The sequence below is a fragment of the Modestobacter italicus genome (genome assembly GCF_000306785.1).
Lineage (GTDB): Bacteria > Actinomycetota > Actinomycetes > Mycobacteriales > Geodermatophilaceae > Modestobacter > Modestobacter italicus.
In genome coordinates this window covers 4,892,848-5,005,366 of record NC_017955.1, presented here as the reverse complement: position 1 = coordinate 5,005,366, position 112,519 = coordinate 4,892,848, and the positions used below count along the sequence as shown (strand labels likewise).

Annotated in this window: 119 protein-coding genes and 4 tRNA genes (2 of these 123 running past the window's edge); 102 read left to right on the top strand and 21 right to left on the bottom strand. The window is 73.5% G+C overall.

Annotated features, from left to right (window positions below):
- Nucleotides 1-170, top strand: the 3' end of a protein-coding gene (locus MODMU_RS23755; RefSeq protein ID WP_041797561.1) for a helix-turn-helix domain-containing protein. Its footprint begins 904 nt before the window's first position; the window shows 170 of its 1,074 coding nt (coding positions 905-1,074); the start codon falls outside the window, past its left edge; its stop codon occupies nt 168-170.
- Here MODMU_RS23755 and MODMU_RS23750 read toward each other — a convergent pair.
- Nucleotides 66-905 (bottom strand): DUF3109 family protein, encoded by an 840-nt coding sequence (locus MODMU_RS23750; protein ID WP_041795580.1) that lies wholly within the window; start codon nt 903-905, stop codon nt 66-68. The two genes, MODMU_RS23755 and MODMU_RS23750, sit on opposite strands and share 105 nt — an antisense overlap.
- An 88-nt stretch (nt 906-993) precedes the next feature.
- Between MODMU_RS23750 and MODMU_RS23745 the strand changes: the two genes are divergently transcribed.
- The 7 genes from MODMU_RS23745 to MODMU_RS23720 all read left to right on the top strand — a co-directional run bounded on the left by MODMU_RS23745 (nt 994) and on the right by MODMU_RS23720 (nt 6,840).
- Nucleotides 994-1,938, top strand: coding sequence for a Ppx/GppA phosphatase family protein (locus MODMU_RS23745; RefSeq protein ID WP_014742943.1), 945 nt, complete (start codon nt 994-996; stop codon nt 1,936-1,938).
- Entirely contained in the window at nt 1,938-2,912 is a 975-nt protein-coding gene (locus MODMU_RS23740) for a hypothetical protein (protein ID WP_014742942.1), read from the top strand. Before MODMU_RS23745 ends, MODMU_RS23740 begins: the two co-directional genes overlap by 1 nt.
- A 53-nt stretch (nt 2,913-2,965) precedes the next feature.
- Entirely contained in the window at nt 2,966-3,787 is an 822-nt protein-coding gene (gene proC / locus MODMU_RS23735; RefSeq protein ID WP_014742941.1) for a pyrroline-5-carboxylate reductase, read from the top strand.
- Nucleotides 3,788-4,118: 331 nt separating this feature from the next.
- A complete protein-coding gene (locus MODMU_RS23730; RefSeq protein ID WP_231851911.1) occupies nt 4,119-4,457 on the top strand; it encodes a helix-turn-helix domain-containing protein in 339 nt (112 codons plus the stop codon).
- 242 nt (nt 4,458-4,699) lie between these two features.
- On the top strand, nt 4,700-4,798 hold the full coding sequence (locus tag MODMU_RS27970) for a 30S ribosomal protein bS22 (RefSeq protein ID WP_012854759.1): 99 nt from the start codon (nt 4,700-4,702) through the stop codon (nt 4,796-4,798).
- A gap of 10 nt (nt 4,799-4,808) precedes the next feature.
- A complete protein-coding gene (locus MODMU_RS23725; RefSeq protein ID WP_014742939.1) occupies nt 4,809-5,939 on the top strand; it encodes an NAD-dependent epimerase/dehydratase family protein in 1,131 nt (376 codons plus the stop codon).
- A gap of 7 nt (nt 5,940-5,946) precedes the next feature.
- Entirely contained in the window at nt 5,947-6,840 is an 894-nt protein-coding gene (locus tag MODMU_RS23720; RefSeq protein ID WP_014742938.1) for a lysophospholipid acyltransferase family protein, read from the top strand.
- 158 nt (nt 6,841-6,998) lie between these two features.
- On the opposite strand, the gene MODMU_RS23715 is transcribed toward MODMU_RS23720, so the two are convergent.
- The 3 genes from MODMU_RS23715 to MODMU_RS23705 all read right to left on the bottom strand — a co-directional run bounded on the left by MODMU_RS23715 (nt 6,999) and on the right by MODMU_RS23705 (nt 9,916).
- Entirely contained in the window at nt 6,999-7,913 is a 915-nt protein-coding gene (locus MODMU_RS23715; RefSeq protein ID WP_014742937.1) for an HAD family hydrolase, read from the bottom strand.
- A 73-nt stretch (nt 7,914-7,986) separates the two neighbouring features.
- Nucleotides 7,987-9,177 (bottom strand): hypothetical protein, encoded by a 1,191-nt coding sequence (locus tag MODMU_RS23710; protein WP_014742936.1) that lies wholly within the window; start codon nt 9,175-9,177, stop codon nt 7,987-7,989.
- A gap of 127 nt (nt 9,178-9,304) precedes the next feature.
- Nucleotides 9,305-9,916 (bottom strand): sigma-70 family RNA polymerase sigma factor, encoded by a 612-nt coding sequence (locus MODMU_RS23705; protein ID WP_231851713.1) that lies wholly within the window; start codon nt 9,914-9,916, stop codon nt 9,305-9,307.
- Between the two features lie 157 nt (nt 9,917-10,073).
- Between MODMU_RS23705 and MODMU_RS23700 the strand changes: the two genes are divergently transcribed.
- The 14 genes from MODMU_RS23700 to MODMU_RS30175 all read left to right on the top strand — a co-directional run bounded on the left by MODMU_RS23700 (nt 10,074) and on the right by MODMU_RS30175 (nt 24,081).
- Nucleotides 10,074-11,711 (top strand): AMP-binding protein, encoded by a 1,638-nt coding sequence (locus MODMU_RS23700; protein ID WP_014742934.1) that lies wholly within the window; start codon nt 10,074-10,076, stop codon nt 11,709-11,711.
- On the top strand, nt 11,704-11,949 hold the full coding sequence (locus MODMU_RS23695; protein WP_014742933.1) for a glutaredoxin family protein: 246 nt from the start codon (nt 11,704-11,706) through the stop codon (nt 11,947-11,949). Before MODMU_RS23700 ends, MODMU_RS23695 begins: the two co-directional genes overlap by 8 nt.
- Before the next feature lie 221 nt (nt 11,950-12,170).
- Nucleotides 12,171-12,863 (top strand): redox-sensing transcriptional repressor Rex, encoded by a 693-nt coding sequence (locus MODMU_RS23690; protein WP_014742932.1) that lies wholly within the window; start codon nt 12,171-12,173, stop codon nt 12,861-12,863.
- Entirely contained in the window at nt 12,860-14,248 is a 1,389-nt protein-coding gene (locus MODMU_RS23685) for a glutamyl-tRNA reductase (protein ID WP_014742931.1), read from the top strand. The genes MODMU_RS23690 and MODMU_RS23685 overlap by 4 nt, the downstream gene beginning before the upstream one ends.
- Entirely contained in the window at nt 14,245-15,186 is a 942-nt protein-coding gene (gene hemC, locus MODMU_RS23680; protein ID WP_014742930.1) for a hydroxymethylbilane synthase, read from the top strand. The genes MODMU_RS23685 and hemC overlap by 4 nt, the downstream gene beginning before the upstream one ends.
- A gap of 106 nt (nt 15,187-15,292) precedes the next feature.
- Entirely contained in the window at nt 15,293-16,846 is a 1,554-nt protein-coding gene (locus tag MODMU_RS23675) for a bifunctional uroporphyrinogen-III C-methyltransferase/uroporphyrinogen-III synthase (RefSeq protein ID WP_014742929.1), read from the top strand.
- A complete protein-coding gene (hemB, locus tag MODMU_RS23670; RefSeq protein WP_014742928.1) occupies nt 16,843-17,838 on the top strand; it encodes a porphobilinogen synthase in 996 nt (331 codons plus the stop codon). The genes MODMU_RS23675 and hemB overlap by 4 nt, the downstream gene beginning before the upstream one ends.
- Before the next feature lie 109 nt (nt 17,839-17,947).
- Entirely contained in the window at nt 17,948-19,315 is a 1,368-nt protein-coding gene (hemL, locus tag MODMU_RS23665) for a glutamate-1-semialdehyde 2,1-aminomutase (RefSeq protein ID WP_014742927.1), read from the top strand.
- On the top strand, nt 19,312-19,944 hold the full coding sequence (locus MODMU_RS23660) for a histidine phosphatase family protein (RefSeq protein WP_014742926.1): 633 nt from the start codon (nt 19,312-19,314) through the stop codon (nt 19,942-19,944). Before hemL ends, MODMU_RS23660 begins: the two co-directional genes overlap by 4 nt.
- Nucleotides 19,937-20,509 (top strand): TlpA family protein disulfide reductase, encoded by a 573-nt coding sequence (locus MODMU_RS23655; RefSeq protein ID WP_014742925.1) that lies wholly within the window; start codon nt 19,937-19,939, stop codon nt 20,507-20,509. Before MODMU_RS23660 ends, MODMU_RS23655 begins: the two co-directional genes overlap by 8 nt.
- A gap of 1 nt (nt 20,510) precedes the next feature.
- A complete protein-coding gene (locus MODMU_RS23650; protein ID WP_014742924.1) occupies nt 20,511-21,335 on the top strand; it encodes a cytochrome c biogenesis CcdA family protein in 825 nt (274 codons plus the stop codon).
- 29 nt (nt 21,336-21,364) lie between these two features.
- A complete protein-coding gene (gene resB, locus MODMU_RS23645) occupies nt 21,365-22,963 on the top strand; it encodes a cytochrome c biogenesis protein ResB (RefSeq protein ID WP_041795575.1) in 1,599 nt (532 codons plus the stop codon).
- Nucleotides 22,960-23,907, top strand: a complete 948-nt coding sequence (gene ccsB, locus MODMU_RS23640) for a c-type cytochrome biogenesis protein CcsB (RefSeq protein ID WP_014742922.1) — start codon at nt 22,960-22,962, stop codon at nt 23,905-23,907. Before resB ends, ccsB begins: the two co-directional genes overlap by 4 nt.
- A 51-nt stretch (nt 23,908-23,958) precedes the next feature.
- The gene (locus MODMU_RS30175; protein WP_269454050.1) at nt 23,959-24,081 is read left to right on the top strand and encodes a hypothetical protein; all 123 of its coding nucleotides are present in this window, start codon (nt 23,959-23,961) and stop codon (nt 24,079-24,081) included.
- Nucleotides 24,082-24,098: 17 nt separating this feature from the next.
- Here MODMU_RS30175 and MODMU_RS23635 read toward each other — a convergent pair whose 3' ends face one another.
- Nucleotides 24,099-24,323, bottom strand: a complete 225-nt coding sequence (locus MODMU_RS23635; RefSeq protein WP_014742921.1) for a hypothetical protein — start codon at nt 24,321-24,323, stop codon at nt 24,099-24,101.
- Nucleotides 24,324-24,461: 138 nt separating this feature from the next.
- Between MODMU_RS23635 and MODMU_RS23630 the strand changes: the two genes are divergently transcribed.
- Together MODMU_RS23630 and MODMU_RS23625 are read left to right on the top strand one after the other, a co-directional pair.
- Nucleotides 24,462-24,890 carry an Lrp/AsnC family transcriptional regulator gene (locus MODMU_RS23630; protein ID WP_014742920.1) on the top strand — a complete coding sequence of 143 codons (429 nt, stop codon included), beginning with the start codon at nt 24,462-24,464 and terminating at the stop codon, nt 24,888-24,890.
- Nucleotides 24,883-25,203, top strand: a complete 321-nt coding sequence (locus MODMU_RS23625; protein ID WP_014742919.1) for a DUF4229 domain-containing protein — start codon at nt 24,883-24,885, stop codon at nt 25,201-25,203. The genes MODMU_RS23630 and MODMU_RS23625 overlap by 8 nt, the downstream gene beginning before the upstream one ends.
- Here the strand turns inward: MODMU_RS23625 and MODMU_RS23620 are convergent.
- From MODMU_RS23620 to MODMU_RS23605, 4 genes are read right to left on the bottom strand one after another with little or no spacing between them, the layout of a single operon-like run.
- Complete coding sequence (locus MODMU_RS23620) at nt 25,200-26,069, bottom strand: 1,4-dihydroxy-2-naphthoate polyprenyltransferase (RefSeq protein ID WP_014742918.1); 870 nt, start codon at nt 26,067-26,069, stop codon at nt 25,200-25,202. The two genes, MODMU_RS23625 and MODMU_RS23620, sit on opposite strands and share 4 nt — an antisense overlap.
- Nucleotides 26,069-27,214: an o-succinylbenzoate--CoA ligase gene (gene menE / locus MODMU_RS23615; RefSeq protein ID WP_231851712.1), complete on the bottom strand. Its 1,146-nt coding sequence runs from the start codon at nt 27,212-27,214 to the stop codon at nt 26,069-26,071. The genes MODMU_RS23620 and menE overlap by 1 nt, the downstream gene beginning before the upstream one ends.
- A gap of 38 nt (nt 27,215-27,252) precedes the next feature.
- A complete protein-coding gene (locus MODMU_RS23610; protein WP_014742916.1) occupies nt 27,253-27,813 on the bottom strand; it encodes a hypothetical protein in 561 nt (186 codons plus the stop codon).
- 5 nt (nt 27,814-27,818) lie between these two features.
- A complete protein-coding gene (locus tag MODMU_RS23605) occupies nt 27,819-28,559 on the bottom strand; it encodes a CDP-alcohol phosphatidyltransferase family protein (RefSeq protein WP_014742915.1) in 741 nt (246 codons plus the stop codon).
- A 50-nt stretch (nt 28,560-28,609) separates the two neighbouring features.
- On the opposite strand from MODMU_RS23605, the gene MODMU_RS23600 reads away from it, so the two are divergent.
- Both MODMU_RS23600 and menD read left to right on the top strand, forming a co-directional pair.
- Nucleotides 28,610-29,584: an o-succinylbenzoate synthase gene (locus MODMU_RS23600; protein ID WP_014742914.1), complete on the top strand. Its 975-nt coding sequence runs from the start codon at nt 28,610-28,612 to the stop codon at nt 29,582-29,584.
- Nucleotides 29,581-31,332, top strand: a complete 1,752-nt coding sequence (gene menD / locus MODMU_RS23595) for a 2-succinyl-5-enolpyruvyl-6-hydroxy-3-cyclohexene-1-carboxylic-acid synthase (RefSeq protein WP_014742913.1) — start codon at nt 29,581-29,583, stop codon at nt 31,330-31,332. The genes MODMU_RS23600 and menD overlap by 4 nt, the downstream gene beginning before the upstream one ends.
- Here the strand turns inward: menD and MODMU_RS23590 are convergent.
- Nucleotides 31,323-33,998 (bottom strand): putative bifunctional diguanylate cyclase/phosphodiesterase, encoded by a 2,676-nt coding sequence (locus tag MODMU_RS23590; RefSeq protein ID WP_014742912.1) that lies wholly within the window; start codon nt 33,996-33,998, stop codon nt 31,323-31,325. The two genes, menD and MODMU_RS23590, sit on opposite strands and share 10 nt — an antisense overlap.
- Before the next feature lie 68 nt (nt 33,999-34,066).
- The gene (locus MODMU_RS23585) at nt 34,067-35,326 is read right to left on the bottom strand and encodes an isochorismate synthase (RefSeq protein ID WP_051144266.1); all 1,260 of its coding nucleotides are present in this window, start codon (nt 35,324-35,326) and stop codon (nt 34,067-34,069) included.
- Between the two features lie 44 nt (nt 35,327-35,370).
- On the opposite strand from MODMU_RS23585, the gene MODMU_RS23580 reads away from it, so the two are divergent.
- From MODMU_RS23580 to MODMU_RS23485, 21 genes are all read left to right on the top strand, one after another.
- Nucleotides 35,371-36,087 (top strand): demethylmenaquinone methyltransferase, encoded by a 717-nt coding sequence (locus MODMU_RS23580; RefSeq protein WP_014742910.1) that lies wholly within the window; start codon nt 35,371-35,373, stop codon nt 36,085-36,087.
- A complete protein-coding gene (locus MODMU_RS23575; RefSeq protein WP_014742909.1) occupies nt 36,080-36,532 on the top strand; it encodes a hypothetical protein in 453 nt (150 codons plus the stop codon). Before MODMU_RS23580 ends, MODMU_RS23575 begins: the two co-directional genes overlap by 8 nt.
- Nucleotides 36,533-36,816: 284 nt before the next feature.
- Nucleotides 36,817-38,334 carry an HNH endonuclease signature motif containing protein gene (locus MODMU_RS23570; RefSeq protein ID WP_051144068.1) on the top strand — a complete coding sequence of 506 codons (1,518 nt, stop codon included), beginning with the start codon at nt 36,817-36,819 and terminating at the stop codon, nt 38,332-38,334.
- Nucleotides 38,335-38,494: 160 nt separating this feature from the next.
- Nucleotides 38,495-38,650, top strand: a complete 156-nt coding sequence (locus MODMU_RS28790; RefSeq protein ID WP_166503592.1) for a hypothetical protein — start codon at nt 38,495-38,497, stop codon at nt 38,648-38,650.
- A 253-nt stretch (nt 38,651-38,903) separates the two neighbouring features.
- Entirely contained in the window at nt 38,904-39,956 is a 1,053-nt protein-coding gene (locus tag MODMU_RS23565) for an IS110 family RNA-guided transposase (protein ID WP_014738456.1), read from the top strand.
- A gap of 261 nt (nt 39,957-40,217) precedes the next feature.
- Entirely contained in the window at nt 40,218-40,580 is a 363-nt protein-coding gene (locus MODMU_RS23560; protein ID WP_014742907.1) for an NADH-quinone oxidoreductase subunit A, read from the top strand.
- 9 nt (nt 40,581-40,589) lie between these two features.
- Nucleotides 40,590-41,264: a NuoB/complex I 20 kDa subunit family protein gene (locus tag MODMU_RS23555; RefSeq protein ID WP_014742906.1), complete on the top strand. Its 675-nt coding sequence runs from the start codon at nt 40,590-40,592 to the stop codon at nt 41,262-41,264.
- Nucleotides 41,261-41,959 (top strand): NADH-quinone oxidoreductase subunit C, encoded by a 699-nt coding sequence (locus MODMU_RS23550; RefSeq protein ID WP_014742905.1) that lies wholly within the window; start codon nt 41,261-41,263, stop codon nt 41,957-41,959. Before MODMU_RS23555 ends, MODMU_RS23550 begins: the two co-directional genes overlap by 4 nt.
- A 76-nt stretch (nt 41,960-42,035) precedes the next feature.
- Nucleotides 42,036-43,358 (top strand): NADH-quinone oxidoreductase subunit D, encoded by a 1,323-nt coding sequence (locus MODMU_RS23545; protein ID WP_014742904.1) that lies wholly within the window; start codon nt 42,036-42,038, stop codon nt 43,356-43,358.
- Nucleotides 43,355-44,359, top strand: a complete 1,005-nt coding sequence (gene nuoE, locus MODMU_RS23540; RefSeq protein ID WP_014742903.1) for an NADH-quinone oxidoreductase subunit NuoE — start codon at nt 43,355-43,357, stop codon at nt 44,357-44,359. The genes MODMU_RS23545 and nuoE overlap by 4 nt, the downstream gene beginning before the upstream one ends.
- A gap of 2 nt (nt 44,360-44,361) precedes the next feature.
- Complete coding sequence (gene nuoF / locus MODMU_RS23535) at nt 44,362-45,693, top strand: NADH-quinone oxidoreductase subunit NuoF (RefSeq protein ID WP_014742902.1); 1,332 nt, start codon at nt 44,362-44,364, stop codon at nt 45,691-45,693.
- Nucleotides 45,690-48,215, top strand: a complete 2,526-nt coding sequence (locus tag MODMU_RS23530; protein ID WP_014742901.1) for an NADH-quinone oxidoreductase subunit G — start codon at nt 45,690-45,692, stop codon at nt 48,213-48,215. Before nuoF ends, MODMU_RS23530 begins: the two co-directional genes overlap by 4 nt.
- A complete protein-coding gene (gene nuoH, locus MODMU_RS23525; protein WP_014742900.1) occupies nt 48,212-49,666 on the top strand; it encodes an NADH-quinone oxidoreductase subunit NuoH in 1,455 nt (484 codons plus the stop codon). The genes MODMU_RS23530 and nuoH overlap by 4 nt, the downstream gene beginning before the upstream one ends.
- Nucleotides 49,659-50,312, top strand: coding sequence for an NADH-quinone oxidoreductase subunit NuoI (gene nuoI, locus MODMU_RS23520; RefSeq protein WP_014742899.1), 654 nt, complete (start codon nt 49,659-49,661; stop codon nt 50,310-50,312). Before nuoH ends, nuoI begins: the two co-directional genes overlap by 8 nt.
- Entirely contained in the window at nt 50,309-51,169 is an 861-nt protein-coding gene (locus MODMU_RS23515; protein WP_014742898.1) for an NADH-quinone oxidoreductase subunit J, read from the top strand. The genes nuoI and MODMU_RS23515 overlap by 4 nt, the downstream gene beginning before the upstream one ends.
- Nucleotides 51,166-51,465, top strand: coding sequence for an NADH-quinone oxidoreductase subunit NuoK (nuoK, locus tag MODMU_RS23510; protein WP_014742897.1), 300 nt, complete (start codon nt 51,166-51,168; stop codon nt 51,463-51,465). Before MODMU_RS23515 ends, nuoK begins: the two co-directional genes overlap by 4 nt.
- Nucleotides 51,466-51,478: 13 nt before the next feature.
- On the top strand, nt 51,479-53,383 hold the full coding sequence (gene nuoL, locus MODMU_RS23505; protein ID WP_014742896.1) for an NADH-quinone oxidoreductase subunit L: 1,905 nt from the start codon (nt 51,479-51,481) through the stop codon (nt 53,381-53,383).
- 28 nt (nt 53,384-53,411) lie between these two features.
- A complete protein-coding gene (locus MODMU_RS23500; RefSeq protein ID WP_014742895.1) occupies nt 53,412-55,061 on the top strand; it encodes an NADH-quinone oxidoreductase subunit M in 1,650 nt (549 codons plus the stop codon).
- Nucleotides 55,061-56,605, top strand: coding sequence for an NADH-quinone oxidoreductase subunit NuoN (gene nuoN, locus MODMU_RS23495; RefSeq protein WP_014742894.1), 1,545 nt, complete (start codon nt 55,061-55,063; stop codon nt 56,603-56,605). The genes MODMU_RS23500 and nuoN overlap by 1 nt, the downstream gene beginning before the upstream one ends.
- Before the next feature lie 157 nt (nt 56,606-56,762).
- A complete protein-coding gene (locus MODMU_RS23490) occupies nt 56,763-57,743 on the top strand; it encodes a polyprenyl synthetase family protein (RefSeq protein WP_014742893.1) in 981 nt (326 codons plus the stop codon).
- A 58-nt stretch (nt 57,744-57,801) separates the two neighbouring features.
- Entirely contained in the window at nt 57,802-59,025 is a 1,224-nt protein-coding gene (locus tag MODMU_RS23485; protein WP_014742892.1) for a PQQ-dependent sugar dehydrogenase, read from the top strand.
- A 61-nt stretch (nt 59,026-59,086) separates the two neighbouring features.
- Here MODMU_RS23485 and MODMU_RS23480 read toward each other — a convergent pair whose 3' ends face one another.
- The 3 genes from MODMU_RS23480 to MODMU_RS23470 form a co-directional block, all read right to left on the bottom strand.
- Nucleotides 59,087-60,406, bottom strand: coding sequence for a cytochrome P450 (locus MODMU_RS23480; protein ID WP_014742891.1), 1,320 nt, complete (start codon nt 60,404-60,406; stop codon nt 59,087-59,089).
- 72 nt (nt 60,407-60,478) lie between these two features.
- On the bottom strand, nt 60,479-61,591 hold the full coding sequence (locus MODMU_RS23475) for a 2-oxoacid:ferredoxin oxidoreductase subunit beta (RefSeq protein ID WP_014742890.1): 1,113 nt from the start codon (nt 61,589-61,591) through the stop codon (nt 60,479-60,481).
- Nucleotides 61,588-63,591, bottom strand: a complete 2,004-nt coding sequence (locus MODMU_RS23470) for a 2-oxoacid:acceptor oxidoreductase subunit alpha (protein ID WP_014742889.1) — start codon at nt 63,589-63,591, stop codon at nt 61,588-61,590. Before MODMU_RS23470 ends, MODMU_RS23475 begins: the two co-directional genes overlap by 4 nt.
- Nucleotides 63,592-63,748: 157 nt before the next feature.
- On the opposite strand from MODMU_RS23470, the gene htpX reads away from it, so the two are divergent.
- A complete protein-coding gene (htpX, locus tag MODMU_RS23465; RefSeq protein WP_041795572.1) occupies nt 63,749-64,627 on the top strand; it encodes a zinc metalloprotease HtpX in 879 nt (292 codons plus the stop codon).
- A gap of 9 nt (nt 64,628-64,636) precedes the next feature.
- Nucleotides 64,637-65,419, top strand: coding sequence for an SGNH/GDSL hydrolase family protein (locus tag MODMU_RS23460; RefSeq protein WP_014742887.1), 783 nt, complete (start codon nt 64,637-64,639; stop codon nt 65,417-65,419).
- A 13-nt stretch (nt 65,420-65,432) separates the two neighbouring features.
- Here the strand turns inward: MODMU_RS23460 and MODMU_RS23455 are convergent, their stop codons facing one another.
- The gene (locus MODMU_RS23455; RefSeq protein WP_014742886.1) at nt 65,433-65,864 is read right to left on the bottom strand and encodes a VOC family protein; all 432 of its coding nucleotides are present in this window, start codon (nt 65,862-65,864) and stop codon (nt 65,433-65,435) included.
- 143 nt (nt 65,865-66,007) lie between these two features.
- Nucleotides 66,008-66,499: a YajQ family cyclic di-GMP-binding protein gene (locus MODMU_RS23450; protein ID WP_014742885.1), complete on the bottom strand. Its 492-nt coding sequence runs from the start codon at nt 66,497-66,499 to the stop codon at nt 66,008-66,010.
- Between the two features lie 95 nt (nt 66,500-66,594).
- Here MODMU_RS23450 and MODMU_RS23445 point away from each other — a divergent pair.
- Nucleotides 66,595-66,676: transfer RNA gene (locus MODMU_RS23445), tRNA-Tyr, on the top strand.
- A gap of 55 nt (nt 66,677-66,731) precedes the next feature.
- Here MODMU_RS23445 and MODMU_RS23440 read toward each other — a convergent pair.
- Nucleotides 66,732-67,172 carry a pilus assembly protein TadG-related protein gene (locus MODMU_RS23440; RefSeq protein ID WP_014742884.1) on the bottom strand — a complete coding sequence of 147 codons (441 nt, stop codon included), beginning with the start codon at nt 67,170-67,172 and terminating at the stop codon, nt 66,732-66,734.
- Between the two features lie 163 nt (nt 67,173-67,335).
- Between MODMU_RS23440 and MODMU_RS23435 the strand changes: the two genes are divergently transcribed.
- From MODMU_RS23435 to MODMU_RS23395, 9 genes are all read left to right on the top strand, one after another.
- Nucleotides 67,336-67,617, top strand: a complete 282-nt coding sequence (locus MODMU_RS23435) for a type VII secretion target (protein ID WP_014742883.1) — start codon at nt 67,336-67,338, stop codon at nt 67,615-67,617.
- Nucleotides 67,614-69,632 (top strand): hypothetical protein, encoded by a 2,019-nt coding sequence (locus tag MODMU_RS23430; protein ID WP_014742882.1) that lies wholly within the window; start codon nt 67,614-67,616, stop codon nt 69,630-69,632. Before MODMU_RS23435 ends, MODMU_RS23430 begins: the two co-directional genes overlap by 4 nt.
- A gap of 463 nt (nt 69,633-70,095) precedes the next feature.
- Complete coding sequence (locus MODMU_RS23425; protein WP_014742880.1) at nt 70,096-72,636, top strand: putative bifunctional diguanylate cyclase/phosphodiesterase; 2,541 nt, start codon at nt 70,096-70,098, stop codon at nt 72,634-72,636.
- Between the two features lie 179 nt (nt 72,637-72,815).
- Nucleotides 72,816-72,888 (top strand) — tRNA-Thr (locus MODMU_RS23420).
- Nucleotides 72,889-72,938: 50 nt separating this feature from the next.
- Nucleotides 72,939-73,012: transfer RNA gene (locus MODMU_RS23415), tRNA-Met, on the top strand.
- 94 nt (nt 73,013-73,106) lie between these two features.
- The gene (rpmG, locus tag MODMU_RS23410; RefSeq protein WP_014742879.1) at nt 73,107-73,271 is read left to right on the top strand and encodes a 50S ribosomal protein L33; all 165 of its coding nucleotides are present in this window, start codon (nt 73,107-73,109) and stop codon (nt 73,269-73,271) included.
- Between the two features lie 33 nt (nt 73,272-73,304).
- Entirely contained in the window at nt 73,305-73,751 is a 447-nt protein-coding gene (locus MODMU_RS23405) for a MaoC family dehydratase N-terminal domain-containing protein (RefSeq protein WP_014742878.1), read from the top strand.
- The gene (locus tag MODMU_RS23400; RefSeq protein ID WP_014742877.1) at nt 73,748-74,170 is read left to right on the top strand and encodes a MaoC family dehydratase; all 423 of its coding nucleotides are present in this window, start codon (nt 73,748-73,750) and stop codon (nt 74,168-74,170) included. Before MODMU_RS23405 ends, MODMU_RS23400 begins: the two co-directional genes overlap by 4 nt.
- A gap of 2 nt (nt 74,171-74,172) precedes the next feature.
- Nucleotides 74,173-75,582, top strand: coding sequence for a gluzincin family metallopeptidase (locus MODMU_RS23395; RefSeq protein WP_014742876.1), 1,410 nt, complete (start codon nt 74,173-74,175; stop codon nt 75,580-75,582).
- Between the two features lie 10 nt (nt 75,583-75,592).
- Here MODMU_RS23395 and MODMU_RS23390 read toward each other — a convergent pair whose 3' ends face one another.
- The gene (locus MODMU_RS23390) at nt 75,593-76,852 is read right to left on the bottom strand and encodes a pyridoxal phosphate-dependent aminotransferase (RefSeq protein WP_014742875.1); all 1,260 of its coding nucleotides are present in this window, start codon (nt 76,850-76,852) and stop codon (nt 75,593-75,595) included.
- 201 nt (nt 76,853-77,053) lie between these two features.
- Here MODMU_RS23390 and MODMU_RS23385 point away from each other — a divergent pair.
- The 9 genes from MODMU_RS23385 (at nt 77,054) to MODMU_RS23345 (ending at nt 89,367) form a co-directional block, all read left to right on the top strand.
- Nucleotides 77,054-77,129 (top strand) — tRNA-Trp (locus MODMU_RS23385).
- 32 nt (nt 77,130-77,161) lie between these two features.
- The gene (gene secE / locus MODMU_RS23380) at nt 77,162-77,647 is read left to right on the top strand and encodes a preprotein translocase subunit SecE (RefSeq protein WP_014742874.1); all 486 of its coding nucleotides are present in this window, start codon (nt 77,162-77,164) and stop codon (nt 77,645-77,647) included.
- Nucleotides 77,648-77,692: 45 nt separating this feature from the next.
- Nucleotides 77,693-78,601, top strand: coding sequence for a transcription termination/antitermination protein NusG (gene nusG / locus MODMU_RS30255; RefSeq protein WP_014742873.1), 909 nt, complete (start codon nt 77,693-77,695; stop codon nt 78,599-78,601).
- Nucleotides 78,602-78,647: 46 nt separating this feature from the next.
- On the top strand, nt 78,648-79,076 hold the full coding sequence (rplK, locus tag MODMU_RS23370; protein WP_014742872.1) for a 50S ribosomal protein L11: 429 nt from the start codon (nt 78,648-78,650) through the stop codon (nt 79,074-79,076).
- Nucleotides 79,077-79,203: 127 nt separating this feature from the next.
- A complete protein-coding gene (gene rplA, locus MODMU_RS23365; RefSeq protein ID WP_014742871.1) occupies nt 79,204-79,923 on the top strand; it encodes a 50S ribosomal protein L1 in 720 nt (239 codons plus the stop codon).
- Nucleotides 79,924-80,319: 396 nt separating this feature from the next.
- Nucleotides 80,320-80,934, top strand: a complete 615-nt coding sequence (rplJ, locus tag MODMU_RS23360; RefSeq protein ID WP_014742870.1) for a 50S ribosomal protein L10 — start codon at nt 80,320-80,322, stop codon at nt 80,932-80,934.
- A gap of 19 nt (nt 80,935-80,953) precedes the next feature.
- Nucleotides 80,954-81,343 (top strand): 50S ribosomal protein L7/L12, encoded by a 390-nt coding sequence (gene rplL, locus MODMU_RS23355; RefSeq protein ID WP_014742869.1) that lies wholly within the window; start codon nt 80,954-80,956, stop codon nt 81,341-81,343.
- A 536-nt stretch (nt 81,344-81,879) separates the two neighbouring features.
- Nucleotides 81,880-85,374, top strand: a complete 3,495-nt coding sequence (gene rpoB, locus MODMU_RS23350; protein ID WP_014742867.1) for a DNA-directed RNA polymerase subunit beta — start codon at nt 81,880-81,882, stop codon at nt 85,372-85,374.
- 93 nt (nt 85,375-85,467) lie between these two features.
- Complete coding sequence (locus MODMU_RS23345; protein WP_014742866.1) at nt 85,468-89,367, top strand: DNA-directed RNA polymerase subunit beta'; 3,900 nt, start codon at nt 85,468-85,470, stop codon at nt 89,365-89,367.
- A gap of 112 nt (nt 89,368-89,479) precedes the next feature.
- On the opposite strand, the gene MODMU_RS23340 is transcribed toward MODMU_RS23345, so the two are convergent.
- From MODMU_RS23340 to MODMU_RS23330, 3 genes are read right to left on the bottom strand one after another with little or no spacing between them, the layout of a single operon-like run.
- Entirely contained in the window at nt 89,480-90,520 is a 1,041-nt protein-coding gene (locus MODMU_RS23340; RefSeq protein ID WP_014742865.1) for an LLM class F420-dependent oxidoreductase, read from the bottom strand.
- 38 nt (nt 90,521-90,558) lie between these two features.
- Nucleotides 90,559-90,774 (bottom strand): hypothetical protein, encoded by a 216-nt coding sequence (locus MODMU_RS23335; RefSeq protein WP_014742864.1) that lies wholly within the window; start codon nt 90,772-90,774, stop codon nt 90,559-90,561.
- Between the two features lie 18 nt (nt 90,775-90,792).
- Nucleotides 90,793-91,782: a chymotrypsin family serine protease gene (locus MODMU_RS23330; protein ID WP_014742863.1), complete on the bottom strand. Its 990-nt coding sequence runs from the start codon at nt 91,780-91,782 to the stop codon at nt 90,793-90,795.
- A gap of 641 nt (nt 91,783-92,423) precedes the next feature.
- Between MODMU_RS23330 and rpsL the strand changes: the two genes are divergently transcribed.
- The 34 genes from rpsL to MODMU_RS23160 form a co-directional block, all read left to right on the top strand.
- Nucleotides 92,424-92,798, top strand: coding sequence for a 30S ribosomal protein S12 (rpsL, locus tag MODMU_RS23325; protein WP_012950487.1), 375 nt, complete (start codon nt 92,424-92,426; stop codon nt 92,796-92,798).
- A gap of 1 nt (nt 92,799) precedes the next feature.
- The gene (gene rpsG, locus MODMU_RS23320) at nt 92,800-93,270 is read left to right on the top strand and encodes a 30S ribosomal protein S7 (RefSeq protein WP_026844857.1); all 471 of its coding nucleotides are present in this window, start codon (nt 92,800-92,802) and stop codon (nt 93,268-93,270) included.
- A gap of 87 nt (nt 93,271-93,357) precedes the next feature.
- Nucleotides 93,358-95,457, top strand: coding sequence for an elongation factor G (gene fusA / locus MODMU_RS23315; RefSeq protein WP_014742861.1), 2,100 nt, complete (start codon nt 93,358-93,360; stop codon nt 95,455-95,457).
- A gap of 96 nt (nt 95,458-95,553) precedes the next feature.
- On the top strand, nt 95,554-96,747 hold the full coding sequence (tuf, locus tag MODMU_RS23310; RefSeq protein ID WP_014742860.1) for an elongation factor Tu: 1,194 nt from the start codon (nt 95,554-95,556) through the stop codon (nt 96,745-96,747).
- 122 nt (nt 96,748-96,869) lie between these two features.
- A complete protein-coding gene (gene rpsJ, locus MODMU_RS23305) occupies nt 96,870-97,175 on the top strand; it encodes a 30S ribosomal protein S10 (RefSeq protein WP_014742859.1) in 306 nt (101 codons plus the stop codon).
- 14 nt (nt 97,176-97,189) lie between these two features.
- Entirely contained in the window at nt 97,190-97,855 is a 666-nt protein-coding gene (gene rplC, locus MODMU_RS23300) for a 50S ribosomal protein L3 (RefSeq protein ID WP_026844855.1), read from the top strand.
- Nucleotides 97,852-98,652: a 50S ribosomal protein L4 gene (rplD, locus tag MODMU_RS23295; RefSeq protein ID WP_014742857.1), complete on the top strand. Its 801-nt coding sequence runs from the start codon at nt 97,852-97,854 to the stop codon at nt 98,650-98,652. Before rplC ends, rplD begins: the two co-directional genes overlap by 4 nt.
- On the top strand, nt 98,649-98,951 hold the full coding sequence (gene rplW, locus MODMU_RS23290; protein WP_014742856.1) for a 50S ribosomal protein L23: 303 nt from the start codon (nt 98,649-98,651) through the stop codon (nt 98,949-98,951). The genes rplD and rplW overlap by 4 nt, the downstream gene beginning before the upstream one ends.
- A gap of 44 nt (nt 98,952-98,995) precedes the next feature.
- Complete coding sequence (gene rplB, locus MODMU_RS23285) at nt 98,996-99,829, top strand: 50S ribosomal protein L2 (RefSeq protein ID WP_014742855.1); 834 nt, start codon at nt 98,996-98,998, stop codon at nt 99,827-99,829.
- A gap of 23 nt (nt 99,830-99,852) precedes the next feature.
- The gene (gene rpsS / locus MODMU_RS23280) at nt 99,853-100,134 is read left to right on the top strand and encodes a 30S ribosomal protein S19 (RefSeq protein WP_014742854.1); all 282 of its coding nucleotides are present in this window, start codon (nt 99,853-99,855) and stop codon (nt 100,132-100,134) included.
- 23 nt (nt 100,135-100,157) lie between these two features.
- The gene (rplV, locus tag MODMU_RS23275; RefSeq protein WP_014742853.1) at nt 100,158-100,622 is read left to right on the top strand and encodes a 50S ribosomal protein L22; all 465 of its coding nucleotides are present in this window, start codon (nt 100,158-100,160) and stop codon (nt 100,620-100,622) included.
- Nucleotides 100,622-101,536, top strand: coding sequence for a 30S ribosomal protein S3 (gene rpsC / locus MODMU_RS23270; RefSeq protein WP_014742852.1), 915 nt, complete (start codon nt 100,622-100,624; stop codon nt 101,534-101,536). The genes rplV and rpsC overlap by 1 nt, the downstream gene beginning before the upstream one ends.
- Before the next feature lie 4 nt (nt 101,537-101,540).
- Nucleotides 101,541-101,957, top strand: a complete 417-nt coding sequence (gene rplP / locus MODMU_RS23265) for a 50S ribosomal protein L16 (RefSeq protein WP_014742851.1) — start codon at nt 101,541-101,543, stop codon at nt 101,955-101,957.
- Nucleotides 101,957-102,190, top strand: coding sequence for a 50S ribosomal protein L29 (gene rpmC, locus MODMU_RS23260; RefSeq protein WP_014742850.1), 234 nt, complete (start codon nt 101,957-101,959; stop codon nt 102,188-102,190). The genes rplP and rpmC overlap by 1 nt, the downstream gene beginning before the upstream one ends.
- Entirely contained in the window at nt 102,187-102,486 is a 300-nt protein-coding gene (gene rpsQ / locus MODMU_RS23255; RefSeq protein WP_014742849.1) for a 30S ribosomal protein S17, read from the top strand. The genes rpmC and rpsQ overlap by 4 nt, the downstream gene beginning before the upstream one ends.
- Nucleotides 102,487-102,685: 199 nt before the next feature.
- Nucleotides 102,686-103,054, top strand: coding sequence for a 50S ribosomal protein L14 (rplN, locus tag MODMU_RS23250; protein ID WP_026844850.1), 369 nt, complete (start codon nt 102,686-102,688; stop codon nt 103,052-103,054).
- 2 nt (nt 103,055-103,056) lie between these two features.
- A complete protein-coding gene (rplX, locus tag MODMU_RS23245) occupies nt 103,057-103,404 on the top strand; it encodes a 50S ribosomal protein L24 (RefSeq protein ID WP_014742847.1) in 348 nt (115 codons plus the stop codon).
- Nucleotides 103,405-103,409: 5 nt separating this feature from the next.
- A complete protein-coding gene (gene rplE / locus MODMU_RS23240) occupies nt 103,410-103,994 on the top strand; it encodes a 50S ribosomal protein L5 (protein ID WP_014742846.1) in 585 nt (194 codons plus the stop codon).
- Nucleotides 103,995-104,028: 34 nt separating this feature from the next.
- Complete coding sequence (locus MODMU_RS23235) at nt 104,029-104,214, top strand: type Z 30S ribosomal protein S14 (protein ID WP_014742845.1); 186 nt, start codon at nt 104,029-104,031, stop codon at nt 104,212-104,214.
- A 168-nt stretch (nt 104,215-104,382) separates the two neighbouring features.
- The gene (gene rpsH, locus MODMU_RS23230; protein ID WP_014742844.1) at nt 104,383-104,793 is read left to right on the top strand and encodes a 30S ribosomal protein S8; all 411 of its coding nucleotides are present in this window, start codon (nt 104,383-104,385) and stop codon (nt 104,791-104,793) included.
- Nucleotides 104,794-104,808: 15 nt separating this feature from the next.
- Nucleotides 104,809-105,348: a 50S ribosomal protein L6 gene (gene rplF / locus MODMU_RS23225; protein WP_041795568.1), complete on the top strand. Its 540-nt coding sequence runs from the start codon at nt 104,809-104,811 to the stop codon at nt 105,346-105,348.
- Entirely contained in the window at nt 105,348-105,764 is a 417-nt protein-coding gene (rplR, locus tag MODMU_RS23220) for a 50S ribosomal protein L18 (RefSeq protein WP_014742842.1), read from the top strand. Before rplF ends, rplR begins: the two co-directional genes overlap by 1 nt.
- Before the next feature lie 37 nt (nt 105,765-105,801).
- Complete coding sequence (gene rpsE / locus MODMU_RS23215) at nt 105,802-106,440, top strand: 30S ribosomal protein S5 (protein ID WP_014742841.1); 639 nt, start codon at nt 105,802-105,804, stop codon at nt 106,438-106,440.
- A 1-nt stretch (nt 106,441) separates the two neighbouring features.
- A complete protein-coding gene (gene rpmD, locus MODMU_RS23210) occupies nt 106,442-106,624 on the top strand; it encodes a 50S ribosomal protein L30 (RefSeq protein WP_014742840.1) in 183 nt (60 codons plus the stop codon).
- Nucleotides 106,625-106,640: 16 nt separating this feature from the next.
- A complete protein-coding gene (gene rplO, locus MODMU_RS23205; protein WP_041795566.1) occupies nt 106,641-107,084 on the top strand; it encodes a 50S ribosomal protein L15 in 444 nt (147 codons plus the stop codon).
- A gap of 121 nt (nt 107,085-107,205) precedes the next feature.
- Nucleotides 107,206-108,516 (top strand): preprotein translocase subunit SecY, encoded by a 1,311-nt coding sequence (gene secY / locus MODMU_RS23200; RefSeq protein ID WP_014742838.1) that lies wholly within the window; start codon nt 107,206-107,208, stop codon nt 108,514-108,516.
- Nucleotides 108,516-109,139, top strand: coding sequence for an adenylate kinase (locus MODMU_RS23195; RefSeq protein WP_014742837.1), 624 nt, complete (start codon nt 108,516-108,518; stop codon nt 109,137-109,139). Before secY ends, MODMU_RS23195 begins: the two co-directional genes overlap by 1 nt.
- An 83-nt stretch (nt 109,140-109,222) precedes the next feature.
- Nucleotides 109,223-110,026, top strand: coding sequence for a type I methionyl aminopeptidase (gene map, locus MODMU_RS23190; protein ID WP_014742836.1), 804 nt, complete (start codon nt 109,223-109,225; stop codon nt 110,024-110,026).
- 241 nt (nt 110,027-110,267) lie between these two features.
- Nucleotides 110,268-110,489 carry a translation initiation factor IF-1 gene (gene infA, locus MODMU_RS23185; RefSeq protein ID WP_012950459.1) on the top strand — a complete coding sequence of 74 codons (222 nt, stop codon included), beginning with the start codon at nt 110,268-110,270 and terminating at the stop codon, nt 110,487-110,489.
- A gap of 67 nt (nt 110,490-110,556) precedes the next feature.
- The gene (gene rpmJ / locus MODMU_RS23180) at nt 110,557-110,670 is read left to right on the top strand and encodes a 50S ribosomal protein L36 (protein WP_014742835.1); all 114 of its coding nucleotides are present in this window, start codon (nt 110,557-110,559) and stop codon (nt 110,668-110,670) included.
- Nucleotides 110,671-110,684: 14 nt separating this feature from the next.
- Entirely contained in the window at nt 110,685-111,059 is a 375-nt protein-coding gene (gene rpsM, locus MODMU_RS23175; protein ID WP_026844841.1) for a 30S ribosomal protein S13, read from the top strand.
- A gap of 125 nt (nt 111,060-111,184) precedes the next feature.
- On the top strand, nt 111,185-111,592 hold the full coding sequence (gene rpsK / locus MODMU_RS23170; RefSeq protein ID WP_026844840.1) for a 30S ribosomal protein S11: 408 nt from the start codon (nt 111,185-111,187) through the stop codon (nt 111,590-111,592).
- A 35-nt stretch (nt 111,593-111,627) separates the two neighbouring features.
- The gene (rpsD, locus tag MODMU_RS23165; RefSeq protein ID WP_014742832.1) at nt 111,628-112,254 is read left to right on the top strand and encodes a 30S ribosomal protein S4; all 627 of its coding nucleotides are present in this window, start codon (nt 111,628-111,630) and stop codon (nt 112,252-112,254) included.
- Between the two features lie 100 nt (nt 112,255-112,354).
- On the top strand, nt 112,355-112,519 hold the 5' end (the start) of the coding sequence (locus MODMU_RS23160; RefSeq protein ID WP_014742831.1) for a DNA-directed RNA polymerase subunit alpha. The gene runs 903 nt beyond the window's last position; 165 of the gene's 1,068 nt are visible here — the first part of the coding sequence; the start codon lies at nt 112,355-112,357; its stop codon lies beyond the right edge, outside the window.

The following is a 112,519-nucleotide window of genomic DNA, read 5'->3' as shown; positions in this document are numbered from 1 at the left end:
AGCAGTTCGCCCGGCGCCGCGGGGTCTCCCCGCGCGCCTACCGGCAGACCTTCCGGGCGGCCGCCTCAGCCGGGACGGCGCCGGTGCAGCTCCACCGGCACTGGCCGGGGGCTGGCGGGGTGCGGGGCGACGAGGCCGGCGTCGAGGCGGGCCTCGGTCAGCCGGCGTAGCTCGGCGTAGGCCGCCGTGCCCAGCAGGGCGGTCAGCTCCGGGCCGTAGGTGACCACGAGGGGCTCGCTGGCGACGTGCGCGGCCGGCGAGCCGGTGCACCACCAGTGCAGGTCGTGCCCGCCCGGGCCCCAGCCGCGGCGGTCGAACTCGCCGATGCTGGAGACCAGCACCCGGGTGTCGTCGGGTCGGTCGACCCACTCCTGCTCGCGGCGCACCGGGAGCTGCCAGCAGACGTCGGGCTTGGTCTCCAGCGGGTGCCGGCCCTGCCGCAGCGCCATCGCGTGCAGCGCGCAGCCGGCGCCGCCGGGGTGTTCGGGCCGGTTGAGGAACAGGCACGCCCCGTCGACCACCCGGGTGCGCAGCGCCTCCTCGGCGACCTCGCCGTCGGCCGGTTCGGCCAGGGTGTCGGCCTCGGTCCAGTCGGCGCGGCGGACCGCGGTGCCGGGGTGCCGCTGCCAGTCCAGCGGGGTCAGCTCGGCGACGGCCGCCTCGACCCGGTCGAGGTCGTCGGTGTCGGTGAAGAAGGCGCCGTGGTTGCAGCAGCCGTCCTCGGCCCGCCCCTCGACGACGCCGGCGCAGCCCCGGCCGAAGACGCACGTCCACGCGCTCGTCAGCCAGGTGAGGTCGGCCCGCACCCGGTGGTCGGGGTCGGCCGGGTCGGTGAACTCGATCCACTCGCGCGCGAAGTCCAGCGCGACCTCGGGCAGGGGGCCGACTGGGGTGCTCGGTTCCACCCGGGGAGAGTAGGCGCAGCGCCGGCGCAGCACGGACCCAGCGTGGGGGTTGCGACACGCTGCGCCGTCAGACGGCAGACTCTCCGTCATGCGACTCGGGGTGCTGGACGTCGGCTCGAACACGGTGCACCTGGTGGTGGTCGACGCGCACCGCGGCGCGCACCCGACCCCGATGCACGACGACCGCTGGGTGCTGAAGCTCGCCGAGCACGTCGGCAAGGACGGCAAGCTGTCGAAGGCGGGGGAGAAGGCGCTGCTCAACGCGGTGCAGCAGGCCAAGCGGCAGGCCGCCGACCGGCGGTGCGACGAGCTGCTGGCCTTCGTCACCTCGGCCATCCGCGAGGCCGACAACGGGGCGGCGGTGCTCCGCCGGGTCCGCGAGCAGACCGGGGTCGAGCTGCAGGTGGTCACCGGCGAGGACGAGGCGCGGCTGACCTTCCTGGCGGTGCGCCGCTGGTTCGGCTGGAGCGCCGGGCGGGTGCTGGTCATGGACATCGGCGGCGGCTCGCTGGAGCTGGCCGCGGGGGTCGACGAGGACCCCGAGGTGGCGCTGTCGGTGCCGCTGGGGGCCGGGCGGATGACCCGGCAGTTCCTCCCGGCAGCCGAGACCGGGGGCCGGCCGGACCTCAGGGCGCTGGCCCGGCTGGACGAGTACGCCGAAGAGGTGCTCGCACCCGCCGGCAAGGAGCTCCTCGGCGCGGGTGAACCGGAGTTCGCGGTCGCGACGTCGAAGACCTTCCGGACGCTCGCCCGGCTGGCCGGCGCCGCGCCCTACGCCGCCGGGCTGACCGTCCCGCGGGAGCTGACCGCCACCGGGCTGACCCAGGTGATCGGCTTCGTCTCCCGGATCGAGTCCGCGGCGCTGGCCGAGCTGGAGGGCGTGTCGGCGCAACGCGCGCACCAGGTCCCGGCCGGCGCCGTCGTGGCGCGGGCCGCGATGCGTGCCGTGGACGTACCGTTCGTCCGGATCTGCCCCTGGGCGCTGCGGGAGGGGATCATCCTGCGCCGCCTGGACCAGCTGGAGGGAGCGTGATGTCGGAGCCGCCGAACTCGGGGGAGTACAGCGTCCGCTCGCTCGCCGAGATCCTGCGCGAGCACGGGCTGGAGACCGAGCTGGGCACCCGCCCGGGCCGTCGACGCCGCACCTCCGACGACCCGGAGGTCACCGGCCGCGCGCCGCGCGTCGAGCCGGCCCCCCGCCCCCAGGCCCCCGGCCGCCCGGCCGCCGCGGCCCGCGCCACGACCCCGCCGCGCACGCCCGGTCCGGCCCCCGCCGCCGTCCGCTCCCCGGCGGGGGCGTCGTCCACCGGTCGCGCCCCGGCGGGGGCGTCGTCCGCCGGTCGCACCCCGGCGACGACGTGGCCCGACCAGTCCGGCACCGCCGGTCCCCGCCCGGCGGCCGGCCTGGCCGGCCCGGTGGCCGCCCGCGAGGCCGCGCCGGTCCGCACCGCCTCGCCGGCCGACCGGGCGGTGACGACCGGGCCCGGGACCGGCCGCAGCGCCGGGACCCCGGGCGTGCAGACCGGCCGCCGGAAGAGCGATGCGGTGGCCGGCCCGGCGACCTCGGCGTCCACCGGCCTGTTCGGCACCGGGCCGTCGACGTCGGCCATCCCGGCCACCGGCACGACGACCCACCGGCGGGCGGAGGCCCACCCGGTCACCGGCCCGATCCCGGTGCAGCGCTCGGCGGGCGAGCCCGCCGTGGTCGAGGAGGAGCCGCTCACCGCCAAGGAGAGCGCCCTCGCCTGGCTCCGCTTCGCCGGGGAGCTCGTCGTCGCCCTCGCCGTCGGCATCGGCCTGTACTTCGCCTTCACCGTCCTGTGGGAGCTGATGCCCTACGTGGCGCTCGCCGCGGCCCCGCTCACGGTGACCGCGCTGGTCGCCGGGGTGGCCGCCTGGCGCCAGAAGCGGGGTCAGGGAGCGCTGGGGGTGCGGTTGCTGGCCGTGCTGCTGCTCGCCGGCACCGTGCTCGTCATCGCCCCCGCCGCCGGCCTGCTCGCCGGCTGAGCGCGGTCCGGCCGGCGCACCGCCGCACCGGCCGGGGCACTACCGTCGCGGGCATGATCACCGCGGGGCGGACGGGCCTGGCCATCATCGGCGGCGGCAAGATCGGCGAGGCGCTGCTCGCCGGCCTGGTCCGCCAGGCGGGCAGCGGGGACGGCGTCGTCGTCGTCGAGCGCAGCCCGCAGCGGGCGGCGGAGCTGGCCGCCCGGCACGGCACCGCCGCGGTGGACCTGGCCGAGGCGGCCGCGCGGTCCCGGGTGCTGCTGCTGGCGGTCAAGCCGCAGGACATCGACGGCCTGCTCGCCCTGCTGGCCCCGCACGTGACCGCCGAGCACCTGGTGGTGTCGGTGGCCGCCGGCGTGCCCACCAGCCGGATCGAGGCGGCCCTGCCGGCCGGGACGCCGGTGGTGCGGGTCATGCCCAACACCCCCGCGCTGGTCGACGCCGGGATGAGCGTGATCTCGGCCGGCGCGCACGCCCGCGAGGAGCACCTGGACGAGGCCGAGGCGCTGCTGTCACCCGTGGGGCAGGTGCGCCGCGTCCCGGAGGGGCAGCAGGACGCGGTCACGGCGCTGTCGGGCAGCGGTCCGGCCTACTTCTTCTTCCTCGTCGAGGCGATGATCGACGCCGGCATCCTGCTCGGCCTGCCGCGTGCGGTGGCCGCCGACCTGATCGTGCAGACCGCCTACGGGTCCGCGGTGATGCTCCGGGAGTCCGGGGAGCACCCGGTGCAGCTGCGCGAGGCCGTCACCAGCCCCGGCGGGACGACGATCGCCGCGATCCGCGAGCTCGAGCGGCACGGCGTGCGCGCGGCGCTGATCGCGGCGATCGAGGCAGCGCACGACCGGTCGGTCGCCCTGGGACGTGCCGCGGACTGACCGGGTGCCCGCACGTCGGGCACGGGGCACGCGCGCACCGTGTGTCCCAGGTCGCACCAGGCGAATCACACGTGTGTAGTTGTCCACAGATTTCTGTGGACAGCGACCCGTCGGGACGAGTCGACTTGGGGACAACACGCCGTGACTGGAGTGTCACGCGTTGTCTCTGTCCACTTGTGCCCAGGACGGACCGGTCCGCCTGTCCGTTTCACCCATCGCTTCCGTCACTCCGGTCCCCATATGGTCTCTTCCAGCACGAACGTGACACGCCCGCCGGTGGGGAAGCCGGTGGCCGCGGGTTGTGCTGAGACCGGAGATGAACGACGTGACCATGCCCCAGCGCGCCACCATCCAGACCACCCGCCCGGGTGTCCCCGCTCCGCGCCAGATGGGCCGGCCCATCTCGGCCGCCTCGCTGTCGCGTCCGGTGCCCGCCGCCCACCCGGCCTCCGTGCCCGTCGGCCGCCCGGCCCAGGTGCCCGCGCCCCGCGCCGCCGTCGCCTTCCTGACCGTCGCCGAGGTCGCCGCGATCATGCGGGTCTCGAAGATGACCGTCTACCGCCTCGTCCACGGCGGCGAGCTCTCCGCCGTCCGCGTCGGCCGCTCGTTCCGCGTGCCGGAGCGCGCCGTGCACGACTACCTGCGTGAGGCCTACACCGACATCGCCTGAGGAAGGACCACCCTGCCCCCCACCCTTCGCAGGCTCAGGGTGGGACCCTGCAGGGCGGCCGTTCCAGCAGGTGGCGAGGGGGCCGTCCCCACACCTCGTCTCCCAGGTAGTCTCAGGCGCTGAGCGGTGCCGCCTCCTCGTGGGGCGGGCCGCGCACGAGCTGATCACCCGCACGGTGCCGGCGTGACCGATCCGGTCGCAGCCCCCGGCGCCGCGCGGACAACGACGTCGGGAGCAGGACAATGGGTTCGGTCATCAAGAAGCGCCGCAAGCGGATGGCGAAGAAGAAGCACCGCAAGCTCCTCAAGAAGACCCGCGTCCAGCGGCGCAACAAGAAGTGAGCTGACGCTCGTGCCGCCCGCGGTCGTCCTCGTCACCGGTGTGAGCCGGTGGCTGGGCGGCGCGTTGGCGGCCGAGCTCGCCGCTGACCCGTCGATCGACCGGGTCATCGGGGTGGACACCGTCCCCCCGGCCCCCGAGGTGCTCCGGCGCCTGGGGCGCACCGAGTTCGTCCGCGCCGACATCCGCAGCCCGCTGATCGCCAAGGTCATCGAGTCGGCGTCGGTGGACACCGTGGTGCACATGAACATCAGCACGACGCCGGCAGCGGCCGGCGGCAGGGCGTCGATGAAGGAGCTCAACGTCATCGGCACCATGCAGCTGCTCGCCGCGTGTCAGCGCGCCCCCGCCGTCCGCCGGCTGGTGCTCAAGTCGACCAGCGCGGTCTACGGCGCAAGCCCCCGCGACCCCGCCGTCTTCACCGAGGCCATGCAGGCTCGCCGGGTGCCGGCGGGCGGGTTCGCCAAGGACAGCCTCGACATCGAGGGCTACGTCCGCTCGTTCGCGCGCCGCCGCCCCGACGTGGGCGTCGCGGTGCTGCGCTTCACCAACCTGATCGGCCCCCGGATCGACTCGCTGCTGTCGGGGTTCCTCCGGATGCCGGTGGTGCCGACCGCGCTCGGTTACGACGCCCGGGTGCAGCTGCTGCACGAGGACGACGCCGTCGCGGTGCTCCGCCAGGCGACCGTGGGCGACTTCGTCGGCACGGTCAACGTCGGCGCGTCCGGCACGGTGCTGCTGTCCCAGGCGATCCGCCGGCTGGGCCGTGTCGCGCTGCCGGTGCCGCAGTCCGCGATGGGCACCGTCCGGAAGCTGGCCCGGCGGGCGCGGCTGGTCGACGGGGCGGCCGAGTGGTCCCCGGAGCAGATGCGGCTGCTCAACTTCGGCCGGGTGGTCGACACCCGCGTGCTCCGCGAGGAGTTCGGCTACACCCCCCGCTACACCACCGCCGAGGCCCTCGCCGACTACGCCGACACGGTGGCCCCCGTCGTCCGGCCCGAGCTCGTCGGCGACGTGACTGGAGCGGCCCGCTCGGTGGTCGGCGCGGTGGCGGGCGGGGTGAGCGCCGTGCACGCCGTGGTCGGGGGCAGGCGCCGCCCCGCACCCCCGGTGCCCGGACTGCGGGCGGTGCGCGATGCCTGAGGCACGGGTGATCCCCCTGCGTCCGGACGACGACCCGCCGCCGCAGCCGCCGCCGGCCGCCCCGTCCTGGGAGGACCAGCTGGCCGGTGGGCTGGAGTTCCTCCGCCGCCGGGTCACCGGGGAGTACGACACCGACGAGTTCGGCTTCGACCCCGACCTGACCGACCACGTGCTGCTGCCGATGCTGCGGCCGTGGTTCGAGCGCTGGTTCCGGGTGGAGACCCAGGGGCTGGAGAACGTGCCGGACACCGGCGGTGCGCTGGTCGTGGCCAACCACTCCGGCACGATCCCGGTCGACGCGCTGATGGCCACCGTCGCGCTGCACGACGACCACCCGGCGTCGCGCCGGCTGCGGCTGCTCGGTGCCGACCTGGTCTTCCAGGTGCCCTTCGTCGGGGCGCTGGCGCGCAAGCTGGGCACCACGCTGGCCTGCAACGAGGACGCCGAGCGGCTGCTGTCCGAGGGTGAGCTGGTCGGGGTGTTCCCCGAGGGCTTCAAGGGCGTGGGCAAGCCGTTCAGCGAGCGGTACACGCTGCAGCGCTTCGGCCGCGGCGGCTTCGTGAGCGCGGCGCTGCGCACCGGGGCGCCGATCGTGCCGTGCGCGATCGTGGGCGCCGAGGAGATCTACCCGATGATCGGCAACGCCCGCACCGCCGCGCGGCTGCTGGGCCTGCCGTACTTCCCGATCACGCCGACGTTCCCGCTCCTCGGGCCGGCCGGGCTGGTGCCGTTGCCCTCGAAGTGGTTCATCGCCTTCGGCGAACCGATCGAGACCGCGTCCTACGGACCGGCCGCCGCCGACGACCCGATGGTCGTGTTCAACCTGACCGACCAGGTCCGCGAGACCATCCAGCACTCGCTCTACCGCCTCCTCCTGCAGCGCCGGTCAGTCTTCAGCTGAGCGCAGGCGACGCACGCACAGCGAGCTGGGTGAGCTGGTGGACCCGCCACAGTGACTCGTGACGACGGGAGGCCGGAGGCCTCCCCGAGGAACGAGCTCAACGGCTCAGCGCAGCAGGGGCACGGCTCCTGGCCTCGGTGTGGCCCGAAGGGTCACGATCAGAAGGGCCAGCGGTTGCGGCGGCGGAGGGCCACCAGGCCGCCGACGACGCCGCCGGACAGGGCGGCTGCGCCCACCGTCGGGACGCCGATCTTGGCGGCCTTGCGGCCGGTGCGGAAGTCCTTGACCGCCCAGCCGCGGGAGCGGGCCACCGCCTTGAGCTCCGAGTCGGGGTTCACCGCGACCGCCGTGCCGACCAGGCTGAGCATCGGCATGTCGTTGGTGGAGTCGCTGTAGGCGGTGCACCGCGACAGGTCCAGGCCCTCGCGCTCGGCCAGCGCCCGCACCGCCTGGGCCTTCGCCTCGCCGTGCATCATCTCGCCGACCAGTCGCCCGGTGAACTTCCCGTCGACGACCTCGGCGACCGTGCCCAGCGCGCCGGTGAGCCCCAGCCGGTGGGCGATGATCGAGGCCAGCTCCACGGGAGTGGCGGTGACCAGCCAGACCCGCTGGCCCGCGTCGAGGTGCTGCTGGGCCAGCAGCCGGGTGCCCGACCAGATCCGGTCGGCCATCAGCTCGCCGTAGATCTCCTCGCTGGCCTGCACGATCTCCTCGACCGGGCGGCCGGCGACGAAGGCGAGCGCGTTGTCCCGCACCGTGTGCATGTCGACCGCGCCCTCGGTGCCGGCGACCCGGAACTTGAACTGCTGCCAGACGAACGAGGCGACGTCGCGACCGGTGAAGTACTTGCGGGCGGCCAGGCCACGGGCGAACCAGAAGATCGAGGCGCCCATCATCATCGTGTTGTCGACGTCGAAGAACGCGGCGGCGGTGCGGTCGGGCGCGGGGGCCTCGGGGACGTCGGTCTCGGCTGCGGCGGCGGACGCCTCACCCGCGACGAGCGCGCGGGTCTCGTGGTCGTCGACCTCCGCCGGCATGCGCGCGGCACGGCCGCGGAAGGGCACTCGGACCACGCGCACCACCTCCCGGCGTCGACCCACCGTCGACCGCGACCCTAGCGTCGTGGGCTGACCGCTCCGGAGCCGGTCAGCAGCCCACGGTGATCAGCGGGGGCAGGCAGACCGACACCCCCGGCACCACCGGCGGCACGGAGACCACCGGGCCGGGCGGCGCGGACGGTGCCGGTCCGCCGGGCAGCGACGGCAGCGGGAGGCTGGGCACGGGCAGGGTGGGCACCGGGAGGCTCGGCGCGGGGAGGCTCGGCGCGGGCCGGCTGGGCACTGGGAGGCTCGGCAGCGGCTGGCCCGTGCGCGAGGTCGGCGCGGGCGCGGCGGACGTCGGCACCGCGGGAACCGCGCTCGTCGGCGCGCTGCTCGGCGTCGCGGGCACGGCGGCCGTGGTGCTCGGTGCCGTCGTGCCGGCAGCCGTCGGGGGAGCAGCCGGCGGCGCGGGCTCCGCGGGGCAGGGGGCGGGGCGGGGACCGAGCTCGTCGGTGCCCCCGGTCGACGGGCCGACGGGGCAGCCCAGCGCCCGGCCCAGGTCGGCGCCGCGGGCGGCGACCCGGACGGCGAGGTCGCGGGCGGCGGTCAGGGTGGCCTCGGCGCCGGGAGGAACGGCCCGGGCCAGCCGGTCGATGCCGGCCTGCTGGGCGTCGGCCCAGCCGGTGAGCACGGTGAGGGCGCCGGTGTCGGCGTGCGTCACGGCCGTCGTCGTCAGCGCGGCGGTGCCCTCCGCGGTCTGCGCGTCCATCGTCTGCAGGGTGTCCACCACCAGGTCGAGGTCCGGGCCGGCGGCCAGCACCGGGCTCCCGGCGGGGACGACGCCGGCGACGGGCGCGGCGTGCGGCTGCACCCCGACGAGCTGGCCGAGCTCGTCGAGCCGGGTGGTCGCGAAGCCGAGCAGGGTCAGGCCGCGGTCGTCGCCGGCCAGTGCGAGCCGGGTCTGCTCGCCGCCGCGCTTCACGCCGTACAGCAGGTCGCCCGGCCGGGCGCCCTGGGCGGAGGCGAGCAGCCCGCCGAGCGCGGCGAGGGTCAGCGCCGCAGCGACCAGGCCCGCCGTCAGCCGGGTCCGCCGGCGGGGAGCGCGCGCTGCGGCGGGGGAGCGGACGGCGGCCATCGCCACCAGCCGGGCCCGGGTGGCCGTGCGGAAGTCCTCGTCCGGGGTGGCGGCGTGCTCGGCCGCCAGCGCCTGCAGCCGCCCGAGCAGCGCCTCCTCCGACCGGGCGGGCCCGACGCCACGGCGGGCAGCACCCGGCGCGCCGTCGTCGTGCCCCGTCACCGTGTCCCTCCGCGTCCCGCTCGCCCCGGGCGCCGCCGCACCGGGCACCCCTGTCCGGTCAACGACCCCGTCGCACCGGCCGTTACGGGGTGCCGGCCGGTCATCGGTGCCGGACCGGCCCCACCGGTCACCGCAGCCCCTCCGGTACCAGGCTGGCCAGCCGGCGCACCGCCCGGTGCTGCAGCGCCTTCACGGCGCCCTCCCGCTTGCCCATCGCGGCCGCCGTCTCCGCGACCGACAGCCCCTGCACGAAGCGCAGCTGCAGACACTCGCGCTGCTCGGCGGACAGCCGCGCGACCGCGGCCATCAGCTCGGCGTCGGCCAGCCGCTGCAGCACCGCCTCCTCGGGGCCCGCGGTGGCCCGGTCGGCGTCGCGCATGTCCGCGGTCGGCACCTCCAGCCGGTACCGGCTGCTCTTCACGTGGTCCAGCAGCAGGTTGCGGGCGATGGTGACCAGCCAGGCGCCGACGTCCCGGCCCTGGTAGCTCAGCGAGTCGATCCGGCGCAGCGCGCGGACGAAGGTCTCGCTGGTGAGGTCCTCGGCCGTCGCCCGGTCGCCGGCCTTGTGGAACAGGTAGCGGAAGACGACGTCGACGTAGCGGTCGTAGAGCTCCCCGAAGCCCTCGGCGTCGCCGTCCTGGGCCCGGCGGACGAGCTCCCAGACGGCGCGCTGGTCGTCCGGCGGTGGCGCAGGGGCGGCGACCGGCGGAGGGGCCGGGGTGGGACGGGCGCGGGTCATGCCGGTCCCGCGCCTCCTCACGCCCCCACCCGAGGGGGAACCTGGCCGAGCACGCGCGGGGACGCTGCGGCCCGCGCCCCATGGTGACAACATCGGAGCCCTGCGTCCACGCGACCCGGCCGCCCGGCCGGTCGCCCTGACCCTGCGGAGGTCCGTCGTGCCGGTCGACGAGGTGCCGGCTGCCGACGTGGCCGCGGCGCGACCCGGTGAGGTGCGGTCCTTCTCCGCGCTGGTCCGCCGGGCGGCCGACGCGGCCGGCGCCGCGCCGGCCCTGGTCGCCGGCGACGTGCGGCTGAGCTGGGCGGAGCTCGACGCCCGGGTCGACCGGGCCGCGGCCGGGTACCGGGCCCGCGGGCTCGACCCCGGTGAGCGGGTCGCGGTGCAGCTGCGCAACGGCGTCGACTGGGTGGTCGCGGTGATGGGCGCGCTGCGGGCCGGGCTGGTGGTGGTGCCGGTGAACACGGCCTTCACCGACCCGGAGACCGAGCACCTGCTCGGCGACTCCGGTGCCCGGCTGCTCGTCGTCGGCACCCCGCGGGAGGAGCTCGCCGGGGTGCCGGTCAGCGTCGGGCCGCCGGCGTCGGACGACCCGGCCCCCGCCGACCCCGAGGACCCGGACGCGCTCGCCCTGCTGGCGTACACCAGCGGCACCACCGGCCGCCCGCGCGGCGCGATGCTCACCCACGCGGCCCTGCTGGCCAACCAGCAGCAGCTGCTGGGGCTGGACCCGGCGCCGGTGCGCACCGGCGACCGCGTGCTGCTGGTCCTCCCGCTCTTCCACGTCTACGGCCTCAACGCCGGCTGGGGCCTGGTCGCCGAGACCGCCGCCTGCGCCGTGCTGGTCGAGGAGTTCGACCCGGCGGCCACGCTCCGGCTGATGGCCGAGGAGGAGGTCACCGCCGTCCCCGGCGCGCCGCCGATGTACGCCGCCTGGCTCGCCGTCGCCGACGCGGCCGGCAGCGACGCCGCGCTGCGCCGCGGGTTCGCCGCGGTGCGCACCGCCAGCTGCGGCGCCGCCCCCATGCCCGGCGCGCTGTTCGAGGCGATGCGCACCCGGGCCGCGGTCACCGTCTGGGAGGGCTACGGGCTCACCGAGGCCGGGCCGGTGCTCACCAGCACGCTGGCCACCGGGCGGGCGAAGCCCGAGTGCATCGGCGGTCCGCTGCCCGGCGTGGAGCTCGTCCTGCGCGACACCGCCGGCGGCCCGACCGCCGGCCCCGACCCGGGCAGCCGGGTCCGCCAGGACGTCTTCGGCGACCCGTTCGCCGAGGAGGACGGTGAGTCCGACGCGGACGAGGCCGGCGAGATCTGCGCCCGCGGGCCCAACCTGTTCAGCGGGTTCTGGCCCGACGGTGCCGACGGCCCGGACGCCGCGGGCTGGCTGCCCACCGGCGACATCGCCTACCGGGACGCCGACGGCGACCTCCGGCTGGTCGACCGGCGCCGCGACCTGGTGCTGGTCAGCGGCTTCAACGTCTACCCCGGCGAGGTGGAGCGCGTCCTCGACGAGCACCCGGACGTGGCCGAGAGCGCGGTCATCGGCGTGCCCGACCCGCGGACCGGGGAGGCCGTGCACGCCGTCGTCGTCCGCACCCCGGACGGCGAGGTCACCGAGGAGCAACTGCGCGAGCACGCCGCCCGGTCGCTGGCCCGGTTCAAGGTGCCGGTCGGCGTGCACTTCGTCGCCGAGCTGCCGCACTCGCTGGCCGGCAAGGTCAGCCGGGCGCGGCTGCGGGAGCTGGGGCTGGAGCGGGCCGCCGCGGCCGCCGCCGCCGCGGAGGAGACCGATGGCTGAGCGCGTGCAGCTGCTCACCCGCCAGGGCTGCCACCTCTGCGTGGTCGCCGCGGAGACGCTGACCAGGATCGCCGGTGAGGAGGCCGGCCTGCCCGTGGAGCTGGTCGACGTCGACGCCGACCCCGAGCTGCGGGCCGAGTACGGCGACCTGGTGCCGGTGGTGCTGCTGGACGGCCGGGAGCACAGCTGCTTCACCGTCGACGTCGTCCGGTTGCGCCGGGACCTCGGCCTCGGCTGACCCACCGGCGCCCCGGACGGGTGGTCCGGGGCGTGGTCCTCGACACAGCGGGGGCCCGCGACCTGCGCAGACGCTCCCGGCGACTTTGTTCAGGCCTTCACAAGCGGTTACCGTGGCAGACGTCGGACGCCCCGCGCCCGCTGGTGAGTGTCTCAGTCCGAAGTCCCCCCGATCGACCCCGGGTCCTCCCGGTCGCGATCGGATCGCTGTGGAGTCTGCCCGTGTCGGAGTCGCGGCCCCGGATCGTCCCGGAGGCCACCGTCGCTCGTCTGGCCGTGTACCTGCGGGTGCTGGCCGGCCTCGCCGACGGCGGCCGCAGCTCGGTCTCCTCCGGTGAGCTGGCCTCCGCGGCCGGGGTGAACCCGGCCGGGCTGCGCAAGGACCTCTCCTACCTCGGCCCGTGCGGCGTCCGCGGCGTCGGCTACTCCGTGGCCGGCCTGCGGGAGCGGCTCACCGAGGTGCTCGGCGGGGAGCGGTCGCGCCCGTGCGTGCTGGTCGGCATCGGCCGGCTCGGCTCGGCGCTGGCCGACTACGCCGGGTTCGCCAGCCGGGGCTTCCAGTTCGTCGGGCTGCTCGACAGCGACCCGCGCACCGTCGGCACCGAGGTCGGGGGGCTCCCGGTCCACCCGGCCGAGGAGCTCGAGGTCGTCGTCGCCCGCACCGGGGCGACCATCGGGGTCATCACGACACCGGCCGAGGTGGCGCAGGCGGTCTGCGACCGGCTCGTCGCGGCCGGGGTGAGGAGCATCTTGAACTTCGCGCCGGTGGCGTTGACGGTCCCTGCGGGCGTCGACGTCCGAAAGGTCGACCTCTCGGTGGAGCTGCAGGTGCTGGCCTTCCTCGACCAGCAGCGCGACGGCTCCGCGCCCGTGGTCACCGCGCTCCGCGCCGACGCGCGGGAGTCGGTCCGATGAGCCTGCTCGCCGTCGGCATCAGCCACCAGACCGCGCCGGTCTCCCTGCTCGAGCAGGTCGCCATGAGCGGCGACGACACCGTCAAGACGCTGCACGAGCTGCTCGACGCCCAGCACGTCAGCGAGGCGCTCGTGCTCGCCACCTGCAACCGGATCGAGGTCTTCGCCGAGGTCGACCGGTTCCACGGCGGGATCACCGACGTCAGCCACGTGCTCGCCCGGCACGCCGGCGCGACGGTGGAGGAGCTCGCCCCGTACGTGACGGTCCACTACGAGGACCAGGCGATCGCGCACCTGTGCACCGTCGCCGCCGGCCTGGACTCCATGGTGGTCGGCGAGACCCAGGTCCTCGGCCAGCTCCGGGCGGCGTACGCGCTGGCCCAGGAGGAGGGCACGATCGGCCGGGAGCTGCACCCGATCGCCCAGCGCGCGCTGCGCGTGGGCAAGCGGGTGCACGCCGAGACCGGCATCGACAAGGCCGGCGCCTCGCTGGTCTCGGTCGCCCTCGACCGGGTCACCGACGTCCTCGGTGAGCTGGCCGGCCGGCCGGTCCTGGTGGTCGGCGCCGGCTCGATGGGTGCGCTCGCGGCCACCACGCTGGCCCGCCGCGGCGCCCAGGTCACCGTCAGCAGCCGGACGCCGGCCAGCGCCGCCCGGCTCGCCGAGTCCGTCGGCGGCCGGCAGGCCGACCTCGAGCAGCTGCCCGAGGAGCTCACCGCCGCCGACGTCCTGGTCACCTGCACGGGGGCCACCGGCACGGTCATCGGCACCGACGTGGTCTCCACCGCGCTCGCCGGCCGCGGCGGGCGCCCGCTGGTGGTCGTCGACCTGGCGCTGCCCCGCGACGTCGACACCGCCGTCGCCGGGATGCCCGGCGTGCACGTCGTCGACCTGGCGATGCTGCAGGGCGAGCGGGCCGCGCACCCCGGCCGCCCGGTGGCCGGGTCGGTCGCCGCCGACGACATCGCCGCCGCGCACGCCCTGGTCGAGCTGGAGACCTCGCTGCTGCGCGCCGAGCGGCAGGCCGCGGCGGTGGCCCCGACCGTCTCCGCGCTGCGCAGCCAGGCCGCCGAGGTGGTCGACGCGGAGCTGCTCCGGCTGTCCACCCGGCTGCCCGACCTGGACGCGAAGGCGCGCAGCGAGATCGCGCGCACCGTCCGCCGGGTCGTGGACAAGCTGCTGCACGAGCCGACCGTGCGGGTCAAGGAGCTGGCCAGCACGCCGAACGGCACCGACTACGCCGACGCGCTGCGGGCGCTGTTCGGACTCGGCCTCGACGGCGACACCGCCAGCCTCTCCCGCGCGGTCACCGTCGACCCCCAGCTCCCGGCCGGGACGCGGCTGTCCTCCCTGGACGTCCTCTCCGTCGAGGGGGCCCCCGAGTGACCGACCTGCGGACCGCGACCCTCCGGCTGGGCACCCGGGCCAGCCAGCTGGCGCTGACCCAGTCCCAGCTGGTCGCCGACGCGCTGAGCAGCTCCAGCGGCGTGCCGGTCGAGCTGGTGCACGTGAGCACCTACGGCGACCGGTCGACCGAGGCGATCGCCCAGCTCGGCGGCACCGGCGTGTTCGTCAGCGCGCTGCGCGACGCCCTGCACGCCGGCACCGTCGACCTCGCCGTGCACAGCTTCAAGGACCTGCCGACCGCGCCCACCCCCGGGCTCACCGTCGCCGCCGTGCCGGCCCGCGAGGACCCGCGCGACGTGCTCGTCGCCCGCGACGGGCTGACGCTCGGCGAGCTGCCCCCGGGTGCCCGGATCGGCACCGGCGCGCCGCGGCGGATGGCCCAGCTGCGCGCGCTCGGGCTCGGCCTGGAGATCGTGCCGATCCGCGGCAACGTCGACACCCGGATGGGCAAGGTCGCCTCCGGTGAGCTGGACGCCGTCGTCCTGGCCCGCGCCGGGCTGGCCCGGATCGGCCGGCTGTCGGCGGTCACCGAGACCCTCGACCCGATCCAGGTCCTGCCCGCCCCGGCGCAGGGCGCCCTGGCCGTGGAGTGCCGCAGCGACGACACCCGGGTCCGGGAGCTGCTCGCCGCGCTCGACGACCCGGCCGCCCGGGCCTGCGTCGCCGCCGAGCGGGCCGTGCTCGCCGCGCTCGAGGCAGGCTGCAGCGCACCGGTGGCCGCGCACGCCGAGCTCACCGAGGCCGAGGACGGCTCCGCCGAGCTGTGGCTGCGCGCCTCGGTCACCGCGATCGACGGCAGCGACTCCGTCCGCGACTCGGTCTCCGGACCGGCCGCCGAGGCCGAGTCCCTGGGCCGGCGGCTCGCCGCCGAGCTGCTCGACCGGGACGCCGCCGCGCTGATGGCGGCCAGCCGATGACCCCTCCCCCCGCGGTGCACCTCGTCTCCGACCCACCCCGCCACCCACCCACCCGTCCCGCACCACCCGCAGCGACCCCCTCCAGGGGCAGGAACAGGAGCACGCGATGACGCGCTCACGCAAGCAGAACGGCAACGGCAAGGGCACGGTGGTCTTCGTCGGCGCCGGCCCCGGCGACCCGGAGCTCCTCACCGTCCGGGCCGGCGCCGCGATCGCCGGTGCCGACACCGTGCTGGCCGACCCGGACGTGTCCGCTGCCGTCCTCGAGGCGGTGCGCACGGCGCACCCGGACCTCGAGCTCACCACGGTCAGCGGTGAGCCGGCCGAGGTCGCCAAGGGCGCCGTCGCCGCCGCCAAGAACGGCGGCGTCGTCGTCCGGCTGGTCGCCGGCGACCCGTTCACCAGCGACGCCGTGGTCAAGGAGGCGCTGGCGGTCACCCGCACCAGCGTCGCCTTCGACGTCGTCCCCGGTGTCGCCGTCGGCACCGCGGTGCCCGCCTACGCCGGCGTCCCGCTGGGCGCCAGCTCCGTGCAGGCCGACCTGCGCGCGGTCGACGCCCCCGTCGACCTGGCCGCGCTGGCCGCCGCCGCCACCGGCACCGGCAGCCCGCTGGTGCTGCAGGCCACCGCCGAGCAGCTGCCCACCACCGCCGCCGCGCTGGTCGACGGCGGCATGCCGGGCAGCACCCCGGTGGTCGTCACCACCGAGGGCACCGGCACCGCGCAGAAGAGCGTGGCCAGCAAGCTGTCCGCGGTCGCGGAGAAGTCCGCGGGGCTGGACAGCCTCACCGGGGGCGTCGTGGTCACCGTCGGTGCCGCGGTCGACAAGCGCGCCAAGCTGTCCTGGTGGGAGAGCCGCCCGCTGTTCGGCTGGCGGGTCCTGGTGCCCCGCACCAAGGAGCAGGCCGGCGACATGAGCGAGCGGCTGCGCGCCTACGGCGCCGTCCCGGTCGAGGTGCCGACCATCGCCGTCGAGCCGCCGCGCAGCCCCGCGCAGATGGACCGCGCGGTCAAGGGCCTGGTCACCGGCCGCTACGGCTGGATCGTGTTCACCTCGACCAACGCCGTGCGCGCGGTCCGGGAGAAGTTCACCGAGCTGGGCCTGGACGCCCGCGCGTTCGCCGGGGTCAAGGTCGCCTGCGTCGGCCAGCAGACCGCCGACGCCGTCCGGGAGTTCGGCATCGTGCCGGAGCTGGTGCCCACCGGTGACCAGTCCAGCGAGGGCCTGCTCGCCGACTTCCCGCCCTACGACGACGTCTTCGACCCGATCGACCGGGTGCTGCTGCCGCGCGCCGACATCGCCACCGAGACCCTCGCCGCCGGGCTCAAGGAGCGCGGCTGGGAGATCGACGACGTGACCGCGTACCGCACGGTGCGCGCCGCGCCGCCGGCCGCCGCGGTCCGCGAGGCGATCAAGGGCGGTGGCTTCGACGCGGTCTGCTTCACCTCCTCCTCGACCGTGCGCAACCTCGTCGGCATCGCCGGCAAGCCGCACGCCCGCACCGTCGTCTCGGTGATCGGGCCGGCCACCGCGGCCAGCGCCACCGAGTTCGGCCTGCGGGTCGACGTCCAGCCCGAGGTTGCCGCCGTCGGCCCGCTGGTCGACGCGCTGGCCGAGTTCGCCCAGGCCCGCCGGGCCGAGGCGGAGGCGGAGAAGTGACCTCCGGGGGCGGCGCGAACCCGGGGTTCGCGCGGGGCCGCCGGCTCCGCTCGACCCCGGCCATGCGGCGCTGGACGGCGCAGACCCGGCTGGCCCCCGCCGACTTCGTGCTGCCCGTCTTCGTCAAGGAGGGGCTGACCGACCCGCAGCCGATCTCCTCGATGCCCGGCGTCGTGCAGCACTCGCTGGACTCGCTGCGCAAGGCCGCGCACGAGGCCGCGGAGGCCGGCATCAGCGGGCTGATGCTGTTCGGCATCCCGGCGGAGAAGGACGCGGTCGGCTCGCAGGCCGACGCCGCCGACGGGATCGTCAACGTCGCCCTGCAGCAGCTGCGGGCCGACCTCGGCGACGAGCTGGTGCTGATGGCCGACCTCTGCCTGTGCGAGTACACCGACCACGGGCACTGCGGCGTCATCACCCCGGCCGGCGTCGTCGACAACGACCCGACGCTGGACCGCTACGCCGCGGTCGCCATCGCGCAGGCCCGGGCCGGCGCCCACGTCATCGCCCCCAGCGGGATGATGGACGGGCAGGTCGCCGCGATCCGGGCCGGGCTGGACTCCAGCGCCTACACCGAGACCCCGGTGCTGGCCTACGCCGCCAAGTACGCGTCGGGCTTCTACGGGCCGTTCCGGGAGGCCGCCGAGGGGGCGCCGCAGTTCGGCGACCGCTCGACCTACCAGATGGACCCGCCCAACGCCGACGAGGCGCTGCGCGAGGTGGCGCAGGACCTCGCCGAGGGCGCGGACGCCGTCATGGTCAAGCCGGCGCTGCCGTACCTGGACATCGTCTCGAAGGTCGCCGACGCCGTCGACGTCCCGGTCAGCGCCTACCAGGTCAGCGGCGAGTACGCGATGATCGAGGCCGCCGCCGCGCACGGCTGGATCGACCGCCGCCGGGCCGTGCTGGAGACCCTCACCGCGATCCGCCGGGCCGGGGCCGGGTCGGTGCTGACCTACTGGGCGGTCGAGGCCGCCCGCTGGCTCCGCTGAGGAAGGACCCCCTCTCCCCCCACGCCTCGCAACCTCGGCGCGGGGCCCTGAGAGGGGGCCGTCCAGTGTGCGGGACCGGCCGCACAGCTGACCCTGGGAGAGTGGAGCCGTGACCGAGCCGTACCCGTACGAGGCGCCCGTGTCGGCGCAGTTGTTCGACCGGGCGGGGCAGGTGACGCCGGGCGGGGTCAACTCCCCGGTGCGCGCCTTCCGCGCCGTCGGGGGCACCCCCCGGTTCATGGCCTCCGGGTCCGGGGCCTGGCTGACCGACGTCGACGGCCGCCGCTACGTCGACCTCGTCGCCTCGTGGGGCCCGATGATCCTGGGCCACGCGCACCCCGAGGTGGTCGACGCGGTCACCGCCGCCGCGCGCCGCGGGTTCACCTTCGGCACCCCCACCTCCGGGGAGGTCGACCTGGCCGAGGAGATCGTCGGCCGGGTCGCGCCGGTCGAGCGGGTCCGGCTGGTCAACTCCGGCACCGAGGCGGTGCTCTCCGCCGTCCGGCTGGCCCGGGGGTACACCGGCCGGCCGCTGGTGGTGAAGTTCGCCGGCTGCTACCACGGGCACGTCGACGCGCTGCTGGCCTCCGCCGGCTCCGGCGTCGCGACCCTGGGCCTGCCCGACACCCCCGGCGTCACCACCGGGGCGGCCGCCGACACGATCGTCGTCCCCTACAACGACGTCGCCGCGGTCGAGCAGGTGTTCGCCGAGCGGGGTGACCAGATCGCCTGCCTGATCACCGAGGCGTCGCCGGGCAACATGGGCGTCGTCCCGCCGCTGGACGGCTTCAACGGCCACCTGCGCCGGATCACCGCGGCGCACGGCGCGCTGCTGGTCGTCGACGAGGTGATGACCGGTTTCCGGGTCTCCCGGTCCGGTTGGTACGGGCTCGACCCGGTCGACGCCGACCTGTTCACCTTCGGCAAGGTGATGGGCGGCGGTATGCCGGCCGCCGCGTTCGGCGGCCGGGCCGACGTCATGGACCAGCTGGCGCCCTCCGGCCCGGTCTACCAGGCCGGCACGCTGGCCGGGAACCCGGTCGCCGTCGCCGCCGGGCTCACCACGCTGCGGCTGTGCACCGACGAGGTCTACGCCCGCTGCGACGAGGTCGCGGCCACCCTGCGCGGGGCGGCCAGCGCGGCGCTGTTCGGGGCCGGCGTCCCGCACCGGGTGCAGCAGGCCGGGTCGATGTTCTCGGTCTTCTTCGTGCCCGACGAGCGCCAGGTGCGCGACTACGACGACGCCCGCAGCCAGGACGTCGCCGCGCACAGCGCCTTCTTCCACGCGATGCTCGCCCGCGGGGTCTACCTGCCGCCGTCGGCGTTCGAGGCCTGGTTCGTCAGCGCCGCGCTGGACGACGACGCCGTCGACCACGTGCTGGCGGCGCTGCCGGCCGCTGCGGAGGCCGCCGCGGCCGCGCTCGGCGGCCGGGCGCCGTCTCCGCAGTCCTACGACGCCCAGGAGCTCCAGCCGTGACGCTGACGACCGTCCACCTCATGCGGCACGGCGAGGTGTTCAACCCCGGCGGCGTGCTCTACGGCCGGCTCCCCGGCTTCCGGCTCTCCGACGCCGGTGAGGCCATGGCGAAGACGGCCGCCGGCTGGTTCGCCGAGCGCGACGTCACCCACCTGGTCGCCAGCCCGCTGGAGCGGGCCCAGCAGACCGCCCGGCCCATCGCCGAGAGCCTCGGCCTGGAGATCGCCACCGACGAGCGGCTGATCGAGGCCGGGAACGACTTCGAGGGCAAGACCTTCGGCGTCGGCGACGGGTCGATGAAGCACCCGGAGAACTGGTGGCGGCTGCGGAACCCGTGGAAGCCGTCGTGGGGCGAGCCGTACCGCGAGATCGCCGCCCGGATGCTCGGCGCGGTCGCCACCGCCCGGGAGGCGGCGCGCGGGCACGAGGCCGTCTGCGTCAGCCACCAGCTGCCCATCTGGACGGTGCGGCTGCACCTCGAGGGCCGCAGCTACCTGCACGACCCCCGCAAGCGCGAGTGCGGGCTGGCCAGCGTCACCTCGCTGGTCTACGACGACGACCGGCTGGTGCGGCTGGAGTACGCCGAGCCGGCCGGCGCCACCGACCAGGACGCGGTGCCCGGTGCGTAGCAGCCTGGTCCTGCTGCTCGCCGCCGTGGCGCTGACCGGCTGCACCAGCGGCGAGGGCACCGCCGTCGACGTCAACAACGGCGGGGAGTTCCGCTTCGTCGCCGGCACGGCGGCCGGCGAGGTGATCCCGGTGGCCGAGCGCGCCAGCGCGCCGGAGTTCGCCGGCACGCTGCTGGACGGCGCCGAGTTCTCCTCGACCGACCTGGCCGGGGACGTCGCGGTGCTCAACTTCTGGGGTTCCTGGTGCGCGCCGTGCCGGGTGGAGACCCCGGAGTTCCAGGAGGTCTACACCGAGGTCGCCGACTCCGGCGTGCAGTTCCTCGGGCTCAACGTGAAGGACCAGGAGCAGTTCGCCGAGGCGTTCGTCGACAGCAAGGGGATCACCTTCCCGTCGCTGTTCGACCCCAAGGGCGAGGTCGCCCTGGCGTTCCGGGACTACCCGGCCAGCGCCATCCCCTCCACCATCGTGCTGGACCGGGAGAGCCGGGTGGCCGCGGTGTACACCGGTGAGGTGCGGCAGGACGACCTGCGCACCGTGCTGGCCGAGCTGACCGGGGAGGCGTGAGATGGCCGAGGGCGTGACCGACCTCGTCACCGACGGGCCGCTGCTGGTGGCCGCCGTCGTCGCCGCGCTGGCCGGCCTGATCAGCTTCGCCTCGCCCTGCGTGCTGCCGCTGGTGCCCGGCTACCTCTCCTACGTGACCGGGCTGGTCGGCACCGGCACCGGCGCCCGCGCCGCGACCCCGGCACCGGCCGGCGCCGGCGCGGTCGCCACCGCGGTGCGCACCGACGAGCGGCCCGGCCGCGGCCGGATGGTCGCCGGCGCGCTGCTGTTCGTGCTCGGGTTCACCCTGGTCTTCGTCACCATCAGCACCGCCGTGGGCGGGCTGGGCCGGCTGCTGCTGCAGCACAACGACGCGATCACCCGCGTGCTGGGCGTGGTCACCATCGTCGTCGGGCTCGGCTTCCTGGGCTGGCTGCCGCTGCTGCAGCGCACCGCCCGGCTCAGCGCCCGCCCGGCGGTCGGGCTGGCCGGCGCTCCGCTGCTGGGCATCGTCTTCGGCCTGGGCTGGACCCCGTGCCTGGGGCCTACGCTGTCGGCGGTCAACTCGCTGGCCTTCACCGAGGCCAACCCCGGCCGGGGGGCGTTCCTCGGCGTCGCCTACTGCCTCGGCCTCGGCGTGCCCTTCGTGTTGGTCGCGCTGGGCGCCCGCTGGGCCGTGGGGGCGACGTCGTTCCTGCGCACCCACGCGCGCACCGTCACCCGGGTCGGTGGCGTCGTCCTGATAGGAGTGGGGCTGATGCTGGTGACCGGCGCGTGGACCGAGCTGATGCAGTGGCTGCGGGGCTGGCTGGCCGCCACCGGCCTGGGTCAGGGGGCTCCGCTGTGACGACGACCGCTCCTCCACGGCCGGCCGCGGTGCCGACGCCACCGTCCCGGCCGTCGGCCGGCCGGCGGGTGCTCAACCGGCTGCTGCGCTGGTGGCGGCAGCTGACCGCGATGCGGACCGCGCTGGTGCTGCTGTTCCTGCTCGCCGTGGCGGCGATCCCGGGGTCGCTGCTGCCGCAGCGGTCGCTGTCGCAGAGCAACGTCAGCCAGTACTTCGTCGACCACCCGACGCTCGCCCCCTGGCTGGACCGGCTGTACCTGTTCGACGTCTTCAGCTCGCCGTGGTTCGCCGCGATCTACCTGCTGCTGTTCATCTCGCTCATCGGCTGCGTCGTGCCGCGGGCCGTCGAGCACGCCCGGTCGTTGTTCGCCCCGCCGCCGACCGCCCCCCGGCACCTGCTGCGGCTGCCGGAGAACACCGAGCTGCAGGCGCCGCTGGCCGGCCCGGCGGCGCTCGACGTCGTCGAGGAGGAGCTGCGGGTCCGCCGCTTCCGGGTGGTCCGCCGCGAGGGCCGGTCGGGTCCGGAGCTGTCCGCGGAGAAGGGCTACCTGCGGGAGACCGGCAACGTGCTCTTCCACTTCTCGCTGCTGGCGCTGCTGCTCGGGCTGGCCGCCGGGAAGATGTGGGGTTACGAGGGCAGCATCCTGGTCACCGAGGGCCAGGGCTTCTGCAACTCCTTCCAGCAGTACGACACCTACCGTTCGGGTCCGCTGGTCGACAGCGGTGACCTGGCGCCGTTGTGCGTGGACCTGACCGACTTCCAGGCGCAGTACGAGGACGACCTCACCGCTGCGTCCTACACCGCCGACATCGACTACCAGCTCGACGGCTCCGCTGAACCCCCCGTGACGATCGGGGTCAACGACCCGCTGCGCATCGACGGTGCCCGGGTGTACGTCACCGGCCACGGCTACAGCCCCGAGTTCAGCATCACGCTGCCCGACGGGACGACGTTCACCGACCTCTCCGCGCCGTTCATCCCAGCCGATCAGGGCACCATGGCCAGCCAGGGCGTGCTCAAGGTCCCCGACCTGGGGGCCGGTGCCACCGACCAGCTGGCGATCGAGGGGTTCTTCGCGCCGACCGGCGCGCTGCAGGGCGGCGTGCTCACCTCGGTCGACCCTCGGCCGCTGGACCCGCAGGTGGCGGTCGTGGTCTACACCGGCTACCTGGGCCTGGACTCCGGGCTCCCGCAGTCGGTGTTCTCCCTCGACCAGAACCAGATCGACCGCGGCCTGCTCACCGAGCAGGGCCGGGCGAACCTCGCGGCGGGGGAGTCGATGACGCTGCCTGACGGGACGGTGGTCACCTTCAGCGGCGTCAAGGAGTTCGCCGCGCTGCAGGTGTCCCACGACCCGGGCCAGATCTGGGTGCTCGGGGCGGCGGTGGCGGTCCTCGCCGGGCTGCTCGGCATGCTGCTGGTCCGCCGCGAGCGGGTGTTCGCCCGTGTCGCACCGGCCGCCGACGGCGGGGGTACCGTGCTGTCGATCGGCTCGTTGACCCGCGGCAGCGCCGACACCGGGCCCCGGTTCACGGCGCTCACCGACGCCGTCCAGGCGGCGCTCACCGCGCGCAGCACGGCGGCCCCGGCCGCTCAGCAACTCTCCGAGGAGGCACCGCCGTCGTGATCGACGAGTCGCTCGCCAGGTTGTCCGACACGTTCTTCACGATCACGGTCGTGGTGTACTCGCTGGCCGTCGTGGCCTTCTGCGCCGAGCTGGCCTTCGGCCGGCCGGCGGCGCGCACCCGGCAGCTGGTCGCCGCCGGCGACGTCCCGGCCGAGCAGCCGGACGTCGAGCCCGTCCGCGCCCGCCGGCTGGGTGCGGTGGCGATGGCCCTCACCGGCCTGGGGCTGCTCACCCACGCCGCCGTCGTGGTGACCCGCGGCCTGGCCGCCGACCGGTTGCCCTGGGGCAACATGTACGAGTTCACCACCGTCGTCGTGCTCGTCGCGGTGGTCTCCTACACGCTGCTGGCGGTGCGCGCCCCGGAGCTGCGGCACATCGGGCTCTTCGTCATGGGCCCGGTCGTGGTGGCCATGGCCCTCATCCGGCTGGTCCTCTACGTGCAGGCCGGCCCGCTCGTGGCCGCCCTGCGGTCGTGGTGGCTCGCGGTGCACGTGACGACGGCGACGCTCGGCTTCGGCATCTTCTTCGTCAGCGGCATCGTCAGCGTGCTGTACCTGGTCAAGAGCCGCCGCGAGGAGCGGGTCGCCGCCGGCGCGGTGCCGGCCCCCTCGCTGCTGGACCGGCTGCCCTCGGCGGCCGCCCTGGACCGCACGGCCCACCGCACCGTCGTGTTCGGCTTCCCGATCTGGACCTTCGCGGTCATCGCCGGGGCCATCTGGGCGGAGAGCGCCTGGGGCCGGTTCTGGGGCTGGGACCCCAAGGAGACGTGGGCCTTCATCGCCTGGGTCGTCTACGCCGCCTACCTGCACGCCCGGACGACGTCCGGCTGGCGGGGCCGCCCGTCCGCGTGGATCAACGTCGTCGGGCTCGCGGTGATGGTCTTCAACCTGCTGTACGTCAACTTCGTCTCCACCGGGCTGCACAGCTACGCCGGGGTCAGCTGACCCTCGGCGGTGGCGGGCCGGTCACCCCCGGCCCCGTGCGATCCTGGGTGCATGACCGATCCCGGTGACCCGGTGGATGGCAGTTCGACCGACGACGGCGCGCTGGGCTGGCCCGGCGACCCTCGGGAGGGCAGCGGCCTCGGCTGGCCGGGCGGGAGCAGACCCGCCGCCTGAGGTGCCGTGCGTGGCCGTCAGGCGGGGGAGCCGTCGTCGCGGCGGGTGCGCCGCTCGAGCTCGCGGATGAACTCGGGGTCGTCGTCCGGGGCCACGAAGCGCGTCTCCCGCTGGGCGCGCGGCCGCTTCGGCGGGCGGGCCGGTCGGGTGGTGCCCCCCGGGCCGCCGGACTGGGCCGACGCCGCACGCATGACCAGCACGACCACGGCCACCGCGATCACCAACATCACCAGGAAGACCATCAGGCCACCCCCCTTGTCTCCCTCCAATGTACGACCGCGGAGATACTCGGACGCGGTGGTGCCGCACCACACGCGCAGCAGCCCGCGCCGGACCGGGTCCGGGGCGCAGACGAGGACCGGAGGTCAGTCATCGACGCGGTGGACGAGCAGCTGATCAGCCTGCTCCGGGCCAACGGGCGGGCGAGCTACGCCGAGCTGGCCCGGCAGGTCGGGTTGTCGGCACCCTCGGTGCACGAGCGGGTCGGCAAGCTGGAGGCCGCCGGGGTCATCACCGGCTACCGGGCCGTCGTCGACCCCGCCGCGGTGGGCCTGGGGGTCACCGCCCTGGTGGGCGTCATCGAGAGCGACCAGGTCGACGACACCGGGCTGGAGGAGGCGCTGGCCGCGCTGCCCCCGGTGGAGGACTGCTGGCGGGTGGCCGGCAGTGAGGGCTACGTGCTCAAGGTCCGGGTCCCCGACATCCGGGCACTCGAGGACACCATCAGCGCGTTGAACAGGATCCGGGGCGTCGCCCGCACCCGGACGACCGTTGTCTTGTCGACCAAGTGGGAGGGCCGTCGTGGCTGACCAGACCGGAACTCCCGAGCACGCAGGGGCGTCCGCCGCCGGCGGCGCGCCGCCCGCCCCACCGCTGGTGCCGTGGTTCCTGCTCTACACCTTCGGGCGGCTGGCCATCGCCGCCGCGCTGATCGCGCTGCTGTGGGCGCTCGGCCTGCCCGGCACCCCGGGCTTCCTGTTCGGCGTGCTGCTGGCGATGCCCGTCTCGTTCCTGGTGCTCAGCCCGGTGCGCCAGCGGCTCACCAGCGCTCTGGTGGCCCGCAGCGAGCGCAAGGAGGCGCTGCGCGCCGAGCTCCGCGGGACCGACGCGGACGACGCTTAGCTCAGCGCGAGACCGAGGCCGAGCAGTACGCCCACGGCCAGGGTCAACTGGCCGGTGCCCTTCAGCGCGCCGATCAGCACCGGGCCCCGGCCCTCGCCGAGCACCGTGCGCACCGGCGGCACGGCCAGCGGCGCCGCCAGCAGCCCGAGCAGGGCCCACGGCCGGACGACGCCGATCGCAACGACGACGACGAACGCGACCACGAGCAGGCCGGTGTAGGCGACCCGGGTGCGGCTCTCCCCGAGCAGCACCGCCAGGGTCCGCTTGCCGACGGCGGCGTCGCCGTGCACGTCCCGCAGGTTGTTGACCACCAGCAGCGCCGTCGAGCAGAGCCCGATCGGGACGGCGGCGGCGAACGCCAGCCCGTCCAGCGACGAGGTCTGCCCGAACGTCGTCCCGACGACGGCGACCAGGCCGAAGAAGACGAACACGAAGACCTCGCCGAGCGCCCGGTACCCGTAGGGGATCGGGCCGCCGGTGTAGGTCCAGGCCGCGACGATGCTCACCGCGCCGACGGCGACCAGCCACCAGCTGGACACCGCGGCCAGCGCGAGGCCGGCGACCGCGGCGACGGCGAAGGCCACCCCGGCGGCGACCAGCACCTGCTTCGGGGTGGCCGCGCCGGAGCCGACCAGCCGCATCGGCCCGACCCGGTCGGCGTCGGTGCCGCGCTTCCCGTCGGAGTAGTCGTTGGCGTAGTTCACCGCCACCTGCAGGGCGAGGGCGACCAGCAGCGCGAGCAGCGCGGGGCCGAGCCGGAAGCCGTCGAGCGCGGCGGCGACGCCGGTGCCGACGAGGACCGGCGCGAGCGCGGCCGGCAGGGTCCGGGGGCGGGCGCCCTCCAGCCACTGGGCAGGGGTGGCCACTACTGATCTCCTCCGTGGAGTCGCGCGACGGCCCGGCGGTCGGGCTTGCCGGTGTGCAGGGTCGGGACGCTGTCGAGCAGGTGCAGCTCCCGCGGGGCGGCGGCGGCACCGAGCCGGGCGGCGACCCACGGGCGCAGCTCGGCCAGCTCCGGGACGGCGCCGGGGGCGGGGACGACCCCGGCCACCACCCGCTGGCCCCACTCCGGGTCGGGCCGGCCGGTGACGACGGCGTCGGCGACCGACGGGTGCTCGCGCAGCGCGGCCTCCACGGCCTGCGGGGCGACGTTGACCCCACCGCTGATCACCACGTCGTCCAGCCGGCCGTGCACCGTGAGGGTGCCGTCGGCGGCCAGCGAGCCGGCGTCGCGGGTGCGGAACCAGCCGTCGGCGAACGCCTCCCCGGTGGCGGCCGGGTCCAGCCGGTAGCCGTGCGCGAGCACCGGGCCGGTGAGCTCGACGCCCTCGGCCACCCGCACGCCGACGCCGTCGAGCGGGACGCCGTCGTAGACGCAGCCACCGGCGGTCTCGCTCATCCCGTACGAGGTGTGCAGCCGCACGCCGGCGGCGCGGGCGCGGGCGAGCAGCGCCGGGTCCGTGGCCGCCCCGCCGACCACGATGCCGTCGAAGGAGGCGAGCGCGTCGGGCTCGTCGGCCAGGTACCGGCGCAGCTGGGTGGGCACCAGCGCGGTGTACCGGCGGTCGCCGGCGGGGAGCCGGGCCAGCGCCGCGGCCAGCGGCTCCCCGCGGTCCAGGACGGCGGGCTCGCGGTCGGCCAGCGCGCTGCGCACCAGCACCTGCAGCCCGCCGACCGCCGAGGTGGGCAGCGCCAGCAGCCAGCTGCCCGGGCCGCCGAGCCGGCCGAGCGTGGCGGCCGCCGAGGCGCGCAGCGCGGCCGCGGACAGCAGCACGCCCTTCCCGCCGCCCGTGGAGCCGGAGGTGACCACCACCAGGTCGGTCCCCGGCTCCAGCGGCCGGTCGGGACGCAGCACCGCACGCGCCGCGTCGGCCGGGCCGGCACCGGCCGGCAGCACGGCGAGCGGGGCGTCGCCGGCCAGGGCGCGGCGCAGCGCGGGCCAGACGGTGCCCAGCGCCGCCGCGGCGGCCTCGGGAGGCGGCGCGGGCACGAGGGTCAACGGCCGGGCCACGGGGAGCCAGGCTACGGCGCGGCCCGCGGGGGCACCGCTCACGGGAGCAGGTCGGGCACCAGCGCCAGGACGACGAACCGGATCGCGCGGCCCAGCAGGCAGGTGACGACGAACGCGCGGAGGGTCATCTTCGACGTCCCGGCGTAGAAGGCGATCGCCAGCAGCGGCGGGATGCCCACCGCTCCGCTCAGCAGCACCACGCCGGGTCCCCAGCGGCCGGACAGCAGCGCGATGCAGGCGGCGTTGACCCGCTTGACCCAGCGGCCCACCGGCCGGAGCGCGCGCCGGACCGGGCCGCCCGGCGGCTCCTCGCCGGCCTCCTCGGCGGCGGTGATCTCCGCGGCCTCCTTGGCGCCCCGCTCCCGTAGCCGCTCCAGCCACTTCGAGCTCGCCGCGCCCCGGGCGGTGGTGAACAGCAGCACCTTGCCCACGGTCTGCCCGACCGCGGCGGCGACCGCGCCGGCCACCGCGACCCCGGCCGGGTGGGTGACCGCCAGCCCGATGACGTAGGCCTCGACCGGCAGGAACGGGGTGACCGCGGAGACCGCGCCGACCACCAGGCCCAGCGCGACCAGGCCGACGGTCGCGAGGTCAGGCACGGGGGTCAGGCACGGGCGGGCATGCCCTGGGGCACGTGCGGGGTGCCCGTCGGCGTCGTCAGCCGGAGCACCCGCGCCAGCGACCAGATCTTCACCAGCAGCACGGTGGTGGCGGCGACCAGGGCGACCCACTGCTGGTCGGGGAGGAGGACCAGCAGGGTGATCAGCAGCGTGGTGTTGGTGACCTTGGCGACCACATGCCAGTTCAGCGTGTAGGCCAGCCGGTCGATCAGGTAGAAGTAGTTGGGCGAGAGCACCGGCCAGCGCATCGGCAGCAGGGTGAGCGGCAGGTCGACGACCACGAACTGGAACAGGAACACCGCGATCGGCCACGGGGCGTCGACGAACTGCAGGAAGACCAGGGCGCAGCTGACGCAGTTGATCCGGTCGCACACGACGTCGAAGACCGCTCCGAACCGGGTCTCCTGGTGCTGCCAGCGGGCGATGTTGCCGTCGGCGGAGTCGCCGATCCAGTAGGTGAGGTAGGCGGCCAGCAGCCACGGCCAGGAGTGCTGGACCGCCGCGGTCGTCACCAGCGCCAGCGAGGCCACCGTGCGGAGGACGGTCACCAGGTTCGCGGCGTTGCGGAGCTGACGCGGGTCCTCGCAGCCGCAGCCGCGCACGCCGCAGCGCGCCGGCAGCCCGGGGCGGCGCGGGCTCAGGTCGGCGGCGGGCCGGGGTGCCGTCGAGTGGGCCACGCTGACCTCCGGGGGTTCGTCGTTCGTCGGGACGGCGCCGCGCTGCACGTCCCGATCGTGCCCGAGTCCTGCGCAGCGGCGCGCCTAGGCTGTCACCCATGCCTGCTGCTCCCGCCGCCGACGCTCCGGGCGGGGTCCCGGCGGCGCTGGAGGCGCACGTGTGGTCGGTGCCGATGCGCACCCGGTTCCGCGGCATCGAGGTCCGCGACGGCGTGCTGGTGCACGGGCCGGCCGGCTGGGGCGAGTTCTCCCCGTTCTGGGACTACGACGTCGCGGAGAGCCGCCGCTGGTGGGCGTCCGCGCACGAGGCCGCCGTGCTGGGCTGGCCGGACCCGGTCCGCAGTTCCGTCCCGGTGAACGTGACCGTGCCCGCGGTCGGGCCCGAGCAGGCGCACGCGATCGTGCGGGCCTCCGGCTGCCGGACGGCGAAGGTCAAGGTCGCCGAGCCGGGGCAGTCCCCGGCCGAGGACGTCGCCCGGGTCGAGGCCGTCCGGGACGCGCTGGGGCCCACCGGCGCCGTCCGGGTCGACGCCAACGCGGCCTGGGACGTCGACACCGCGGTGGTCCGGCTCCGCGAGCTGGACCGGTTCGGCCTGGAGTACGCCGAGCAGCCGTGCCCGACGATCGAGGACCTGGCCGCGCTGCGCCGCCGGGTCGACGTCCGGATCGCCGCCGACGAGGTGGTGCGCCGGGCGGTCGACCCGCGCCGGGTCGCGCTGGCCGAGGCCGCCGACGTCGTCGTCCTCAAGGTGCAGCCGCTCGGCGGCGTGCGGGCCGCGCTGGAGGTGGCGGAGGCGCACGGGCTGCCCTGCGTCGTCTCCTCCGCGCTGGAGAGCTCGGTGGGCATCGCCGCCGGCGTCGCGCTGGCGGCGGCGCTGCCCGAGCTGCCGTTCGCGTGCGGGCTGGGCACGGTCGCGCTGTTCACCGGCGACGTCACCAGCGAGCCGCTGCTCCCGCTCGACGGCGCGCTGCCGGTGGTGCGGCCGGTGCCGGACCGGCTGGCCGAGTGCGTCGCCGACGCGGCCACCGAGCGGCGCTGGCGGGAGCGGCTGGCCGCGGTGCTGGGCTCGTGAACCCCTCGACCGCCTTCGCCCGGGTGCTCGTCGACGAGCTGCTGCGCGGCGGTGTCAGCGACGCCGTGGTCGCCCCCGGCTCCCGGTCGGCGCCGGTCGCGCTGGCGCTGGCCGACGCCGAGGCGGCCGGGCTGCTCCGGCTGCACGTGCGGATCGACGAGCGGACCGCCGCCTTCCTGGCGCTCGGGCTGGCCCGCTCCTCCGGCCGGCCGGTGCCGGTGCTCACCACCTCCGGGACGGCGACCGCGCACCTGCACGCCGCGGTGCTGGAGGCCGACTCCAGCGGGGTGCCGCTGCTGGCGCTGACCGCCGACCGGCCGCCGGAGCTCCGCGGCACCGGGGCGAACCAGACGATCGACCAGCCGGGGCTCTACGGCCGCGCGGTGCGCTGGGCCGCCGACGTCGGGGTGCCCGAGCCCGGCCGCGAGGCGGCGCAGAACCGGTACTGGCGCTCGCTGGTCGCCAAGGCGCTGCTGGTGGCCCGCGGCGAGCTGTCCGGCGACCCGGGGCCGGTGCACCTGAACCTGGCGCTGCGCGAGCCGCTGATGCCCGACGACGCCGCTCCCGGCACCCGGCCGGCCCCGCCGTCCGGGGACCTGGCCGGACGCCCCGACGGCGCCCCGTGGACCGCTGCGGCGGCTGCGGGCGAGCCGCGGTACGCCGCGCCGCTGACCGCCGACGGCCCGCCGCGCACGCTGCTGGTCGCCGGCGACGCGCCACCGGCGGTCGGCCGGTCCGCCGCCGTGGTCGCCGACCAGCGCGGCTGGCCGGTGCTGGCCGAGCCGAGCAGCGGCGCGTGGGGCGCGTCCGGCGCGGTGCGCGGTCCGGCGCTGCTGCTCGGCGCGCAGGAGTGGCTGGCCGGGCAGCGGCCCGACCGGGTGGTCGTGGTCGGCCGGCCGATGCTGTCCCGGCCGGTGTCGGCGCTGCTCGCCGACCCGGCCGTGCCGGTGGAGACCTACGGCGCGACGCCGCGCTGGGCCGACCCGGGGCGCGGCAGCGCGCTGGTGGGCAGCGCGCACCTGGACCCCGGGCTGGCGGTGCGGGAGGGCGCGGCCCGCCCGGACCGGACCTGGGCGCAGCTGTGGACCGGGGCGGCGGCCCGGGTGGGGCGGGCGGTCGACGCCGAGCTCGACGACCTGCCCGGCCGGCTGACCGCCCCCCGGCTGGCCCGCGACCTGGTGGCCCTGCTGCCGGCCGGGGCGCTGCTGGTGCTGGGCTCCTCCACCCCGGTGCGCGACGTCGACCGGTACGCCGTGCCCCGGCCCGGGCTCACCGTGCTCGCCAACCGCGGCGTCGCTGGCATCGACGGCACCATCTCGACCGCCGTGGGCGCGGCGCTGGCGCACCAGGGCGCCGGCGGCGGGCCGGCGTTCGCGCTGATGGGCGACCTGACGTTCCTGCACGACCTCACCGGACTGCTCACCGGCGAGGGCGAGGCGGTGCCCGACCTGACCGTCGTCGTCCCGGACAACGACGGCGGCGGCATCTTCGCCCAGCTCGAGCCGGGGCAGCCGCAGTACGCGGCCGGGTTCCGGCGGGTGTTCGGCACCCCGCACGGCCGGGACCTGGTGGCGGTGGCCCGGTCGCTGGGCTGGGCGGCCACGGCGGTCACCGACCCCGGCCAGCTGGTCGACGCGCTGGGTGCCGGCGGGCCGCGGGTGGTCGTCGTCCGCACCGACGCGGCCGCCGAGGCCGCCCTCGGGGTGCGGCTGCGCGCGGCCGCCGCCGCGGCGCTGCGTCAGCTCTGAGCGAGCGTCCGGGGGGTCGCCGGCGGCGCGGACCGGCCGAGCAGCAGCAGCTCGGCCTCGTCGGCCTCCAGCGGCTTGGCGAACAGCCAGCCCTGGGCCAGGTCGCAGTGCTCGGCGCGCAGCAGGTCGCGCTGGGCCTCGGTCTCCACGCCCTCGGCGACGACCTCCAGCCGCAGCGTGCGGCCGAGCTGGACCAGCCCGTGCACGATGGCGCCGTCCTCGGGTGAGCCGTCGAGCAGGCTCACGAACGAGCGGTCGATCTTGAGGACGTCGACGTCGAACTGGCGCAGGTAGCTCAGCGACGAGTAGCCGGTGCCGAAGTCGTCCAGCGCCAGCCGGACCCCCAGCGCGCGCAGCTCGGCGAGCCGCTCGGCGACCGCGTTCGGGTCGGTGACCAGCGCGGTCTCGGTCACCTCCAGGACCAGCGAGGACGGCGCCAGCCCGCTGACCGACAGCGCCGCGGCGACGTCGCGGAGCAGGTCCACGCCGACCAGCTGCCGGGCGGAGACGTTGACCGCCATCGTCAGCGGGGCGCCGGGGTGGGCGCGCTGCCACCGGGCCGCGGTGCGGGTCGCCTCGCCCAGCACCCAGCGGCCGATCGGCACGATCTCGCCGGTGTCCTCGGCGATCGGCACGAACTTGTCCGGGCCGACGGCACCCAGGGTCGGGTGCTGCCAGCGCAGCAGGGCCTCGAAGCCGGTGACCTCCTCGGTCCGCAGGTCGACCACGGGCTGGTAGACCAGCCGCAGCTGCCCGGCCGGGAGCGCGGCGGCCAGCTCGCGCTCGAGCTCGATGCGCTCGAGCGCGGCGGTGCGCATGCCGGCGTCGAAGACCACCCACCGGGCGCGGCCGGCGGCCTTGGCGCGGTACATCGCGATGTCGGCGTCCCGGAACAGCGACAGCGGGGTGGCGTCGGGCTCGGCGACGACGACGCCGATGCTGGCCGCCACGCTCACCCGGTGCCCGTGCAGGTCGACCGGCTCGGCGATCGCCTCGAGCAGCCGCTGGGCGAGCTCGGTGGCCTCGGGCAGCCCGCCGGCGATGTCGTCGACGAGGACGACGAACTCGTCGCCGCCGAGCCGCGCGACGGTGTCGGTGGCCCGGACGACGCTGCTCAGCCGCGCCGCTACGGTGCACAGCAGCTCGTCGCCGGCCAGGTGGCCGATGCTGTCGTTGACGTCCTTGAACCCGTCGAGGTCCAGGCACAGCACGATCGGAGGGGTGCCGCTGCGGTGGGCGCGGCGCAGCGCCTGCTCGGTGTGGTCGAGGAACAGCGAGCGGTTGGCCAGCCCGGTCAGGCCGTCGTAGAAGGCCTGGTGCGCGAGCTCCAGCTCGGCCAGCTTGCGCGCGGTGACGTCGGTGAGGCTGACCACGGTGCCGGCGACGTCGGGGTCGCCGGCGAGGTTGACCGCCCGGCCGCCCAGCCAGCGGGCCGCCCCGTCGGGCAGCAGCCCCTCCAGCTCGAGCTGGACCGGGACGCCGGGCAGCGACGCGCTGCGGGTCAGCAGCAGCCGCGCGTCCTCCGCGTCCCCGCCCGCCCGGGCCACCAGCTCGGCCAGCTCGGCGCCGGCCGGTGCGGGCACCCCGAGGGAGCGGGCCAGCGACGCCGACTCGGCGGTGAGCCGGCCGGCGGCGTCGACGACGACGACGGCGTCCGAGGAGTTGACCGCCAGCGCCTCCGAGCGCCGCGCCTGGGAGCGGACCAGCGCCCAGGCGCGCTGGCCGTCGAGGGCCACCAGCCGGGTGCGGATGGTGGTGAGCACCAGCAGCACGCCCCACACGACCAGGCCGGGGACCGGGTTGACGTCCACGCCGTCGTCCCAGGCGACGACCTCGAGCACGGCGGGCGCGGCGAAGGGGGCGACGGTCAGCGCCATCCGCCACGGGCCGTGGCCGGGGCCCCGGCCGGCGGTGGGGTCCTCGGTGCGGGACTGCGGCAGCCACGGCACCACGGCGAAGCAGGCGACGCCGAGCAGCCAGCCGGCGTCCAGCCAGCCGGCGACGGTGTCGGGGGAGGCCAGCAGCAGCCACCCCAGGTCGGCGACCAGCCAGCAGGTCGTGCCGGCCAGCAGCAGGGCGACCGCGGGCCGCACCCGCCCGTGCAGCACCAGGCGCCAGGCCATCAGGCCGATGAGGACGGCGTCCAGCACCGGGTAGCCGATGAAGGCCAGCCGGGTCAGCGCCGGGAGCCCGGCGTCGGTGAGCGTGGCCACGACGGGGGTCTGGAACACGACGAGGAGGGAGACGGCGAGGGCGGCGATGCCGTCGAGCGCGGCGTAGGCCCTCGAGCCCCGGCGATGCTGCCCGCCGATGCGGCCGTTCATGGCGGTGCCGACGAGGGTGGCGTAGCCCGCCAGCCAGCCGAGGTCGGCCACCGACACCTCGGGTGCGGAGCCGGTCGTCCAGGTGATCGCCTGCCAGGCCACGTCCCCGGCCGCGTTGCCGGTCAGGGCCAGCGGCACCCAGGGCACCCCGCCGCGCCGGTTCTGCGGACGGCGCCGGTCGGCCAGCCAGGCGGCAGCCGCGCCGCCGACGCTGACGGCCAGGTAGGCCCAGTCGCCGAGGGTGCTGTCCGGGGCCAGGACCACGGTCCCGAGGCAGCACGCCAGGACCCCGGCCAGCACGCACAGACCCGGCGTGGGGCGGCAGGCGCGGAGGACGGTCACAGATACGAGATCGGCCGGTTCTGTTGGTGCTTGAACGCCGGTCCCGGCCCCCGCTCGTCCGGGTGAGGTCAGTCCTCCAGCGCCGCCTGGAAGGCGGCGAGCTTGGTCTGCGTCTCCGCCAGCTCGGCGATCGGGTCGGAACCGGAGACGATCCCGCAGCCGGCGAACAGCCGGGCCTGCCGGCCGCCCTCGGCTCCGGTCAGCTCGGCGCAGCGCAGCGCCAGCCCGAACTCGCCGTCCCCGCGGGCGTCCAGCCAGCCCACCGGCCCGGCGTACCGGCCGCGGTCCATGCCCTCCAGCTCGCCGATCAGCCGGGCGGCCGTGGCGGTGGGGCTGCCGCAGACGGCGGCGGTGGGGTGCACCGCGGCCACCAGCTCCAGCAGGCCGGTGCCGTCGCCGTCGCGCTGGCGGCCGTGCACGTCGCTGGCCAGGTGCCGGACGTTGGGCAGGGTGAGGAGCGAGGGGTGCTCGGGCACGTGCAGCTCGTCGACGAAGGGCCGCAGCGCGTCGGCAAGACTGGTGACGGCGTAGGCGTGCTCGGCGTGGTCCTTCACCGACCCCGCCAGGCCGGCGGCGAGCCGGTCGTCGTCGGCACCGGCGCCGCGCGGCGCGGTGCCGGCGAGCACCCGCGCGTCGAGGTGCCGGCCGGTGCGGCGCAGCAGCAGCTCCGGGGTGGCGCCCAGCAGCCCCTCGACGGCGAAGGTCCAGGTGTCGGGGAAGCGCTCGGCCAGCCGCAGCAGCAGCCGGCGGGGGTCCAGCGGGCGGTCGGCGGTGACCAGCAGGTCGCGGGCCAGCACCACCTTGTCCAGCTCGCCGGCGTCGATCCGCCGCACGGCCGCGCCGACGGCCCCGCACCAGGTCACCGGGTCCAGCGCGCCGTCGGCGTAGGCGAGCCGGCCGATGGAGGTGGCGGCCTCCTGCGGCGAGGTCTCGACCACGGCCCGGTCGTCGTCGGCCTCGCCGGCCACGGTCACCCAGGTCTGCCCGTCGCGCCGGCCGACGACCACCTCGGGGACGACGAAGACCGACGTCCCCGCTGCCGGGTCGAAGGCGATGGAGGCGAAGACGACCGGGCCCGAGCCCGGGACGCCCAGCGGGTCGTGCGCGTCGGTGCGCGCGCACCGGTCGGCCCACCACGCGGCGGCCTCGGCCAGGGCGTGCGGGCCGGTGACCTCGAGGCGGTCCGCCTCGCCCCAGCCGACCAGCCCCTCACCACGGCGGACCCAGGCCAGCGCCCCCTCGGCGGGCAGCAGGGTGAGCAGCGGGGTGCGACGCGGACCGAGCGCGGTCGTGGTGACGCTCGTCGCGTCCGTCGCCTCGGCAGCCATGGTCACCACCCCAGGGTAGGAGGCGCGCAGGTAGCGTCGCCGACGTGGCGACCGGTGGGCGGGCAGGGGCAGCGGGGACGCGGGCGGGGCTGGACAAGCGCCCCGACGAGGTCGCGGCGATGTTCGACCGGGTCGCCGGGCGCTACGACCTGACGAACACGGTCCTCTCCGGTGGCCTGGACGCCGGGTGGCGGCGGGCCACCCGGGAGGCGCTGGGCGCGCGCCGGGGGTCCACCGTGCTCGACGTCGCGGCCGGCACGGCGGTGTCCACCGTGGAGCTCGCCGCCGGCGGGGTGCACGCGATCGCCTGCGACTTCTCCCAGGGGATGCTGGCAGCCGGTGCCGCGCGCCCGGTGCCGAAGGTCGCCGGTGACGCGATGGCGCTGCCGCTGGCCGACCAGAGCGTCGACGGCGTCGTCATCTCCTTCGGGCTGCGCAACGTCGCCGACCCGGTCGCGGCCCTGCGGGAGTTCGCCCGGGTGACCCGGCCGGGGGGCCGGCTGGTGGTCTGCGAGTTCTCCAGCCCGGTGTGGGCGCCGTTCCGCACCGTCTACACGGAGTACCTGATGCGGGCGCTGCCGGTGATCGCCCGGGCGGTGAGCAGCAACCCGGAGGCCTACGTCTACCTGGCCGAGTCGATCCGGGCCTGGCCCGCGCAGCCCGAGCTGGCGCGGTGGCTGCAGTCGGCCGGGTGGGTCGACGTCGCCTGGCGCAACCTGACCGGCGGCGCCGTCGCGCTGCACCGCGGCACCCGTGCCTGACGACTGGTCCGCCTCCGGCGGCCCGGACACGTTCACCCTCCGCGCCTGGCTGGGCGTGGAGCGGGCGGCCGAGGCGCTCGAGGGGCTGGACGACTCGGTGAACTTCATGCAGGACCGGGCGGCGGCGATCTTCGGCCCCGGCGTCTTCTCCCGCTTCCCACACTTCCTCGAGCAGCACGACCTGGGGGAGGACCCGCTCGGCCGGCTGCTCGCCGACGACGCCCTGATGACCGAGCTGCTGGCGTTCCTCCTCGCCGACGACGAGGCGCCGGACGTCGACGACGGCTTCGTCTGGCTCGCCGACCCGCCCGGCTCCCGCGCGGAGCGCTTGCGGCGGGCGGTCCGGCGCCGTCGGGAGACGGCGCTGCGCGCGGCCGTGCTTCCTCGCCCCGGCCGCGTCGCCGGCAGCCGCGCGCGGGACCGCCAGGAGCGGCTCGAGGACTGACGCCGAGCCCCCGCACCATCCCCGGCGGGCGACGGACGGCGGTTGAGGTCGGAGGACGCCGGTCGGCGCCGTGGCACCGCGGTCGTCACCGATCGGCACGGATGTCGAGGAACTCCCAGCTCAGTGACGCGCTGACCCCCGGAACTGTCGTACCCCTCCCATAGCTTGAGGGTGTGTTCGAGGCCGGTGGGTACGGGGTGGCGCTGACGGTGGCGCCTGCCCGGCCGTTGGACCCGGACGCGTGGGGTCCCGCTCCAGAGGGGGTGACCCGTCGTCCGGCGCGCGTGACCGACCTGCTGGACGTGGACGGGTTCGACGACGCCGAGATGGCCCGCGAGCTGGTCGCGGTCGCGGTGGGTCGGGCGAAGCTGGCGGCCTATGAGGCGGCGCTGGTGGCCGGGTTCGCCGCGCGCCGGCCGCAGCAGTCGGACCTGACCGAGGACCAGCCCGGCCACGGCGTGGAGGGCTACCTGCCGGACCGGGCGCCGGCGGGGGTGAGTGAGTTCTTCGCGGACGAGCTGGCGGTGGTGGCCGGGATCTCCCGCGCGGCGGCGACCGCGTTGACCGAGCGGTCACTGGTGCTGCGCCGGGAGCTGCCCGACACCTGGGCGGCGCTGGCCGACGGGTTGATCGACCACCCGCGGGCGAACGCGATCGTCAAGGCCCTCGGTGGGCAGTCGACCGACGCCGGTGGCCGGGTGGACCCGGCCGTGGTCGGTGAGGTGGAGGCGCAGGCGCTGCAGTGGGCGCTGGCCGGGGAGACGCCGGTGCGGTTGGCCGAGCGGACGGCGGCGGCGTTGATCGCGGTGGACGCCGCGGCGGCCGACCGGCGGCGGCGCAAGGCCGAGCAGTGCATGGACGTGCAGGCCAAGGCCACCGCCGACGGGATGGGGCAGCTGGTCGCGGACCTGCCGATGCCGGTGGCGGCGGCGTGCCGGGACGCGGTGGACGGCTACGCCCGGATGGCCAAGGCCGACGGGGACACCCGGCCGATCGGTCAGCTGCGGGCGCAGATCATGGCCGACCTGATCCTCCGCCCCTGGGACACGACCCGGGAGCCGGTGACCGCGCACCTGCAGGTCATCGCCCCGCTGCCGGGGCTGGGCACCCGGTCGGCCGGTGAGGGCACCCGGCCGACCGGCGGCGACCTGCGCCCGTTCACGCCCCCGACCGACTCCGACACCGCGACGGTGGACGGCGCGCCGATCACCGCCGGGCAGCTGCGGGAGCTGCTGGAACAGCTCGACGCCCTCTGCCCGGGCGGGCTGCAGGCACCGACCGGCGGCAGCCTGGGCATCTCACTGACCGACCCCGCCACCGGGGCGCTGCGGGCGACGGTGACCCGGGGTGAGCTGGAGCAGCTGGTCCGCCGCGGTTGCCCGCAGCACGGCGCCGCGAGCGACTGCGGCTGCGCGGTGCTGGACCGGCCGCCGCCGGTGGACCGCTACCGGCCGACCCCGGCGCAGCAGCGGTTCGTCAAGGCCCGGGACCGCACCTGCCGGCACCCCGGCTGCCGGCGACCGGCGCGGTGGACCGAGGCCGACCACGTCCACCCGCACGCCGAGGGCGGGCAGACCGCCTGCGAGAACCTGTGCTCGCTGTGCCGCCGGCACCACCGGCTGAAGACCCACGCACCGGGCTGGCGGTTCACCATGACCGACGACGGGGTCCTGTCGGTGACGACCCCGTCGGGGGTCACCCGCACCACGAGACCACCGGGCCTCCGCCTGCCCGGCGAACTCGTCCTGGTCCCGGTCGGCGGCCCACCACCGGACCCAGCCGACGATCCGCCGCCCTTTTGACAAGCGGGGTGGTGGTGCGAGCCGGTGGCCGTTGGCCGATCGCGATGTGTCGTGCGCTCGACCCCGCCCTCGCCATGGCGGGGCCGCCGTCCGCTGTGCTCTGCGCGAACGCGGTCGCCGAGCCGTTCCGTCGGCGGCCGGGGAGGAGCAGGGTCGGTGCATGACGACACCACCGGTCCCGCAGCCCGACCCGCCCTCGCCCTCACCGTCGCCGATCGACCCGTTGCCCCCGCCGGAGCCGGCGCCCTTCCCGCAGCCCACGCCGACCGACCCGACGGCGCCACCGCCGGCGCCGTCGCCGGGCCCGCTCACCTGACTGTGAGGCTGGCCGGGTCGGTTCATCGGTGATGGGCTGACGGTCGGCAGCAGTGGGCGTGACCCTTCGCCTGACTGGCTTTGTGCCCTTGGCCGGACTTGTCCGCCTGCTGCTGTCGGCACCGGCCCGGCCGGAGACGTTGGCCTGATCAGGAGCTTGACCGCCAGTAGGCGCTGGCGTGTCTCATCACAGTCCTGCCATCTCCGCACCGGACCGGGACCTGCTGCGTCCCCCCGGTCAAGGAGAAGAACGCATGTCCATGCTGGCAGAACTGGTCGAGGTCGTCATCGGCGTCGACACCCACAGCCAGACCCACACCGCCGCCGTCGTCGATGCGCGTACCGGTGGCGTGCTGGCCCGCGCGACGGTCACCGCCGATCCCGACGGCTACGCCGAGTTGGTCGCTCTGGCCGAGCAGCACTCGGGCTTGCGGGCCTGGGCGATGGAGGGCGCCGGTGGCTACGGCGCTGGTCTGGCCCGGCATCTGGCCGCCGGCGAGGAGATGGTCGTCGAGCTGGACCGGCCCAAGCGGCCGGCCCGGCGGGCCGGCGCCAAGTCCGATCCGATCGACGCCGAACGCGCCGCCCGCGATGCGCTGGCCCGCACCCGACTCGCCGAGCCCAAGACCGGCGCCGAGCGGGCCGCGCTGCAGATGCGCCTGACCGCCCGGCGAGCGGCTGTGGAGGCCGCCAGCACCGGTCAGCGGCAGCTGCTGGCGATGGTCATCACCGCCCCGGAGCCGGTGCGCGCCCGGTTCCGCGGGCAGACCACCCGCGCCATGATCAGCACCGCCGCCAGGCTGCGCCCAGGCGCCTGCAGTGGTGACATCGAGACGGTTACCGCGCTGACCGTGCTGCACGAGCTGGCCGGCCGCATCCGCTTCCTCGAGGCCGAAGCCCTCAACCATGAGAAGGCCATCCGCGCCATCGTGCGGACCTGGCGGCCGGACCTGCTCGAGCTGACCGGAGTCGGCCCGATCGTGGCCGCCACCGTGCTGACCGCCTGGTCCCATCCCGGCCGCTGCCGCGACGACGCCGCCTTCGCCATGCTGGCCGGCGCCGCCCCGATCCCGGCGTCTTCGGGCAAGACCGTGCGCTACCGGCTCAACCGCTCCGGGGACCGCCAGCTCAACCGCGCCCTGCACACCGTCGTCCTCAGCCGACTGCAACGCGACGAACGAACCCGCGCCTACGCCGACCGCCGCCGCGCCGAAGGCAAGACCGACCGCGAGATCAAACGCTGCCTCAAGCGCTACATCGCCCGCGAGCTCTACCGCCGCCTCGAATCACCACCGGCCACCGCTTGACGCGTCATAGGAGCGTCCAGCCCGGACAGCCCGCCCAGGACCCCCCGTGTGAACTCGGTCACCGGGGGTCCTGGCTTTCTGACGCCCCGCAGGCATAGGCTTCCACCGCTCGACTTTGTGAAGTAGTTCACAAGCGACACGCCGGGGCTTCCCGGGTGAGGTGGAGGTCGTCTCCGTGGTCTGCACGACGAGGTGCACACCCGTCAGGGGCGGGTGGCCGGCTGGTCCGGTGCCCGGTCCCGGTCAGGTGGGCTGCCGCTGATGCTGTCGAACTACGTGCCCCTCGTCGGGCTCTTCGCGCTCGCCGCCGCCTTCGCCCTCTTCTCGGTGACCGCTGCCCCGTTCATCGGCCCGCGGCGCTACAACCGGGCCAAGCTCGAGGCCTACGAGTGCGGCATCGAGCCGGTCGACCAGCCGCTCACCGGCGGTCGCTTCCCGGTCAAGTACTACCTGACCGCGATGTTGTTCATCGTCTTCGACATCGAGATCGTCTTCCTCTACCCGTGGGCCGTCGCCAACGACGCCCTCGGCGTCTTCGGCCTGGTCGAGATGGCCGTCTTCATCGTCACCGTCTTCATCGCCTACGCCTACGTGTGGCGGCGCGGCGGGCTCGAGTGGGAGTGAGGGCCTGACATGGGTCTCGAGGAGAAGCTGCCCAGCGGCGTGCTGCTGACCAGCGTGGAAAAGCTGGTCAACTGGACCCGCAAGTCCTCGCTGTGGCCGGCCACCTTCGGCCTGGCCTGCTGCGCGATCGAGATGATGGCCTCCGGTGCCGGCCGCTACGACCTGGCCCGCTTCGGCATGGAGGTCTTCCGCGCCTCGCCGCGCCAGGCCGACCTGATGATCGTCGCCGGCCGGGTCAGCCAGAAGATGGCCCCGGTGCTGCGCCAGATCTACGACCAGATGCCCGAGCCGCGCTGGGTGCTCGCGATGGGCGTGTGCGCCAGCTCCGGCGGGATGTTCAACAACTACGCGATCGTCCAGGGCGTCGACCACATCGTCCCGGTGGACATGTACCTGCCGGGCTGCCCGCCGCGGCCGGAGATGCTCACCGACGCCATCCTCAAGCTGCACCACAAGATCCAGCACGAGCCGCTCGGTGCCAAGCGCGCCGCCCAGCAGGCCGCCGCCCGCGCCGACGGCACGGCCCCCGACCTGCACGTCGAGATGCCCTCCAGCGTCCGCGCCGACAAGGACGCGCGCCGCGCCTACGAGCAGGCCGCCGCCGCGGGGCGTACCGGCCAGTTCGCGATCGAGCAGCGTGGAGGCAACGCCGTCGTCCTGCCCGGGGCGGGGGCCCCACGATGACGGAGGTCCCCGAGACCGGTGGCTTCCGCCGCGGCGCCTTCGGCGTCACCGGCAGCGGCGACACCTCCGGCTTCGGCGGCCTGGTCCGGGTCGAGCCCGGCGGTGCGGTGGCGCTGCACTCCTCCGAGCGGCCCTACGGCGGCTGGTTCGACGAGGTCACCGACGCGCTGATCGACGCCGTCGGCCAGGCCACCTACGACGCCGCCGTCCTGCGGGTGCTGGTCGACCGCGGCGAGATCACCTGGTTCGTCGTCCGGGAGCACCTGCTCACGCTGGTGCAGGCGCTCAGGGACGACGACGCGCTCCGCTTCGAGCTGTGCAGCAGCGTCTCCGGGGTCGACTACGCCGACAGCGGCGGCCCGGTCGCGACCCCGGACCGCCCGCGGCTGCACGTGGTCTACCACCTGACCTCGATGACCTACCGCCGCCGGATCCGGCTCGAGGTCGCGGTCACCGCCGAGGACCCGCACGTCCCCTCGGTGACCCGGGTCTACCCGACCGCGGACTGGCACGAGCGGGAGACCTGGGACATGTTCGGCGTCGTCTTCGACGGCCACCCGGCGCTGACCCGGATCCTCATGCCCGACGACTGGGAGGGCCACCCCCAGCGCAAGGACTACCCGCTCGGGGGCGTGCCGGTCGAGTACAAGGGCGCGCAGATCCCGCCCCCCGACGAGCGCCGGAGCTACCGATGACGACGGTTGAGCGAGCATCGCAGGGAGCGCCAGCGACCGAGGAGCGGAACGAGACCGGAGTCGAGGCGAAGACACAGTGACCACCACGCAGGACCCCTACGCCGGCTCGCGAGAGACCACCGAGGGGCGGGTCTACACCGTCACCGGTGGCGACTGGGACCAGACCTTCGGCGCCGACCCGCACGAGGAGGAGCGGCTCGTCGTCAACATGGGGCCGCAGCACCCCTCGACCCACGGGGTGCTCCGGCTGGTGCTCGACCTCGAGGGCGAGACGGTCACCAAGGCCCGCGTCGTCATCGGCTACCTGCACACCGGCATCGAGAAGACGACGGAGTACCGCACCTGGACCCAGGGCACGACCCTGGTCACGCGGATGGACTACCTCGCCCCGCTGTTCAACGAGACCGCCTACTGCCTGGCCGTGGAGAAGCTGCTCGGCATCGAGGCGCCGCCGCGGGCGCAGACCGTCCGGGTCCTGGTCATGGAGCTGAACCGGATCGCCTCGCACCTGGTCGGGCTGGCCACCTTCGGCATGGAGATGGGCGCCCTCACCGGGATGACGAACGGATTCCGGGAGCGCGAGCTGGTCCTCGACCTGCTCGAGGAGATCACCGGGCTGCGGATGAACCACGCCTACGTGCGCCCCGGCGGCCTCGCGCAGGACCTGCCCGAGGGCGTGGAGGGCCGGATCCGGGAGTTCCTGGAGGTCATGCCGGAGCGGATCACCGCCATGCACCGGCTGCTCACCGGCCAGCCGATCTGGCAGCGGCGGCTCAAGGACGTCGGCTTCCTCGACGTCACCGGCTGCCTGGCCCTGGGCGTCACCGGCCCGGTCCTCCGCTCCGCCGGCCTGCCGTGGGACCTGCGCAAGGTCGAGCCCTACTGCGGCTACGAGACCTACGACTTCGAGGTCCCGACCGCCGACACAGCCGATGCCTGGGGCCGCTACCTGGTCCGGGTCGCCGAGATCGGCGAGTCGCTGAAGATCGTCGAGCAGGCGCTGGACCGGCTGCGGCCGGGGCCGGTGATGGTCGAGGACAAGAAGATCGCCTGGCCCGCGCAGCTGTCCCTCGGCGCCGACGGGCTGGGCAACTCCCTCGACCACGTCCGGCACATCATGGGCCAGTCGATGGAGGCCCTGATCCACCACTTCAAGCTGGTCACCGAGGGCTTCCGGGTGCCGGCCGGCCAGGTCTACAGCGCCATCGAGTCCCCGCGCGGCGAGCTCGGCTACCACGTGGTCAGCGACGGCGGCACCCGCCCGTTCCGCGTCCACGTGCGCGACCCCAGCTTCACCAACCTGCAGGCGACCGCCGCGATGAGCGAGGGCGGCATGATCGCCGACGTCATCGCCGCGATCGCCTCCATCGACCCGGTCATGGGGGGCGTCGACAGATGAGTGCTCTGCCTGGTTCCTTCGAGGGGACGGCGGTCACCGGGCTGGACTCCAGCCCGGTGGAGCCCGCCGCGCCCGACTTGCCGCGGCTGACCGCGCAGCACGAGGCCGAGGCGCGTGAGCTGATGGCCCGCTACCCGCAGGCCCGGTCCGCGCTGCTGCCGATGCTGCACCTGGTCCAGTCGGTGCAGGGCTACGTCTCGCCCGAGGGCGTGGGCTTCTGCGCCCGGCTGCTCGGCCTGACCAAGGCCGAGGTCGGCGCGGTGGCGACCTTCTACACGATGTACAAGCGCCACCCGACCGGTCGGCACCTGGTCAGCGTCTGCACCAACACGCTGTGCGCCGTCCTCGGCGGGCAGCGCATCTACGACGCCGTCTCCGCTGACCTCGGTGTCGGCCACGACCAGACCGCCGCCGACGGCTCGGTCACCCTCGAGCACGCCGAGTGCCTGGCCGCCTGCGACTACGCGCCGGTGGTCACCGTCGACTACGAGTTCTACGACCAGCAGGACGTCGACAGCGCCCGGGAGCTGGTGGCCGCGCTGCGCCGCGGCGAGAAGCCGGCGCCCACCCGCGGCGCGGCGCTGACCGATTTTCGCGGCGTCTCCCGCCAGCTCGCCGGGCTCTCCCAGCACGCCGACCCCGCCGCGGCGCAGGCCGCCGTCGACGGGCCCTCGACCGGGGAGCCGACGCTGCGCGGGGTGCGGCTGGCCGCCGAGCGCGGCGAGACCGCGCCGCCGATGTCGGGCGCGCAGCCCGACGACGCGCCCGAGCCCGACGTCACCCCGGCCGGGACGACCGGGGAGACCCCCGCCCAGCAGGCGGCCGACACCGCGGTCGCCTCGGCGGACACCCCGGCCGAGCGCGCCGGCGCCGCCCAGCACCACCCCGACACCCCCGAGCCCGCCGGCCGGCAGCCGGCCGAGCGCGGTGCCGAGGGCACCGACCGGCCCGCCACCCAGGGCCAGGCCGGCTCGGGCACCTCCGTCGAGCGAGAGGTCTGACCATGCCGCTCACCCCCGTGCTCACCGCACGCTTCGCCGAGCCGCGCTCCTGGACGCTGGAGACCTACGAACGGCTCGACGGCTACCGCGCGCTGCGCCAGGCCCTGACGATGGCGCCGGACGAGGTGGTCGCCCTGGTCAAGGACTCCGGGCTGCGCGGCCGCGGCGGCGCCGGCTTCCCGACCGGCATGAAGTGGAGCTTCATCCCGCAGCCCAAGCCGGGGGAGACCCCGACCGGCCCGGCGGCGATGCCCAAGTACCTGGTGGTCAACGCCGACGAGGGCGAGCCGGGCACCTGCAAGGACGTGCCGCTGATGATGGCCGACCCGCACTCCCTGGTGGAGGGCGTGATCATCTCCGCCTACGCGGTGCGCTGCTCCTTCGCCGTCATCTACGTCCGGGGCGAGGCCGTGCACGCCCACCGCCGGGTGGTGGCCGCGGTCCAGGAGGCCTACGCCGCCGGCTACCTCGGCACCGACGTCCTGGGTTCGGGCTACGACCTGGAGCTGGTCGTGCACGCCGGCGCCGGCGCCTACATCTGCGGGGAGGAGACGGCGCTGCTGGACTCCCTCGAGGGCTACCGCGGCCAGCCCCGGCTCAAGCCGCCGTTCCCCGCCGTCGCCGGCCTCTACGGCGGCCCGACGGTGATCAACAACGTGGAGACGCTGGCCACCGTGCCCTACGTGATCCGCGGCGGCGCCGACTGGTTCAAGACGATGGGCCCGGAGAAGTCGCCCGGCCCGAAGATCTACTCGCTGTCCGGCCGCGTCGTCCGCCCCGGCCAGTACGAGGCCCCGATGGGGACGACGATGCGCGAGCTGCTGGAGATGGCCGGTGGCGTCCGGCCGGGCCACGAGCTCAAGTTCTGGACCCCGGGCGGCTCGTCGACGCCCTACTTCACCGCTGAGCACCTCGACGTCCCGCTCGACTTCGACTCGGTCGCCGCGGCCGGCTCGATGCTCGGCACCACCGCGCTGATGGTCTTCGACGAGACCGACTCGATCGTCGAGGCGACGCTGCGGTTCACCGAGTTCTACGCGCACGAGAGCTGCGGCAAGTGCACCCCGTGCAGGGAGGGCACCTACTGGCTGGTGCAGATCCTGGAGCGGCTGGTGCACGGGAACGGCCGCGCCGCCGACCTCGACCTGCTCACCGACACCTGCGACAACATCCTCGGCCGGTCGTTCTGCGCGCTCGGCGACGGCGCCACCAGCTGCATCGCCAGCTCGCTGAAGTACTTCAAGGACGACTACGTCGCCCTGCTGCCGCCCGAGGAGCAGGCCCGGCTCGGCCGGTCGCTCCGCCTCGAGCCCGTGGGAGCTGCCGCCTCATGACCATCACCCCCGCCGCCCCGCAGCCGGCGCCGGCCGCCCCGCCGGCCGTCCCCGGGCCGCACACCCCGCCGGACGCCGTGCACTGCACCATCGACGGCTTCCCGGTCGCGGTGCCCAAGGGCACGCTGATCATCCGGGCCGCCGAGCAGATCGGCGTGCAGATCCCCCGGTTCTGCGACCACCCGCTGCTCGACCCGATCGGCGCCTGCCGGCAGTGCCTGGTGGAGGTGGAGGGCCAGCGCAAGCCGGTCGCCTCCTGCACCACCCCGGTGACCCCGGACATGGTGGTGCACACCCAGCTGACCAGCGAGGTCGCCGACAAGGCGCAGCAGGGCACCATGGAGCTGCTGCTGGTCAACCACCCGCTGGACTGCCCGGTCTGCGACAAGGGCGGCGAGTGCCCGCTGCAGAACCAGGCGATGAGCAACGGGCGCTCCGAGACCCGGTTCGTGGAGACCAAGCGCACCTACCCCAAGCCGCTGCCGATCAGCTCGCAGGTGCTGCTGGACCGCGAGCGCTGCGTGCTCTGCGCCCGGTGCACCCGGTTCAGCCAGCAGGTGGCCGGCGACCCGTTCATCGAGCTGTTCGAGCGCGGTGCGCTGGAGCAGGTGGCGATCTACGAGGACGAGCCGTTCGAGTCCTACTTCTCCGGCAACACCACCCAGATCTGCCCGGTGGGCGCGCTCACCAGCGCCACCTACCGGTTCCGGTCCCGCCCGTTCGACCTGCGCAGCGAGCCCAGCGTCTGCGAGCACTGCGCCAGCGGCTGCGCCCAGCGCACCGACTACCGGCGCGGCTCGGTGATGCGCCGGCTCGCCGGCGAGGACCCGGCGGTCAACCAGGAGTGGAACTGCGACAAGGGCCGCTACGCCTTCCGCTACGCCACCAGCAACGAGCGGCTCACCACGCCGCTGGTGCGCGGGGCGGACGGCGAGCTGCACGAGGCCTCCTGGCCCGAGGCCTGGAGTGCGGCGGCCGCGGGCCTGGCGGCGGCCCGGTCGGCCGGCGGCGTCGGGGTGCTGCCCGGCGGCCGGCTCACCGTCGAGGACGCCTACGCCTACGCCAAGTTCGCCCGGGTCGCGCTCGGCACCAACGACGTCGACGCCCGGGCCCGCGCGCACTCCGCCGAGGAGCTCGCCTTCCTCGCCGCGCACGTCGCCGGCACCGCCCCGGGCGCCGGCGCGGTCACCTACGACGAGCTGACCGCCGCGCCCACCGTCCTGCTGGTCGGCTTCGAGCCCGAGGAGGAGTCGCCGATCGTCTTCCTGCGGCTGCGCCGGGCGGTCCGGACGGCGGGCATGCAGGTCCTCGACCTCGCCCCGTTCGCCACCCGCGCCGCGGAGAAGCTGCACGCCACGGTCGTGCCCACGGCGCCGGGGGAGGAGGCCCGGGTGCTCCGCGCGCTGGCCGCCAACCCGGTCGAGGGCCTGCTCGCCGACGCCGCGGTCGCGCTGTTCCGGCCCGGCGCGGTCGTCCTGGTCGGCGAGCGGCTCGCCGAGGTCCCCGGCGGCTTCTCCGCCGTGGCCGAGCTCGCCGCCGAGACCGGCGCCCGGGTGGCCTGGGTGCCGCGCCGGGCCGGGGAGCGCGGCGCGGTCGAGGTCGGCGCGCTGCCGGGCCTGCTGCCCGGCGGCCGGCTCGTCGGCAGCCCCGCGGACCGCGCCGCGGTCACCCAGCGGTGGGGCGTGGACCTCCCGGCCACGCCCGGCCGGGACACCACCGGCATCCTCGCCGCCGCCCGCGACGGCGCCCTGGGCGGGCTGCTCGTCGGCGGCGTCGACCCGGCCGACCTGCCCGACCCGGTGCTCGCCGAGCAGGCGCTGGCCGCCGCCGGGTTCGTGGTCAGCCTCGAGCTGTTCCCGAGCGCGGTCACCGCGCACGCCGACGTCGTCCTCCCGGTCGCCGCGGCGCCGGAGAAGGCGGGCAGCTACCTGGACTGGGAGGGGCGGGTGCGGCCCTTCGACGCCACCCTGCACGGCACCGGCCAGCTGACCGACGGCCGGGTGCTGGAGGGGATCGCCGAGCACCTCGGCGTGCCGCTGGGGCTCGCCACCGTGACCGACGCCCGCGCCGAGCTGATCGCCCTGGGCGCCGCCCCGCAGGCGCCCACCCCCACCGGCCTCGACGTGGCCCCGGTGCCGGCACCGGCGACCACCGGCGACGAGGCGGTGCTCGCCTCCTGGCGGCAGCTCCTCGACGTCGGCACCCTGCAGCGCGAGGAGCCGGCGATGGCCGGCACCGCCCGCCCGCCGGTGGCCCGGCTGGGCCGGGACGCCGCCGGCCGGCTCGGCCTGGCCGACGGCGACCTGCTCACCGTCACCGGTCCGGCCGGTGCGGTCACCCTGCCGGTCGCCGTGGTCGACATGCCGGACCGGGTCGTCTGGCTGCCGATGCGGTCGCCGGGCTGCGCCGTCCGGACCGACCTGTGCAGCGGCCCGGGCGCCGTCGTCCGGCTGTCCGCCGGGTCGCCGCCGCCGGCCGGTGCCACCGCCGTGTCCGGCCTGCGCGCGGGAGGTGCGGCGTGATCGACGTCCTCGCCGCCCGCGACCAGCCGACGCTCGAGGACTTCGGGCACGACGTCTGGTGGATCGTGCTGATCAAGATCCTCGGCGTCTTCGCCGTGCTCGTGGCCATGACGCTGTTCGCCATCGTCTTCGAGCGCAAGGTCGTCGCCCGGATGCAGCAGCGGATCGGCCCGAACCGGGTCGGCCCGCGCGGCTACCTGCAGAGCCTCGCCGACGGGCTGAAGCTGGCGTTCAAGGAGGACATCATGCCGGCGCTGGCCGACCGGCCGGTGTACTTCCTGGCCCCGGTCATCGCCACGATCCCGGCGTTCCTGGCCTTCTCGGTCATCCCGCTCGGCCCGACGGTCAGCATCTTCGGGGAGCGCACGCCGCTGCAGCTCACCGACGCCCCGATCGGCGTCCTGGTGGTGCTGGCCTGCTCGGCGATGGGCGTCTACGGCATCGTGCTGGCCGGCTGGGCGTCCGGCTCGACGTACCCGCTGCTCGGCGGGCTGCGCAGCGCCGCGCAGATGGTCAGCTACGAGATCGCGATGGGGTTGTCGATCGTCGCGGTGTTCCTCTACGCCGGGTCGATGTCCACCTCGGAGATCGTCGCGGCGCAGGCGGACGGCACGTCGCTGAGCGTCTTCGGGTTCGACCTCACCGGCCCGAGCTGGTTCGCCGTCCTGCTGCCGGTCTCGTTCGTCATCTACGTCGTCGCGGTCGTCGGGGAGACCAACCGGGCGCCCTTCGACCTGCCGGAGGCCGAGAGCGAGCTGGTCGGCGGGTTCCACACCGAGTACTCGTCGCTGAAGTTCGCGCTCTTCTTCCTGGCCGAGTACGTCAACATGGTCACCGTCTCCGCACTGGCCGCGACCCTGTTCCTGGGCGGCTGGCGGGCGCCCTGGCCGATCTCGATCTGGGACGGCGCGAACACCGGCTGGTGGCCGCTGCTGTGGTTCCTCGCCAAGGTCGTCGTCGCGCTCTTCGTCTTCATCTGGCTGCGCGGCACGCTGCCCCGGCTGCGGTACGACCAGTTCATGCGCTTCGGCTGGAAGGTGCTGGTGCCGACCGCGCTGGTCTGGATCCTCGTGGTCGCGACGATGCGCACGGTCAGCCGCGAGGCCGACCTCGACGGCGGGGAGGTCGCCGTCTTCGTCGGGGTGCCGATCGCGCTGGTCGTGCTGGCCGCGCTGCTCATCGCCTCGCGGGTCAGCAACCGCGACACCCGGGTCGCCGCCCGGGCCGCCGCGGCCGGGTCGGTGAACCCGACCGAACCCGAGGTCCTGCCCCCGAGCCGCAGCCGGGACCGCACCGCCGGCGGGTTCCCGGTGCCCCCGATGGACCTGCGGGTGCCCCCGTCGCCGCGGCTGCGCAGCCGCGAGGCGGTCGGCGCCGGCACGGTCGTCGGCACCGGACGGCGCAGCACCCTCACCGACCCCGCACCGACCGAGGAGGACGGCGATGTCTGAGCACACCCCCGCGCGGCGCGAGGGCGGTGCGAGCGCGTCCGGGGAGGTCGTCCGGCAGACCGGCGCACCGCCGACCCCGGCGGGCAAGCGCAGCAGCCGGCTCCCCGGGCCGGCGCAGGGCTTCGGCGTCACCTTCGCGACGATGTTCAAGAAGGTGACCACGGAGGAGTACCCCGAGGTCCCGAAGCAGACCAAGCCCCGGTACCACGGCCGGCACGTGCTCAACCGGCACCCCGACGGCCTGGAGAAGTGCGTGGGCTGCGAGCTGTGCGCCTGGGCCTGCCCCGCCGACGCCATCTACGTCGAGGGCGGCGACAACACCGAGGACGCCCGCTACTCCCCGGGTGAGCGCTACGGCCGCGTCTACCAGATCAACTACCTGCGCTGCATCTTCTGCGGGCTGTGCATCGAGGCCTGCCCGACCCGGTCGCTGACGATGAGCAACGACTTCGAGCTCGCCGACGACGACCGGCAGGCGCTGATCTACACCAAGGAGCAGCTGATGGCCCCGCTGCTGCCCGGGATGGAGCAGCCCCCGCACCCGATGCGGCTCGGCGACGACGAGAAGGACTACTACGTGCGCGACCCGCAGGCGGCGTCCCCGGCGCAGCAGGCGGCCGAGCCGGTGCTGGAGGAGCGGGCGTGAGCGTGCTGGCCGCCGCGGCCGACACCGGCGTGCAGATCGGCACCGGGGAGGCGATCGTCTTCTGGGTGCTCGGGCCGATCGCGCTGGCCGGGGCGCTGGGCATGGTGCTGTCGAAGAACGCCGTCCACTCGGCGTTGTGGCTGGTCAACACGATGCTCGCGCTGGGCGTGCTCTACGTTGTCCAGGAGGCGCCGTTCCTCGGCGCGGTGCAGATCATCGTCTACACCGGCGCGATCATGATCCTCTTCCTCTTCGTGCTGATGCTGGTCGGCCGGGACACCTCCGACTCGGTGGTGGAGACGCTGCGCGGCCAGCGGGTCGCCGCGATCGTGCTCGGCATCGGGTTCGCCGGCCTGGTCGGCGCCGGCATCGCCGAGGCCACCCAGGGCACCCCGGTGACCGGCCTGGAGGGCGTGCAGGGCGGCGCCGGGGGAGCGGCCGACGGCAACGTGCAGGCCATCGCCGAGCTGCTGTTCACCCGCTACCTGCTGGCCTTCGAGGTCACCAGCGCGCTGCTCATCACCGCCGCGGTGGGCGCGATGGTGCTCGCCCACACCGAGCGCGAGCCCGGCACCCGGCAGTCGCAGAAGGAGCTCTCCCGCGCCCGGTTCCTCTCCGGCGACCACCCGCAGACCCTGCCCGGCCCCGGCGTGTACGCCCGGGCCAACTCGATCGCCGCCCCGGGCCGGCTGCCCGACGGCAGCCCGGCGACGGCCAGCTTCAGCACCGGCGTCGAGCCGCAGGTGGTCGACGAGCTGCCGCCCACCGGCTCGACCGGCGCCGAGCGCGAGGGCCTGGGCCACGCCGGCGGCACCGACGCCGCCCTCGGCACGAACGCAGGGGGGCGGCCCTCGTGAGCCTCACCAACTACCTGGTGCTGGCGGCCGTCCTGTTCACCATCGGCGCCGTCGGCGTGCTGGTGCGGCGGAACGCGATCGTCGTCTTCATGTGCGTCGAGCTGATGCTCAACTCGGTGAACCTGACGCTGGTCACCTTCGCCCGCTCCACCGGCACCGTCGACGGCCAGCTCATCGCCTTCTTCGTGATGGTGGTGGCCGCAGCCGAGGTCGTGGTCGGCCTGGCGATCATCATGAGCGTCTACCGGACCCGCCGTTCGGCGTCGGTCGACGACGTCAACCTGCTGAAGTACTGAGCGGAGCCGGCTGATGGAGACCACCCCCGCGACCGGGATGCTCGCTGCCTCCTGGTTGCTCATCGCGCTGCCCCTGGCAGGGGCGGCGGTGCTGCTGCTCGGCGGCCGGCGCACCGACCGCTGGGGCCACCTGCTGGGCACCGGCACCGTCGTCGCCGCCTTCGTCGTCGGGCTGGTCTGCACCGTGCAGCTGGCCGGGCTGGACGAGCGGTCGGCCAGCGTCGACCTGTTCACGTTCATCCGCACCGGCAACCTCGACGTCGAGGCCGGGCTGCTGTTCGACCCGCTGTCGGCGGTCTTCGTCCTGCTGATCACCGGCGTGGGTGCGCTCATCCACGTCTACTCGATCGGCTACATGGCGCACGACCCCGCGCGCCGGCGGTTCTTCGCCTACCTGAACCTCTTCGTCGCGGCGATGCTGCTGCTGGTCCTCGGCAACAGCTACGTGGCCCTCTACGTCGGCTGGGAGGGCGTCGGGCTGGCGTCCTACCTGCTCATCGCCTTCTGGTACACCCGCCCGGCCGCGGCCACGGCGGCGAAGAAGGCCTTCATCATGAACCGGGTCGGCGACGTCGGGCTGGCGCTGGCGATCTTCCTGATGTTCGCCCAGCTCGGGACGACGTCCTACGCCGGTGTGTTCGGCCAGGTCGGGCTGCTGGCCGGCGGCACCGTCACCGCGATGGGGCTGCTGCTCCTGCTCGGCGCCTGCGGCAAGTCCGGCCAGTTCCCGCTGCAGGCCTGGCTGCCCGACGCGATGGAGGGCCCGACCCCGGTCTCCGCGCTCATCCACGCGGCGACCATGGTCACCGCCGGGGTCTACCTGATCGCCCGCAGCGCCCCGGTGTTCGACGAGACCGCCACCGCCCGCACCGTCGTCCTGGTCATCGGCGCGATCACCCTGATGATCGGCGCGATCGTCGGCTGCGCCTACGACGACATCAAGAAGGTGCTGGCGTACTCCACGGTCAGCCAGATCGGCTACATGTTCCTCGCCGTGGGGCTGGGCCCGGTCGGCTACGCCGCCGGCATCGCGCACCTGCTCGCGCACGGCTTCTTCAAGGCCGGGCTGTTCCTCGGCGCGGGGTCGGTCATGCACGCGATGAACGACTCGGTCGACATGCGCCGCTACGGCGGGCTGGCCCGGAAGCTGCCGATCACGTTCGTCACGTTCGGGCTGGGCTACCTGGCGCTGATCGGCTTCCCGCTGCTGTCGGGCTGGTGGACCAAGGACGCGATCATCGAGGCGGCCCTGAACCGCGGCGGCGCCTCCGGGTGGCTGCTCGGCGGGGTCGCCGTCCTGGGCGCCGGGCTCACCGCGTTCTACATGACCCGGCTGATGCTGATGACCTTCTTCGGCCGGGCCCGGTGGGAGGACGGCGTCCACCCGCACGAGTCGCCGCCGGTGATGACCGCGCCGATGGTGGTGCTGGCGGTCGGCTCGGTGCTCGCCGGCTTCGTGCTGGTGCAGGCGTTCCCCCTCGAGACGTGGCTGGCCCCGGTCTTCGGCGAGCCGGAGGAGGCGGCGCACGTCGTCGCCCCGCTGACCGTCGGGATCGTGGTGTTCGTCGTCATGGCGCTCGGCATCGGCGCGGCCTGGCTGTTCGTCGGCCGCCGGGAGGTGCCGCTCACCGCGCCGGCCCGGGTCTCGCCGGTCGTCGCCGCCGCCCGCCGCGGGCTGTACGCCGACGCGGTCAACGAGTCGGTGTTCATGCGCCCGGGCATGTGGCTGACCCGCGCGCTCGTCTGGCTGGACAACCGCGGCGTCGACGGCGTCGTGAACGGGACGGCGGCGGCCCTCGGTGGCTCGTCGTCCCGGCTGGGCCGCGCGCAGACCGGCTTCGTCCGCAGCTACGCCCTCGGCATGCTCGGCGGCGCGGTGCTGGTCGCCGGCGCACTGGTCGCGGTGACGACGGCATGACCGTCGTCGGCTCTGGAGAGGTGACCCGGTGAGCGACTTCCCGTTCCTGCTGGCGATGATCGCGGTGCCCGCGGCGGGGGCGGCCGTGCTCGCCGCCCTGCCGCCGACCCGGCAGGCGCTGGCCCGCGGGCTGGCCATGGCGGTGAGCCTGCTCGTGCTGCTGCTCGCGGTGCTGGCCACGGTCGCCTTCGACACCGGCGGTGACCGGTTCCAGCTCACCACCTCGGTCAGCTGGATCGCGGACTTCGGCGTCAGCTTCGCCCTCGGCGTCGACGGCATCGCCCTGGTGATGCTGCTGCTCCTGGCGGTGCTGGTGCCGGTCGTCATCGGCTCGTCCTGGGACGAGCGGGCCACCGGGAACCGCTCCATGCGCACCTACTGGGCCTGGCTGCTGCTGCTGGAGTCGATGATGGTGGGGGTCTTCGCCGCCACCGACGTCTTCCTGTTCTACGTCTTCTTCGAGGCGATGCTCATCCCGATGTACTTCCTGATCGGCAGCTTCGGCGGCCCGAACCGGCAGTACGCCGCGGTGAAGTTCTTCCTCTACAGCCTGCTCGGCGGGCTGGTCATGCTGGCCTCGGTCATCGGGCTGTACGTGGTGAGCAACTCCCAGCTCGGCGAGGGCACCTTCGCCTTCGACGCGCTGCGCCAGCTGGACATCGACCCGGGCGTGCAGAAGCTGCTGTTCCTCGGCTTCTTCGTCGCCTTCGCGATCAAGGCACCGCTGGTGCCCTTCCACACCTGGCTGCCCGACGCCGGTGCCGAGGCCCCCGTCGGCAGCGCCGTGCTGCTGGTCGGGGTGATGGACAAGGTGGGCACCTTCGGCTTCCTGCGCTACTGCCTGCCGCTGTTCCCCGACGCCTCGCGCGAGCTGGCCCCGCTGGTGCTGGTGCCCGCGGTGATCGGGGTGCTGTACGCCGCGCTGGTCGCGATGGGGCAGCAGGACATGAAGCGGCTGGTGTCCTACACGTCGGTCGCGCACTTCGGCTTCATCGCGGTCGGCATCTTCGCCTTCAGCACCGAGGCCGCCACCGGTGCGGTGCTGTACATGGTCAACCACGGCATCGCGACCGGCCTGCTGTTCCTCGTCGTGGGCATGGTCATCACCCGCGGTGGTTCCCGGCAGATCCGCGACTACGGCGGCCTGGCCGCGAAGGCGCCGCTGCTGGCCGGGGTGTTCCTGCTCGCCGGCCTGGCGTCGCTGGCGCTGCCGGGCACCAACAGCTTCGTCAGCGAGTTCCTCGTGCTCATCGGCTCGTTCCCGCGGGAGCCGGTGTTCACCATCCTGGCCACCACCGGCATCGTGCTGGCCGCGCTGTACGTGCTGCTCATGTACCAGCGGGTCTTCCACGGACCGCCGCGCGGGGTGCTGGCCCCGCCGCCGGACGACGCCCCGCCGCCGGACGACGCCCCGCCGCCGGACGACGCCGCGCCGGCCGACGGTGGGGGCAGCACCGCCGTCCTCACCGCGCCGGCGCCGGCCCGCACGTCGGTGCTGCGCGACCTCTCCCGCCGTGAGCTCGCCGTCGTGGCGCCGCTGGTGGCGCTGGTCATCGGGCTCGGCGTGTACCCGCAGCCGCTCATCGACCTGGTCCAGCCGGCGGTGCAGGCCACCATGAGCGACGTCGGCGCCGACCCCGCGGGCAGCGCCCCCGAAGCCCCCGGAGGGACCGACTGATGGGCTCGATCACCGCCCCCTCCCTGTCCTACACCGCGCTGGCGCCGCTGCTGTTCGTGTTCGGCGCCGCCGCGGTCGGGGTGCTGGTCGAGGCCTTCGCGCCGCGCGCCGTCCGGCACCCGGTGCAGGTGGCGATCGCGCTGGTCGGCACCCTCGGCGCGTTCGTCTCGACCGTGCTGCTGGCCGGCACGGAGACGGTGACCGCCGGCGGTGCGCTCGCGGTCGACGGCGCCGCGCTGTTCCTGCAGGGCACCATCGCCGTCCTCGGGGCGCTGTCGGTGCTGCTGTTCAGCGAGCGCGCGGTCGACCCGGCGCGCTCGGCCTTCGTCGCCGTGGCCGCGGTGCCCGCCGGCAGCGTGCGCGACCGCGAGCTGGCGACCTCGACCCGGGTGCAGACCGAGGTCTACCCGCTGGCGAGCTTCGCCCTCGGCGGGATGATGCTGTTCACCGCCTCCAACGACCTGCTCATCATGTTCGTCGCGCTCGAGGTGCTCAGCCTGCCGCTGTACCTGCTCTCCGGGCTGGCCCGGCGGCGCCGGCTGCTGTCCCAGGAGGCCGCGGTCAAGTACTTCCTGCTCGGCGCCTTCGCCTCCGCCTTCTTCCTGTACGGGCTGGCGCTGGTCTACGGCGCCACCGGCAGCGTGCGGCTCAGCGCCATCCGCGAAGCCGCGGTCACCGAGGGCGGGGACACCCTCATGGTGCTCGGCCTGGCCCTGCTGGTGGTCGGGCTGATGTTCAAGGCCAGCGTCGCGCCCTTCCACACCTGGACGCCGGACGTCTACCAGGGCGCCCCCACGGCGGTCACCGCGTTCATGGCCGCCGCCACCAAGGTCGCCGCGTTCGGGGCCGTGCTGCGCCTGCTGTACGTCGCCTTCGGCACCGCCGACTGGACCTGGCGGCCGCTGATCTACGGCCTGGCGATCGTGTCGATGCTGGTCGGCGCCGTGCTCGGGCTCACCCAGACCGACCTCAAGCGGATGCTCGCCTACTCCTCGATCGCGCACGCCGGCTTCCTGCTCACCGGCGTGATCGGGCTCGGCCCCGGCGACAGCGGGTACGGCCTGGCCGCCACGATGTTCTACCTGCTCACCTACGGCCTGACCACGCTCGGCGCCTTCGGGCTGCTCACCCTCGTCCGGGACGGCGACGGCGAGGCCACGCACCTGTCGCAGTGGGCCGGTCTCGCGCAGCGCTCCCCGGTCGTCGCCGCGCTGATGACCTTCCTGCTGCTGGCCCTGGCCGGGATCCCGCTCACCAGCGGCTTCACCGCCAAGTTCGCCGTCTTCCGGGCGGCGATCGAGGACGGCGCGTGGCCGCTGGTGGTCATCGCGCTGGTGGCGAGCGCGATCGCGGCGTTCTTCTACCTGCGGGTCGTCGTCCTCATGTACTTCTCGCCGGCGGCGCCGGACGGTCCCACCGTCGGCGTGCCCGGGCTCCCCACCACCATCGTGCTGGCGATCACCGCGGCGGCCACGCTGGTGCTCGGCATCCTCCCGGGAGCGGTGCTGGACCTGGCCGAGCAGGCCGCCGTCCTGGTCGGCTGAGCCGCCCGCCCGGAGGTCGTCGGCGAGGCGTCCGCGCGACGGGCTGTATCTTCAGCGGTTGATGACCGGAGCCGGCACGACCAGCCCCCTGGCCCGTGGACGCAGAGACCACCAGGAGTCCCCGTTGTGGCACCGGCCTTCCACGCCCGCCTCGTCCGTGGGGCCGTGGCTGCCCGACGGTGAGCTGGGCACGGTCATGGCCGAGGGCCTGGCCCGGGTCGAGGACGCGCTGGGCACCGCGGTGGCCAGCGACCACGCGTTCGTCAGCGAGGCGGCCGGCCACCTGATGTCGGCGGGCGGCAAGCGGTTCCGGCCGATGCTCGCGCTGCTGGCCGCCCAGCTGGGCGACGGCACCGCCGCCGAGGTCGTCGACGCCGCCGTGGTGTGCGAGCTCACCCACCTGGCCACGCTGTACCACGACGACGTGATGGACGAGGCGTCCGTGCGCCGCGGCGCCCCCAGCGCGAACAGCCGGTGGAGCAACAGCGTCGCCATCCTCACCGGCGACTTCCTCTTCGCCCGGGCGTCGGACCTGCTCGCCGACCTCGGTCCCGACGCGGTGCGCATCCAGGCGAAGACCTTCGAGCGGCTGGTCACCGGCCAGCTGCGGGAGACCGTCGGGGCCCAGCCGGGCGAGGACCCGGTCGACCACTACCTCGCCGTGCTGGCCGACAAGACCGGCTCGCTGGTGGCCACCTCGGCCCGGTTCGGCGCGACCTTCGCCGGCGTCGACGCCGCGCTGGTCACCGCGCTCACCGCGTTCGGCGAGGAGGTCGGCGTGGCCTTCCAGCTCTCCGACGACCTGATCGACATCGTCAGCGAGGGCGGGGCCTCCGGGAAGTCGCCGGGCACCGACCTGCGGGAGGGCATCGCCACCCTGCCGGTGCTGTTCGCCCTCGCCGGTGACGACCCGGCCGAGGCGCGGCTGCGCGAGCTCGTCGCCGGGCCGGTCGTCGACGAGGCCGAGCACGCCGAGGCCCTCGAGCTGCTGCGCCGGTCGCAGTCGCTGGCCCGGGCCACCGCCGTGCTGGGCGACTACGCCGACCGGGCCCGTGCCCGGCTGGACGCCGTCCCGGACGGCCCGGTGCGCGACGCGCTGGCCGCGCTCTGCACCTACGTGGTCACCCGCACCAGCTGATCGGATCGCGCACGACCCGGTGGAGCGCGATGCGCCGCCGGCGGGGATGCTGGGGGGCATGCGACGCGCCCCGGTGACCGTCGGCGCGCTGGTCGCCGCAATGCTCCTCGCCGGTTGCGGCAGCGACCTCCCCGGTGCCGAGGGCGACGAGGCGGCCACCGACGTCCCGGACAGCGCGCAGGCGTCGTCGTCGGCGGGCGTCCCGGCGCTCGACGTGCAGGTGCTCGCCGACGGCCTGGACCACCCGTGGGACGTGGCGCAGGCGCCGGACGGGACGCTGCTGGTCGACGAGCGCGGGGGCGGCTTCACCGCCGTCCGGCCCGACGGCGCCGTCCGGTCGGTCGACGCCGACCTCGACGACCTGTTCGCCACCGGTGAGACGGGCCTCATGGGCCTGGTCCTCGACCCCGCCTTCGCCGACAACCGGCGGTTCTACACCTGCCAGGGCGTCGAGGAGGACGGCGACGCGGAGATCCAGGTGATCGCCTGGACCGTCGACGAGGGCTGGACGGCGGCCACCCGGGTCGCCGACCCGCTGCTCGGCGGCATCCCGGTCAACGAGGGCAGCGGCCGGCACGGCGGCTGCCGTCCGCGGTTCGACCCCACCGGCCAGCTCCTCGTCGGCACCGGCGACAACGCGGTGGGCAGCAACCCGCAGGACCTCGGCACGCTGGCCGGCAAGGTGCTGCGGATCGACCCGCAGACCGGGCAGCCGTCGGCCGGCAACCCCTTCCTGGACGCCGAGGATCCGACGACCCGGCTGATCTGGAGCTACGGGCACCGCAACGTCCAGGGCATCGCGACCCAGCCGGGGACGCAGCAGGTGTACACGGTCGAGCAGGGCACCGACCGCGACGACGAGGTCAACCGGTCGGTCGCCGGCGGTGACTACGGCTACGACCCGGACGGCGCACCCGCCGGCCCGGAGGGCAGCTACGACGAGAGCGTGCCGATGACCGACCCGGACATCCCGGGCGCCATCGAAGCCGTCTGGTCCTCCGGCGACCCGACGATCGCCACCAGCGGCGCGACCTTCCTCGACGGCGACGCGTGGGGCGGCTACGCCGGCGTGCTGCTGGTGGGCGTGCAGAAGGACACCGGGGTGCTCGGGCTGCGCGTCGACGACTCCGGGCAGCTGGTCGAGCAGTTCCGGGTGCCCGAGCTGGAGGACTCCTACGGCCGCGTCCGCTCCCCGGTGCAGGGCGCGGACGGCGCGCTGTACCTGACCACCGACAACGGCGACGGCGAGGACCAGCTGCTCAAGGTGACGCCGCAGGTCTGATGTCCCGGCCCCCTCCAGGGCACCGCCCCGAGCCTGCGAGGGGTGGGGAGGAGGGGGTCCTTCAGGCCGTCACCGGCAGGCTGAGCGGTCCGCGGAGCACCGTCGCCACCCGCGGCACCGCCCGGCCGGCCAGCCGCAGCCGCGGCGCCCGCTCGGCCAGCACGCGCAGCGCCACCTCGCCCTCCAGCCGGGCCAGCGGCGCGCCCAGGCAGTAGTGCACCCCGCCGGAGAACGCGAGGTGCGGCGCGGCCTGCTCGCGGTGCAGGTCGAAGCGGTCCGGGTCCGGGTGCACCGCCGGGTCCCGGTTGGCGGCGGCCAGCAGCACCAGGACGCCGCTGTCGCGACGCAGCGGGACGCCGTCCACCTCGAGGTCCTCGTGCGCGAACCGGGCGGTCAGCTGCACCGGTGGGTCGAACCGCAGCGTCTCCTCGACGGCCGCGGCGGCCAGCCCCGGGTCCGCGGCGAGCGCGGCCCAGTGCCCGGGCGTGCGCTGCAGGGCCTGCACCGCGTTGCCGATCAGGTTGGTCGTGGTCTCGAAGCCGGCCACGAGCAGCAGTTGGGCCAGCGCGAGGGCCTCGTCCACGGTGGCGCCGTCGCCGTCGACCGCGGTGGCCAGCGCGGACAGCACGTCCTCGCCCGGGTCGGCCCGCCGCTGGTCGAGCAGGCCGGCGAGCATCGACCGCAGGGCGGTCCGGGCGTCGGCCAGCTCTCGCGCGTGGGTGGGGGAGCGGACGCCGTCCAGCGCGGTGCCCAGGGCGCGTCCCCACCGGGCGAACCGCTCGTCGTCGACCTCCGGGACGTCGAGCAGCGCGGAGATGACCGCGATCGGCAGCGGCGAGGCCAGGTCGCGCACCAGGTCGAAGCGCCCCTCGGTCCGGCTGCGCGCCACGGCGGCGTCGAGCAGCTCGCCGGTCACCCGCTCGGCGACCGTGCGGTAGTGGGCGAGCCGTCGGGGGGCGAACGCCGGCTGGGCGAGCCGGCGGAGCCGGGTGTGGTCGGGTGGGTCCAGGGTCAGCAGCGACAGGTCCAGCGGCTCCAGCAGCGAGCCGCCGTCCCCGGTCTCGGCCGCCCTGCCGCCCAGCCGGCTCCCGCCACCGGCGGGCTGCACGCCGAAGCGCCGGTCGCGCAGCACCGCCTCGCACGAGGCGTGGGTGGCCAGCGCCGTGATCCCGATCCGGCTGCGGACCGGGCCACCGCCGGGCCGGGTCTGGGCCGCGCGCAGCTCGGCGTACACGGGGTAGGGGTCCCGCCGCCACGGCCGGTGCAGCAGCCGGGCGACCCGGTCTCCGCCCACGGCCAGCGCCAGCCCACCGGCGCGCATCGCCCCGATCCGGGCCGCCAGGACGGCGTCCTCGACGAGCCGGCTGACCACGACGTCCATGCTGCCATCCTCGCCGGTGGACGCCCGTGGCCCAGGACCCGAGGGTCCTGGGCCACGGGCGTCCGACTGCGATCAGGCGCTGACGGTCCAGCTGTCGTTGCCGGCGAGCAGGGCGTCGAGGTCGGCCGGCTCCTGCGCGGCGGCGTCCTCGAGCTGGTCGGTCATCATCCGGTCGTAGCTGGGCTTGCTGACCTTCCGGAAGACGCCCATCGGCGTGTAGCGCAGGTCCTGGCTGGACAGCCGGGACAGCGCGAACGCGTACGAGGGGTCCTCGCGGTGGGCGTCGTGCACCACGATCTGCGCGGCGTCGACCTGGTTGGTCTCGGCGATCCGCAGCCCGCCGAAGTCGTCGCGGACGACGCAGGAGGCACCGCCCGGGCCGAAGACCAGCGGCTCGCCGTGGACCAGCGGGATGGTCCACATCGGGCCGGTGGTCGGGTCCTTGAGCAGCTCGAAGGCGCCGTCGTTGAAGATGTTGCAGTTCTGGTAGATCTCCACCAGCGAGGTGCCCTGGTGCTCGGCGGCCTGCCGGAGCACGTCGGTGAGGCCCTTGCGGTCGGAGTCCATCGCCCGGCCGACGAAGGTGGCGTCCGCGCCGAGGGCGAGCGACACCGGGTTGAACGGGTGGTCCAGCGAGCCCATCGGGGTGGACTTGGTGACCTTCCCGACCTCCGACGTCGGCGAGTACTGGCCCTTGGTGAGCCCGTAGATCCGGTTGTTGAACAGCAGGATCGTCAGGTTCACGTTGCGGCGCAGCGTGTGGATCAGGTGGTTGCCGCCGATGGACAGCGCGTCGCCGTCACCGGTGACGACCCACACCGACAGGTCCGGGCGGGAGGCAGCCAGGCCGGTCGCGATGGCCGGGGCCCGGCCGTGGATCGAGTGCATCCCGTAGGTGTTCATGTAGTACGGGAAGCGGCTCGAGCACCCGATGCCGGAGACGATGACCATGTCCTCGCGGGCGATGCCGAGGCTGGGCAGGAAGCTCTGGACCGCGTTGAGGATGACGTAGTCACCGCACCCGGGGCACCAGCGCACCTCCTGGTCGGTCTTGAGGTCCTTGGCCTTGAGCTCGGTCTGCTTCGGGCCGTTGGCCGCGATCGAGGCGTCGATGGCACCGGCGACGGTGGTGACGTCGGGGCCGGCGGGCATGCCGAGGTCGTGCACGTGCGGGGTGGCGGTCACAGGACTGCTCCGTTCGGGGCGGCCTCGAGCGGGGCCGCGGTGGGGGTGGTGCTGTCGATGACGTCCTGCAGCACGGCGGCCAGCTCGGCCGCCCGGAAGGGCAGCCCGCGGACCTGGGTGTGGCTGTGCACGTCGACCAGGTACTTCGCCCGCAGCAGCAGGGCCAGCTGCCCGAGGTTCATCTCGGGGCAGACGACCCGGTCGTAGCGGGCGAGGATCTCGCCGAGGTCGGCCGGCAGCGGGTTGAGGTGGCGCAGGTGCACCTGGGCGACCGACCGGCCCGAGGCGCGGATCCGCCGGCAGGCGGCGCCGATCGGGCCGTAGGTGGAGCCCCAGCCGATGACGGCGACCGACGCGTCGCCGTCCGGGTCGTCGACCTCGGTCGGCGGGATCGACGCGGCGATGCCGTCGATCTTGGCCTGCCGGGTGCGGGTCATGAAGTCGTGGTTGGCCGGGTCGTAGGAGATGTTGCCGGTCTTGTCGGCCTTCTCCAGCCCACCGATCCGGTGCTGCAGCCCGGCGGTGCCCGGCACCGCCCACGGGCGGGCCAGCGTCTCCGGGTCGCGCAGGTAGGGCAGGAACTGGCCCTCGGTGCCGTCCTCGGCGCTGCCGTTGGGCGCGGTCGCGAACTCCACCCGCAGGTCGGGCAGCTCGTCGACGGCCGGGATGGACCACGGCTCGGCGCCGTTGGCCAGGTAGCCGTCCGACAGCAGGATGACCGGCGTCCGGTAGGTCAGCGCGATCCGGGTCGCCTCGAGCGTGGCGTCGAAGCAGTCACCGGGGGAGCGCGGGGCGATCACCGGCACGGGAGCCTCGCCGTTGCGGCCGAACAGCGCCTGCAGCAGGTCCGACTGCTCGGTCTTGGTGGGCAGCCCGGTCGAGGGGCCGCCGCGCTGCACGTCGACGATGAGCAGCGGCAGCTCGGTCATGACGGCCAGGCCGATGGTCTCGGCCTTGAGGGCGACACCCGGCCCGGACGTCGTCGTCACGCCCAGCGCGCCACCGAAGGAGGCGCCGAGCGCGGCGCCGATCCCGGCGATCTCGTCCTCGGCCTGGAAGGTGCGCACGCCGAAGGACTTGTGCTTGGACAGCTCGTGGAGGATGTCGCTGGCCGGGGTGATCGGGTAGGCGCCGAGGAACACCGGCAGGCCGGAGCGCTGCCCGGCGGCGACGATCCCGTAGGCCAGCGCCTGGTTGCCGGAGATGTGCCGGTACTTGCCCGGCGCCATCGGGGCGGGCTTGACCTCGTAGGAGACCGCGAAGGCCTCGGTCGTCTCGCCGTAGTTGAAGCCGGCCCGGAACGCGGCGATGTTGGCCGCGGCGATCTGCGGCTTGCGGCGGAACTGGCGCTCGAGGAAGCGGATCGTGCCCTCGGTGGGCCGGTGGTACATCCAGCTGAGCAGGCCGAGGGTGAACATGTTCTTGCTCCGCTCGGCCTCCTTCTTGCCGAGCCCGGAGTCGGCGAGCGCGTCGGTGGTCATCGAGGTCAGCGGCACGCTGACCAGCTGCCACTTGTCCAGCGAGCCGTCCTCGAGCGGGTTGGACGCGTAGCCGACCTTGGCCAGGTTGCGCGGGGTGAACTCGTCGGAGTCCGCGATCAGCAGGCCGCCGCCGGGCAGGTCGACGAGGTTGGCCTTCAGCGCCGCCGGGTTCATCACGACCAGGACGTCGGGTGCGTCACCCGGGGTCATGATGTCGTGGTCGGCGAAGTGCAGCTGGAAGGAGCTGACACCCGGCAGGGTCCCCGTTGGCGCCCGGATCTCGGCGGGGAAGTTGGGCAGGGTCGACAGGTCGTTGCCGAACGTGGCGGTCTCGCTGGTGAAGCGACCGCCGGTCAGCTGCATGCCGTCCCCGGAGTCCCCGGCCAGCCGGATGACGACGCGGTCGAGCGCGACGACGCTCTTCACCAGGCCACCGGGGGCGGAGCTGCGGGTTGCGGGGTCCATGCCGGTGGCAACGCCGCTCTCGGCGGGGCTGATTCCGGGGTTGGTGCCAGTCATCTGTGAGGTACCTCCGACCGCTCAGGTTACGTGCGGGCCGCCGGGAGCGACCGGGGAGCGGGGGAACGTGAGGCAACCCACACAGGGTCGCCTTGCCTTGCCCGGGGGAGGGCGCTGGTCAGGGGAACGGCGGCTGGTGCGACCGCGTTCTACCCGCGTGCAACGGTGGACCAACGGTCTGAAGACCGCAGTGCTGCTCGGCCTCATGGCGGGCGTCATCCTGCTGGTCGGCAGCTTCTTCGGCCGGGGCGGGCTGCTCATCGCCCTGGTCCTCGCGCTCGGCGTCAACGGCTGGGCGTACTTCAACTCCGACAAGCTGGCCCTGCGGGCCATGCGCGCCTTCCCGGTCACCGAGACGCAGGCGCCGCAGATGTACGCGATCGTGCGCGAGCTGGCCACCGAGGCCCGCCAGCCGATGCCGCGGCTCTACGTCAGCCCGACCAACCAGCCCAACGCCTTCGCGACCGGCCGCAACCCGCGCAACGCCGCGGTCTGCTGCACCCAGGGGATCCTGGAGCTGCTGGACCGGCGAGAGCTGCGGGGGGTGCTGGCCCACGAGCTCTCGCACGTCTACAACCGCGACATCCTGATCAGCTCGGTCGCCGGGGCGATGGCCACGGTGATCACCTACCTGGCCCACATGGCGATGTTCGCGTCGCTGTTCGGCGGGCGCTCCGACGACCGGGAGGGCGGCGGCGCCCTGGGCGGGCTGCTGCTGGTCTTCCTCGGCCCGGTCGCGGCCGGCCTGGTCCAGATGGCGGTCAGCCGCAGCCGGGAGTACCAGGCCGACGCCTCGGGTGCCCAGCTGTCGCACGACCCGCTGGCGCTGGCCAGCGCCCTGGCCAAGCTCGAGCGGGGCGTGGCGGCACGACCGCTGCCCCAGGACGACCGGCTGGTGACCCAGAGCCACCTGATGATCGCGAACCCGTTCCGCGGGCAGGGGATGGCCTCGATGTTCGCCACCCACCCGCCGATGGCGGAGCGGATCGCCCGGCTGCAGCAGATGGCCCGCGAGCAGCAGGGACCTGCTGCCTAGGCTCGGGGCGTGCACTACGCGGCGATCGGCGACAGCTTCACCGAGGGCATGGGCGACGAGCTCCCCGACGGTTCGGTGCGCGGGTGGGCCGACCTGGTGGCGACCGGGCTGGCCGCCGCCACCGGCGAGCCGGTTCACTACGCCAACACCGCGGTGCGCGGCCGGCTGCTCGCACCGGTGGTGACCGACCAGCTCCCGGCCGCGCTCGCCCTCGACCCGGCGCCGACGCTCATCACGCTCAACGGCGGCGGCAACGACATGATGCGGCCGGGCTGCGACGTCGACCGGCTGGTCGGGCTGACCGAGCGGGCCGTGCGGCGGTGCGCCGAGGCGGGCGTCCAGCTGGTGCTGCTCAGCGGGGCGGACCCCACCGCCCGGCTCCCCTACGGCCGGACGATGCACCGCCGGGGCCGGGCGCTGACCGCGGCGGTCGCCGAGCTGGCGGCCCGGCACGGCCTGGTGTTCGTGGACGCCTTCGGTGACCAGGAGCTCCGCCGTCCCGGGTACTGGTCCGCCGACCGGCTGCACCTGGGCCCGGCCGGCCACCGGCGGGTTGCCGGCCTCGTGCTCGACGCGCTCGGGTACCCGGCCACCGCGCACGTCATCGACCCCGGCCCCGCCGAGGCCCGGCGGCTGGGCGTCGAGGCCCGCTACTACCGCGAGCACGTGCTGCCCTGGGCGCTGCGCCGGCTGGCCCGCCGCTCCTCCGGGGACGGCCGGACCGGCAAGCACCGGGACTGGGTGCTGGTGCCGGCGGGCCCGGGCGTCCTGGCGGACGAGCCCAGCCGCTGACCCCGGCCGGCGCTCAGCCGCCGGGTGGCGCGAAGAGCTCCAGCGGGATGCCGTCGGGGTCCTCGACGGAGATCCCCGACCCGTAGGCGGCGTCGACGACGTCGCCGTGCGGGATGCCCATCGCGTCGAGCCGCTCCGCCCAGGCGCTGAGCTGGTCGCGGTCGGTCACGGCGAAGGCCACGTGGTCGAGCCCCGGCCGGCGCGCGGAGTGCGGGACCGCCGCCTCGGCGTCCGGGAACTGGTGCAGCCCGAGCAGGGCGTCGCCGAGGGCGAAGACGACGTGCCGGAAGGGGCCGGTGTCCTCGTCCAGGACCGGCTCGGACCCGATCAACGCCTGGTACCACGGGACGCTGACCGCCAGGTCGCGGACGGTCAGCGCGACATGGCCGAGACCCTGCACGGTCGGGGTCCCGCCGCGCCCGGGAGCGGGTGGGGTGGTGGTCATCTGCCTGGCTCCTCCGGTGGGGCACCGGCCGCTCCGGCACCGTGGGGGACAGCGTCCTCGGCCCCCCTGCTCCGGGCCACCACCTCACCGACGGCTGACCGCCCCACACCGGCGGCGGGCGGACCCGCCGCCGGGGCCTCGGCTCAGCGGTAGTTGTCGAACTGCAGGGCGATCTCGAAGTCCTTGGCCTTGAGCAGCTGCTGGACCGCCTGCAGGTCGTCGCGCTTCTTGCCGCTGACCCGCAGCTGGTCGCCCTGGATCTGCGCCTGCACGCCCTTGGGCCCCTCGTCGCGGATGGCCTTGGCGATCTGCTTGGCCTTGTCCGAGGCGATGCCCTGCTGGATCCGGGCGGAGATCTTGTAGACCTTGCCGGAGGCCTGCGGCTCGTCGGCGTCCAGCGCCTTCATCGAGATGCCGCGCTTGACCAGCTTCTCCCGGAAGACCTCGAGCGCGGCGGCGACCCGCTCCTCGGTGTCGGCCTGCAGGGTCACCGCCTCCTCGCCGGCCCAGGCGATGGTCGCGTTGACCCCGCGGAAGTCGAAGCGCTGCGAGAGCTCCTTGCCCGCCTGGTTCAGCGCGTTGTCGACCTCCTGGCGGTCGACCTTGCTGACGACGTCGAACGACGCATCGGCCATGACTGTCTCCTCTCTCGCGCTGTGGAGCGGGCTCGACCGGGGACCTCCCCGACCGCCGTCCACCGTCTTGTAAGCTCATCCGGCACCAGCACAGCGGCGGGTTGCCCGAGTGGCCAATGGGAGCGGACTGTAAATCCGTCGGCTTAGCCTACGAAGGTTCGAATCCTTCACCCGCCACACCCGGTGCGACGGCCCCCGACCTCCTGGTCGGGGGCCGTCCTCGTCCCCGGGGTCAGCCCACGGTCGGGGCGCGGGCGCTGGCCACCGCGGTGCGCTCCAGCGGCCGCCCGCCGAGGAAGAGCCAGTCGAAGGCGATGTGCACCGAGCGGGTGCACCGCACGGTCACCTCGGTCCCGTCGGTCGTCGCCGACCAGGCGTCCAGCCGCACCCCGGCGTCGGCGAGCTGGTCGGCGACCGCGGCCTCGGCGGTCGACTGGGTCAACGGCAGGTGCGCGCCCGCGCCCTGCGCGTAGACCGCCGCCGCATCGGCCTCGTTCGCCGCGGCCAGGGCAGCCCCGTCGCAGGCCGACTGCACCTCCTGCTGCTCCAGGAACGCGTCGGAGGCGGCGATCGCGCCGAGCACCATCAGCGCGGCGACCAGCCAGCAGACCAGCACGAAGGGCAGCGTCGACCCGCCCTCGGGGTCGGTGAGCTGCAGGCTGCCCGGTCGCACGCGGGGAGCGTAGAGGGCGGGGTGGCCCGCGAGCACGGATGTCCACCGGTTGTGGACAGCGGCTGTGGACGGTGTGGACGACGCAGGCCGGCCCGCCGGGCGCGGGCACCGGGCCTGTGGACGACGCCGTCCGGTCCTGCGTCCGGCCAGCAGACTGCCGGGCATGGCGATCGAGGTGGTCCCCGCGGAGCTGTACGCGCTGGCCGGCGTGCTCGACGGGGCAGCGGTCCAGGCGGCCCGGGTGGCCACCGCGGCCGACGCCGACCCGGTGGGCGGGCCGCTGGGTCCGGCGGTGGCCGGATTCTGCGAGACCGCGCGCACCGCCGGCCGTTGCCTGGCGGGTGAGCTGGGCTGGCTGTCGGCGGCGGTGACCACGGCGGCGGACTCCTGGCTCGGGCTGGACGAGCGGCTGCTGCCGGTGCTGGGCAGGGGCGTCGCCCAGTGACCGTCCTGCTCCCGCCGCCGGTCGCGCTGCCCGAGCCGCCCGGTCAGCCTGCGGCGCTCGGCTCGGTGGTCGACCAGCTGACCTCGGCGGCCTCCGCCGCGGACCGCACGGCGCAGCTCCTGCAGCCCGCCGGCACGCCGAGCGGGTGGCAGGGGGCCGACGCCAGCGCCGCCGCGGCCGAGGTGGGCGCGGCGCGCACCGTCGCCGCCGACCTGCACGAGGCGGTGACCGCAGCCGCCGCCCGGCTCGCCGACCACCACGAGCTCTGGCTGACCGTGCTCGCCCGGCTGGCGTCGCTGCGCGACCAGCAGCGGCACCGGTTCGCCGACGCCGGCGCCCGGCTGGCGGCGCTGGTCGGCGTCCCGCTGGAGAACGGGGTCGCGGCGGCGCCCGCCGAGGCCGTGGCCCTGGTCCGGGCCGTCGCGGAGGAGGACGCCGACCGGGGCGCGGAGCACCGGGCGCTGCTGGCGCTGCTCGCCGAGGACGCCGCGGCGACCGCCGCCGTCCTCAGCGGTGCCGTCCGGCCGTTCGGGGGCACCGGCCGGCCGGGCGACGCGGCCGCGGTCACCGTCCGGCTGGCCGGAGCACTGCCCGGCTGGGGGGCGGGGGCGCTCGCGACGCTGGGAGCGCAGGCCGCCGACCAGCTCACCCGGCCCGGCACGGCCGGGGCGCTCGCCTCCGCGGTGCAGCGCTGGCAGCCGTACGCCTCGCGGCCCGCCTTCGCCGGTGCGCTGGTCGGGCGGCTGGGGGCCGACGGCGTCACCTGGCTGCTGTCGGTCCTCGCGGGGCTCGCCGGCACGGGGGAGGAGGGCCCGCTGGCCGGTCTGCTGGCCGGTGCGCTCGGCGGCCCGCCGCGCCCCGACGGCCCGGTCGCCGAGGTCCTCGACGCGGTGCAGTTGAGCGCCGACGACCCCGACGGTGCTGCGGACGACCGGGCGGTGGCGATGGGGCTGGTCCTCGCCGCCCCGGGCGCCGGGTCAGCGCTGGCCGCCGCCTGGGGTCGTCAGCTGCTGGCCCGCGAGGTCGCCCGGGGGGCACCGGCCGGGGCGGTCGGCACCCGGGGTGGCCTGCTGCCCGACCCGGTGGACGCGGCGCTGACCGTCCTCGCCGGGTCCGCCGACTCGGAGGCCTCCGCCCTGCTGCTCGACGAGCCGGCCACCTGGACCACGCTGCTGTCCCGCAGCTGGCCCGCGGGCACCGGCTCCCTGGCGGCCGTGATCGAGCTCGCGGCGGCCGGGCCCGGGGCCGGCCGCGCCGCCCGGGCCGCGCTGCAGGCACTGGGGGAGGGGCTCGGCCCCGGCAGCACCGGCCGGGTGCTGGACGGCGCCGGGGCGCTCGCCGCGGTCCGCGGCAGCGTCACCGACCTGGTCGCCGGTCAGCCGGGCGTGCTGGTGCCGGTGCTCGACGCCGCGGGCACCGGCGTCGCCCTCGGCCCGCAGGACGACGCCGCGCTGCGCGGGCTCGGGCACCTGGCCACCGACGCGGGGTCGGCGGAGGAGGTCACCGCAACGGTGACGGGCGCGCTGCGGTCCGGCGCCGTGGGAGCGTCGGCCGGCGAGGTCGCCGGCGCGCACGTGGCGCTGCTCGAGTACGCGGAGCGGCTGCGGTACGCGCTGGCCTGGAGCGCCGCGCAGAGCCGGGCGGTGGACGCGCAGATGCTGTGGGAGCTGGGGGTGAAGCAGCCGCTGTCCCTGGTCACGGGCCGGACGGGTGACCTGCTGGACGCCGCCGAGGCGCCGGTGGCCGACCTCCTCGACGTGGACGGCGACGTGGAGATCGGCCCGGACACCGGCCGGGTCCGCTCGGCCGACGACGCCGCGCGGTTCGCCGGTGCCGTCCTCGGGCTCGGTCCGGTGCCCGGCGCACCGCTCTCCGCCGACGCGGCCGCCCGGGCCGGGTTCGCGCGGACGACCGAGCAGCTGGGCCGGCTCGCCGCCCCGGAGGAGTCGCTGCTGGACCGGCTCGGCGACGTCCCGATGCCCGACCTGTCCTCCCGGTCGCGGCGGGGTGGATGATGTACCTGGATCGGGTGGAGCCAGACGGCGCCGTCACTCTCTCGGGACAACTGCTCGGACCGCGGTTGCGCAGAGTGACGACACGGCGAAGATCACTTCACCCGTGCGTGTCAACGCTTGCCTCGTGTGGGTGACCCGCTGCAGTCTCCTGGCTGCGGTCTGTGCCGGACGACGCTCTGCCCCCGCGTGGGCGGCTGCCGCGACTCCCTGCAGTCCGTCATGCCCTCTGGAGGCGTCATGTCCACCCTCAGCCCCGTCTCGACCACGCGTTCCGCCGCCACCGACCGGGGTTGGAAGTGGAACCGCGGCTGGAAGTGGAACGCCTGACGGCCTCCCCGGCCCGTCGGGCCGGGACGCACGTGGGGGCATGACCGAGCTCACCCTGTGGGGGTGAGCCTGCTGCCGGGCGGCGTCGGGCGCTGTTACCTTCGCCCTGACCGCCCCCCTGACAGACAGGCCCACCTTGGCCGAGCCCATGGTCCCCGAGCAGCTGGGGACCCCGTTCCTCCGGCGGCCGTGGACGATCGCGCTCCTCGGCGGCGTCGTGGCCCTGGTCCTCGCCGTGCCCACGCTGCCCGCGGCATGGTCGACCCCTCCGTTCTGGGCCGTCGTCGCGGTGTTCGTCGCGTTCGTCCTGACCGAGTCGGTCCAGCTGGACCTGGAGTTCCGCCGGCAGACCTTCGCCGTCTCGCCGTCCGAGATCGCCATGGTGATCGGCCTCGTCGAGGTGGGCGGCGTCTGGACCGCCGTGGTCCGGGTGGCCGTCATGCTGCTCATCGGGGCCCGGCAGTCGCTGCCCCTGCCCAAGGTCGCCTTCAACGCGGCGAGCTCGGTGATCGAGGTGTGCACGGCGCTGCTCGTGCTCTCGCTGCTGCCGGAGCTGGACCTCGACGACCCGCTGACCTGGCTGGGCCTGGTCTTCGCCCTGGTGGCGGCCACCGTCGTCGGGATGCTGCTCATCTGCGCGGCGATCAGCCTCAGCGACGGCTGGCCGGGCCGGCAGATGCTGCTGTCCGCGGTGCCGGCGCTCGTCGTGGCGCCGCTGAGCGTGGTCGTCGGCGTCATCGCGCTGCTGCTGACCTGGGAGACGCCCTGGGCCTGGGCGCTCATCGTCCCGCTGGTGATCGGCGTGGTCGCCATCTTCCGGCAGTCCGCGCACGCCGTCCGCGAACGGCGCACCGTCCAGCGGGTGTACGACTTCGCCCGCCGGGTCGAGCTCGTGACACCGGACGAGGCCGGCACCCGGGAGATCGTCAACGCGGTGCGCGAGCTGCTCAACGCCGACCGGGTGGCGCTGTGGCTGCCGCCCTACCTCGATGAGGGCCCGCAGCTCGTGGTCGACGCCGCCGACGGTGAGCTGGGTTGGTACGACGGGCCCGGGGACCCCGACGACCTGCTCCGCCGCCGGGCGCTAGCACCCGACTGCGGGGGCCCGGTGCTCTCCTCCGCCGCCCGCGCCGACGGCGCCGAGCTGGCCGCGCTGGTCCGCCGGGGTGCCCGTGAGGTGCTCGGCGCCCCGGTCACCACCGCCGCCGGCGAGCCCGGCTACCTCGAGGTCTGCGACCGGCGCAGCGACGTCGTCACCTTCGACCCGGGCGACCGCGGTGCCCTGGACTCGATGCTCACCCACGTCAACGCGGCGATCCGGCAGCAGCAGCTGCTCAGCCAGATCCGGCACGACGGCGACCACGACCGGCTGACCGGGCTGCCCAACCGCCAACGGCTCGCGGCCGAGATCGACGCCCTGCTGCTCGCCGAGCCGGCCACCGCCCGGGCGGGGCTGGTGCTGGCCACGCTGGACGGCTACACCAACGTCACCGACACCCTCGGGCACGCGGCCAGCGACGAGCTGCTGCTGGTCACCGCCGGGCTGCTGCGGGAGCACGCGCCGCCGCAGGCCGTCGTCGCCCGGATGGAGGGCGGCCAGTTCGCCGTCCTACTGCCCGAGCTGTCCCTGCCGGCCACCGAGCGGGCCGCCCGCCGGCTGCGCGAGGCCGCCTCCACCCGGGCCCGGGTCGCCGGGCTCGACCTCGAGGTGTCGCTGACCATCGGCGTGGCTGCCGCGCCGGTGCACGGGACCGACTCCGGGACGCTCATCCAGCGCGCCGACGTCGCCCTGCTGGCCGCGCACAGCTCCGGCGGGGTCGCCACCTACCACCCGGTGCTGGACCAGCAGAGCCTGCGCCGGCTGCAGCTGGGCACCGAGCTGGAGACGGCGATGGCCGAGGAGCAGATCACCGTCGTCTTCCAGCCGATCGTGGACGCCCGGACGGCCGACATCGTCTCGGTGGAGACGCTGGTCCGCTGGGCGCACCCGCGGTACGGCGACATCCCGCCGGACGACTTCATCAGCCTGGCCGAGCAGATCGGCCGGATCGGGCCGCTCACCGACCACGTCCTGGACCGCGCGCTGGACCGCTGCCGCCGGTGGCTGGACCAGGACATCGCGATCTCCGTCGCGGTCAACCTCTCCGCGCGCTGCCTGTCCGAGCCCGACCTGGTCGCCCGGGTCCGCGGGGCGCTGCGGCACCACGGGGTCCCCGGTGAGCTGCTCACCCTCGAGCTCACCGAGGGCAGCGTCGTCGACGACACCGTGCGCAACAGCAACGTGCTCGGCGAGCTGCACGCGCTGGGGCTGCGGCTGTCGATGGACGACTTCGGCACCGGCTACTCGTCGCTGTCCCAGCTGCGGCAGCTGCCGATCGACGAGCTCAAGATCGACAAGTCCTTCGTGCTGGGCATGTCCACCAGCCAGAACGAGTCGTTCATCGCCCGGTCGATCGTGGAGCTGGCGCACAACCTGGGGCTTCGGGTGGTGGCGGAGGGCGTCGAGGACGAGGTCACCCGCGACCTGCTGGCCCAGATGGGCTGCGACAAGCTGCAGGGCTTCCTGGTCAGCCGGCCGCTGCCGGAGGACCGGCTGGAGGGCTGGCTGCTGGCCCGCACCGGCGTCCGCAGCGCCGCGCCGGGAGCCCGGCACCGCCGGTTGTTCGTCCGCACCTGATGAAGGACCCCACGAAGGACCTCGCGTCCCCCCACCACTCGCGAGCTCGTGGCGGGCCCCTGACGCGAGGCCGTTCCAGTGCCTCACCAGGCGGCTGTTACAGTCGTCGGGCACGGTCACGAGGGGGTCCGCCGGTCGCCGAGTGCGGCTTGGTAGAGTCTCTTCCGCTCCCGAGCACCGCCCCTTTAGCTCAGTCGGCAGAGCGTCTCCATGGTAAGGAGAAGGTCTACGGTTCGATTCCGTAAAGGGGCTCGTAGGATCGACCAGCGGGCCAGTCGCGAGACCGGGCCGCCCGGTCACCCGGCGGTGTAGCTCAGCCTGGTAGAGCAAGCGGCTCATAATCGCTGTGTCACCGGTTCAAGTCCGGTCACCGCTACCCCAGACGGACCCCGCTCGCGGGGTCCGTCGTCGTGTGCGGCTCCCGCCGTCCACGAGCACCACCCGATGAGAACAAGGCGAGGAACGCGCTCATGGCAGCCACAGACGTCCGTCCGAAGATCACCCTGGCCTGCCAGGAGTGCAAGAACCGCAACTACATCACCCGCAAGAACCGGCGGAACGACCCCGACCGGATCGAGCTGAAGAAGTACTGCCCGACCGACCGGAAGCACACGGTCCACCGCGAGACGCGCTGACCCCAGCGGTCGGCAGGGCGAGAGGGCGGGAGCATGGCGCTGGACGCAGGACTGGTCGGGCGCAGCTACCCGCCCTCTGCCGTGTACGAGGTCGGTCGCGAGAAGATCGCGGAGTTCGCCGCGGCCCTCGGCGACCCCGACCCGGTGTACCTCGACCCGGCGGCCGCCCGCGCGGCCGGGCACCCCGACGTGATCGCCCCGCCGACGTTCGCCATCGTGCTGAGCCTGGGTGCGGGCAACGTCGTGGTCGAGGACCCCGACGTGGAGATCGACTACAGCCGGGTCGTCCACGGTGAGCAGCGGTTCACCCACCACCGGCCGATCCGCGCCGGCGACCGGCTGGTCGCCACCGCCACGATCGACGCGCTGAAGACGATCGCCGGCAACGACATGCTCACCACCCGGGTGGACCTCGCGACCGAGGACGGCGAACCGGTCTGCACCACCCGGTCGATGCTGGTCGCCCGGGGCGTGGCGTGAGCCGCCGGCTGGCTGACGTCGAGGTCGGCGCCGAGCTCCCCGAGGCGACCTCTCGGGTCACCCGCGCCGACCTGGTCCGCTACGCCGGCGCCTCCGGCGACTTCAACGTCATCCACTGGAACGAGCGGGTCGCCCGCGAGGTGGGCCTGCCCGACGTCATCGCCCACGGCATGCTCACCGCCGGGATCGCCGTGCGCGCCGTCACCCGCTGGGCCGGCGACCCGGGAGCCGTCGTGGACTACCAGGTGCGGTTCTCCCGGCCGGTCGTGGTGCCCGACGACGGGTCCGGCGCCGAGCTGACCGTCCGCGGCCGGGTCGCGGCGGTGGGGGAGGACGGCCGGGTCCGCGTCGACCTGACCGTCACCAGCAACGGGGACAAGGTCCTGTCCCTGGCCCGTGCCGTCGTCGCGCTGAGCTGACCGTGCGCCGGGCTCCCGTCGTCCTGGCCGCCCTGCTGCTCACCGCCGGCTGCAGCGCGACCGGGCCCCAGGCGGAGCCGTCCCCGGCCGCCGCGACCCCGGCCACCGGTGCCGCGGGCTGCCCGCAGCAGCGCGCCGAGCCCGACCCGGACCGGCCCGTCGTCGACCTGGACTTCCGCCTCGGGAACGACCTGCGCACGGTCACCGGCACCGAGACCGTCGTCTTCACCCCCGACCTGCCGACCGCGGAGCTGGTCTTCCGGCTGGTGCCCAACGGCCCGGACGCCACCGCGCTGGGCAACCGGCTCACCGTCACCGCGGTACGCGGCGCGGACGTCGCCGGCGGCGGGTACGAGAGCGCGGCGGCGACGGCGCCGGGCGGGCTGTACGTCGTCACCCTCACCGACCGGCTGGCCGCCGGGGAGTCCACCGAGGTCGCGCTGGACTTCGCCCTGCAGCTGGGCGGCGGTGGCTTCGAGCGGCTGGGCACCGCCCCGGGGGTCTCCTGGTGGGCCAGCGGTGCGCCGCTGCTGGCGTGGGAACCCGGTGTCGGCTGGGCGCGCGACCCGTTCGTCACCCTCCTCGGCGAGACCGCCAGCAGCCCGGTCAGCGACACCATGATCTCCGTCGACGCACCGGCCGCGCTCACCGTGCTGATGACCGGCGACCAGGACGAGCCGACCCGCGAGCGCGGTGGCCGGCGCACCTGGACCTCCCACGAGCCGGTCGCCCGGGACGTCAGCGTCGCCGCGGGCTCCTTCGTCACCGCCGAGACCGAGGTGGACGGCGTCCGGGTGACCACCGGGGCGCTGCCCGGCTCCGGACACGACCCGGCCCGGCTGGCCCGGGCGACGGGGGAGGCGATCGACCTGCTCGGCGCCCGGTTCGGCGCCTTACCCTACGCGACCCTCACCGTGCCGTGGCTGCCGGACTTCGGCGGCGGCATCGAGTACCCGTCGTCGATCCTGCTGGCCAGCGACGACCGGACCGTCCTGGTGCACGAGGTGGCGCACATGTGGTTCTACGGGATGGTCGGTGACTCGCAGTTCCGCGACCCGTGGCTGGACGAGGCGTTCGCCAGCTACGCCGAGTCGGTCACCGGCGACCCGCCCCCGGACCAGGTGAGCCGGCTGCTGGCCACCGACGGCGACGTCGGCGGCTCGATGGCCTCTTTCCCCGACGACCGCCGGTACGTGACGGCGGTCTACGGCAAGGGCGCCGCCGCGCTGCTCACCGCGCGCCGGCAGGCCGGCCCCGAGGCCTTCGACGCAGCCCTGCGCTGCTACGTCGACGCGCAGGCCTGGACCACCGCCACCCCGGCCGACGTCGGGACGGCGCTGGCCGACCTGCCGGCCGCCCTGGCCGTGCTGCAGCAGGCCGGGGCGCTCGACCCCGAAGACCTGCCCGGCTGACGGCTGCGGCTCAGCCGGCGGAGCCGAGCAGCCGCTGCATCCGGGAGACGCCCTCGACCAGGTCGTCGTCGCCGAGGGAGTAGGACAGCCGCAGGTAGCCGGGGGTCCCGAACGCCTCCCCGGCGACGACGGCGACCTGGGCCTCCTCCAGCAGCAGCTCGGCGAGCTCGACGCTGGTGTGCACGGTGCGCCCGGCTATCGGCCGGCCGAGCAGCGCCTTCACCGACGGGTAGGCGTAGAAGGCGCCCTGCGGTTCGGGGCAGGCGACCCCCGGGATCTCGCGGAGCATGGCGACCATCGTCTGCCGGCGGCGGTCGAAGGCGGCGCGCATCGTCGCGACGGCGGACTGGTCACCGGTCAGCGCCGCGACGGCGGCCAGCTGCGAGACGTTCGCGACGTTCGAGGTGGAGTGCGACTGCAGCGCGGTGGCGGCCGCGACCACGTCGGCGGGGCCGAGCAGCCAGCCCACCCGCCAGCCGGTCATGGCGTAGGTCTTGGCGACGCCGTTGACGACGACGCAGCGGGACTGCAGCTCGGGCACCAGCGCCGGCATCGACGGTGCGGTGGCCCCGCCGTAGACCAGGTGCTCGTAGATCTCGTCGGTGAGCACCCACAGCCCGGCGTCCAGGGCCCAGCGCCCGATCTCGGTGACCTCCTCCGGCGGGTGCACCGCCCCGGTCGGGTTGGCCGGGGAGCAGAACAGCAGCAGCCGGGTGCGCGCCGTGCGGGCGGCCTCCAGCTGGCCCACCGACACCAGGTAGCCGCTGGCCTCGTCGGCGACCACGGGCACCGGCACGCCGCCGGCCAGCCGGATCGCCTCGGGGTAGGTGGTCCAGTACGGGGTCGGCAGCAGCACCTCGTCGCCGGGGTCGAGCATCGTGGCCAGCGCCTCCTGCACCGCCTGCTTGCCGCCGTTGGTGACCAGCACGTCGGCCGGGCGGGCCTGCAGGCCGGAGTCGCGCAGCGTCTTGGCGACGATCGCCTCCTTGAGCGCGGGCAGCCCGCCCGCCGGGGAGTACCGGTGGTTGGCCGGGTCCTGGGCCGCGGCCACCGCGGCGGCGACCACGTGCGGCGGCGAGGGGAAGTCGGGCTCACCTGCGGCGAAGCCGATCACCGGGGTTCCGGCGGCGCGCAGCGCCTTGGCGCGGGCGTCGACGGCCAGCGTCGCCGACGGGGTGATCGCAGCGACCCGCCGGGAGACCCGGCGCTCGGCCGGCCGGACCGGGGGCGGGACCGGGACCGCGGGGTCGGGCACGGGAGCGGTGGTCATGGCGGGGATCGTGTCAGACCAGCGAGGTCGTCCCGGTGCCGTCCCGCACCCCGCGGGAGGGTGCCCACCTGCCGTGTTGGCCGTCGGTGCCGGCGGTCCCGTACACTCGACGACCTGGGGCCAGTGGGACCCCGCCACCGGCGTGCCCCGGGGCTCCTCTCGAGGAGCTCGGTCGCGCCGTGACGCGGCCCGGCGTCCCCTAGGGGTGTAGCTCAATTGGCAGAGCAGCGGTCTCCAAAACCGCAGGCTGCAGGTTCAAGTCCTGTCACCCCTGCCACCACCTGACCGACGACCGAGGAGCGAGGCGCTGTGAGCGAGGAGAAGGACGGCGAGCCGACCGACGGCGCCCGCGCCGACGACGAGCTGACCGCCGAGCAGATCGACGCCGAGACCCCCGGGGTCGAGGACGCCGCCGAGCTCGAGGCCGCCGAGGCCGAGCTCGCCGACGAGGCCGAGTCCGACGAGGACAAGGTCGTCGCCACGCCCACCCGGCGCCGGCAGCGCAGCACCTCCAGCCGTCCGGCCGGCCGCTCCACCGGTGCCACCCGCGCCGGCGACGGCACCCGGTCCCGGGCCGACGCCGAGCGGGCCCGCGCCGCCGAGCTGCGCGACAAGCGCAGCATCGGCCGGTTCCTCCGCGAGGTCGTCGCCGAGCTCCGCAAGGTCATCTGGCCCGGCCGCAAGGAGCTGATCACCTACACCACCGTGGTGATCGTCTTCGTCGCGGTCATGGTGGCGCTCGTCGCCGGCCTCGACATCCTCTTCGCCCAAGGTGTGCTCGCCGTCTTCGGCTGACCCGCACACCCTGGCCTGCACCACACCCGACAAGGAAGAGACCCAGTGACGGACCCCCGCGAGCCCTTCGAGACCGACAGCGCGGTCGAGGGCACCGACCTCGACGACGCCGCTGCCCTGGCCGGGACGGTCGACGTCGAGACCGGTGTCCGCGAGACCGGTGCCGCCGAGGGCTCCCTCGAGACCACGGACCTGACCGCGGACAACCCGATGGGCGACGCGCCCGTCTCGGGCAACGCCGGCAGCAGCCGTGGCTCCGTCGACGACGCACTGGTCGCCGACCCGCTCGCCGAGCCGGCCCCCGACCACGACCCGCTGGTCACCGAGACCCTCGAGGCCGCCGCCGAGCACGACGAGGACCCGGCCGAGGCGCTCCGCTCGACGCTGCGCAGCCAGTTCGGCGACTGGTACGTGATCCACTCCTACGCGGGCTACGAGAACAAGGTGAAGACCAACCTCGAGTCCCGGATCACGTCGCTGGACATGGAGGACTACATCTTCCAGATCGAGGTGCCCACCGAGGAGGTCACCGAGATCAAGAACGGCAAGCGGACCCAGGTCAACCGCAAGAAGCTGCCCGGGTACCTGCTCGTCCGGATGGACCTCAACGACGAGTCCTGGGGCGCGGTGCGCAACACCCCCGGCGTCACCGGCTTCGTGGGCGCCACCTCCAAGCCCTCCCCGCTGAGCATCGACGAGGTCGTCAACCTGCTGGTGCCCGCGGTCACCGAGAAGCCCGCCGCGGCTGCCGAGGCCGCACCTGCCGCCTCCTCGACCGCGGTCGTCGAGTTCGAGGTCGGCGAGTCCGTCACCGTCATGGACGGTCCGTTCGCGACGCTGCCGGCCACCATCAACGAGATCAACCCCGAGCAGCAGAAGCTCCAGGTCCTCGTCTCCATCTTCGGCCGCGAGACGCCGGTCGAGCTGTCGTTCACCCAGGTCTCGAAGATCTGACCTGAGTGCGCCTGCACTCCCCTGATCAGCAGAGAAGAAGGAAGTCATGCCCCCCAGGAAGCGGTTGACCGCGGTCATCAAGCTCCAGATCAACGCCGGTGCGGCCACCCCCGCGCCGCCCGTCGGCCCGGCCCTCGGTCAGCACGGCGTGAACATCATGGAGTTCTGCAAGGCCTACAACGCTGCGACCGAGTCGCAGCGCGGCAACGTCATCCCGGTCGAGATCTCGGTCTTCGAGGACCGGTCGTTCACCTTCGTCACCAAGACGCCGCCGGCAGCGCGCATGCTGCTCAAGGCCGCCGGGGTGGACAAGGGATCGGGCGAGCCGCACAAGACCAAGGTCGCCACGGTCACCCGTGACCAGGTCCGCGAGATCGCCCAGACCAAGATGGCCGACCTCAACGCCAACGACCTCGAGCAGGCCGAGAAGATCATCGCCGGCACCGCCCGGTCGATGGGCATCACGGTCCGCTAGTCAACGGCCTCGTTCCGAGGCTCGCCCCGAGCTCGCGAGGGGTGAGGAGAACGAGGTCCTTTCACTGTGGGAGGGCCGGCCAGGCCCGTTCACCACACGACCCCGTTCCGGGGGAAGGAGCACCACCATGGCCAAGCACGGCAAGAACTACCGCAAGGTCGCCGAGCTCGTCGACGACAGCACGCTCTACAGCCCGCTGCAGGCCGCCGGCCTCGCCAAGCAGACCTCGACCACGAAGTACGACGCCACCGTCGAGGTCGCGATCCGCCTCGGGGTCGACCCCCGCAAGGCCGACCAGATGGTCCGCGGCACGGTCAACCTGCCGCACGGCACCGGCAAGACCGCCCGCGTCATCGTCTTCGCCACCGGCGACAAGGCCGCCCAGGCCGAGGCCGCCGGCGCCGACGTCGTGGGCTCCGACGACCTGATCGAGCGGATCCAGGGCGGCTTCCTCGACTTCGACGCCGCCATCGCGACGCCGGACCAGATGGCCAAGGTCGGCCGGATCGCCCGCATCCTCGGCCCCCGCGGCCTGATGCCGAACCCGAAGACCGGCACCGTGACCCCCGACGTCACCAAGGCCGTCAACGACATCAAGGGCGGGAAGATCAACTTCCGCGTCGACAAGCAGGCCAACCTGCACCTGGTGATCGGCAAGACCTCCTTCGACGAGGCCAAGCTGGTGGAGAACTACGCCGCCGCGCTCGACGAGGTGCTCCGCGCCAAGCCGTCGGCCGCCAAGGGCCGCTACGTCAAGAAGGTCACCGTCTCGACCACCATGGGCCCGGGCATCCCGGTCGACCCGAACCGCACCCGCAACCTGCTGGTGGACGAGCCCTCCGTCTGAAGAAACACCTCGTCCTCCTCACCCCTCGCACGCTCGGGGTGAGCCTCTGGACGAGGCCGGGCGAAGCCCTGTGACGTTGACGGCGTCGCCCCTCCGGGGGCGGCGCCGTCCGTCGTCCCGGGGGCGTTGGCGGGCGCGCTCCCGGATGGCGTACTCTTGTCGGCGTTCCCCCCAAGACCGCATGGTCGTCGCACGTCCGCGTGCGATCGAAGGTCCGGATGTCCGGACGACCCGCGCAGGTGGACGGTACGACGAACGCGTCGCGGCTCGGGCTCGCCCCAGGCCCGGCCCGTCCCTCGCCCCGTGCGCACTGCGCCGGGGCGTTCCTCGTCTCCGGGCCCTCGATCGCGGCAGGCGCACGCCGCCGGCGGTCGCCCGACAGACGAGAGGAGGCCCATGCCCACGCAGGCGAAGGCCGCGGTGATCGAGGAGATCACCGAGCGGTTCAACAACTCCAGCGCGGCCGTGCTCACCGAGTACCGCGGGCTGACCGTGGCGCAGCTGACCCAGCTGCGCCGTTCCCTCGGTGCGGGCAGCAGCTACGCCGTCGTCAAGAACACCCTGACGAAGCGGGCCGCGGACTCGGTCGGCCACACCGACCTGGCTCCGCTGCTCACCGGCCCCACCGCGATCGCCTTCATCGAGGGCGACCCGGTCGAGGCCGCGAAGGCCATCCGCGACTTCAGCCGCGCCAACCCCCTGCTCGTCATCAAGGGTGGCGTGGTCGAGGGCCGCACGGTCGACGCAGCCGAGGTCTCGCGCCTCGCCGACGTCGAGCCCCGTGAGGTCCTGCTGGCCAAGCTGGCCGGCGCGATGAAGGGCAACCTCACCAAGGCCGCCGGGCTGTTCCAGGCCCCGCTGTCGCAGGTCGCCCGGCTGGCCGCCGCGCTGCAGGAGAAGAAGGAGTCCGCCGAGGGCGCCTCCGCTCCCGCCGCCGACGACACCGCTGCTGCTGACACCACCCCCGACACCACCGATGCTGCCGCGGACTCCGCGGCCAGCACCGACTGACCCCCTTCAAGGAGACACCATGGCCAAGCTCTCTTCCGACGAACTGCTCGACGCCTTCAAGGAGATGACCCTCCTGGAGCTGTCCGACTTCGTGAAGCAGTTCGAGGAGACCTTCGACGTCACCGCCGCTGCCCCCGTCGCCGTCGCGGCCGCCGGCCCCGTCGGCGGTGGCGCTGCCCCCGAGGCCGCCGCCGAGCAGGACGAGTTCGACGTCATCCTCGAGGCTGCCGGCGACAAGAAGATCCAGGTCATCAAGGAGGTGCGCACGCTGACCTCGCTCGGCCTCAAGGAGGCCAAGGACCTGGTCGACAACGCGCCCAAGCCCGTCCTGGAGAAGGTCGCCAAGGACGCCGCCGAGAAGGCCAAGGCCTCTCTCGAGGGCGCCGGCGCCACCGTCACCGTCAAGTGACCCCCCGCCCGGCGGTCTCGACCGCCGGGGCCCGCCCGGCTCGCTGAGCCGGGCACCGCACCACCCCGCGTTCCCAGCAGGGGCCGTCCTCCTCCCGGAGGGCGGCCCCTGCTGCGTGCCGGGGGCCCCGCTCGAAGACACTCGCGCGCCGTGGCTGTCCGTACCGGGGAGGCACTGGCATCATCTGCTGCGACCGACCTCGCTCCCCGCTCCGCGGGCGGCCCGGCCCTCCTCGCGGAGGCGTCGCCCCGCCCTGGCACCGGTGGCGCCGGCCACCCCTCGGGGTGGGGCACCGGCCGACCCGGCAGCCGACGTGGACAGCGGCGCGTAGCAGGGGTAGGGTCTCCTGTTGCGCTGCCCTCTGACTGCCAACCCGCCGACACGGGTCACCAGGGGTGCCCGGGAACGGCTCCGGGCCACCTCGTGTTGACGCCTCTGGCGGGATCGGCATCCGCGGTCAGCCTCGCCGATACCGACGACGACCCAGGACGAAAAGCACCCGCCCGCACGTCGTGAGGTCCTTGGAAGGACGCATCTTGGCAGGCTCTCGCCCCACCAGCACCACCACCACTGATAGCAGCACCACCCCGGTCGACGTCCAGCCCGGTCCCCGCACCGGCGGTACCGACCAGCAGAAGATCCCCGGCGCCCCGCTCCGCGTCTCGTTCGCCAAGATCCGCGAGCCGCTCGAGGTCCCGGACCTGCTCGCCCTCCAGACGGCCTCGTTCGACTGGCTGGTCGGCAGCCCGCAGTGGAAGGCCACCCTCGCCCCCGAGGAGCAGGCCGACGCGGTCGGCGGTCTGGCCGAGATCCTCGAGGAGATCTCCCCGATCGAGGACTTCAGCGGCTCCATGTCGCTGTCCTTCTCCAACCCGCGCTTCGAGGACGTCAAGGCGTCCCTCGAGGAGTGCAAGGACAAGGACATGACCTACGCGGCGCCGCTGTTCGTCACCGCCGAGTTCATGAACAACACCACCGGCGAGATCAAGAGCCAGACGGTGTTCATGGGCGACTTCCCGATCATGACGAGCAAGGGCACGTTCGTCATCAACGGGACCGAGCGCGTGGTCGTCTCCCAGCTGGTCCGCAGCCCGGGCGTCTACTTCGACAAGACCCTGGACAAGACGTCGGACAAGGACGTCTACAGCGCCAAGGTCATCCCCAGCCGCGGTGCGTGGCTGGAGTTCGACGTCGACAAGCGCGACACCGTCGGCGTCCGGATCGACCGCAAGCGCCGCCAGCCGGTCAGCGTCCTGCTCAAGGCCCTCGGCTGGACCGAGGACCGCATCCGCGAGCACTTCCAGTGGTCGCCCACGATGCTGGCCACCCTGGAGAAGGACCACATCGCCGGCCAGGACGAGGCGCTGCTGGACATCTACCGCAAGCTGCGCCCGGGCGAGCCGCCGACGCGTGAGTCCGCGCAGGCGCTGCTGGAGAACCTCTTCTTCAACCCCAAGCGCTACGACCTGGCCAAGGTCGGCCGCTACAAGGTGAACAAGAAGCTCGGCGTGGAGGTGCCCCAGGGCACCTCGACGCTGACCGAGGACGACATCGTCGCCACCATCGAGTACGTCGTGCGCCTCCACGCCGGCGAGCCCGAGCACGGCGTCGACGACATCGACCACTTCGGCAACCGTCGCCTGCGCACGGTCGGCGAGCTGATCCAGAACCAGATCCGGGTCGGCCTCTCCCGCATGGAGCGCGTCGTCCGCGAGCGGATGACGACGCAGGACGTCGAGGCGATCACGCCGCAGACCCTGATCAACATCCGGCCGGTCGTCGCCTCCATCAAGGAGTTCTTCGGCACCAGCCAGCTCTCGCAGTTCATGGACCAGACCAACCCGCTCGCGGGCCTGACCCACAAGCGCCGCCTGTCGGCGCTGGGTCCGGGCGGTCTGTCCCGTGAGCGCGCGGGCATGGAGGTCCGCGACGTGCACCCGAGCCACTACGGCCGGATGTGCCCGATCGAGACCCCTGAGGGCCCGAACATCGGTCTGATCGGCTCGCTGTCCTCCTTCGGCCGGGTGAACCCCTTCGGGTTCATCGAGACGCCGTACCGCAAGGTGGAGAACGGCCAGGTCACCGACCAGATCGACTACCTGACCGCCGACGAGGAGGACCGCTTCGTCGTCGCGCAGGCCAACAGCCCGCTCGACGCGCAGGGCCGCCTCGCCGAGGAGCGGGTCCTGGTCCGCACCAAGGGCGGTGAGGTCGACTACCTCGCTCCCGAGAACGTCGACTACATGGACGTCTCGCCGCGGCAGATGACCTCGGTCGCGACGGCGATGATCCCGTTCCTCGAGCACGACGACGCCAACCGCGCCCTGATGGGCGCGAACATGCAGCGCCAGGCCGTCCCGCTGCTGCGCAGCGAGGCGCCGCTGGTCGGCACCGGCATGGAGCTGCGTGCCGCCGTCGACGCCGGCGACGTCGTGGTGGCCGAGAAGGCCGGTGTGGTCGAGGACTCCACCGCCGACTACGTCACCGTGATGGCCGACGACGGGACCCGGCAGACCTACCGGCTGCTGAAGTTCCGCCGCTCGAACCAGGGCACCTCGATCAACCAGAGCCCGGTCGTCCAGGAGGGCCAGCGGGTCGAGGTCGGTCAGGTCATCGCCGACGGTCCGTGCACCGACGAGGGCGAGATGGCGCTGGGCAAGAACCTGCTCGTCGCCTTCATGCCGTGGGAGGGCCACAACTACGAGGACGCGATCATCCTGTCGCAGCGCCTCGTGCAGGACGACGTCCTGTCCTCGATCCACATCGAGGAGTTCGAGGTCGACGCCCGCGACACCAAGCTCGGCGCCGAGGAGATCACCCGGGACATCCCGAACGTCTCCGAGGAGGTCCTCGCCGACCTCGACGAGCGCGGCATCATCCGGATCGGTGCCGAGGTCGTCCCCGGCGACATCCTCGTCGGCAAGGTCACGCCCAAGGGCGAGACCGAGCTGACCCCCGAGGAGCGGCTGCTGCGGGCGATCTTCGGTGAGAAGGCCCGCGAGGTCCGCGACACCAGCCTCAAGGTCAAGCACGGCGAGTCCGGCAAGGTCATCGGCGTCCGGGTCTTCTCCCGCGAGGACGGCGACGAGCTGCCCGCCGGCGTGAACGAGCTCATCCGGGTCTACGTGGCCCAGATGCGCAAGATCAGCGACGGCGACAAGCTTGCCGGCCGGCACGGAAACAAGGGCGTCATCTCCAAGATCCTCCCGCAGGAGGACATGCCGTTCCTCGAGGACGGCACGCCGGTCGACATCGTGCTCAACCCGCTGGGCGTGCCCGGCCGGATGAACGTCGGCCAGGTCCTGGAGACCCACCTCGGGTGGATCGCCAAGCAGGGCTGGGAGGTCGAGGGGACGCCGGAGTGGGCCGCCAAGCTGCCGGGCGCTGCGCGCCAGGCCGCGCCGGGCACCCGCACCGCGACGCCGGTGTTCGACGGTGCCAAGGAGGACGAGATCATCGGCCTGCTCGGCTCGACGATCCCGAACCGCGACGGCGACCGGATGGTCAAGGAGACCGGCAAGGCGCGGCTGTTCGACGGCCGCTCCGGGGAGCCCTTCCCCGAGCCGATCTCGGTGGGCTACGTCTACATCCTGAAGCTGCTGCACCTGGTCGACGACAAGATCCACGCCCGTTCGACCGGGCCGTACTCGATGATCACGCAGCAGCCGCTGGGTGGTAAGGCGCAGTTCGGTGGCCAGCGCTTCGGTGAGATGGAGTGCTGGGCGATGCAGGCCTACGGCGCCGCGTACGCGCTGCAGGAGCTGCTCACCATCAAGTCCGACGACATCCTCGGCCGGGTCAAGGTCTACGAGGCCATCGTCAAGGGCGAGAACATCCCCGAGCCGGGCATCCCGGAGTCGTTCAAGGTGTTGCTCAAGGAGCTCCAGTCGCTCTGCCTGAACGTGGAGGTCCTCTCCGGCGACGGCCAGGCGATCGAGCTGCGCGACACCGACGACGAGGTCTTCCGGGCCGCGGAGGAGCTGGGCATCGACCTGTCCCGCCGCGAGCCGTCGTCCGTCGAAGACGTCTGATCGGCAGCCGGCCGGCCCTGACCAGTCAGGGCCGGCCGGCACCACACCTTTCGAAAAGAAGCGAAGAACTAGCCCCGGAAAGGGGTACATCGAGTGCTCGACGTCAACTTCTTCGACGAACTGCGCATCGGTCTGGCCAGCGGAGACGACATCCGCCAGTGGTCACACGGTGAGGTGAAGAAGCCCGAGACCATCAACTACCGCACGCTCCGTCCGGAGAAGGACGGTCTCTTCTGCGAGAAGATCTTCGGTCCCACCCGGGACTGGGAGTGCTACTGCGGCAAGTACAAGCGTGTCCGCTTCAAGGGCATCATCTGCGAGCGCTGCGGCGTCGAGGTCACTCGCGCCAAGGTGCGTCGTGAGCGGATGGGCCACATCGAGCTGGCCGCGCCGGTCACCCACATCTGGTTCTTCAAGGGCGTCCCCTCGCGCCTGGGCTACCTGCTCGACCTGGCGCCCAAGGACCTCGAGAAGATCATCTACTTCGCCGCCTACATGATCACCTCCGTCGACGACGAGGCGCGTCACCGCGACCTGCCGACCGTCGAGGCCGAGATCAGCGCGGAGAAGCACAACCTCGAGTCCCGCCGCGACGCCGACGTGGAGGCCCGCCAGCAGAAGCTGGAGGCCGACCTCGCCGAGCTCGAGGCCGAGGGTGCCAAGTCCGACGTGCGCCGCAAGGTCCGCGAGGGTGGCGAGCGCGAGATGCGCCAGCTCCGCGACCGGGCGCAGCGGGAGATCGACCGCCTCGAAGAGGTGATGGACACCTTCCGCAAGCTCGAGGTCAAGCAGCTCATCGCCGACGAGGGCCTCTACCGCGAGCTGCGCGACCGCTTCGGTGAGTACTTCGAGGGCGGCATGGGTGCCGCGGCGCTGCAGAAGCTGCTCGCCGGCTTCGACCTCGACGCCGAGGCCGTCTCGCTGCGCGAGACCATCCGCAGCGGCAAGGGCCAGCGCAAGCTGCGGGCCCTCAAGCGGCTCAAGGTCGTCGCGGCGTTCCAGCAGACCCAGAACTCGCCCATGGGCATGGTGCTGGACTGCGTCCCGGTCATCCCGCCGGACCTGCGCCCGATGGTGCAGCTCGACGGTGGCCGCTTCGCCACCAGCGACATGAACGACCTGTACCGCCGGGTGATCAACCGGAACAACCGGCTCAAGCGGCTGCTCGACCTGGGCGCGCCGGAGATCATCGTCAACAACGAGAAGCGGATGCTCCAGGAGTCCGTGGACGCGCTGTTCGACAACGGCCGGCGCGGCCGTCCGGTCACCGGTCCGGGCAACCGCCCGCTGAAGTCCCTGAGCGACCTGCTCAAGGGCAAGCAGGGCCGGTTCCGGCAGAACCTGCTGGGCAAGCGCGTCGACTACTCCGGCCGTTCGGTCATCGTCGTCGGCCCGCAGCTCAAGCTGCACCAGTGCGGTCTGCCCAAGCAGATGGCGCTGGAGCTGTTCAAGCCCTTCGTGATGAAGCGGCTCGTGGACCTCAACCACGCGCAGAACATCAAGTCCGCCAAGCGGATGGTGGAGCGCGCGCGGCCGGTCGTGTGGGACGTGCTCGAGGAGGTCATCACCGAGCACCCGGTGCTGCTGAACCGTGCACCGACGCTGCACCGCCTGGGCATCCAGGCCTTCGAGCCACAGCTGGTCGAGGGCAAGGCCATCCAGATCCACCCGCTGGTCTGCACCGCCTTCAACGCGGACTTCGACGGCGACCAGATGGCGGTGCACCTGCCGCTGTCGGCCGAGGCGCAGGCCGAGGCCCGCATCCTCATGCTGTCCAGCAACAACATCCTGAGCCCGGCCGACGGTCGTCCGATCACCGCGCCGACCCAGGACATGGTGCTGGGCCTCTACCACCTCACGACCCTCGCCGGGTCCGCTGAGCTGGCCGAGGGCGAGCGGGCCCGGGCGTACTCCACGACCGCCGAGGCGATCATGGCGTTCGACCAGGGTGCGCTGGGTCTGCAGGAGCGGGTGACCATCCGGCTGGACGAGGTCTTCGGCGTCGACAACGGGCCCAACGACCCGTGGGTCGCGCCCGAGGACTGGGAGCCCGGTCAGCCGGCGCTCATCTCGACCAGTCTGGGCCGGGTCCTGTTCAACGAGGCCCTGCCCGAGGACTACCCGTTCGTCAACTACCAGGTGCCGAAGAAGGCGCTGGGCGCGATCGTCAACGACCTCGCCGAGCGCTACCCCAAGGTGCAGGTGGCGGCGACGCTGGACGCCCTCAAGTCGGCCGGCTTCCGCTGGGCGACCCGCTCGGGTGTCACGATCGCCATCGACGACGTCGTCACCCCGCCGGTCAAGCAGTCGATCCTGGACCGGCACGAGGACGAGGCCCGCAAGATCGAGCGCCAGTACGAGCGCGGCGTCATCACCGACGCCGAGCGTCGTTCGGAGCTCATCGAGATCTGGACCCGTGCCCGCGCCGAGGTCAGCCAGGCCATGGTGGACAACTTCCCGACCACCAACCCGGTCTGGGTCATGGTCAACTCCGGCGCCCGCGGCAACATGATGCAGATCAGCCAGATCGCCGGCATGCGCGGCCTGGTGGCCAACCCGAAGGGCGAGATCATCCCGCGGCCGATCAAGGCCAACTTCCGGGAGGGTCTGTCCGTGCTGGAGTACTTCATCTCCACGCACGGTGCCCGCAAGGGCCTGGCGGACACCGCGCTGCGGACCGCCGACTCCGGGTACCTCACCCGCCGGCTGGTCGACGTCTCGCAGGACGTCATCATCCGCGAGGAGGACTGCGGCACCGAGCGCGGCGTGATCATGCCGATCGGCACCGTGCTCGACGGCAAGGTCACCCGGGACGCCCACGTGGAGACCAGCGTGTACGCACGTGCGCTGGCCGCTGACGTGGTCGCCTCCAACGGCACGCTGATCGCGCAGGCCGGCGCCGACCTGGGCGACGTCCTCATCGCCCAGCTGGTCGACGCCGGGGTGTCCGAGGTCAAGGTCCGCTGCGTGCTCACCTGCGAGTCGCTGCTGGGCACCTGCGCCACCTGCTACGGCCGGTCGCTCGCGTCCGGCAAGCTCGTGGACGTCGGCGAGGCGGTCGGCATCATCGCCGCCCAGTCGATCGGTGAGCCCGGCACGCAGCTGACGATGCGCACCTTCCACACCGGTGGTGTGGCCGGTGCCGACATCACCCACGGCCTGCCGCGCGTGGTGGAGCTCTTCGAGGCCCGCGTCCCCAAGGGCAAGGCCCCGATCGCCGAGCTCGCCGGCAGCGTCCGGATCGAGGACGGCGACCAGTTCCGGAAGCTGACCATCACCCCGGACGACGGCTCCGACGAGGTCGTCTACGACAAGCTGTCGCGTCGCTCGCGGCTGCGGGTCGAGGACGGCGGCCACGTCGAGGTCGGCGAGCAGCTGACCGAGGGTGCGGTCGACCCGCACGAGGTGCTGCGGATCATGGGCCCGCGCGAGGTGCAGCTGCACCTGGTCCGCGAGGTCCAGGAGGTCTACCGCAGCCAGGGTGTGTCGATCCACGACAAGCACATCGAGGTGATCATCCGGCAGATGCTGAAGCGGGTGACCATCATCGACTCGGGCGCGACGGAGTTCCTGCCCGGTGCGCTGGTCGAGCGGACGATCTTCGAGACCGAGAACCGTCGGGTCGTGTCCGAGGGTGGCGAGCCGGCCTCGGCCCGCCCGGTCCTGATGGGGATCACCAAGGCGTCGCTGGCGACGGAGTCGTGGCTGTCCGCGGCCTCGTTCCAGGAGACGACCAAGGTGCTCACCGACGCCGCGATCCAGGGCAAGAGCGACAGCCTGCTCGGGCTCAAGGAGAACGTGATCATCGGCAAGCTGATCCCGGCCGGTACTGGGATCAGCCGCTACCGGAACATCACGGTCGAGCCCACTGAGGAGGCGCGCGCCGCCGTCTACACCATGGCCGGCTACGACGACGGGCAGTACTACAGCCCGGACGTCTTCGGTCAGGGCACGGGCGAGGCCGTCCGCCTCGAGGAGTACGACTGGCGCTGATGCGCTGAGTGAGTGACGAGAGGGCCCCGGGAGCAACTGCTCCCGGGGCCCTCTTTGCTTCCGTCCGCCGTCACGTGACGGAACGCCCGGGTGTCCCGGGGCCCACCAGAGGTCAGCCGGCCAGGCGGCGCATGGTCTCCACGGTGCGGAGGCGGTTCTCGCGGCTGTCGTCCATCGGCTGCACGTTGATCGTGGTGACCCCGGCCGCGGCGAAGGCCGCGATCCGCTCGGCGACGTAGGACTCCGGCCCGATCAAGGACGTCGCCCGCACCAGGTCGGCCGGCACGGCCGCGGCCGCCTCGTCCTTGCGCCCGGCCAGGTAGAGGTCCTGGATGGTCTCCGCCTCGGCCTCGTAGCCGTAGCGGCGGGCCAGGTCGTTGTAGAAGTTCTTGCCCTTGGCGCCCATGCCGCCGACGTAGAGGGCGATCCCCGGCCGGACGGCCTCGATCAGGTGGTCTACGTCCTCACCGATCGCCACCGGGACACCGACGACGACGTCGAGGTCGCCCAGCGCAGGGTCGCGCTTGGCCCGACCCGCCGCGAGCGAGGCGCCCCAGACCTCGTCGGCGCGCTCCGGGTGGAAGAAGATCGGCTCCCACTTCTCGGCGATCTCGGCGGCCAGCTCGACGTTCTTCGGGCCGAGCGCGGCCAGCAGCACCGGGATCCGGTCCCGGACCGGGGTGTTGATCAGCTTGAGCGGCTTGCCCAGGCCGGTGCCCTGGTCGGCCGGCAGCGGCACGGTGTACTTCGGGCCGGCGTGCTCCAGCCGCTCCCGGCGCCACACCTGCCGGCAGATCTCGATGATCTCGCGGGTGCGCTGCAGCGGGGCGTCGTAGGGGACACCGTGCCAGCCCTCGATGACCTGAGGGCCCGACGCCCCGAGGCCCAGGGTGAACCGGCCGTCCGAGACGAAGTCCAGCCCCGCAGCGGTCATCGCGATGAGCGCCGGCGTGCGGCTGTAGATGGGGAAGATGCCGCTCATCAGCTCGACCCGCTCGGTGACGGCCGCCAGGTAGCCCAGCTGGCTCACCGCGTCGAACGTGTAGACCTCGGCGACCATGGCGACGTCGAGCCCGGCGGCCTCCAGGTCGCGGATCGCCGCCGCCGTCTGCTTGAAGTCCCCGCTGTAGCTGGCCTGGATCCCGATGCGCATCCGCGGAGGCTACCGGTCGCGCAGGGGCTTGGGCGTCCCTACAGCGGGCGGACGGTGCCGATCACGTGCGTCACGACGCGGACGCCGTCGACGTCCCGCGGCACCCGGCTGCCGACGCCTGCCTCGGTCAGGTCGACCCGGACGACGTACTCGGCGTCCTGCCGCGCCAGCCCGACCGCCGCGACGCCGGGGTCGGCGGCGAGGCGGGCGGCCAGCGCGGTCTTGGCGGCCCGGGCACTCGCGCGGTCGGTCATCGCCCCATGATGCGCTCCTCAGCCCGCGCTGGACACCCACTCCACCCCGAGCTCGCGCAGCACTGTGGCCAGCGGGTTGGCGAAGGTGACCCCGCCGCCCGCGCTGCCGCCCTCGGTGGAGCCGGCGAACAGCAGCCCCAGGGGAGCGCGGTCGCGGCTGCGCCAGATCACCGAGCCGCTGTCGCCGCCGGCGCTGAACGCCCCGGTGAGGCCCTCGATCTCCACCTGGTCGTCGAAGGTGTGCACGCCGTCGTCGTACTGGACCCCCACGCCGTCGACCTCCACGGCGGTGATCCGGCCGCGGGTGTGGCCGGTCGTGCGGCCCAGCTTCTCCACCAGCTCGTCGGGGTCGACGTCGTCCGGGGCGGCGACGGCGGGCAGCAGGGCGCCCCCGGGGTAGTCGGCGGGGTCGGCCGCCACACCGGCGTCCAGGGCGGCGACCGCGGCGTCGACCAGGTTGCCGGGATCGGCGCTCAGCCTGACGAAGGCCGCCAGCGTCCCGACCCGGTCCTCGGGTGTGCCGCCGTCGGCCACCCCGGGCTGCAGCACCGGGTCGCCCTCGGTCGCCGCGTCGCTGTTGGCCAGGACGTGGTTGTTGGACAGCTCCAGGAGCCCCTCGCTGCCCGGCCGGCGGACGAACCCGCCCAGGGTCCCGGCCGAGACGTCGGGGTGGCTGACCGACAGGCCCGGCCGGAGCGGGCGCACCCGCTGCTGCAGCTCGGTCGGGGTGTACCCGGTGGGGGAGGACAGCGGGCGCACCGGCCCTATCACCCGGACGTCGACCTCCGCCCGGGCCGCAGCATCGAGACCGGCGAGCACCACGTCGGCGTCGGCCTGCTCGACGAGCCGGATCGCCAGGTGGACCTGACCGCCACCCACCGGGGCGAGGCCGAGCGCCACGCCGCTCCACCGGGTGGCGCCGCCCAGGGAGCTGGCGACCGCGGTGGGCGCCTCGGTCAGCCGCTGGGACAACCGGGCCTTCAGTTCACGGGCGGAGTCGGGGAGCACGGCGGTACCTCCGGGCAGCTGGGCGGGTCACGGCCTGGGAGCCGGTCGTGAGCGGTTCACCACCGACGGTAGGGCCGGGGTCCGACAGGAGCAGCCCGAGCAGGGTCGGTGCGGGGACGCGGCGAGCGCGCGGGGTGTTCCCGGCCACGGGCGCCGTCCGGTACCTTCCCGGCAGGGACCTCCCGGCACCTCCCCGCGCCCAGCGCGCACGGGGGAATGGTCCACCACCGGTCGCGGTTGGTACCAGGCAGACCGGCTGGTCCGGTGCGCGGCAGCATGTCGACCCGGCTTTGACCGGGTCGAGAGGGCCGGGTACTGTGGTCAGCTGTGCCCAGGGTGTCCTGGGCCTGCTCCTGTTCGCGGTGCACCTCGACGCCCACGGTCCTCTCGACCGGCCGGCCGACAGGGGCCACGCCCGTCCACGACGGGGCCATCGCAAGGTGGTGTGGCCGCGCCGAACGGCGAGGGGCGACGAGTCCGGCTCGATCAGCTGGCCGGTTCTCGCGAGGGGCAACACGCCCGAGCGCGGGGGCCGGACGGTGGGTCACGGCCAGAATCGGACGGGCCGGGCGACCGGGCACACACAGGCACGCACCACATCCACAGCACGACCCAGCGCAGGTAGGAGATCCAGGCCACCCATGCCCACGATCAACCAGCTGGTCCGCAAGGGCCGCGAGGACAAGGTCGAGAAGACCAAGACCCCGGCGCTCAAGGGTTCTCCCCAGCGCCGCGGGGTGTGCACCCGCGTGTACACCACGACCCCGAAGAAGCCGAACTCGGCGCTGCGCAAGGTCGCCCGCGTCCGGCTGACCAGCGGCATCGAGGTGACCGCCTACATCCCGGGCGTCGGCCACAACCTGCAGGAGCACTCCATGGTGCTCGTGCGCGGCGGCCGCGTGAAGGACCTGCCGGGCGTGCGCTACAAGATCATCCGCGGCTCGCTGGACACCCAGGGCGTCCGCAACCGCAAGCAGGCTCGCAGCCGGTACGGCGCGAAGAAGGAGAAGAGCTGACATGCCTCGCAAGGGACCCGCTCCCCGTCGTCCGCTCGTCGCCGACCCGGTGTACCAGTCGCCGCTGGTGACCCAGCTGGTGAACAAGGTGCTCGTCGACGGCAAGCGCTCGGTCGCCGAGGCGATCGTCTACGGCGCCCTCGAGGGCGTCCGTGCCAAGAACGACACCGACCCGGTGGTCACGCTCAAGCGGGCGCTGGACAACGTCAAGCCGGCCCTCGAGGTCCGCAGCCGCCGCGTCGGTGGTGCGACCTACCAGGTGCCGATCGAGGTCCGCGCCTCCCGCAGCACGACCCTCGGCCTGCGCTGGCTCATCCAGTACAGCCGCGGCCGTCGCGAGAAGACGATGACCGAGCGCCTCATGAACGAGCTGCTGGACGCCAGCAACGGTCTGGGCGCCGCGGTCAAGCGTCGCGAGGACACCCACAAGATGGCCGAGTCGAACAAGGCCTTCGCGCACTACCGCTGGTGACGGCAGTCCACCAGCAGCCGCTGCCCGCGGTGACCCCGGGCGATCCCCGAGCACCGCGCGCGGACGAGGAAGAAGAGGAGTGACGTAATGGCCCAGAACGAGGCCCAGCTCGCCAAGACCCGCAACATCGGGATCATGGCGCACATCGACGCCGGCAAGACGACCACGACCGAGCGGATCCTCTTCTACACCGGCATCAACTACAAGATCGGTGAAGTCCACGACGGCGCGGCCACGATGGACTGGATGGAGCAGGAGCAGGAGCGCGGCATCACCATCACGTCGGCCGCGACGAAGTGCTCCTGGAACGGTCACGACATCAACATCATCGACACCCCCGGGCACGTCGACTTCACCGTCGAGGTGGAGCGGTCGCTGCGGGTGCTCGACGGTGCGGTCGCGGTCTACGACGGCGTCGCCGGCGTGGAGCCGCAGACCGAGCAGGTGTGGCGTCAGGCGGAGAAGTACGGCGTCCCGCGCATGTGCTTCGTCAACAAGCTCGACCGCACCGGTGCCGACTTCTTCCGCTGCGTGGACATGATGGTCGAGCGGCTCGCCGCCAACCCGCTGGTCCTGCAGCTGCCCATCGGTGCCGAGGCCGACTTCATCGGCGTCGTGGACCTGGTCAAGATGCAGGCCCTGACCTGGCGCGGCGAGACCGCGATGGGTGAGGACTACGCGGTCGAGGAGATCCCGGCCGAGCTCGCCGACCAGGCCGCCGAGTACCGCGAGAAGCTGCTCGAGAACATCGCGGACTTCGACGACTCGCTGATGGAGGACTACCTCGGCGGCGAGGAGATCACCGTCGACCGGCTGAAGGCGGCCATCCGCAAGGCCACCATCGCCGGCCAGGTGAACCCGGTCCTCACCGGCACCGCGTTCAAGAACAAGGGCGTGCAGCCCCTGCTCGACGGTGTCGTGGACTACCTGCCCAGCCCGCTGGACATCGAGGCGATCGTCGGCACCGCGCTCGACGGCGAGACCGAGGTCCTGCGGCACGCCGACGAGAACGAGCCGTTCTCGGCGCTGGCCTTCAAGATCCAGACCGACCAGCACCTCGGCAAGCTGACCTACATCCGGGTCTACTCCGGCAAGCTCGACGCGGGCTCCCCGGTGCTGAACAGCACCAAGGACCGCAAGGAGCGGGTCGGCAAGATCTACCAGATGCACGCGAACAAGCGCGAAGAGCGTGCGGGCGTGGGCGCCGGCGAGATCGTGGCCGTCAACGGGATGAAGCAGACGACGACGGGTGACACCCTCTGCGACCCGCAGAGCCCGGTCATCCTCGAGTCGATGACCTTCCCCGCGCCGGTCATCTCGGTGGCCATCGAGCCGAAGACCAAGGGCGACCAGGAAAAGCTGGGCACCGCGATCCAGAAGCTCGCCGAGGAGGACCCGACCTTCCAGGTCCGCCTGGACGAGGAGACCGGCCAGACCGTCATCTCCGGCATGGGCGAGCTCCACCTGGAGATCCTGGTCGACCGGATGCGGCGCGAGTTCCGCGTCGAGGCCAACGTCGGCAAGCCGCAGGTGGCCTACCGCGAGACGATCCGCAAGCGGGTCGAGAAGGTCGACTACACCCACAAGAAGCAGACGGGTGGGTCCGGCCAGTTCGCCAAGGTCCAGGTCACGATCGAGCCCCTCGAGGTCGCGGCCGACGGCCCGACCTACGAGTTCGAGAACGCCGTCACCGGTGGTCGCATCCCGCGGGAGTACATCCCCTCGGTCGACGCCGGCATGCAGGACGCCATGCAGTACGGCATCCTCGCGGGGTACCCGATGGTCGGCGTGAAGGCGACGCTGATCGACGGTCAGTACCACGAGGTCGACTCCTCGGAGATGGCCTTCAAGATCGCCGGCTCGATGGTCTTCAAGGAGGCCGCTCGCAAGGCCAGCCCGGCCCTGCTCGAGCCGCTGATGGCCGTCGAGGTCGTCACCCCCGAGGACTACATGGGTGACGTCATCGGCGACCTGAACTCCCGCCGCGGGACCATCCAGGCGATGGAGGAGCGCTCCGGCGCCCGCGTCGTCCGGGCCCTGGTGCCGCTGTCGGAGATGTTCGGCTACGTGGGCGACCTGCGCAGCCGCACCCAGGGACGGGCGAGCTACACCATGGTGTTCGACTCGTACGCCGAGGTCCCGGCCAACGTCGCCAAGGAGATCATCGCCAAGGCGACTGGCGAGTAACGAACCGCCGGCCGCGGGTGACCCCCGCGGCCGGCGAGCACCGCCCGCACCCACAGACTCGCGTACGACTGCGAACCACACGAAGAGAGGAACCCAGTGGCCAAGGCCAAGTTCGAGCGGACCAAGCCGCACGTCAACATCGGCACCATCGGGCACATCGACCACGGGAAGACGACGCTGACCGCGGCGATCACCAAGGTCCTGCACGACAAGTACCCGAACCTCAACGAGGCGTCCGCGTTCGACCAGATCGACAAGGCGCCCGAGGAGAAGGCCCGTGGGATCACGATCTCGATCGCCCACGTGGAGTACCAGACCGAGAACCGGCACTACGCGCACGTCGACTGCCCCGGGCACGCCGACTACATCAAGAACATGATCACCGGTGCCGCGCAGATGGACGGCGCGATCCTGGTGGTCGCGGCGACCGACGGCCCGATGCCGCAGACCAAGGAGCACGTGCTCCTGGCCCGCCAGGTCGGCGTCCCCTACATCGTCGTGGCGCTCAACAAGGCCGACATGGTCGACGACGAGGAGATCCTCGAGCTCGTCGAGCTGGAGGTCCGCGAGCTGCTGAGCGAGTACGAGTTCCCGGGCGACGACGTCCCCGTGGTCCGCGTCTCCGCGCTCAAGGCCCTCGAGGGCGACGCCGAGTGGGGCGACAAGCTCATGGAGCTCATGGACGCCGTCGACTCGGCCATCCCCGAGCCCGAGCGTGAGATCGACAAGCCGTTCCTCATGCCCGTCGAGGACGTCTTCACCATCACCGGCCGCGGCACCGTCGTGACCGGTCGCGTGGAGCGCGGCATCGTCAAGGTCTCCGAGGAGATCGAGATCGTCGGCATCCGCCCGACCTCGTCGAAGACGACGGTCACCGGTGTCGAGATGTTCCGCAAGCTGCTCGACCAGGGCCAGGCCGGTGACAACGTCGGTCTGCTGCTGCGCGGCATCAAGCGCGAGGACGTCGAGCGCGGTCAGGTCGTCGTGAAGCCGGGTTCCATCACCCCGCACACGAACTTCGAGGGCTCGGTCTACATCCTCTCGAAGGACGAGGGCGGCCGGCACACGCCGTTCTTCAACAACTACCGCCCGCAGTTCTACTTCCGCACCACGGACGTCACCGGCGTCGTCACGCTGCCCTCGGGCACCGAGATGGTCATGCCCGGCGACAACACCGAGATGACGGTCGAGCTGATCCAGCCCATCGCCATGGAGGAGGGCCTCCGGTTCGCCATCCGTGAGGGTGGCCGCACCGTCGGCGCCGGCCGGGTCGTCAAGATCAACAAGTGACACCCTGACGGGCGGCGGCCGATCACCGGCCGCCGCCCGTCACCCGGGTCGGGAGACCCGGCCCCCGGGTCAACAGACCCACACGAACTTTCACAACCGATCGGCAGGAGCGAAGACAACCGATGGCGGGACAGAAGATCCGCATCCGGCTGAAGGCCTACGACCACGAGGCGATCGATGCCTCGGCGCGGCGCATCGTGGACACGGTGACGAAGACCGGAGCGCGCGTCGTCGGCCCCGTGCCGCTGCCGACGGAGAAGAACGTGTACTGCGTCATCCGCTCGCCGCACAAGTACAAGGACTCGCGCGAGCACTTCGAGATGCGTACGCACAAGCGGCTCATCGACATCCTCGACCCGACGCCGAAGACGGTCGACGCGCTGATGCGCATCGACCTGCCGGCCTCGGTCGACGTCAACATCCAGTAAGGGCTGTCCCAGACATGGCGAGCACATTCCGTGGGCTCCTCGGCGAGAAGCTGGGGATGACCCAGGTCTTCGACGAGAACAACCGCATCGTGCCGGTGACCGTCGTCAAGGCGGGCCCGTGCGTGGTCACGCAGGTCCGCACCCCCGAGGTCGACGGCTACTCCGCCGTCCAGCTCGGCTTCGGCGCGATCGACCCCCGCAAGGTGAACAAGCCCGAGGGCGGGCACTTCGCCAAGGCGGGCGTGACGCCGCGGCGGCACGTGGTCGAGCTGCGCACGAAGGACGCGAGCGACTACACGGTCGGCCAGGAGCTGACCGTCGACGTCCTCACCGACGTGGCGAAGGTCGACGTCATCGGCACCAGCAAGGGCAAGGGCACCGCTGGTGTCATGAAGCGTCACGGGTTCAAGGGCCTGGGCGCAGGGCACGGCGTGCAGCGCAAGCACCGTTCCCCGGGCTCCATCGGTGGCTGCGCCACCCCGGGCCGGGTCTTCAAGGGCATGCGCATGGCCGGCCGCATGGGCGCGGTCACCACGACCACGCTGTCGCTGAAGGTGCACGCGGTCGACGCCGAGAAGGGCCTCGTGCTGATCAAGGGCGCCGTCCCCGGCCCCCGTGGTGGGCTGCTGCTGGTCCGCTCGGCGGTCAAGGGCGGTCCCGTGGGGAGTGACACCAAGTGAGCCAGTCCATCGCTGAGTCCAAGGCGCAGGCCCGGACCGACCGCGAGGTCCCGGTCCGCAACGCCGCCGGCGAGAGCACCGGCAGCGTGACGCTGCCCGGCGAGCTCTTCGACGCCAACGCCAACGTGTCGCTGATGCACCAGGTCGTGGTGGCCCAGCTGGCCGCCGCGCGCCAGGGCACCCACTCGACCAAGACGCGCGCCCAGGTCAGCGGTACGGGTGCCAAGCCCTACCGCCAGAAGGGCACCGGTCGGGCCCGCCAGGGTTCGCTGCGCGCCCCGCAGTTCTCCGGTGGTGGCGTCTCGCACGGCCCGGTGCCGCGCAACTACGACCAGAAGACCCCCAAGAAGATGAAGGCCGCCGCCCTGCGCGGTGCCCTCTCCGACCGGGCCCGCGAGGACCGCGTGCACGTGGTCTCCGCCTTCGTCGAGGGCGACGCCCCGTCGACCAAGGCCGCGATCAAGGTGCTGGACGCGGTCACCGCCGCCAAGCGCGTGCTCGTGGTGCTCGACCGGGACGACGTCCTCAACTGGGTGAGCCTGCGCAACGTGCCGCGGGTCCACCTCATCGAGGCCGGCCAGCTGAACACCTACGACGTGCTCGTCGCCGATGAGGTGGTCTTCACCGAGACCGCGCTGGCCGAGTACGTCTCCGGTCCGGCCCGCGGCCAGGACGCCGGCGTCGAGAAGCCGGACCTGACCACGCCGGACGTCCCGGGTGCGATCCCGTCGATCGAGCCCGTCGTGGGCACGACCGACCTCGACCTGACGACCGATGACACCGAGGAGAAGGCATGAGCGTCCGCGACCCCCGGGACGTCCTGCTGTCCCCGGTGATCTCCGAGAAGAGCTACGGCCTCCTCGACGAGAACAAGTACACGTTCATCGTGCGGCCCGACGCCAACAAGACCCAGATCAAGATCGCTGTGCAGCAGGTCTTCAACGTGAAGGTCCTCGCCGTGAACACGATCAACCGTCAGGGGAAGAGGAAGCGCTCGAAGGGCGCTGTGATGGGGAAGCGCAAGGACACCAAGCGCGCCATCGTCTCCGTGGCCCCCGGCGACCGCATCGAGCTCTTCGGGGGCCCGGGCGCCTGACGGCACCCGGACCCACCGATCGGACCAGAGGACTCTGAGGAACCATGGCCATCCGTAAGTACAAGCCGACGACGCCGGGCCGCCGCGGCTCGTCCGTCGCCGACTTCGCCGAGGTCACCCGCGACCACCCCGAGAAGTCGCTGGTCCGGCCGCTGCACGGTCGCGGCGGGCGCAACGTCCACGGGCGTGTGACCGCGCGGCACCAGGGCGGCGGGCACAAGCGCGCCTACCGGCTGATCGACTTCCGCCGGGCGGACAAGGACGGCGTGCCGGCGAAGGTCGCGCATATCGAGTACGACCCGAACCGCACCTCGCGGATCGCGCTGCTGCACTTCGCCGACGGGGAGAAGCGCTACATCATCGCCCCGGCGAAGCTGAAGCAGGGCGACACCGTCGAGTGCGGGCCCGCGGCCGACATCAAGCCCGGCAACAACCTGCCGCTGCGCAACATCCCGGTCGGCACCGTCGTGCACGCCATCGAGCTGCGGCCCGGTGGCGGGGCGAAGATCGCCCGCTCCGCCGGCACCAGCGTCCAGCTGGTCGCCCGCGAGGGCCGCTTCGCCCAGCTGCGCATGCCCTCCGGCGAGATCCGCAACGTCGACGTCCGCTGCCGCGCCACCATCGGCGAGGTCGGCAACGCCGAGCAGTCCAACATCAACTGGGGCAAGGCCGGCCGCATGCGGTGGAAGGGCAAGCGCCCCACCGTCCGCGGTGTCGCCATGAACCCGGTCGACCACCCGCACGGTGGTGGTGAGGGCAAGACCTCCGGTGGTCGCCACCCGGTGAACCCCAAGGGCAAGCCGGAAGGCCGGACGCGCAAGCGGAAGGCCAGCGACGCCATGATCGTCCGCCGCCGGCGTACGAACAAGAAGCGCTGAGCGGGTAGAGGAGTCCGACAGACATGCCACGCAGCCTCAAGAAGGGCCCGTTCGTCGACGACCACCTGCTCGCCAAGGTGGACGCACAGAACGACAAGGGCACCAAGACCGTCATCCGCACCTGGTCGCGGCGCTCGACGATCATCCCCGACATGCTCGGGCACACGATCGCCGTGCACGACGGCCGCAAGCACGTCCCGGTGTTCGTCACCGAGGCGATGGTCGGGCACAAGCTCGGCGAGTTCGCGCCCACGCGCACCTTCCGTGGGCACATCAAGGACGACCGCCGGTCGCGGCGCGGCTGACCCGGTAGAGAAGAGATCCTCACATGACTTCCCAGTTGGGACAGGAGACGCCGACCGCCCGGGCCACCGCCCGGTTCGTCAGCGTCACCCCCATGAAGGCCCGCCGGGTGGTGGACATGATCCGCTACCTGCCGACCGACGAGGCCCTCGCTCTGCTGCGTTTCGCGCCGCAGACCGCGAGCGAGCCGGTGGCCAAGGTCGTCGGCAGCGCCGTCGCCAACGCAGAGCACAACCTGCGCCTGGACCCGGCCGCGCTCGTCATCAGCGCCGCCTACGTCGACGAGGGCCCCACGCTCAAGCGGATCCGTCCGCGTGCGCAGGGCCGGGCGTTCCGCATCAACAAGCGGACCAGCCACATCACCGTCGAGGTGTCGGAGGTGAGCTCGAGCGCCGAGCTCGCCCAGCGTTCCCGCAAGGCACGTCGGGACACGGGCCAGTCCGGCCCGGCGACCCAGCAGAAGAGCAACACGAGGGGAGGGACCCGCTAGTGGGTCAGAAGGTCAACCCGCACGGGTTCCGGCTCGGCATCACCACCGACTACAAGTCCCGGTGGTACGCGGACAAGCTGTACGCGGACTACGTCAAGGAAGACGTGGCCATCCGCAAGCTCATGGGCAAGGGCATGGAGCGCGCCGGCATCTCGAAGGTGGAGATCGAGCGCACCCGTGACCGCGTCCGCGTGGACATCCACACCGCCCGCCCCGGAATCGTCATCGGCCGCCGCGGCGCCGAGGCCGACCGCATCCGCGGCGAGCTCGAGAAGCTCACCGGCAAGCAGGTGCAGCTGAACATCCTCGAGGTGAAGAACCCCGAGTCCGATGCGCAGCTGGTCGCCCAGGGCGTCGCCGAGCAGCTCTCCAGCCGGGTCAGCTTCCGCCGTGCCATGCGCAAGGCGATGCAGTCCGCGCAGCGCTCGCCGCAGGTCAAGGGCATCCGGGTGCAGTGCTCCGGTCGCCTCGGCGGCACGGAGATGAGCCGGTCGGAGTTCTACCGCGAGGGTCGCGTGCCGCTGCACACGCTCCGCGCGAACATCGACTACGGCATCTACGAGGCCCGCACCACCTTCGGCCGCATCGGCGTCAAGGTGTGGATCTACAAGGGCGACGCCAGCGGCTCGCGCGCCGAGCGGGAGGCCCTCGAGGCCCTCGCCCAGCGTCAGCAGCGCCGTGAGCGGGCCCAGCGCCCGCAGCGCCGTTCGGGCTCGTCGGGCACCACCGCCGGCGGGACCGAGGCAGGTCGCGCCGCGGCCGAGGGCACCACCGCTCCGGCGGAGGACGCCGTCGCCGCCACCTCGGGCGACGTCCCCGTGGAGCAGACCGTCGCCCAGGCCGCCGGTGCCGAGGGCACCGCGACCGCCGAGGCGGCCGGTACCGAGAACACCGCGCCAGAGCAGGGGGCCTGACACCATGCTGATCCCTCGCCGGGTCAAGCACCGCAAGCAGCACCACCCGGACCGCACCGGGCGGGCCAAGGGCGGGACCGCGATCAACTTCGGTGACTTCGCGATCCAGGCCCTCGAGCCCGCGTACGTCACGAACCGGCAGATCGAGTCCGCTCGTATCGCCATGACCCGCCACATCAAGCGTGGCGGCAAGGTGTGGATCTCGATCTACCCCGACCGTCCGCTGACCAAGAAGCCGGCCGAGACCCGCATGGGCTCCGGCAAGGGCTCGCCGGAGTGGTGGGTGGCCAACGTGAAGCCGGGCCGGATCATGTTCGAGCTGTCCGGTGTGGCCGAGCCGGTGGCCCGCGAGGCCATGCGCCGCGCGATCCACAAGCTGCCCATGAAGTGCCGCTTCATCACTCGTGAAGGAGAGGTGTGATGGCCGCCGGACTGACTGCGCCCGAGCTGCGCGAGCTGTCCGCCGACGAACTGGCCACCCGGCTGCGTGAGTCGCGCGAAGAGCTGTTCAACCTGCGGTTCCAGGTGGCCACCGGCCAGCTGGACAACAACCGGCGACTGCAGACCGTCCGCCGTGACATCGCTCGGATCTACACGATCATGCGCGAGCGCGAGCTGGGTCTCTCGGTCGCCCCGAACGAGGGTGTGGCATGAGCGAGAGCGAGCAGACGGCGGCCGCCAGCGGCCCGGGTCTGGCCGGCCGCGGCTACCGCAAGGTCCGCGAGGGCCTGGTCGTCAGCGACAAGATGGAGAAGACCATCGTCGTCGAGGTCGAGGACCGCGTGAAGCACGGCCTGTACGGCAAGGTCCTGCGCCGCACCAGCAAGCTGAAGGCGCACGACGAGGAGAACACCGCCGGCATCGGCGACCGGGTGCAGATCATGGAGACGCGCCCGACCTCCGCCACCAAGCGGTGGCGGCTGGTCTCGGTCGTCGAGCGGGCCAAGTAGGCAGTTCGGGACCGGCCTCCCCAGGCCGGTCAGCCAGGAGTACCCTGGACGACTGGCGCGCCCTCCGGTGCGCGCCACATCCCGGTACCCGTGCTCGGACGCACCGGCAGCATGCTGCCGGTGCGTCCGCACGTGGGTGCCGGACAGCCGGTTCACCGATCCGGTCCGGCTGTCGCCACTCGAGTTTCAGGAGCAGGAAGTGATCCAGCAGGAGTCGCGACTGCGAGTCGCCGACAACACGGGTGCCAAGGAGATCTTGTGCATCCGCGTGCTCGGCGGGTCGGGGCGGCGCTACGCGGGCATCGGTGACGTCATCGTCGCCACCGTCAAGGACGCGCTGCCCGGCGCCGGCGTCAAGAAGGGCGATGTGGTCAAGGCCGTCATCGTCCGCACGGTCAAGGAGCGCCGTCGTCCCGACGGTTCCTACATCCGCTTCGACGAGAACGCCGCGGTGATCATCCGCGACAGCGGCGACCCGCGCGGCACGCGCATCTTCGGCCCCGTGGGCCGGGAGCTCCGTGACAAGCGCTTCATGCGGATCATCTCGCTCGCTCCGGAGGTGCTGTGATCATGACCGACCACGCCAGCGGGAAGACCCCGTCGATGAAGGTCAAGAAGGGCGACCAGGTCGTCGTCCTGTCCGGCAAGGACAAGGGAGCCAAGGGCCGCGTCATCGCCGCCTTCCCGAAGACCCAGAAGGTCCTGGTCGAGGGCATCGGCCGGGTGAAGAAGCACACCCGGATCAGCACCTCCCAGCGCGGTGCCCAGCAGGGCGGGATCGTCACGCAGGAGGCGGCCGTGCACGTGAGCAACGTGATGGTCATCGACTCCGAGGACAAGCCGACCCGGGTCGGCTACCGCAAGGACGAGGAAGGCCGCAGCATCCGGGTCTCGCGGCGCACCGGTAAGGACCTCTGAGCATCATGAGCGCACCCACCCGCGAGCTGCCCCGCATGCTGGCCCGCTACCGCGAGGAGATCGCTCCCGCGCTGCTGTCGGAGTTCGGCTACTCGAACGTCATGCAGATCCCCGGCCTGGTCAAGATCGTCGTCAACATGGGCGTCGGCGAGGCCACCCGGGACGCCAAGCTGATGGACGGCGCGGTCCGCGACCTCACCGCCATCACCGGCCAGAAGCCCGCCGTCGTCCGGGCCCGCAAGTCCATCGCGCAGTTCAAGCTGCGCGAGGGCATGCCCATCGGCGCGAAGGTCACCCTCCGCGGTGACCGGATGTGGGAGTTCCTGGACCGGCTGCTGTCGCTGGCCCTGCCCCGCATCCGTGACTTCCGCGGCCTGAACCCCAAGCAGTTCGACGGTCACGGCAACTACACGTTCGGTCTGACCGAGCAGTCGATGTTCCGCGAGATCGACGTCGACAAGATCGACCGGCCGCGTGGCATGGACATCACGCTGGTCACCACCGCCACCACCGACGAGGAGGGCCGCGAGCTGCTGTCGCTGCTCGGCTTTCCCTTCGCCGGCCAGACCGTCGTGAACGCGACCCGCTGACGCGGTCTGCGTAGAAGCTCCAGGAGACCCAGAGATGGCCAAGAAGGCTCTTGTCAACAAGGCGGCGCGCACGCCGAAGTTCAAGGTGCGCGGCTACACCCGCTGCCAGCGCTGCGGTCGCCCGCACGCCGTGTTCCGCAAGTTCGGCCTGTGCCGGATCTGCGTCCGCGAGATGGCCCACGCCGGCGAGCTGCCCGGCGTGACCAAGTCCAGCTGGTGACGCACCCCGCTGCCGCCCACCCCCGTGGTGGGCGGCGGCGGGGCCGGGCCAGCAGCACCACCGACCAACCGGTCACCTGAGAACGCACCACCGATCGCCGAAGGCCCTGCGCCAAGTCTCCGAGACCCAGCGCGTGCGGAACCGCGGCGAGAGAGGCACCACTCACCCATGACGATGACCGACCCGATCGCGGACATGCTCACGCGGCTGCGGAACGCCAACCAGGCGTACCACGACGCAGCTGCCATGCCGTCGTCGAAGCTCAAGACGCACATCGCCGAGATCCTCCAGAAGGAGGGTTACATCGGCGGCTGGACCGTCAACGACGTCGAGGTGGACGGCCACATCCGCAAGGAGCTCGTGGTCTCCCTCAAGTACGGCCCCAACCGCGAGCGCAGCATCGCCGGCGTCCGTCGGGTCTCCAAGCCCGGCCTGCGTGTCTACGCCAAGTCGACCGCCCTGCCGAAGGTGCTCGGCGGCCTCGGGGTGGCGATCATCTCCACCTCCACCGGGCTGCTGACCGACAAGCAGGCGACCAAGAAGGGCGTGGGTGGGGAAGTCCTCGCCTACGTCTGGTAAGAGGAGCGAGCAGACATGTCACGGATCGGACGACTCCCGATTCCGGTGCCCAGCGGTGTGGACGTCGCCATCGACGGGCGCACGGTCAACGTCTCGGGCCCGAAGGGGAAGCTCAGCCACACGGTGGCTGCTCCCATCACCGTCGAGCGCGGTGAGGAGGGCACGCTGCTGGTGCAGCGTCCCGACGACGAGCGCGAGAGCCGGGCCCTGCACGGCCTGTCCCGCACGCTCATCGCGAACATGATCACCGGCGTCACCCAGGGCTACGACAAGACCCTGGAGATCGTCGGCGTCGGCTACCGCGTGCAGGCCCGCGGGTCGGACCTCGAGTTCGCCCTCGGCTTCAGCCACCCGGTCGTCGTGAAGGCCCCCGAGGGGATCTCCTTCACCGTCGAGGCCCCCACCCGCCTGCGGGTGACCGGCATCGACAAGCAGCAGGTCGGCGAGGTCGCGGCCAAGATCCGCAAGATCCGCAAGCCCGACCCGTACAAGGGCAAGGGCGTGCGGTACCAGGGCGAGGTCGTCAAGCGCAAGGTCGGGAAGACGGGCAAGTGATGGCACAGGCAGCCAAGACCGAGAAGGGTGCCCGGGTGCACAAGCCCGTCGGCACCGACGTCAGCACCGCGCGCCGCGTCTCGCGGCTGCGGCGCCACAACCGCCTGCGCAAGCGGGTGGGTGGCACGCCGGAGCGCCCGCGCCTGGTCGTCAAGCGCAGCTCCCGGCACATCCACGTCCAGGTGGTCGACGACACGGTCGGCCGCACCCTGGCCAGCGCGTCGACGATGGACGCCAGCCTGCGGGGGAGCGAGGGCGACAAGTCCACGCTGGCCCGCCAGGTCGGTGCCCTGGTCGCCGAGCGCGCCAAGGCCGCCGGCATCGACGCGGTCGTCTTCGACCGCGGCGGCAACCGGTACGCCGGTCGCATCGCGGCGCTCGCCGACGGTGCCCGCGAGGGTGGGCTGGACTTCTGATGACCACCATTTCTGAACTGATCGAGAGGGACGTCTGATGCCAGGACCACAGCGACGCGGCGGTGGCGCCGGCGGGACCGGTGGCCCCGGCGGCGCAGGCGGCGGCAACGACCGCCGGGACCGTCGTGACGGCGGTCGCGGCCCGGGCGGTGCCGCGGAGAAGAGCCAGTTCATCGAGCGGGTCGTCGCGATCAACCGCGTGTCCAAGGTCGTCAAGGGTGGTCGGCGCTTCAGCTTCACCGCCCTGGTGATCGTGGGCGACGGCGACGGCAAGGTCGGCGTGGGCTACGGCAAGGCCAAGGAGGTGCCCGCGGCGATCGCCAAGGGCGTCGAGGAGGCCAAGAAGCACTTCTACAACGTGCCCCGCATCGCCAGCACCATCCCGCACCCGGTGCAGGGTGAGGCGGCCGCCGGTGTGGTGCTGCTCAAGCCGGCCAGCCCCGGTACCGGTGTCATCGCCGGTGGCCCGGTGCGCGCCGTCCTCGAGTGCGCCGGCATCCACGACGTGCTCTCCAAGAGCCTCGGGTCCTCGAACCCGATCAACATCGTCCACGCGACCATGCAGGCGCTCAAGGACCTCGTCCGTCCCGAGGAGATCGCGGCCCGCCGCGGTCTGCCCCTGGAGGACGTCGCCCCGGCCGCCATGCTGCGCGCGCGGGCCGGTCAGGGGGTCTGAGATGGCTCAGCTGAAGGTCACGCAGATCAAGTCGGCCATCGGCACCAAGCCGAACCAGCGTCAGACGCTGCGTTCGCTGGGGCTGAAGCGGATCAGCGACTCGGTCGTCCAGGAGGACCGTCCCGAGATCCGCGGGATGGTCGCGACGGTGCCGCACCTGGTCACCGTCGAAGAGATCGTCTGAGCAGGGGAACGCTGACATGACTCTGAAGGTCCACCACCTGCGTCCGGCCCCGGGCGCCCACACCAAGAAGACCCGCGTGGGTCGTGGTGAGGGCTCCAAGGGCAAGACCGCCGGTCGCGGCACCAAGGGCTCCGGCGCCCGCGTGCAGGTCTCGGCCCGCTTCGAGGGTGGCCAGACCCCCCTGCACATGCGGCTGCCGAAGCTCTCGGGCTTCACCAACAACAACAAGGTCGTCTTCCAGGTCGTCAACCTGGACCGGATCGCCTCCCTGTTCCCGCAGGGCGGCTCGATCAACCCGGACACGCTGGCCGACGCCGGCGCCGTCCGGCGCGGTCAGCCGGTCAAGGTGCTCGGCACGGGCGAGCTGGGCGGCGTGACGGTGCACGTGCACGCGCACGCGTTCTCCCAGTCCGCCCAGGAGAAGATCGGCGCTGCCGGGGGCAGCACCACCCAGATCTGACGCAGGACCCCCTGCCCCCGCCGCCCGGCGGGACCAGGCGGGGGACCGACGCGGCCCGGCGGCTCTCGAAGCCACCGGGCCGCGTCTTGCTAATGTCGAACGACCGACTCGGGGAGGGCACGTGCTGCAGGCGTTCGCCGCGGCGTTCCGGACGCCAGACCTCCGGCGCAAGCTGCTGTTCTCCCTGGCGCTGATCGCCGTGTACCGGCTGGGCGCCAGCGTGCCCGGCCCCGGCGTCTCGATCGAGGCGATCAACAGCTGCCTCGACCAGGCCAACGCCTCCGACCAGCGGGACGTCTACTCGCTGGTCAACCTGTTCTCCGGCGGAGCGCTGCTGCGCCTGTCGGTGTTCGCGCTCGGGATCATGCCGTACATCACGGCGAGCATCATCGTGCAGCTGCTGGTGGTGGTCATCCCGCGGTTCGAGCAGCTGAAGAAGGAAGGGCAGTCGGGTCAGGCGAAGCTGACCCAGTACACCCGCTACCTGACCATCGCGCTCGCCGTGCTGCAGAGCACCGGGATCATCGCGCTGGCCCGCAGCGGCCAGCTCTTCCCGAGCTGCTCGCAGGACATCATCCCGTCGGACTCGGTGTGGACCACGATCGTCCTGGTCGTCACGCTGACCGCCGGCACCGCCGTCATCATGTGGCTGGGCGAGCTGCTGACCGAGAAGGGGATCGGCAACGGCATGTCCGTGCTGATCTTCACCTCGATCGCCGCCCGGATCCCCGCCGAGGGCGGCGCGATCCTGCAGAGCCGCGGTGGCTTCGTCTTCGCCCTGATCTGCGTGCTCGCCGTGCTGGTGATCGCCTCGGTGGTCTACGTCGAGCAGGCGCAACGGCGCATCCCGGTGCAGTACGCCAAGCGGATGGTCGGCCGCCGGATGTACGGCGGCACGTCGACCTACCTGCCGCTGAAGGTCAACCAGGCCGGCGTCATCCCGGTCATCTTCGCGTCGTCCCTGCTCTACCTGCCCCAGCTGATCACCCAGCTGCAGGGCGACTCGACCGGTGCGGTCCGCCGGTTCGTGGAGAACTACCTGGTCGACCAGAGCAGCCCGGTGCACATCGCGGTGTACTTCGCGCTGATCATCTTCTTCACGTACTTCTACGTGTCGATCACGTTCAACCCGGAGGAACGGGCCGACGACATGAAGCGCTATGGCGGCTTCATCCCCGGCATCCGGCCCGGCCGCCCCACCGCGGAGTACCTGCAGTACGTGCTGTCCCGGATCACCCTGCCCGGGTCGATCTACCTCGGGTTGGTGGCGGTGCTGCCCAACCTGTTCCTGTCGATCACGCAGGAGGGGCAGAACCAGAACTTCCCGTTCGGCGGGACCGCGGTGCTGATCATGGTGGGAGTTGGCTTGGAGACGGTGAAGCAGATCGAGACGCAGCTCAACCAGCGCAGCTACGAAGGGTTCCTCCGCTAGTGCGCGTCGTGCTGCTGGGCCCTCCCGGAGCGGGCAAGGGGACCCAGGCTCAGGTCATCGCCGGTCGCCTGGGCGTCCCGGCCATCTCCACCGGTGACATCTTCCGGGCCAACGTGAGCGGGCAGACCGAGCTGGGCCAGCAGGCCAAGGCCTACATGGACGCCGGCGACCTGGTGCCCGACGAGATCACCGTCGCGATGGTCTCCGACCGGCTCGCCGAGCCCGACGCCAAGGCCGGCTTCCTGCTCGACGGCTTCCCGCGCACGATCGCCCAGGCCGACCAGCTGCGCGACTCGCTGGCCGAGATGGGCCACGCGCTGGACTGCTGCCTCGAGCTCGTCGTCGACGAGGACGAGCTGGTCCGCCGGCTGTCCGGTCGCCGGATGCTGGTCGACGGCGTCTGGGTGCAGCGCGAGGACGACAAGCCCGAGACCGTCCGGCACCGGCTGGAGGTCTACCGGGAACAGACGGCGCCGCTGTCGGGGTTCTACGAGCGGGCCGGACTGCTGACCCGCATCGACGCGATCGGTGAGATCGACGAGGTCACCCGCCGCGCCCTCGAGGCGCTCGGGGCCGACCACGCGCTGGCCCAGGACGCGGCCGGCGACCGGGCCGAGGACTGAGAGCGCGGGTCGCCCGGTTGCACGGTGACCGCGTCGACGCGTGGGCGTCCCGGCTGCCGTTCCTGGCGAAGTGGAGTGGACGCATGATCCAGATCAAGACAGCGCACGAGATCGAGCTGATGCGCGCCTCCGGGCTCGTCACGGCCGGGGCCATCGCGGCCGTCCGCGCCGCGGTGCGCCCCGGCGTGAGCACCGGTGAGCTCGACGCCATCGCCGAGGACCACATCCGGTCCGCCGGCGCCGTGCCGAACTTCCTCGGCTACCACGGGTTCACCGGGACCATCTGCGCCTCGATCAACGACGAGGTCGTGCACGGCATCCCGGACCCGGACCGCACGCTGGCTGAGGGCGACAACATCTCCATCGACTGCGGTGCGGTCCTGGCCGGCTGGCACAGCGACTCGGCGGTCACGGTGACCGTCGGGGAGGCCTCCGCCGCGGACCTCGAGCTGCTCGCGGTGACCGAGCGGTCGATGTGGGCCGGGCTGGCCAAGGCGGTCGCCGGTGGCCGGCTGACCGACATCAGCCACGCGGTCGAGGAGTCGATCGTCGCGCACGAGCACCCGTACGGGATCGTCGACCACTACGGCGGGCACGGCATCGGCACCGAGATGCACCAGGACCCGCACGTGCTCAACTACGGGCGGGCGGGCCGCGGCCCCAAGCTGGTCCCCGGGCTGGTGCTGGCGATCGAGCCGATGGTGACCATCGGGGACCCGGCCACCGCCGAGCTGGACGACGGGTGGACCGTCGTGACCAAGGACGGCTCGCGCGCGGCCCACTTCGAGCACAGCGTCGCGATCACCCCCGAGGGCCCCTGGGTGCTCACCGCCGAGGACGGCGGCGTCGCCGGCCTCGCACCGTTCGGGGTCCGCGCGCGTCAGTGACGGGCGCACGTCGCCTCCGTCACGCGAGGGCGGGTTGGTGGCGGCGTGTCCCTGGGAGTACAGTGGCCGATGGCGTTCGCGCCGTCCGTCGTCCTGCTGTGGCCGCAGGGAGCCGGGCGCCCTCTGCGAGATCGCCCGCACCACCATCCAGCGCCGTCTCCGGCGCTGAACCCAGCAAGACCGCCCTGCCGGTTCCGGCATGGGCGCGCGCAGGTCGATCGAACGAGGAGGCCGTGTAGGCGTGGCAAAGAAGGACGGGGCCATCGAGGTCGAGGGTCGTGTCGTCGAGCCACTTCCCAACGCGATGTTCCGGGTCGAACTGCAGAACGGGCACCGGGTGCTCGCCCACATCAGCGGCAAGATGCGGCAGCACTACATCCGCATCCTGCCCGAGGACCGCGTGGTCGTGGAGCTCTCGCCCTACGACCTGACCCGCGGTCGCATCGTCTACCGCTACAAGTAACCCACCGCCGGACGTGCCCCCAGGGGCCGGAGCCGGCGCTCGATCTACAGGAATGAGGGCGGCACCGGTGAAGGTCCAGCCGTCGGTGAAGAAGATCTGCGACAAGTGCAAGGTGATCCGCCGGCACGGCCGGGTCATGGTCATCTGCGAGAACGCCCGGCACAAGCAGCGCCAGGGCTGAGGGAGTACCTGAACATGGCACGTCTGGCTGGCGTCGACCTCCCCCGCGAGAAGCGGATGGAGATCGCACTCACCTACATCTACGGGATCGGGCCGACCTCGGCCAAGGCGACCCTGGCCGCGACGGGCGTCAGCCCGGACCTGCGCGCCAAGGACCTGTCCGACGAGGACCTGCTCAAGCTGCGCGACTACATCGACGAGCACTTCCGCGTCGAGGGCGACCTGCGCCGCGAGGTGGCCGCCGACATCCGCCGCAAGGTGGAGATCGGCTGCTACCAGGGGATCCGGCACCGCCGCGGTCTCCCGGTGCACGGTCAGCGCACCAAGACGAACGCGCGCTCGAGCAAGGGCCCGCGCAAGACCATCGCGGGCAAGAAGAAGGCCCGCTGACCTCAGCACGACAGCGCGCCGCCGCCCACTGAGTCCGAGAGGGCCGGACCGGCGGCGCGCCCGCGCACTCACCTGCGCACCCCAGCACCACCCAGGCCACGAACACAGACTCAGACCGGAGAGAGATGCCTCCCAGGGCTCGCGCGGCAGCTGGCACCAAGAAGGTGCGCCGCAAGGAGAAGAAGAACGTCGCTCACGGCGCGGCGCACATCAAGAGCACCTTCAACAACACGATCGTGTCGATCACCGACCCCACGGGCAACGTGATCAGCTGGGCGTCCGCCGGGCACGTCGGGTTCAAGGGCTCGCGCAAGTCGACGCCGTTCGCGGCGCAGATGGCTGCCGAGAACGCCGCGCGCAAGGCCCAGGAGCACGGCATGCGCAAGGTCGACGTCTTCGTGAAGGGCCCGGGCTCCGGTCGCGAGACCGCGATCCGGTCCCTGCAGGCCACCGGCCTCGAGGTCGGGCAGATCCAGGACGTGACGCCGCAGCCGCACAACGGCTGCCGCCCCAAGAAGCGCCGCCGGGTCTGACCGGTCACTGACGAGACGAAACAGGAGTATTTGACGTGGCCCGTTACACCGGAGCCGATTGCCGCCTCTGCCGGCGCGAGAAGATGAAGCTGTTCCTCAAGGGCAGCAAGTGCGAGTCCCCGAAGTGCCCGATCGAGATCCGGCCCTACCCGCCGGGCGAGCACGGCCGGGGTCGCACGAAGGACAGCGAGTACCTGCTGCAGCTCCGCGAGAAGCAGAAGGCCCGCCGCATCTACGGCGTGCTGGAGAAGCAGTTCCGCGGGTACTACGAAGAGGCCAACAAGAAGTCGGGCAAGACCGGTGAGGTCCTGCTGCAGATCCTCGAGTCGCGCCTCGACAACGTGGTCTACCGGGCCGGCTTCGCCGAGTCCCGCGACATGTCGCGCCAGCTGGTGCGGCACGGCCACATCAAGGTCAACGGCCGCAAGGTGGACATCCCGTCCTACCGCGTGACCGCGAACGACATCGTCGAGGTCGCCGCGAAGTCGGCCGAGATGGTCCCGTTCCAGGTGGCCCAGGCCAAGGCCGGCTCCCGTCCGGTGCCGCCGTGGCTCGAGGTCATCAGCACCCAGCTGCGCGTGCTGGTGCACAACATCCCGGCCCGTCAGGTGATCGACACCCCGGTCCAGGAGCAGCTGATCGTGGAGCTCTACTCGAAGTAGCAGCACGACGGCGGGGCGGGTGGACAGATGTCCGCCCCGCCGGCACCACCCCCTCACGGCGTCATATGGCGGGTGCCGGAGGACACGAAGGAGATCCACCATGCTCATCGCACAGCGTCCGACCCTCACCGAGGAGACGATCGACGCCCAGCGCTCCCGGTTCGTCATCGAGCCGCTCGAGCCGGGCTTCGGCTACACCCTCGGCAACTCGCTGCGTCGCACCCTGCTGTCCTCGATCCCCGGCGCTGCTGTCACCAGCATCCGC

Excerpts from the sequence above, each read along its gene's own strand:
- MODMU_RS23745 (WP_014742943.1), top strand. The coding sequence starts at position 994 with ATGCGACTCGGGGTGCTGGACGTCGGCTCGAACACGGTGCACCTGGTG.
- MODMU_RS23740 (WP_014742942.1), top strand. The coding sequence starts at position 1,938 with ATGTCGGAGCCGCCGAACTCGGGGGAGTACAGCGTCCGCTCGCTCGCC.
- proC (WP_014742941.1), top strand. The coding sequence starts at position 2,966 with ATGATCACCGCGGGGCGGACGGGCCTGGCCATCATCGGCGGCGGCAAG.
- MODMU_RS23730 (WP_231851911.1), top strand. The coding sequence starts at position 4,119 with ATGCCCCAGCGCGCCACCATCCAGACCACCCGCCCGGGTGTCCCCGCT.
- MODMU_RS27970 (WP_012854759.1), top strand. The coding sequence starts at position 4,700 with ATGGGTTCGGTCATCAAGAAGCGCCGCAAGCGGATGGCGAAGAAGAAG.
- MODMU_RS23705 (WP_231851713.1), bottom strand. The coding sequence starts at position 9,916 with ATGACCCGCGCCCGTCCCACCCCGGCCCCTCCGCCGGTCGCCGCCCCT.
- MODMU_RS23695 (WP_014742933.1), top strand. The coding sequence starts at position 11,704 with ATGGCTGAGCGCGTGCAGCTGCTCACCCGCCAGGGCTGCCACCTCTGC.
- MODMU_RS23685 (WP_014742931.1), top strand. The coding sequence starts at position 12,860 with ATGAGCCTGCTCGCCGTCGGCATCAGCCACCAGACCGCGCCGGTCTCC.
- MODMU_RS23675 (WP_014742929.1), top strand. The coding sequence starts at position 15,293 with ATGACGCGCTCACGCAAGCAGAACGGCAACGGCAAGGGCACGGTGGTC.
- MODMU_RS23650 (WP_014742924.1), top strand. The coding sequence starts at position 20,511 with ATGGCCGAGGGCGTGACCGACCTCGTCACCGACGGGCCGCTGCTGGTG.
- MODMU_RS30175 (WP_269454050.1), top strand. The coding sequence starts at position 23,959 with ATGACCGATCCCGGTGACCCGGTGGATGGCAGTTCGACCGACGACGGC.
- MODMU_RS23635 (WP_014742921.1), bottom strand. The coding sequence starts at position 24,323 with ATGGTCTTCCTGGTGATGTTGGTGATCGCGGTGGCCGTGGTCGTGCTG.
- MODMU_RS23600 (WP_014742914.1), top strand. The coding sequence starts at position 28,610 with ATGCCTGCTGCTCCCGCCGCCGACGCTCCGGGCGGGGTCCCGGCGGCG.
- MODMU_RS23585 (WP_051144266.1), bottom strand. The coding sequence starts at position 35,326 with ATGGCTGCCGAGGCGACGGACGCGACGAGCGTCACCACGACCGCGCTC.
- MODMU_RS28790 (WP_166503592.1), top strand. The coding sequence starts at position 38,495 with ATGACGACACCACCGGTCCCGCAGCCCGACCCGCCCTCGCCCTCACCG.
- MODMU_RS23565 (WP_014738456.1), top strand. The coding sequence starts at position 38,904 with ATGTCCATGCTGGCAGAACTGGTCGAGGTCGTCATCGGCGTCGACACC.
- MODMU_RS23560 (WP_014742907.1), top strand. The coding sequence starts at position 40,218 with ATGCTGTCGAACTACGTGCCCCTCGTCGGGCTCTTCGCGCTCGCCGCC.
- MODMU_RS23555 (WP_014742906.1), top strand. The coding sequence starts at position 40,590 with ATGGGTCTCGAGGAGAAGCTGCCCAGCGGCGTGCTGCTGACCAGCGTG.
- MODMU_RS23550 (WP_014742905.1), top strand. The coding sequence starts at position 41,261 with ATGACGGAGGTCCCCGAGACCGGTGGCTTCCGCCGCGGCGCCTTCGGC.
- nuoE (WP_014742903.1), top strand. The coding sequence starts at position 43,355 with ATGAGTGCTCTGCCTGGTTCCTTCGAGGGGACGGCGGTCACCGGGCTG.
- nuoF (WP_014742902.1), top strand. The coding sequence starts at position 44,362 with ATGCCGCTCACCCCCGTGCTCACCGCACGCTTCGCCGAGCCGCGCTCC.
- MODMU_RS23530 (WP_014742901.1), top strand. The coding sequence starts at position 45,690 with ATGACCATCACCCCCGCCGCCCCGCAGCCGGCGCCGGCCGCCCCGCCG.
- nuoI (WP_014742899.1), top strand. The coding sequence starts at position 49,659 with ATGTCTGAGCACACCCCCGCGCGGCGCGAGGGCGGTGCGAGCGCGTCC.
- nuoL (WP_014742896.1), top strand. The coding sequence starts at position 51,479 with ATGGAGACCACCCCCGCGACCGGGATGCTCGCTGCCTCCTGGTTGCTC.
- nuoN (WP_014742894.1), top strand. The coding sequence starts at position 55,061 with ATGGGCTCGATCACCGCCCCCTCCCTGTCCTACACCGCGCTGGCGCCG.
- MODMU_RS23485 (WP_014742892.1), top strand. The coding sequence starts at position 57,802 with ATGCGACGCGCCCCGGTGACCGTCGGCGCGCTGGTCGCCGCAATGCTC.
- MODMU_RS23480 (WP_014742891.1), bottom strand. The coding sequence starts at position 60,406 with ATGGACGTCGTGGTCAGCCGGCTCGTCGAGGACGCCGTCCTGGCGGCC.
- MODMU_RS23470 (WP_014742889.1), bottom strand. The coding sequence starts at position 63,591 with ATGACTGGCACCAACCCCGGAATCAGCCCCGCCGAGAGCGGCGTTGCC.
- MODMU_RS23455 (WP_014742886.1), bottom strand. The coding sequence starts at position 65,864 with ATGACCACCACCCCACCCGCTCCCGGGCGCGGCGGGACCCCGACCGTG.
- MODMU_RS23450 (WP_014742885.1), bottom strand. The coding sequence starts at position 66,499 with ATGGCCGATGCGTCGTTCGACGTCGTCAGCAAGGTCGACCGCCAGGAG.
- MODMU_RS23435 (WP_014742883.1), top strand. The coding sequence starts at position 67,336 with ATGGCGATCGAGGTGGTCCCCGCGGAGCTGTACGCGCTGGCCGGCGTG.
- rpmG (WP_014742879.1), top strand. The coding sequence starts at position 73,107 with ATGGCAGCCACAGACGTCCGTCCGAAGATCACCCTGGCCTGCCAGGAG.
- MODMU_RS23405 (WP_014742878.1), top strand. The coding sequence starts at position 73,305 with ATGGCGCTGGACGCAGGACTGGTCGGGCGCAGCTACCCGCCCTCTGCC.
- MODMU_RS23390 (WP_014742875.1), bottom strand. The coding sequence starts at position 76,852 with ATGACCACCGCTCCCGTGCCCGACCCCGCGGTCCCGGTCCCGCCCCCG.
- rplK (WP_014742872.1), top strand. The coding sequence starts at position 78,648 with ATGCCCCCCAGGAAGCGGTTGACCGCGGTCATCAAGCTCCAGATCAAC.
- rplA (WP_014742871.1), top strand. The coding sequence starts at position 79,204 with ATGGCCAAGCACGGCAAGAACTACCGCAAGGTCGCCGAGCTCGTCGAC.
- rplJ (WP_014742870.1), top strand. The coding sequence starts at position 80,320 with ATGCCCACGCAGGCGAAGGCCGCGGTGATCGAGGAGATCACCGAGCGG.
- rplL (WP_014742869.1), top strand. The coding sequence starts at position 80,954 with ATGGCCAAGCTCTCTTCCGACGAACTGCTCGACGCCTTCAAGGAGATG.
- MODMU_RS23340 (WP_014742865.1), bottom strand. The coding sequence starts at position 90,520 with ATGCGCATCGGGATCCAGGCCAGCTACAGCGGGGACTTCAAGCAGACG.
- MODMU_RS23335 (WP_014742864.1), bottom strand. The coding sequence starts at position 90,774 with ATGACCGACCGCGCGAGTGCCCGGGCCGCCAAGACCGCGCTGGCCGCC.
- rpsL (WP_012950487.1), top strand. The coding sequence starts at position 92,424 with ATGCCCACGATCAACCAGCTGGTCCGCAAGGGCCGCGAGGACAAGGTC.
- rpsG (WP_026844857.1), top strand. The coding sequence starts at position 92,800 with ATGCCTCGCAAGGGACCCGCTCCCCGTCGTCCGCTCGTCGCCGACCCG.
- fusA (WP_014742861.1), top strand. The coding sequence starts at position 93,358 with ATGGCCCAGAACGAGGCCCAGCTCGCCAAGACCCGCAACATCGGGATC.
- rpsJ (WP_014742859.1), top strand. The coding sequence starts at position 96,870 with ATGGCGGGACAGAAGATCCGCATCCGGCTGAAGGCCTACGACCACGAG.
- rplC (WP_026844855.1), top strand. The coding sequence starts at position 97,190 with ATGGCGAGCACATTCCGTGGGCTCCTCGGCGAGAAGCTGGGGATGACC.
- rplW (WP_014742856.1), top strand. The coding sequence starts at position 98,649 with ATGAGCGTCCGCGACCCCCGGGACGTCCTGCTGTCCCCGGTGATCTCC.
- rplB (WP_014742855.1), top strand. The coding sequence starts at position 98,996 with ATGGCCATCCGTAAGTACAAGCCGACGACGCCGGGCCGCCGCGGCTCG.
- rpsS (WP_014742854.1), top strand. The coding sequence starts at position 99,853 with ATGCCACGCAGCCTCAAGAAGGGCCCGTTCGTCGACGACCACCTGCTC.
- rplV (WP_014742853.1), top strand. The coding sequence starts at position 100,158 with ATGACTTCCCAGTTGGGACAGGAGACGCCGACCGCCCGGGCCACCGCC.
- rplP (WP_014742851.1), top strand. The coding sequence starts at position 101,541 with ATGCTGATCCCTCGCCGGGTCAAGCACCGCAAGCAGCACCACCCGGAC.
- rpmC (WP_014742850.1), top strand. The coding sequence starts at position 101,957 with ATGGCCGCCGGACTGACTGCGCCCGAGCTGCGCGAGCTGTCCGCCGAC.
- rpsQ (WP_014742849.1), top strand. The coding sequence starts at position 102,187 with ATGAGCGAGAGCGAGCAGACGGCGGCCGCCAGCGGCCCGGGTCTGGCC.
- rplX (WP_014742847.1), top strand. The coding sequence starts at position 103,057 with ATGACCGACCACGCCAGCGGGAAGACCCCGTCGATGAAGGTCAAGAAG.
- rplE (WP_014742846.1), top strand. The coding sequence starts at position 103,410 with ATGAGCGCACCCACCCGCGAGCTGCCCCGCATGCTGGCCCGCTACCGC.
- MODMU_RS23235 (WP_014742845.1), top strand. The coding sequence starts at position 104,029 with ATGGCCAAGAAGGCTCTTGTCAACAAGGCGGCGCGCACGCCGAAGTTC.
- rpsH (WP_014742844.1), top strand. The coding sequence starts at position 104,383 with ATGACGATGACCGACCCGATCGCGGACATGCTCACGCGGCTGCGGAAC.
- rplF (WP_041795568.1), top strand. The coding sequence starts at position 104,809 with ATGTCACGGATCGGACGACTCCCGATTCCGGTGCCCAGCGGTGTGGAC.
- rplR (WP_014742842.1), top strand. The coding sequence starts at position 105,348 with ATGGCACAGGCAGCCAAGACCGAGAAGGGTGCCCGGGTGCACAAGCCC.
- rpsE (WP_014742841.1), top strand. The coding sequence starts at position 105,802 with ATGCCAGGACCACAGCGACGCGGCGGTGGCGCCGGCGGGACCGGTGGC.
- rpmD (WP_014742840.1), top strand. The coding sequence starts at position 106,442 with ATGGCTCAGCTGAAGGTCACGCAGATCAAGTCGGCCATCGGCACCAAG.
- rplO (WP_041795566.1), top strand. The coding sequence starts at position 106,641 with ATGACTCTGAAGGTCCACCACCTGCGTCCGGCCCCGGGCGCCCACACC.
- map (WP_014742836.1), top strand. The coding sequence starts at position 109,223 with ATGATCCAGATCAAGACAGCGCACGAGATCGAGCTGATGCGCGCCTCC.
- rpsM (WP_026844841.1), top strand. The coding sequence starts at position 110,685 with ATGGCACGTCTGGCTGGCGTCGACCTCCCCCGCGAGAAGCGGATGGAG.
- rpsK (WP_026844840.1), top strand. The coding sequence starts at position 111,185 with ATGCCTCCCAGGGCTCGCGCGGCAGCTGGCACCAAGAAGGTGCGCCGC.